105 protein-coding genes, 4 tRNA genes and 2 pseudogenes (2 of these 111 cut by a window edge) are annotated in these 112511 nt (G+C 66.7%); 57 read left to right on the forward strand and 54 right to left on the reverse strand.

The window, feature by feature from the left end; translation table 11 throughout:
- A protein-coding gene (locus AC1RNQ_RS13540) for a glycine--tRNA ligase subunit alpha (RefSeq protein ID WP_493171908.1) crosses the window boundary here: on the reverse strand, positions 1–421 show its start. The gene continues 461 nt to the left of window position 1, outside the view; the window shows 421 of its 882 coding nt (coding positions 1–421); the start codon lies at positions 419–421; its stop codon lies beyond the left edge, outside the window.
- Between the two features lie 272 nt (positions 422–693).
- Here AC1RNQ_RS13540 and AC1RNQ_RS13545 point away from each other — a divergent pair, with 272 nt between their 5' ends.
- The 5 genes from AC1RNQ_RS13545 (at position 694) to AC1RNQ_RS13565 (ending at position 3935) form a co-directional block, all read left to right on the forward strand.
- Positions 694–1017 carry a UrcA family protein gene (locus AC1RNQ_RS13545; RefSeq protein ID WP_493171692.1) on the forward strand — a complete coding sequence of 108 codons (324 nt, stop codon included), beginning with the start codon at positions 694–696 and terminating at the stop codon, positions 1015–1017.
- A gap of 229 nt (positions 1018–1246) precedes the next feature.
- Entirely contained in the window at positions 1247–1459 is a 213-nt protein-coding gene (locus AC1RNQ_RS13550) for a helix-turn-helix transcriptional regulator (protein ID WP_493171694.1), read from the forward strand.
- Positions 1449–2057, forward strand: coding sequence for a hypothetical protein (locus AC1RNQ_RS13555; protein WP_493171696.1), 609 nt, complete (start codon positions 1449–1451; stop codon positions 2055–2057). The genes AC1RNQ_RS13550 and AC1RNQ_RS13555 overlap by 11 nt, the downstream gene beginning before the upstream one ends.
- Positions 2058–2097: 40 nt before the next feature.
- Positions 2098–3033, forward strand: coding sequence for a TraB/GumN family protein (locus AC1RNQ_RS13560; RefSeq protein WP_493171698.1), 936 nt, complete (start codon positions 2098–2100; stop codon positions 3031–3033).
- A complete protein-coding gene (locus tag AC1RNQ_RS13565; protein WP_493171700.1) occupies positions 3030–3935 on the forward strand; it encodes a TraB/GumN family protein in 906 nt (301 codons plus the stop codon). The genes AC1RNQ_RS13560 and AC1RNQ_RS13565 overlap by 4 nt, the downstream gene beginning before the upstream one ends.
- A 99-nt stretch (positions 3936–4034) precedes the next feature.
- Here AC1RNQ_RS13565 and AC1RNQ_RS13570 read toward each other — a convergent pair whose 3' ends face one another.
- Both AC1RNQ_RS13570 and AC1RNQ_RS13575 read right to left on the reverse strand, forming a co-directional pair.
- Entirely contained in the window at positions 4035–4385 is a 351-nt protein-coding gene (locus tag AC1RNQ_RS13570; protein WP_493171702.1) for a DUF2200 domain-containing protein, read from the reverse strand.
- Between the two features lie 326 nt (positions 4386–4711).
- Positions 4712–5185 (reverse strand): Lrp/AsnC family transcriptional regulator, encoded by a 474-nt coding sequence (locus tag AC1RNQ_RS13575; RefSeq protein ID WP_493171910.1) that lies wholly within the window; start codon positions 5183–5185, stop codon positions 4712–4714.
- 99 nt (positions 5186–5284) lie between these two features.
- On the opposite strand from AC1RNQ_RS13575, the gene AC1RNQ_RS13580 reads away from it, so the two are divergent.
- The 4 genes from AC1RNQ_RS13580 to AC1RNQ_RS13595 all read left to right on the forward strand — a co-directional run bounded on the left by AC1RNQ_RS13580 (position 5285) and on the right by AC1RNQ_RS13595 (position 9735).
- Positions 5285–7012: a histidine kinase dimerization/phospho-acceptor domain-containing protein gene (locus AC1RNQ_RS13580; protein WP_493171704.1), complete on the forward strand. Its 1728-nt coding sequence runs from the start codon at positions 5285–5287 to the stop codon at positions 7010–7012.
- 59 nt (positions 7013–7071) lie between these two features.
- Positions 7072–8067, forward strand: coding sequence for a polysaccharide deacetylase family protein (locus AC1RNQ_RS13585; RefSeq protein WP_493171705.1), 996 nt, complete (start codon positions 7072–7074; stop codon positions 8065–8067).
- Positions 8068–8122: 55 nt separating this feature from the next.
- A tRNA-Ile gene (locus AC1RNQ_RS13590) sits at positions 8123–8198 on the forward strand.
- Between the two features lie 58 nt (positions 8199–8256).
- Positions 8257–9735: a M20 family peptidase gene (locus AC1RNQ_RS13595; RefSeq protein ID WP_493171707.1), complete on the forward strand. Its 1479-nt coding sequence runs from the start codon at positions 8257–8259 to the stop codon at positions 9733–9735.
- Positions 9736–9746: 11 nt separating this feature from the next.
- Here the strand turns inward: AC1RNQ_RS13595 and AC1RNQ_RS13600 are convergent.
- A tRNA-Pro gene (locus AC1RNQ_RS13600) sits at positions 9747–9823 on the reverse strand.
- 251 nt (positions 9824–10074) lie between these two features.
- Positions 10075–10959 (reverse strand): phosphoserine phosphatase SerB, encoded by an 885-nt coding sequence (gene serB / locus AC1RNQ_RS13605; protein ID WP_493171709.1) that lies wholly within the window; start codon positions 10957–10959, stop codon positions 10075–10077.
- On the opposite strand from serB, the gene miaA reads away from it, so the two are divergent.
- From miaA to AC1RNQ_RS13645, 8 genes are all read left to right on the forward strand, one after another.
- Entirely contained in the window at positions 10958–11917 is a 960-nt protein-coding gene (gene miaA, locus AC1RNQ_RS13610; protein ID WP_493171710.1) for a tRNA (adenosine(37)-N6)-dimethylallyltransferase MiaA, read from the forward strand. The two genes, serB and miaA, sit on opposite strands and share 2 nt — an antisense overlap.
- An 86-nt stretch (positions 11918–12003) precedes the next feature.
- Positions 12004–13758, forward strand: a complete 1755-nt coding sequence (gene ilvB, locus AC1RNQ_RS13615) for a biosynthetic-type acetolactate synthase large subunit (RefSeq protein ID WP_493171712.1) — start codon at positions 12004–12006, stop codon at positions 13756–13758.
- Between the two features lie 4 nt (positions 13759–13762).
- Positions 13763–14278: an acetolactate synthase small subunit gene (gene ilvN / locus AC1RNQ_RS13620; RefSeq protein ID WP_077028977.1), complete on the forward strand. Its 516-nt coding sequence runs from the start codon at positions 13763–13765 to the stop codon at positions 14276–14278.
- 124 nt (positions 14279–14402) lie between these two features.
- Positions 14403–15437, forward strand: coding sequence for a ketol-acid reductoisomerase (ilvC, locus tag AC1RNQ_RS13625; protein ID WP_493171714.1), 1035 nt, complete (start codon positions 14403–14405; stop codon positions 15435–15437).
- Between the two features lie 79 nt (positions 15438–15516).
- Positions 15517–16131 carry a DUF6151 family protein gene (locus tag AC1RNQ_RS13630; protein WP_493171716.1) on the forward strand — a complete coding sequence of 205 codons (615 nt, stop codon included), beginning with the start codon at positions 15517–15519 and terminating at the stop codon, positions 16129–16131.
- Between the two features lie 166 nt (positions 16132–16297).
- Positions 16298–17434, forward strand: coding sequence for an 8-amino-7-oxononanoate synthase (locus AC1RNQ_RS13635; protein ID WP_493171718.1), 1137 nt, complete (start codon positions 16298–16300; stop codon positions 17432–17434).
- A complete protein-coding gene (gene bioD, locus AC1RNQ_RS13640) occupies positions 17431–18039 on the forward strand; it encodes a dethiobiotin synthase (protein ID WP_493171720.1) in 609 nt (202 codons plus the stop codon). The genes AC1RNQ_RS13635 and bioD overlap by 4 nt, the downstream gene beginning before the upstream one ends.
- A gap of 103 nt (positions 18040–18142) precedes the next feature.
- On the forward strand, positions 18143–19399 hold the full coding sequence (locus AC1RNQ_RS13645) for an adenosylmethionine--8-amino-7-oxononanoate transaminase (protein WP_493171722.1): 1257 nt from the start codon (positions 18143–18145) through the stop codon (positions 19397–19399).
- Between the two features lie 258 nt (positions 19400–19657).
- Here the strand turns inward: AC1RNQ_RS13645 and AC1RNQ_RS13650 are convergent, their stop codons facing one another.
- A complete protein-coding gene (locus tag AC1RNQ_RS13650) occupies positions 19658–20143 on the reverse strand; it encodes a YHS domain-containing (seleno)protein (RefSeq protein ID WP_493171724.1) in 486 nt (161 codons plus the stop codon).
- 169 nt (positions 20144–20312) lie between these two features.
- On the opposite strand from AC1RNQ_RS13650, the gene AC1RNQ_RS13655 reads away from it, so the two are divergent.
- The 5 genes from AC1RNQ_RS13655 (at position 20313) to leuA (ending at position 24666) form a co-directional block, all read left to right on the forward strand.
- Complete coding sequence (locus AC1RNQ_RS13655) at positions 20313–20738, forward strand: hypothetical protein (RefSeq protein ID WP_493171726.1); 426 nt, start codon at positions 20313–20315, stop codon at positions 20736–20738.
- Between the two features lie 242 nt (positions 20739–20980).
- A complete protein-coding gene (locus AC1RNQ_RS13660) occupies positions 20981–21628 on the forward strand; it encodes a YceI family protein (protein ID WP_493171728.1) in 648 nt (215 codons plus the stop codon).
- A 93-nt stretch (positions 21629–21721) separates the two neighbouring features.
- Positions 21722–22078 (forward strand): hypothetical protein, encoded by a 357-nt coding sequence (locus tag AC1RNQ_RS13665; protein WP_493171730.1) that lies wholly within the window; start codon positions 21722–21724, stop codon positions 22076–22078.
- Between the two features lie 118 nt (positions 22079–22196).
- Positions 22197–22703 carry a rhodanese-like domain-containing protein gene (locus AC1RNQ_RS13670; RefSeq protein WP_493171731.1) on the forward strand — a complete coding sequence of 169 codons (507 nt, stop codon included), beginning with the start codon at positions 22197–22199 and terminating at the stop codon, positions 22701–22703.
- Between the two features lie 298 nt (positions 22704–23001).
- Positions 23002–24666 (forward strand): 2-isopropylmalate synthase, encoded by a 1665-nt coding sequence (gene leuA / locus AC1RNQ_RS13675; RefSeq protein ID WP_493171733.1) that lies wholly within the window; start codon positions 23002–23004, stop codon positions 24664–24666.
- Between the two features lie 2 nt (positions 24667–24668).
- Here the strand turns inward: leuA and AC1RNQ_RS13680 are convergent, their stop codons facing one another.
- Entirely contained in the window at positions 24669–25598 is a 930-nt protein-coding gene (locus AC1RNQ_RS13680; protein ID WP_493171735.1) for a LysR family transcriptional regulator, read from the reverse strand.
- Positions 25599–25696: 98 nt separating this feature from the next.
- Here AC1RNQ_RS13680 and AC1RNQ_RS13685 point away from each other — a divergent pair, with 98 nt between their 5' ends.
- The 5 genes from AC1RNQ_RS13685 (at position 25697) to AC1RNQ_RS13705 (ending at position 29096) form a co-directional block, all read left to right on the forward strand.
- Positions 25697–26449, forward strand: coding sequence for a 3-oxoacyl-ACP reductase family protein (locus AC1RNQ_RS13685; protein ID WP_493171737.1), 753 nt, complete (start codon positions 25697–25699; stop codon positions 26447–26449).
- Positions 26450–26474: 25 nt separating this feature from the next.
- Positions 26475–27077, forward strand: a complete 603-nt coding sequence (locus AC1RNQ_RS13690) for an NADPH-dependent F420 reductase (RefSeq protein WP_493171739.1) — start codon at positions 26475–26477, stop codon at positions 27075–27077.
- Positions 27078–27183: 106 nt separating this feature from the next.
- Complete coding sequence (locus tag AC1RNQ_RS13695) at positions 27184–28245, forward strand: hypothetical protein (RefSeq protein ID WP_493171741.1); 1062 nt, start codon at positions 27184–27186, stop codon at positions 28243–28245.
- A gap of 339 nt (positions 28246–28584) precedes the next feature.
- Positions 28585–28866 carry a hypothetical protein gene (locus AC1RNQ_RS13700; RefSeq protein WP_493171743.1) on the forward strand — a complete coding sequence of 94 codons (282 nt, stop codon included), beginning with the start codon at positions 28585–28587 and terminating at the stop codon, positions 28864–28866.
- A complete protein-coding gene (locus AC1RNQ_RS13705) occupies positions 28863–29096 on the forward strand; it encodes a hypothetical protein (protein ID WP_493171745.1) in 234 nt (77 codons plus the stop codon). The genes AC1RNQ_RS13700 and AC1RNQ_RS13705 overlap by 4 nt, the downstream gene beginning before the upstream one ends.
- A gap of 28 nt (positions 29097–29124) precedes the next feature.
- Here the strand turns inward: AC1RNQ_RS13705 and AC1RNQ_RS13710 are convergent, their stop codons facing one another.
- The 5 genes and pseudogenes from AC1RNQ_RS13710 to AC1RNQ_RS13730 form a co-directional block, all read right to left on the reverse strand.
- Positions 29125–29430 (reverse strand): hypothetical protein, encoded by a 306-nt coding sequence (locus tag AC1RNQ_RS13710; protein ID WP_493171747.1) that lies wholly within the window; start codon positions 29428–29430, stop codon positions 29125–29127.
- 299 nt (positions 29431–29729) lie between these two features.
- Positions 29730–30110 (reverse strand): DUF1801 domain-containing protein, encoded by a 381-nt coding sequence (locus AC1RNQ_RS13715; RefSeq protein WP_493171748.1) that lies wholly within the window; start codon positions 30108–30110, stop codon positions 29730–29732.
- Entirely contained in the window at positions 30107–30544 is a 438-nt protein-coding gene (locus tag AC1RNQ_RS13720) for a DUF1801 domain-containing protein (RefSeq protein ID WP_493171750.1), read from the reverse strand. The genes AC1RNQ_RS13715 and AC1RNQ_RS13720 overlap by 4 nt, the downstream gene beginning before the upstream one ends.
- Positions 30545–30553: 9 nt before the next feature.
- A complete protein-coding gene (locus AC1RNQ_RS13725) occupies positions 30554–31828 on the reverse strand; it encodes an RNA polymerase sigma factor (protein ID WP_493171752.1) in 1275 nt (424 codons plus the stop codon).
- Positions 31829–31957: 129 nt separating this feature from the next.
- Positions 31958–32317: pseudogene (locus AC1RNQ_RS13730) on the reverse strand (YciI family protein); the annotation flags it as partial.
- 229 nt (positions 32318–32546) lie between these two features.
- On the opposite strand from AC1RNQ_RS13730, the gene AC1RNQ_RS13735 reads away from it, so the two are divergent.
- Entirely contained in the window at positions 32547–33677 is a 1131-nt protein-coding gene (locus AC1RNQ_RS13735) for a GGDEF domain-containing protein (protein WP_493171754.1), read from the forward strand.
- Between the two features lie 6 nt (positions 33678–33683).
- On the opposite strand, the gene AC1RNQ_RS13740 is transcribed toward AC1RNQ_RS13735, so the two are convergent.
- Positions 33684–34064: a DUF427 domain-containing protein gene (locus AC1RNQ_RS13740; RefSeq protein ID WP_493171756.1), complete on the reverse strand. Its 381-nt coding sequence runs from the start codon at positions 34062–34064 to the stop codon at positions 33684–33686.
- Positions 34065–34160: 96 nt separating this feature from the next.
- Between AC1RNQ_RS13740 and AC1RNQ_RS13745 the strand changes: the two genes are divergently transcribed.
- The 4 genes from AC1RNQ_RS13745 (at position 34161) to AC1RNQ_RS13760 (ending at position 39243) form a co-directional block, all read left to right on the forward strand.
- Positions 34161–35738 (forward strand): carbon-nitrogen hydrolase family protein, encoded by a 1578-nt coding sequence (locus AC1RNQ_RS13745; RefSeq protein ID WP_493171758.1) that lies wholly within the window; start codon positions 34161–34163, stop codon positions 35736–35738.
- Position 35739: 1 nt separating this feature from the next.
- Complete coding sequence (locus tag AC1RNQ_RS13750) at positions 35740–36966, forward strand: threonine synthase (RefSeq protein WP_493171760.1); 1227 nt, start codon at positions 35740–35742, stop codon at positions 36964–36966.
- 251 nt (positions 36967–37217) lie between these two features.
- A complete protein-coding gene (locus AC1RNQ_RS13755) occupies positions 37218–38189 on the forward strand; it encodes an NAD(P)H-dependent flavin oxidoreductase (protein ID WP_493171762.1) in 972 nt (323 codons plus the stop codon).
- 97 nt (positions 38190–38286) lie between these two features.
- Entirely contained in the window at positions 38287–39243 is a 957-nt protein-coding gene (locus AC1RNQ_RS13760) for a hypothetical protein (protein ID WP_493171764.1), read from the forward strand.
- 38 nt (positions 39244–39281) lie between these two features.
- Here AC1RNQ_RS13760 and AC1RNQ_RS13765 read toward each other — a convergent pair whose 3' ends face one another.
- The 13 genes from AC1RNQ_RS13765 to AC1RNQ_RS13825 all read right to left on the reverse strand — a co-directional run bounded on the left by AC1RNQ_RS13765 (position 39282) and on the right by AC1RNQ_RS13825 (position 49686).
- On the reverse strand, positions 39282–39782 hold the full coding sequence (locus AC1RNQ_RS13765; protein ID WP_493171765.1) for an AHH domain-containing protein: 501 nt from the start codon (positions 39780–39782) through the stop codon (positions 39282–39284).
- The gene (locus tag AC1RNQ_RS13770) at positions 39782–40579 is read right to left on the reverse strand and encodes a hypothetical protein (protein ID WP_493171767.1); all 798 of its coding nucleotides are present in this window, start codon (positions 40577–40579) and stop codon (positions 39782–39784) included. Before AC1RNQ_RS13770 ends, AC1RNQ_RS13765 begins: the two co-directional genes overlap by 1 nt.
- Positions 40580–40673: 94 nt before the next feature.
- Positions 40674–42635 (reverse strand): potassium transporter Kup, encoded by a 1962-nt coding sequence (locus tag AC1RNQ_RS13775; protein WP_493171769.1) that lies wholly within the window; start codon positions 42633–42635, stop codon positions 40674–40676.
- Between the two features lie 43 nt (positions 42636–42678).
- The gene (locus AC1RNQ_RS13780) at positions 42679–43353 is read right to left on the reverse strand and encodes a tetratricopeptide repeat protein (RefSeq protein WP_493171770.1); all 675 of its coding nucleotides are present in this window, start codon (positions 43351–43353) and stop codon (positions 42679–42681) included.
- Positions 43350–43784 (reverse strand): cytochrome c-type biogenesis protein, encoded by a 435-nt coding sequence (locus AC1RNQ_RS13785; protein WP_493171772.1) that lies wholly within the window; start codon positions 43782–43784, stop codon positions 43350–43352. Before AC1RNQ_RS13785 ends, AC1RNQ_RS13780 begins: the two co-directional genes overlap by 4 nt.
- The gene (locus AC1RNQ_RS13790; RefSeq protein ID WP_493171774.1) at positions 43781–44311 is read right to left on the reverse strand and encodes a DsbE family thiol:disulfide interchange protein; all 531 of its coding nucleotides are present in this window, start codon (positions 44309–44311) and stop codon (positions 43781–43783) included. Before AC1RNQ_RS13790 ends, AC1RNQ_RS13785 begins: the two co-directional genes overlap by 4 nt.
- Positions 44308–46275 carry a heme lyase CcmF/NrfE family subunit gene (locus tag AC1RNQ_RS13795; RefSeq protein ID WP_493171776.1) on the reverse strand — a complete coding sequence of 656 codons (1968 nt, stop codon included), beginning with the start codon at positions 46273–46275 and terminating at the stop codon, positions 44308–44310. Before AC1RNQ_RS13795 ends, AC1RNQ_RS13790 begins: the two co-directional genes overlap by 4 nt.
- Positions 46272–46712 carry a cytochrome c maturation protein CcmE gene (ccmE, locus tag AC1RNQ_RS13800; RefSeq protein ID WP_493171778.1) on the reverse strand — a complete coding sequence of 147 codons (441 nt, stop codon included), beginning with the start codon at positions 46710–46712 and terminating at the stop codon, positions 46272–46274. The genes AC1RNQ_RS13795 and ccmE overlap by 4 nt, the downstream gene beginning before the upstream one ends.
- Positions 46709–46864: a hypothetical protein gene (locus AC1RNQ_RS13805; protein ID WP_493171780.1), complete on the reverse strand. Its 156-nt coding sequence runs from the start codon at positions 46862–46864 to the stop codon at positions 46709–46711. The genes ccmE and AC1RNQ_RS13805 overlap by 4 nt, the downstream gene beginning before the upstream one ends.
- Positions 46865–46867: 3 nt before the next feature.
- The gene (gene ccmC, locus AC1RNQ_RS13810; protein ID WP_137900148.1) at positions 46868–47614 is read right to left on the reverse strand and encodes a heme ABC transporter permease CcmC; all 747 of its coding nucleotides are present in this window, start codon (positions 47612–47614) and stop codon (positions 46868–46870) included.
- Positions 47615–47897: 283 nt separating this feature from the next.
- Positions 47898–48251 carry a YbaN family protein gene (locus tag AC1RNQ_RS13815; RefSeq protein ID WP_493171782.1) on the reverse strand — a complete coding sequence of 118 codons (354 nt, stop codon included), beginning with the start codon at positions 48249–48251 and terminating at the stop codon, positions 47898–47900.
- Between the two features lie 211 nt (positions 48252–48462).
- Complete coding sequence (locus AC1RNQ_RS13820; protein WP_493171784.1) at positions 48463–49512, reverse strand: Glu/Leu/Phe/Val family dehydrogenase; 1050 nt, start codon at positions 49510–49512, stop codon at positions 48463–48465.
- Positions 49513–49609: 97 nt separating this feature from the next.
- Positions 49610–49686 (reverse strand) — tRNA-His (locus AC1RNQ_RS13825).
- A 102-nt stretch (positions 49687–49788) separates the two neighbouring features.
- On the opposite strand from AC1RNQ_RS13825, the gene AC1RNQ_RS13830 reads away from it, so the two are divergent.
- A complete protein-coding gene (locus AC1RNQ_RS13830; protein WP_493171786.1) occupies positions 49789–50466 on the forward strand; it encodes a prolyl hydroxylase family protein in 678 nt (225 codons plus the stop codon).
- Positions 50467–50629: 163 nt separating this feature from the next.
- On the opposite strand, the gene AC1RNQ_RS13835 is transcribed toward AC1RNQ_RS13830, so the two are convergent.
- Positions 50630–51355 carry an SIMPL domain-containing protein gene (locus AC1RNQ_RS13835; protein WP_493171912.1) on the reverse strand — a complete coding sequence of 242 codons (726 nt, stop codon included), beginning with the start codon at positions 51353–51355 and terminating at the stop codon, positions 50630–50632.
- Between the two features lie 157 nt (positions 51356–51512).
- Between AC1RNQ_RS13835 and AC1RNQ_RS13840 the strand changes: the two genes are divergently transcribed.
- Positions 51513–53291, forward strand: a complete 1779-nt coding sequence (locus AC1RNQ_RS13840; RefSeq protein ID WP_493171788.1) for an ABC-F family ATP-binding cassette domain-containing protein — start codon at positions 51513–51515, stop codon at positions 53289–53291.
- A gap of 295 nt (positions 53292–53586) precedes the next feature.
- On the opposite strand, the gene AC1RNQ_RS13845 is transcribed toward AC1RNQ_RS13840, so the two are convergent.
- Positions 53587–54069 carry a DUF6456 domain-containing protein gene (locus AC1RNQ_RS13845; RefSeq protein ID WP_493171790.1) on the reverse strand — a complete coding sequence of 161 codons (483 nt, stop codon included), beginning with the start codon at positions 54067–54069 and terminating at the stop codon, positions 53587–53589.
- A 100-nt stretch (positions 54070–54169) separates the two neighbouring features.
- Here AC1RNQ_RS13845 and AC1RNQ_RS13850 point away from each other — a divergent pair, with 100 nt between their 5' ends.
- Both AC1RNQ_RS13850 and AC1RNQ_RS13855 read left to right on the forward strand, forming a co-directional pair.
- Positions 54170–54730 carry a helix-turn-helix domain-containing protein gene (locus AC1RNQ_RS13850; RefSeq protein ID WP_493171792.1) on the forward strand — a complete coding sequence of 187 codons (561 nt, stop codon included), beginning with the start codon at positions 54170–54172 and terminating at the stop codon, positions 54728–54730.
- 100 nt (positions 54731–54830) lie between these two features.
- Positions 54831–56018, forward strand: coding sequence for a glycosyltransferase (locus AC1RNQ_RS13855; protein ID WP_493171794.1), 1188 nt, complete (start codon positions 54831–54833; stop codon positions 56016–56018).
- Positions 56019–56108: 90 nt separating this feature from the next.
- On the opposite strand, the gene secF is transcribed toward AC1RNQ_RS13855, so the two are convergent.
- Genes secF through yajC form a run of 3 tightly spaced genes read right to left on the reverse strand, consistent with a single transcriptional unit; the run spans position 56109 to position 59097 of the window.
- Positions 56109–57089: a protein translocase subunit SecF gene (gene secF / locus AC1RNQ_RS13860; RefSeq protein ID WP_493171796.1), complete on the reverse strand. Its 981-nt coding sequence runs from the start codon at positions 57087–57089 to the stop codon at positions 56109–56111.
- A 12-nt stretch (positions 57090–57101) separates the two neighbouring features.
- Positions 57102–58712, reverse strand: coding sequence for a protein translocase subunit SecD (secD, locus tag AC1RNQ_RS13865; protein WP_493171798.1), 1611 nt, complete (start codon positions 58710–58712; stop codon positions 57102–57104).
- A gap of 52 nt (positions 58713–58764) precedes the next feature.
- The gene (gene yajC / locus AC1RNQ_RS13870; protein ID WP_493171800.1) at positions 58765–59097 is read right to left on the reverse strand and encodes a preprotein translocase subunit YajC; all 333 of its coding nucleotides are present in this window, start codon (positions 59095–59097) and stop codon (positions 58765–58767) included.
- A gap of 271 nt (positions 59098–59368) precedes the next feature.
- On the opposite strand from yajC, the gene AC1RNQ_RS13875 reads away from it, so the two are divergent.
- Both AC1RNQ_RS13875 and AC1RNQ_RS13880 read left to right on the forward strand, forming a co-directional pair.
- Positions 59369–59445: transfer RNA gene (locus AC1RNQ_RS13875), tRNA-Pro, on the forward strand.
- Positions 59446–59689: 244 nt separating this feature from the next.
- Positions 59690–60430 (forward strand): SDR family NAD(P)-dependent oxidoreductase, encoded by a 741-nt coding sequence (locus AC1RNQ_RS13880; RefSeq protein ID WP_493171801.1) that lies wholly within the window; start codon positions 59690–59692, stop codon positions 60428–60430.
- Positions 60431–60439: 9 nt separating this feature from the next.
- On the opposite strand, the gene AC1RNQ_RS13885 is transcribed toward AC1RNQ_RS13880, so the two are convergent.
- The 6 genes from AC1RNQ_RS13885 to AC1RNQ_RS13910 form a co-directional block, all read right to left on the reverse strand.
- Complete coding sequence (locus tag AC1RNQ_RS13885) at positions 60440–60841, reverse strand: GFA family protein (RefSeq protein ID WP_493171803.1); 402 nt, start codon at positions 60839–60841, stop codon at positions 60440–60442.
- Entirely contained in the window at positions 60838–61494 is a 657-nt protein-coding gene (locus AC1RNQ_RS13890; protein WP_493171805.1) for a TetR family transcriptional regulator, read from the reverse strand. The genes AC1RNQ_RS13885 and AC1RNQ_RS13890 overlap by 4 nt, the downstream gene beginning before the upstream one ends.
- 110 nt (positions 61495–61604) lie before the next feature.
- Positions 61605–63095, reverse strand: a complete 1491-nt coding sequence (locus AC1RNQ_RS13895; RefSeq protein WP_493171807.1) for an acetyl-CoA acetyltransferase — start codon at positions 63093–63095, stop codon at positions 61605–61607.
- Between the two features lie 11 nt (positions 63096–63106).
- Complete coding sequence (locus tag AC1RNQ_RS13900) at positions 63107–63904, reverse strand: crotonase/enoyl-CoA hydratase family protein (protein WP_493171809.1); 798 nt, start codon at positions 63902–63904, stop codon at positions 63107–63109.
- A 164-nt stretch (positions 63905–64068) separates the two neighbouring features.
- Positions 64069–65292 (reverse strand): acyl-CoA dehydrogenase family protein, encoded by a 1224-nt coding sequence (locus tag AC1RNQ_RS13905; RefSeq protein WP_493171811.1) that lies wholly within the window; start codon positions 65290–65292, stop codon positions 64069–64071.
- A gap of 10 nt (positions 65293–65302) precedes the next feature.
- The gene (locus AC1RNQ_RS13910; protein ID WP_493171813.1) at positions 65303–66403 is read right to left on the reverse strand and encodes an acyl-CoA dehydrogenase family protein; all 1101 of its coding nucleotides are present in this window, start codon (positions 66401–66403) and stop codon (positions 65303–65305) included.
- Positions 66404–66563: 160 nt separating this feature from the next.
- On the opposite strand from AC1RNQ_RS13910, the gene AC1RNQ_RS13915 reads away from it, so the two are divergent.
- Entirely contained in the window at positions 66564–68879 is a 2316-nt protein-coding gene (locus AC1RNQ_RS13915; protein WP_493171815.1) for a CaiB/BaiF CoA-transferase family protein, read from the forward strand.
- Positions 68880–68895: 16 nt separating this feature from the next.
- Here AC1RNQ_RS13915 and AC1RNQ_RS13920 read toward each other — a convergent pair whose 3' ends face one another.
- Positions 68896–69270, reverse strand: coding sequence for an EthD domain-containing protein (locus AC1RNQ_RS13920; RefSeq protein WP_493171817.1), 375 nt, complete (start codon positions 69268–69270; stop codon positions 68896–68898).
- A 135-nt stretch (positions 69271–69405) separates the two neighbouring features.
- On the opposite strand from AC1RNQ_RS13920, the gene AC1RNQ_RS13925 reads away from it, so the two are divergent.
- Both AC1RNQ_RS13925 and AC1RNQ_RS13930 read left to right on the forward strand, forming a co-directional pair.
- The gene (locus AC1RNQ_RS13925) at positions 69406–69816 is read left to right on the forward strand and encodes a Zn-ribbon domain-containing OB-fold protein (RefSeq protein WP_493171819.1); all 411 of its coding nucleotides are present in this window, start codon (positions 69406–69408) and stop codon (positions 69814–69816) included.
- Entirely contained in the window at positions 69813–70976 is a 1164-nt protein-coding gene (locus tag AC1RNQ_RS13930) for a thiolase C-terminal domain-containing protein (RefSeq protein WP_493171821.1), read from the forward strand. Before AC1RNQ_RS13925 ends, AC1RNQ_RS13930 begins: the two co-directional genes overlap by 4 nt.
- Before the next feature lie 216 nt (positions 70977–71192).
- Here AC1RNQ_RS13930 and AC1RNQ_RS13935 read toward each other — a convergent pair whose 3' ends face one another.
- Genes AC1RNQ_RS13935 through AC1RNQ_RS13955 form a run of 5 tightly spaced genes read right to left on the reverse strand, consistent with a single transcriptional unit; the run spans position 71193 to position 76644 of the window.
- Positions 71193–71978, reverse strand: coding sequence for an SDR family NAD(P)-dependent oxidoreductase (locus tag AC1RNQ_RS13935; protein ID WP_493171823.1), 786 nt, complete (start codon positions 71976–71978; stop codon positions 71193–71195).
- The gene (locus AC1RNQ_RS13940) at positions 71975–73459 is read right to left on the reverse strand and encodes an aldehyde dehydrogenase (protein WP_493171825.1); all 1485 of its coding nucleotides are present in this window, start codon (positions 73457–73459) and stop codon (positions 71975–71977) included. The genes AC1RNQ_RS13935 and AC1RNQ_RS13940 overlap by 4 nt, the downstream gene beginning before the upstream one ends.
- Positions 73460–73481: 22 nt before the next feature.
- Positions 73482–74258, reverse strand: a complete 777-nt coding sequence (locus tag AC1RNQ_RS13945; RefSeq protein WP_493171827.1) for an enoyl-CoA hydratase/isomerase family protein — start codon at positions 74256–74258, stop codon at positions 73482–73484.
- A complete protein-coding gene (locus tag AC1RNQ_RS13950) occupies positions 74255–75043 on the reverse strand; it encodes an enoyl-CoA hydratase-related protein (protein WP_493171828.1) in 789 nt (262 codons plus the stop codon). The genes AC1RNQ_RS13945 and AC1RNQ_RS13950 overlap by 4 nt, the downstream gene beginning before the upstream one ends.
- Complete coding sequence (locus AC1RNQ_RS13955) at positions 75040–76644, reverse strand: GMC family oxidoreductase (RefSeq protein WP_493171830.1); 1605 nt, start codon at positions 76642–76644, stop codon at positions 75040–75042. Before AC1RNQ_RS13955 ends, AC1RNQ_RS13950 begins: the two co-directional genes overlap by 4 nt.
- 129 nt (positions 76645–76773) lie before the next feature.
- Here AC1RNQ_RS13955 and AC1RNQ_RS13960 point away from each other — a divergent pair, with 129 nt between their 5' ends.
- Both AC1RNQ_RS13960 and AC1RNQ_RS13965 read left to right on the forward strand, forming a co-directional pair.
- A complete protein-coding gene (locus tag AC1RNQ_RS13960; RefSeq protein WP_493171832.1) occupies positions 76774–77094 on the forward strand; it encodes a 2Fe-2S iron-sulfur cluster-binding protein in 321 nt (106 codons plus the stop codon).
- 44 nt (positions 77095–77138) lie between these two features.
- Positions 77139–77765, forward strand: a complete 627-nt coding sequence (locus tag AC1RNQ_RS13965; RefSeq protein ID WP_493171834.1) for a TetR family transcriptional regulator — start codon at positions 77139–77141, stop codon at positions 77763–77765.
- A gap of 11 nt (positions 77766–77776) precedes the next feature.
- Here the strand turns inward: AC1RNQ_RS13965 and AC1RNQ_RS13970 are convergent, their stop codons facing one another.
- Positions 77777–79912: a molybdopterin-containing oxidoreductase family protein gene (locus AC1RNQ_RS13970; RefSeq protein ID WP_493171836.1), complete on the reverse strand. Its 2136-nt coding sequence runs from the start codon at positions 79910–79912 to the stop codon at positions 77777–77779.
- Between the two features lie 228 nt (positions 79913–80140).
- Here AC1RNQ_RS13970 and AC1RNQ_RS13975 point away from each other — a divergent pair, with 228 nt between their 5' ends.
- From AC1RNQ_RS13975 to AC1RNQ_RS13985, 3 genes are read left to right on the forward strand one after another with little or no spacing between them, the layout of a single operon-like run.
- Entirely contained in the window at positions 80141–81337 is a 1197-nt protein-coding gene (locus AC1RNQ_RS13975; protein ID WP_493171838.1) for a cytochrome P450, read from the forward strand.
- A gap of 45 nt (positions 81338–81382) precedes the next feature.
- Positions 81383–82573 (forward strand): acyl-CoA dehydrogenase family protein, encoded by a 1191-nt coding sequence (locus AC1RNQ_RS13980; RefSeq protein ID WP_493171840.1) that lies wholly within the window; start codon positions 81383–81385, stop codon positions 82571–82573.
- Positions 82570–83586, forward strand: coding sequence for an acyl-CoA dehydrogenase family protein (locus AC1RNQ_RS13985; RefSeq protein WP_493171843.1), 1017 nt, complete (start codon positions 82570–82572; stop codon positions 83584–83586). The genes AC1RNQ_RS13980 and AC1RNQ_RS13985 overlap by 4 nt, the downstream gene beginning before the upstream one ends.
- Before the next feature lie 43 nt (positions 83587–83629).
- On the opposite strand, the gene AC1RNQ_RS13990 is transcribed toward AC1RNQ_RS13985, so the two are convergent.
- Complete coding sequence (locus AC1RNQ_RS13990; protein ID WP_493171845.1) at positions 83630–85054, reverse strand: aldehyde dehydrogenase family protein; 1425 nt, start codon at positions 85052–85054, stop codon at positions 83630–83632.
- Between the two features lie 84 nt (positions 85055–85138).
- On the opposite strand from AC1RNQ_RS13990, the gene AC1RNQ_RS13995 reads away from it, so the two are divergent.
- The 4 genes from AC1RNQ_RS13995 to AC1RNQ_RS14010 all read left to right on the forward strand — a co-directional run bounded on the left by AC1RNQ_RS13995 (position 85139) and on the right by AC1RNQ_RS14010 (position 90491).
- Positions 85139–87286, forward strand: a complete 2148-nt coding sequence (locus tag AC1RNQ_RS13995; RefSeq protein ID WP_493171847.1) for a molybdopterin-containing oxidoreductase family protein — start codon at positions 85139–85141, stop codon at positions 87284–87286.
- Positions 87287–87368: 82 nt separating this feature from the next.
- On the forward strand, positions 87369–87977 hold the full coding sequence (locus AC1RNQ_RS14000) for a TetR/AcrR family transcriptional regulator (RefSeq protein WP_493171849.1): 609 nt from the start codon (positions 87369–87371) through the stop codon (positions 87975–87977).
- A 116-nt stretch (positions 87978–88093) separates the two neighbouring features.
- The gene (locus AC1RNQ_RS14005) at positions 88094–88870 is read left to right on the forward strand and encodes a DUF2889 domain-containing protein (protein WP_493171851.1); all 777 of its coding nucleotides are present in this window, start codon (positions 88094–88096) and stop codon (positions 88868–88870) included.
- Positions 88871–88889: 19 nt separating this feature from the next.
- Positions 88890–90491: an AMP-binding protein gene (locus tag AC1RNQ_RS14010; RefSeq protein WP_493171853.1), complete on the forward strand. Its 1602-nt coding sequence runs from the start codon at positions 88890–88892 to the stop codon at positions 90489–90491.
- On the opposite strand, the gene AC1RNQ_RS14015 is transcribed toward AC1RNQ_RS14010, so the two are convergent.
- Positions 90463–92070, reverse strand: a complete 1608-nt coding sequence (locus AC1RNQ_RS14015; protein ID WP_493171855.1) for an AMP-binding protein — start codon at positions 92068–92070, stop codon at positions 90463–90465. The genes AC1RNQ_RS14010 and AC1RNQ_RS14015 overlap by 29 nt on opposite strands.
- Before the next feature lie 159 nt (positions 92071–92229).
- On the opposite strand from AC1RNQ_RS14015, the gene AC1RNQ_RS14020 reads away from it, so the two are divergent.
- On the forward strand, positions 92230–93435 hold the full coding sequence (locus tag AC1RNQ_RS14020; RefSeq protein ID WP_493171857.1) for an aromatic ring-hydroxylating oxygenase subunit alpha: 1206 nt from the start codon (positions 92230–92232) through the stop codon (positions 93433–93435).
- A 173-nt stretch (positions 93436–93608) separates the two neighbouring features.
- On the opposite strand, the gene AC1RNQ_RS14025 is transcribed toward AC1RNQ_RS14020, so the two are convergent.
- Together AC1RNQ_RS14025 and AC1RNQ_RS14030 are read right to left on the reverse strand one after the other, a co-directional pair.
- The gene (locus AC1RNQ_RS14025) at positions 93609–94796 is read right to left on the reverse strand and encodes a CaiB/BaiF CoA transferase family protein (protein WP_493171860.1); all 1188 of its coding nucleotides are present in this window, start codon (positions 94794–94796) and stop codon (positions 93609–93611) included.
- Between the two features lie 90 nt (positions 94797–94886).
- A complete protein-coding gene (locus tag AC1RNQ_RS14030) occupies positions 94887–97277 on the reverse strand; it encodes a TonB-dependent receptor (RefSeq protein WP_493171862.1) in 2391 nt (796 codons plus the stop codon).
- Between the two features lie 358 nt (positions 97278–97635).
- Here AC1RNQ_RS14030 and AC1RNQ_RS14035 point away from each other — a divergent pair, with 358 nt between their 5' ends.
- The gene (locus AC1RNQ_RS14035; RefSeq protein ID WP_493171914.1) at positions 97636–97737 is read left to right on the forward strand and encodes a hypothetical protein; all 102 of its coding nucleotides are present in this window, start codon (positions 97636–97638) and stop codon (positions 97735–97737) included.
- Positions 97738–98056: 319 nt separating this feature from the next.
- Here AC1RNQ_RS14035 and AC1RNQ_RS14040 read toward each other — a convergent pair.
- Positions 98057–98212: pseudogene (locus AC1RNQ_RS14040) on the reverse strand (TetR/AcrR family transcriptional regulator); the annotation flags it as partial.
- Positions 98213–98406: 194 nt separating this feature from the next.
- Here AC1RNQ_RS14040 and AC1RNQ_RS14045 point away from each other — a divergent pair.
- The gene (locus AC1RNQ_RS14045) at positions 98407–98598 is read left to right on the forward strand and encodes a hypothetical protein (protein WP_493171864.1); all 192 of its coding nucleotides are present in this window, start codon (positions 98407–98409) and stop codon (positions 98596–98598) included.
- 111 nt (positions 98599–98709) lie between these two features.
- Here AC1RNQ_RS14045 and AC1RNQ_RS14050 read toward each other — a convergent pair whose 3' ends face one another.
- Complete coding sequence (locus tag AC1RNQ_RS14050) at positions 98710–100245, reverse strand: class I adenylate-forming enzyme family protein (protein ID WP_493171866.1); 1536 nt, start codon at positions 100243–100245, stop codon at positions 98710–98712.
- 79 nt (positions 100246–100324) lie between these two features.
- Positions 100325–101473, reverse strand: coding sequence for an aromatic ring-hydroxylating oxygenase subunit alpha (locus AC1RNQ_RS14055; protein ID WP_493171868.1), 1149 nt, complete (start codon positions 101471–101473; stop codon positions 100325–100327).
- 105 nt (positions 101474–101578) lie between these two features.
- Between AC1RNQ_RS14055 and AC1RNQ_RS14060 the strand changes: the two genes are divergently transcribed.
- Genes AC1RNQ_RS14060 through AC1RNQ_RS14070 form a run of 3 tightly spaced genes read left to right on the forward strand, consistent with a single transcriptional unit; the run spans position 101579 to position 107311 of the window.
- The gene (locus AC1RNQ_RS14060) at positions 101579–103888 is read left to right on the forward strand and encodes an arylsulfatase (RefSeq protein WP_493171870.1); all 2310 of its coding nucleotides are present in this window, start codon (positions 101579–101581) and stop codon (positions 103886–103888) included.
- 19 nt (positions 103889–103907) lie between these two features.
- Positions 103908–106016, forward strand: coding sequence for a molybdopterin-containing oxidoreductase family protein (locus AC1RNQ_RS14065; RefSeq protein ID WP_493171872.1), 2109 nt, complete (start codon positions 103908–103910; stop codon positions 106014–106016).
- Positions 106013–107311 (forward strand): MFS transporter, encoded by a 1299-nt coding sequence (locus AC1RNQ_RS14070; RefSeq protein ID WP_493171874.1) that lies wholly within the window; start codon positions 106013–106015, stop codon positions 107309–107311. Before AC1RNQ_RS14065 ends, AC1RNQ_RS14070 begins: the two co-directional genes overlap by 4 nt.
- A 65-nt stretch (positions 107312–107376) precedes the next feature.
- Here AC1RNQ_RS14070 and AC1RNQ_RS14075 read toward each other — a convergent pair whose 3' ends face one another.
- Positions 107377–109818, reverse strand: a complete 2442-nt coding sequence (locus AC1RNQ_RS14075; RefSeq protein WP_493171876.1) for a TonB-dependent receptor — start codon at positions 109816–109818, stop codon at positions 107377–107379.
- Between the two features lie 158 nt (positions 109819–109976).
- On the reverse strand, positions 109977–110834 hold the full coding sequence (locus AC1RNQ_RS14080) for an alpha/beta fold hydrolase (RefSeq protein WP_493171878.1): 858 nt from the start codon (positions 110832–110834) through the stop codon (positions 109977–109979).
- A gap of 144 nt (positions 110835–110978) precedes the next feature.
- Between AC1RNQ_RS14080 and AC1RNQ_RS14085 the strand changes: the two genes are divergently transcribed.
- Complete coding sequence (locus AC1RNQ_RS14085; protein WP_493171880.1) at positions 110979–111620, forward strand: TetR/AcrR family transcriptional regulator; 642 nt, start codon at positions 110979–110981, stop codon at positions 111618–111620.
- Position 111621: 1 nt separating this feature from the next.
- Here AC1RNQ_RS14085 and AC1RNQ_RS14090 read toward each other — a convergent pair whose 3' ends face one another.
- Positions 111622–112511, reverse strand: partial view of a cytochrome P450 gene (locus AC1RNQ_RS14090; protein ID WP_493171882.1) — the 3' portion only. Its footprint extends 331 nt past the window's final position; 890 of the gene's 1221 nt are visible here — the last part of the coding sequence; the start codon falls outside the window, past its right edge — the gene reads right to left on this strand; its stop codon occupies positions 111622–111624.

Raw genomic sequence — 112511 nt, forward strand, 5'->3', positions numbered from 1 at the left:
CCATCTGCTGGAAATAGGTGAACTGGGTGACTTCCATCCCGTCGCACCAGACTTCCCAGCCCAGTCCCCACGCGCCCAATGTGGGCGATTCCCAATCGTCCTCGACGAAGCGGATATCGTGGAGCAGCGGGTCGATGCCGATCGCGGCGAGGCTCCCCAGATATTGATCCTGCAGGTCGGCGGGCGAGGGCTTCAGGATCACCTGATACTGGTAATAATGCTGGAGGCGGTTGGGGTTCTCGCCATAGCGGCCGTCGGTCGGCCGCCGGCTCGGCTGGACATAGGCGACGTTCCACGGCTCGGGGCCGAGGCTGCGCAGCGTCGTCGCGGGGTGAAACGTCCCCGCCCCCACGCGCATGTCATAGGGCTGCAGGATCGCGCAGCCGCGCGCGCTCCAATAGGCGTGCAGCGTCAGGATCATGTCCTGGAAACTCAGGGGTTGCTTGGCGTCCGCCTCGGCCACGGCCGGTTTTCCTTCGGGAGGTGCAAAAAATCGCCGCCGCATTGGCCCAGCGTAGCGTCAGGGTCAAGGCTCCGCGCCCCGCCCCGCGCGCCGAAATCCGGGACCTTTGTCAGGTGTCCAAAACTTTTTGTCAGGTGTTATTGACATAGTCAGCGAATCGCGACATATAGTCAACAACACCTGACACAAAGACAGGTGGCCATGACCAACACGACCCAAGGAGAATGACCATGATGACCCGCACCCTGATCCTCGCCCTCTCACTCACCGTCGCCCCGACCCCCGCGCTCGCCGCCGAGCAGCCCACCGCCGAAGTCCGCATCGCCGACCTGAACCTGACCACCGCGCGCGACCAGCAGCGCCTCGAGACCCGCGTGAAGAGCGCCGCGCGCACCCTGTGCCGCACCGGCATCGGCGGCACCGCCGAGCGCGCCCGCGAAACGCAGTGCATCGCCGACGCGCTCGCCGCCGCGAAGCTGCAGGCCGACCGCGCCATCGCCCGCGCCGCGGGCAGCACCCAGCTCGCGCTGCTGATGGTCCAGAACGCCCGCTGAGCCGCGGCGAGCCCATGTTCGACGTCTTGCCCCGTTCGATGCTCCCCGGTGTCGGCAGGCGAGCCGGGCTGGAGCGCCCTCCTCCCCGAAGGCGCTCCAGCTCCTTGAAAGCCAGGACATGCATGCCGCACCGAACCATCCCGCCGCAGGGGCCGACCCCAAATTGCCGTTTGCCGACAGCGCCCGGGCTTGCCATGGCGGTTCGAACGCTAGGACTGGCGAGGCACCGATGAACAACAAGCTGAAAGTGCTGCGCGCGATGCGAAACTGGAGCCAGGCCGAACTGGCCGAGCGGCTCGACGTTTCGCGGCAGGCGGTGAACGCGATCGAGACAGGGAAATACGACCCGTCGCTGCCGCTCGCCTTCAAGCTCGCGCGGCTGTTCGACATGCCGATCGAGGAAATTTTCGATTATGGCGAAGGAAATGACGATGGCAACTGAGCCAAAGGAACCCCGCGCACCGAACATGATCTGGCCGATCGCAATCGGCCTGTGCACCGCGATGCTCGCGGGCGGGGTCGCCGGCTATAACCAGGCGGCATTGAATTCGGGCGACCCGCTCCTCGCGTCGTGGGTCGGGCCGCTGGTCGCGATCGCCTTCGGTGTCGCCGCGATGTGGCTCTATGTCCGCCGCCACGCCGCGTATTTCCGGAGCTGGTCGTCGCGCAAGCGGCTCTACTGGATCAGCCTCATCGGGTCGGGCGCGCTGGGTCTGGTCTCGGCGATCCTGCTGCAGTCGGAGGGCGACCTGCTGGTGAGCAACGCGGCGCTGTCGCCGACCAACGCCTACGCCCTCTCTTTGCTGTGGGTTGCCGGGCTCGCAGTCGCGCTGGTCGTCTACCACCGCTCGATCGACGACCATGAGCGGCAAGCCTATCATCTCGGCGCGCTGGCGGGTTTTTACGCCTTCGTCTTTCCCTGCCCGGTCTGGTGGGTGCTGCACCGCGCCGGGCTGGCGCCGCCGGTCGACGCGATGCTGCTGTTCCTGGCCAGCATGGTCGCCAACGCGCTCGTCTATTGCTGGTTCAAGTTCCGCTGACCCCGCCGGATCCCCCTTCAGACCGAAAGTTCCCATGGCCATGAAACGCCTGTTCAAGACCCTCGCCGCGACCTGCGCGATCATCCCTTTCGCGCAATGCGCGATGCTGCCGGGCAGCAACGCCGCGCGCGCCGCCGAACCCGCCGAGGCCGCCGCCCCGACCGTCGACGCCGACCCCGCTTTGTGGGTGGTGAAGGACGACGACACGACCATCTATCTGTTCGGCACCGTTCATTTCCTGAAACCCGGGCTCGGCTGGTTCGACGAGGCGGTGAAGACCGCGTTCGACGGCTCGGACGAGCTGATGCTCGAAATGCTGATGCCCGAGAACCCCGCCGCAGTGAAGGCGGTGACCGAGAAGATGGCGATCGATCCCGCGGGACGCACGATGGCCAGCCGGATGAGCAAGGAAGCGTATGACGCCTATGCCGCGTCGATGGTCTCGGTCGGGTTGCCGCCCGAGAAATTCGAGACCTACGAACCCTGGTTCCTCGCGGTCAACCTGTCGGTGCTGCCGCTGCTGATCCAGGGTTACGACCCCCAGCTTGGCCCCGAAATGACGCTGACGCGCGCCGCGAAGGCGAGCGGCAAGCCGATCGGCGCCTTCGAGACGGTCGAGGAGCAGTATGGCTTTTTCGACACGCTGTCCGACGCGTCGCAGCTCGCCTATCTGGACACCGTGGTGCGCGACATGGACAAGGTCGTCCCGACGCTCGATACTTTGGTCGCGCAATGGGCGAAGGGCGACCCCGTCGCGCTCGCCGCGACGATGAACGAGAGCATGACCGAAACCCCCGAACTCGCAAAGATCCTGCTGTTCGACCGCAACGCGCGCTGGGCCGGCACGATCAAGGCGCGGCTGGGCAGGCCCGGCACCGTCTTCGTCGCGGTCGGCGCCGGGCACCTCGCGGGCGACAGGAGCGTGCAGGCCTATCTGGCCGAGCGCGGCTTGACCGTGCAGCGGATCGACTATTGACCGCCGGCGCGCGCGCGTTCCTTCGCGGGGGTCGCCGCGCCGCGGCCGCCCTGTCGGCGTGCCTGCTCGCGGCATGCGGCGCCCCCGCCGAGCATGAGGTCGCCAAGCCCGCGATGTGGTTGGTCGAGGACGACGACACGCGGCTCTATTTGCTCGGCACGATGCACGCGCTGCCCGCGGCGACCGACTGGGACGGCGGCAAGGTCGGCGATGCCGTCGCCGCCGCCGACGAGCTGGTGCTCGAACTCTCGCCGGCCGAACTCGCCAAGGTCGGCGGCATATTCCAGCGGCTGGCGCCGCGCGACGCACCGCTGCCGGTCGACCGCCGCCTGCCCGCCGACGCGCTCGCCGCCTATCGCGCGCTCGAGGCGAGCGGTCCCGGCCAGCCCTTCGGCGGCGATACGCTCGACGATTGGGCGGTGATGGTGCTGATGGGCCAGCGCGTCGCGCAGAACGCCGCACTATCGCCGGCGAACGGCGTCGAGACGCGGCTGACCGTGGCCTTCGCGAACGCGGGCAAGCCGGTCAGCGGCCTCGAAAGTGCCGAGGCGCAGCTGATGTTCTTCGAAACGCTCGATGCGCCGACGCAGCGCGCCTTGCTCACCAACGCCGCCGCGGGCGCAGGCGACGCGGTCGCCGAGGTCGGCGCGCTGACCGCGGCCTGGTCGCGCGGCGATATCGCCACGCTGGAGAAGATGGTCAACGAGGATGTCGACACCGTCCCGGCGGCGCGCGCGGCGCTCCTCACCGAGCGCAACCGCGCCTGGAGCCTATGGGCAAAGGCGCGGATGGAGCGGCCGGGCACGCTACTGGTCGCGGTCGGCACCGGCCATCTGATCGGCAAGGACGGGCTGCCGACGCTGCTGCAGGCCGAGGGGCTGAAGGTCACGCGCGTGCAGTGAAATGAGCGACTGTGTCGGTCTCAAACTCGCCTGCCAACGGCGGCCGTGGGGTACGGAGCGACCTGCCACCTCCCCATGGCTGCGCCAAGGGGAGGATCTTTAACCCCGCAAGATCTTCTCCATCTTCTTGCCCTTGGCGAGCTCGTCGATCAGCTTGTCGAGATAGCGCAGCTCGCGCATCAGCGGCTCTTCGATAGTCTCGACGCGGATCCCGCATATCACCCCGGTGATCAGCGACCGCGCGGGGTTCAGCGCCGGCGCCTTCGCAAAGAAATCCTCGAAGCTTGTCCCTTTTGCCAGCTCGGCCTCCAGCCCCTTCCGGTCATAGCCCGTCAGCCAGCGGAAAATCTCGTCGACCTCGGCCTTGCTACGCCCCTTCTTCTCGGCCTTGGCGATATAGTGCGGGTACACGCTCGCGACGCTGATCGAATAGATGCGGTGCTTGGTCATGGGGTGCGCTTCTACGCCAAGCGTCCTCCTCCGTCATCCCGGACTTGATCCGGGTTCCGGCTTTCAATGGCCGCTTGGGGCTGGGGAGCGGACGGTGCCGATCCTCCCCGGCACGGGGAGGGGGACCAGCGAAGCTGGTGGAGGGGCACAGGCGGTTTGCCTTGCCGTCGAGGTCGTGCACCACGGCTTCGCTAAAGGAAATGAGGGGCTCTTCGGTTGAGCGCCGCGGTAACCTCCTGTGCCCCTCCACCACCCTCCGGGTGGTCCCCCTCCCCCGTTGGGGGAGGATCGCTTATGCCCGCCCGGGGCCGGCCACCGCCCTCCCCTCAAGCCTCGACCGGAATCCCCGCCAGCTGTTTCGCGGTCCGGATCGTCAGCGAGGTCTTCACGCTCGTCACATTCGGCGCCGAGGTCAGATGCGCGGTCAGGAAGGACTGGAAACTCTGCAAATCGCGCGCGACCACCTTCAGCAGAAAGTCGATCTCGCCGTTCAGCATATAGCATTCGCGCACCTCGGGCAGCGCGCCGACATAATCCTCGAACGCCTTCAGATCGGCCTCGGCCTGGCTGCGCAGGCTGACCATCGCGAACACCGTGATGCCATAGCCCAGCTTCGCCGCGTCGAGGTCGGCGTGATAGCTGCGGATCACCCCCGATTCTTCGAGCGCGCGTACGCGGCGCAGGCATGGCGGGGCGGTCAGCCCGACCAGCTGGGCAAGCTCGACATTGGTCATCCGGCCGTCTTTCTGCAGCTCGTGCAGGATTTGCAGGTCGATCTGATCGAATTTCTGGCTCGCCATCATTGTAACTTCCGTTTCCCTCTGATGGCGAAGACCATAATTATATTTCAGGCGATTGCAATTGTCCCACAATGCGACGCGCGTGGTTAAGGTGCTTTCATGACCGCGGGATTCACGCTAGCCGGTAAACATACGCTAACCAACAACAAGGGTGGGGGCCCGCGCCGCGTGACCGCCGATACGATGATTGCGACCATCTTGCGCCAGGCTCCGGCCGACCGGCGGTCGTGCGTCGCGGCGTGGCGGCAGCTCTCCGATATTCTGGCGCAGCGCGGCAATCAACTGGGCGATGACGATATTCGTCGCTCGCTGCACGCGCTCGCGGTTTTGCGGCCGCAAATCCCCGAGGGCGTCCGCCGCGATTGCGCCACGGCGATCGCGCGGCACAGCCGTTTTGCGCCGATCGTCGCGCTCTACGCCAACGACGTCCCTGCGGTGTCGCTCCCGATGCTGCGCGACGCGCAACTGTCGGAGGCCGACTGGCTTGCGCTGTTGCCCGCGACCGGGCCAATGGCGCGCTCTTTCCTCGCCGCGCGCGGCGATCTTCCCGAGGGGGTCAATCGCGCGCTCGCCAGCCTCGGCGCGGCGTCGGTCGCGCTGCCGCAGCCCGCGCCCGTCGCCGAGGCTCCCCCAGCCGAGCCCGTTGCCGCCGCGGCCGAATCGCCCGCGCCGGTCGAAAGCGAGCCGAGCCAGATCAGCGAGCTCGTCCGCCGCATCGACAAATATCAGTCGGCGCGCGGCCAGACGGCCGCCGAGCCGCGCCCGGCGCAGCCCGCGCGCGAATCCTTCCTCTTCGAGACGGGCCCCGACGGCGTGATCCACTGGGTCGAAGGCGTTCCGCGCGGCGCGGTGATCGGCCTGTCGATCGCCGAGGCGGCGCTTGGCGGCGAGCCCGGCACCGACGGCGTCGCCGCCGGCGCCTTCCGCCAGCGTGCCGAAATGATCAACGCGCGGATGATGCTCGAGGGGGCCGAGGCCGACGCCGGCGAATGGCGCTTTTCGGCGCTGCCCTGGTTCGACCGGTCGACCGGCCAGTTCCGCGGCTATCGCGGCAGCGCGCGGCGCCCGCAGCGCAACGAAATCCCCTACGGGCTGCCCGTCGAGGACAATGCCGGCGATTCGATCCGCCAGCTGATCCACGAACTGCGCAGCCCGCTCAATGCGATCTCGGGCTTTGCGCAGATCATCTCGGGCCAGATGTTCGGCCCCGTAAGCCACACCTATCGCGCCATGGCCGACACGATCGTCGCCGATGCCGCCACGGTGCAGGCGCTCATCGACGACCTGCAGACCGCGACGCGCGCCGCCGCCGAACCCGTGGTCCCCGCGGGCGAGCACAGCGACATCGGCGCGATCACCGCGCAGGTCGAACGCGACCTCGCGCCGCTGCTCGCCGACCATGGCGTCGCGATCAGCATCTCGCGCGTCGGCGGGCCGTTCCACGCCGCGGTCGAGGATATCGCGGCGCGGCGGATGGTCGGCCGCCTGATCACCGCGCTCGTCGACGTCTCCGAATCGAACGGCTCGCTCGTCGGCCAGTTGCTCACCGACAACGCGCAGAAGGACGAGCTGCAGCTCCGCCTCGTCCGCCCGGTCGCGATCCGCTTCACCCCCGCGCGCGACCTGCTCGATCCGAGCTACAGTCCCGAGGGCGACGCACCCGGCGCGGCGATCCTCAGCCTCGGTTTCTCGCTGCGGCTCGTCGACAGCCTCGCGCGGGCTGCCGGGGGACGCCTCGATATCGGGCATAACGCCTTGACCTTGCACCTTCCCTCGGCCAGTCCGGGCGCTGCTGCGGACCGGCCGGTCCCGCAGCAGGGCGATTGACCGGAGCGGGGCGCTTCGGGAGCATAGGGGAAAGTCCGGTGCCGCAGGCCGGAAGTCTTTTGGCGTCTCCGAACGCGTCCGATGTCGTGACGCTCGGCGCGGACGAGCGCCCGCGTTTCTGGGTCACCATCGACACCGAAGAGGATTTCGACTGGTCGGCGCCCTTCGCGCGTACCGGCTATCGCCTCGACTCGGTCCCGGCGCTCGCCGACTGCCAGCGCTATTTCGAGGCGGCGGGGGTCGCGCCCATCTACCTCGTCGACTGGCCGATCGTCGCCGATAACGCCGCGGCCGACATCCTCGGCGCGGCGCAGGCCGCAGGGCGCTGCGACATCGGGGCGCAGCTCCACCCCTGGGTCACCCCGCCGCACGACGAAAAGGTCGGCGAACGCAACAGCTATACCGGCAACCTCCCGGTCGAACTCCAGCGCGCCAAGATGACCGCGCTGCGCGACGCGATACGGGATCGCTTCGGCGTCCCGCCGCTCGTCTATCGCGCCGGGCGTTACGGCCTCGGCGACTATACCGCCGCGATGCTCGCCGACCTCGGCTTCCGCTGCGACACCTCGGTGCGCTCGGGCTTCGACTATCGCAGCGGACACGGCCCCGACTATCACGCGATGCCGCTCAAACCCTGGTGGGTCGAGACGCACGGCCGGACGATCCTCGAGGTGCCGGTGACGACGGTCTTCGGGGGCCTGCTGAAGGGACTCGGCCGCCCCGCCTATCACCGCGCCGGCGCCAGCGGCCGCGCCGCGCTCGCGCGCCTCGGGCTCTCCGAGCGCATCGCGCTCACGCCCGAGGGCATTCCCGCCGAGCGCGCGTGCAAGGCGATCGACATCGCGGTCGCCCAGCGGCTCCCGGTGCTCAACTTCTCCTTCCATTCGCCCTCGCTCCAGCCGGGCAACACCCCTTATGTCCGCACCGACGCCGACCTCGCCGCCTTCTACCGCTGGTGGGACGTCGTGCTCGAACATCTGGCGAAGCGCGGGATCGAACCGACCACCGCGACCGAGATTTTGGCGATGGCGGAGCGCCGCGCGGGCGCGGGCTGAGCTTGGTGCTTGCCAAGGCTCGCCGCGCTCCGCTATCGCCCGTGCGTCCCCACGGGGGCCTGTAGCTCAATGGTTAGAGCTGGCCGCTCATAACGGCTAGGTTGCGGGTTCGAGTCCTGCCGGGCCCACCATTTTCCTTGCATATCGAAACCCATCCCGCTCCATATCGGAAACGATAAGGGGGAGGCGATGATGGGCAAGAAACGGACGATCCTGCTGGGCGGGCTGGCGGTGCTCGCCGTGATCGCCGGAACCGTGGCGGTGCGGACGGCGAGCTTCGCGCCCGCCGATATCGCCGACGGCAGCGACGTCCGCCTCGCGGCGATCCCGGCCTATGATCTCGACGCCGCGGTCGCGCATTTGAGCGCCGCGGCGCAGATCCGGACGATCTCGCACCAGGACCCCGCCGACAACCAGGTCACCGAATGGGACAGGCTCCACGCCCTTCTCGCCGCCGCCTATCCCGCGACGCACAGTGCGACGACGCGCACGATCCTGCCCAACCGGACGCTCGTCTATCACTGGCCGGGCAGCGATGCGTCGCTCGAGCCGATCATCGTCATGGCGCATCAGGACGTCGTGCCGGTGACCGAGGGGACCGAGAAGGACTGGAAATACCCGCCCTTCGCGGGGACGGTCGCCGAAGCGGCGGTGTGGGGCCGCGGCACCGTCGACGACAAGGGCTCGCTGATCGGGCTGTTCGAGGCGATCGAGGCGCTCGCGAAATCGGGCTTCAAGCCGAAGCGCGGCATTTACCTGGTCTCGGGCCACGACGAGGAAGCGGGCGGAAGCGGCGCGGTCGCCGCGGCGGCGATGCTGAAGGCCGAGGGGGTAAAGGCGATCTTCACCCTCGACGAGGGCAGCATCGTACTGACCGACACCCCGGTGATCGACGGCCCCGCGATCATGATCGGTATCGCCGAAAAGGGCTATGCGACGCTCAAGGTTACCGCCAATGCGCCCGGCGGACACAGCTCGATGCCGCCCGTGCAGACCGGGGTCGAGACGCTGGCCAAGGCGGTGCTCGACATCACCGGCAATCCCTTTCCGATCGAACTGCGCGGCCCCGGCGCCTCGATGATCGAGGCGCTCGCGGAAAAGAAGGGCGGCACCACCAGGATGGCGGTCGCCAACCCCTGGCTCTTCGCCCCGCTGCTCAAGCGCCAGCTCGGCGCGGCGCCGACCACCGCCGCGGCCTTCCACACCACCATCGCGCCGACGATGCTGCAGGGCAGCCCCAAGGAGAATGTCCTGCCGCAATCGGCCAATGCGCTGATCAACTATCGCATCGCGCCGTGGAACCGGTCGGCCGACGTCATGGCGCGCGCCAAGGCGGCGGTCGGCGACCTGCCGGTCGATCTTGCCTGGACCGGCACCCCGCGCGAGCCCAGCCGCGTCTCGTCGACCAGTTCGCAGGGCTGGAAATGGATCGCCGCCGCCGCGCGCGCCGACGCGCCGCAGGCGGTGCTCACCCCGACCCTCGTCGTCGCGGGCACCGACAGCCGCAGCATGGAGCCGGTGTCGAAGGACGTCTACCGCTTCATGCCGATGCATTTCTCGCTGAAGGAATCGGCGATGATCCACGGCACCAACGAGCATATGAAGATCGACAGCTTCAAGCGCATGATCAATTTCTACGCGCGGCTGATCGCGACCTCGGCGGGATAGCTGGAGGAAAATGGTCGGGGAGACAGGATTCGAACCTGCGACATCTTGCTCCCAAAGCAAGCGCGCTACCGGGCTGCGCCACTCCCCGAACCGCGATGGGCCTTAGAGCGGCGATCCGGACAAGTCCATCCCGTCGATGCCGGGTGGGTGGGGAGCTGCTTGGCGGGCCTCGCTTTTGGGGTGGTGAGCGGACGTCGTCGCTTTTTACTTCGTCATCCCGGACTTGATCCGGGATCCGCCTTTTTCTTCAGGACAAGGCAGGCCCCGGGTCAAGCCCGGGGTGACGGTTGTGGATTATCGCAAATGTCGGGTCTCGCCCGCAACCGGTCGACACCGGCGCTACCCCATCACCCACTGCCGCCGCGCATAGCCCTGCGCCCACAAGAGCGCGGTCAGGTCGTGGTGGCGGATCACCGCCGCCGCGGCCTCGCCCGCCGACGCATGCGGATAAAAGCCGATCCCCAGCCCCGCCGCGGTGATCATCGGGATGTCGTTCGCGCCGTCGCCCACGGCCAGCGTCTCGGCGAGCGGCAGGCCGTGCTTCGCGGCCTCGGCCTTCAGCGTCTCGAGCTTGCCCTGGCTGTCGACGATCGGCTCGATCACGCGCCCGGTCAGCTTGCCGCCCGAAATCTCGAGCGTGTTGGCGACGACCTTGTCGAAGCCGATCGCCTCGCCCACCGGGTCGGCAAAGGCGGTGAAGCCCCCCGACACCAGCACCGACCAGGCGCCATGCGCCTTCATCGTCTGGACCAAAGTGCGCGCGCCGCGGGTCAGCTTCACCCGCTCGATCCGGCATTCGGTCAACGTCGCCTCGGCCATGCCGCCGAGCGCGGCGACACGTTCGATCAGCGCCGCGCGGAAATCGAGTTCGCCGCGCATCGCGCGCTGGGTGATCGCCGCGATCTCGGGCTTGATCCCGGCATAATCGGCGAGTTCGTCGATGCATTCGACCGTGATCATCGTCGAATCCATGTCGGCGACGATCAGCTTCTTGGTGCGATCGCCCAGCGGCTGCACCACGACGTCAAGCGCGCCATGGTCCATCTTCGCCAGTTCGGCGCGCGCGCTGACCAGGCTGCCCTGAAACATGATGTCGGCGGCGTCATGCTCGTCGAGCCAATGCGGCGCGCCGACGTCGTGCCCCGTCGCATCGAGCCGGTCGATCGCTTCGCGAACCACCTCGTCGGTCAGCTTCCCGGCTGCTATCAACGTCGCTACGAACATGGCTGCTCCTTCTTCCCCGGGCCCCACGCGGCCACCTCTCGCGCTTATCGCCGGACCCACCGCCAGCGGCAAGAGCGCATTGGCGGTCGCGCTCGCATGCGCGCTCGAAAGGGCCGTCGTGATCAACGCCGACGCCAGCCAGGTCTATGCCGACCTCGCCATCCTCTCGGCGCGCCCGACGGAGGAAGAGATGCACGGCGTGCCGCACCGCCTGTTCGGCCATGTGGGCGCCGCCGAAGCGTATAACGCCGCGCGCTGGGCCGACGACGCGCGCGCCGCGGTCGCCGAGGCGTATGCCGCGGGCAACGTTCCGATCCTCGTCGGCGGCACCGGCCTGTACCTGCGCACGCTCCTCTATGGCATCGCGCCGGTGCCCGAGATCGACGCGCAAGTGCGCGATTCGGTCCGCGCGCTCCCCGTCGCCGAGGCCCATGCCGCGCTGGCCAAAGCCGATCCCGCCGCCGCCGCGCGCCTCAATCCCGCCGACACCACCCGCGTCGCGCGCGCACTCGAGGTCGTCCGCGCGACCGGCCGCACCCTCGCCGACTGGCAGCGGGCGCGCGAGGGCGGCATCGCCGACGGCGTCGCGCTGACGCCGCTGATCCTCCTGCCCCCGCGTGACTGGCTCCGCGAACGGTGCGACGCGCGGCTCGTCCAGATGTTCGACGGCGGCGCGATCGACGAGGTCGAAGCGCTGCTCGCGCGCGATCTCGACCCCGATCTCCCCGCGATGCGCGCGATCGGCGTGCCGCAGATCGCCGCCCATCTCCGCGGCGGAATCCCCCGCACCGAGGCGCTCGACCAGGCGCAGGCGGCCACCCGCCAATATGCGAAGCGCCAGTTCACGTGGTTCCGCCACCAGCCACCCGCCGACTGGCCGCGCCACGAAGAATCATTAAAAATCGATTCTATCAACAAATTAGCAATATTATTACGCGATAGGCTGTTGACAGGATAGAATCATGCACCTATTGCCCGCCGACCCGCTGCAGCGCACAAGGCGCGCGCCCAAAGGCGTGGCAGAATGAGGAAAGGAGTTTCGTCGTGACGGAAATGAGCGGTGCCGACATGGTGGTTCAGGCGCTGGTCGACCTCGGGGTCGACACGGTGTTCGGCTATCCGGGCGGCGCGGTGCTTCCCATCTATGACGCGCTCTACAAGCATCCGACGATCAAGCACGTCCTCGTCCGCCACGAGCAGGCGGCGACCCACGCGGCCGAGGGCTATGCCCGCTCGACCGGCAAACCCGGCGTCGTGCTCGTCACCTCGGGCCCCGGCGCGACCAACGCGGTCACCGGCATCACCGACGCCTTGCTCGACTCGATCCCGATGGTGGTGCTGACGGGCCAGGTTCCGACCAACCTGATCGGCACCGACGCCTTCCAGGAATGCGACACCGTCGGCATTACGCGCCACTGCACCAAGCATAATTATCTCGTCATGGACCCCGACCGGCTCGGCGCGATCATGCACGAGGCCTTCTATATCGCGACGCACGGCCGCCCCGGCCCGGTGGTGATCGACATTCCGAAGAATGTGCAGGTCGCGACGGGGAAATACCGCCTGCCCGAAAAGATCGAGCATCAAAGCTACCGCCCGCAGGTCGAGCCCGACGCCGACGCGATCAGCCAAGCCATCGACATGATCGCCGCCGCCGAGCGACCGATCTTCTACACCGGCGGCGGCGTGATCAACGCCGGCCCCGATGCCAGCGCCGCGCTGCGCCAGCTGGTGTCGCTCACCGGCGCGCCGGTCACCTCGACGCTGATGGGCCTCGGCGCCTTCCCGTCGGACGACCCCAAATGGCTCGGCATGCTCGGCATGCACGGCACATATGAGTCGAACATGGCGATGAACCGCGCCGACCTGATCATCGCGGTCGGCGCGCGCTTCGATGACCGCGTCACCGGCCGCCTCGACGCCTTCGCGCCCGAGGCAAAGAAGATCCACATCGATATCGACCGCTCGTCGATCAACAAGATCGTCCCCGTCGACCTCGCGGTGGTCGGCGACGCCGGCCGCGCGCTCGACGCGCTGATCGCGGCGTGGCAGGACAAGGGCCACAAACCGCGCGACCTCGGCGAATGGTGGCGCCGCGTCGACGGCTGGCGCGCGACGCGCTGCCTCGACTTCCCCGAAAAGAAGGAAGCCTCGGCCGACATCATGCCGCAGCGCGCGGTGAAAGCCTTGTTCGACGCGACGCGCGGCCGCGACCCGATCATCACCACCGAAGTCGGCCAGCACCAGATGTGGGCGGCGCAGCATTTCGGCTTTTCGGCGCCGAACCGCTGGCTCACCAGCGGCGGGCTCGGCACGATGGGCTACGGCTTTCCTGCCGCGGTCGGCGCGCAGATCGCGCACCCCGGCCGCCTCGTCGTCTGCATCGCGGGCGAAGCCTCGCTCCAGATGAACATCCAGGAAATGGGGACGGTCAGCCAGTACCGCCTGCCGGTGAAGATCTTCATTCTCAACAACGAGTGGATGGGGATGGTCCGCCAGTGGCAGGAACTGACCTATGAGAGCCGCTATTCGAACAGCTATTCGGACAGCCTGCCCGATTTCGTGAAGCTCGCGGCGGCCTACGGCTGGACGGGCCTGCGCATCGACACGCTCGGCGAGCTCGAGGCGGGCATCCAGACGATGATCGAGACGCCCGGCCCGGTGATCGTCGACTGCCGCGTCGCCAAGCTCGCCAACTGCTTCCCGATGATTCCGAGCGGAGCCGCACACACCGACATGATCCTCCAGCCGAACGACATCGTCGGCACGATGGACGACGAAGCGAAAGCGCTGGTCTAAGCCCATGAAAATCAAAACCGAAGCGGGCGAGCGCCATGTGCTCGCCGTCACCGTCGACAACGAGGCGGGCATCCTCGCCAAGATTACCGGGCTGTTCTCGGCGCGCGGCTATAATATCGAGAGCCTGACCGTCGCCGACATCAGCGCCGACCACGCGCTGTCGCGGATCACCATCGTCACGTCGGGGCCGCCCGCGGTGATCGACCAGATCATCGCGCAGCTCGACCGGCTCGTCCCCGTGCACAAGGTCACCGACCTCACCGACCAGGGCGCGCATGTCGAGCGCGAGATTGCGCTCGTCAAGGTCGCGGGCACCGGCGACAAGCGCATCGAGGCGCTGCGCATGGCCGACGTCTTCCGCGCGAAGGTCGTCGACACGACGCTCACCAGCTTCATCTTCGAAATCACCGGGAACAGCGACAAGGTCGACCGCTTCATCGCGCTGATGCGCGAATGCGGGCTGGTCGAGGTCGGCCGCACCGGCGTCGTCGCCATCGGCCGCGGGTCGGAGGCGCTCTAGGGTTTATCACTAACTTCGTCATCCCGGCGAAGGCCGGGATCTCACCGTTGCAGAAGAACGCGAGGGCGGGATCCCGGCCTCCGCCGGGATGACGATCAAGCAATACACGAAGGGGTTACATCCAATGCAGGTTTATTACGATCGCGACGCCGACCAGGATCTGATCAAGGGCAAGAAGGTCGCCGTGGTCGGCTACGGCAGCCAGGGCCACGCCCACGCGCAGAACATGCGCGACAGCGGCGTCAAGGACGTCGCGATCGCGCTCCGTCCCGGTTCGGCGACGGCGAAGAAGGCCGAAGCCGCGGGCTTCAAGGTGCTGTCGAACAAGGAAGCCGCCGAATGGGCCGACGTGATCATGATCGCCGCCCCCGACGAGCATCAGGCGAAGATCTACGCCGACGACATCGGCCCGAACATGAAGCCCGGCGCCGCGCTCGCCTTCGCGCACGGCCTCAACATCCACTTCGGCCTGATCGAGGCGCGCCCCGACATCGACGTGTTCATGGTCGCCCCCAAGGGCCCCGGCCACACCGTGCGCAGCGAATATCAGAAGGGCGGCGGCGTCCCCTGCCTGATCGCGGTCGCACAGGAGGCCGCGGGTAACAGCGGCAACGGCTTCGCCAAGGCGCTCGCCCTCTCCTACGCCTCGGCGGTCGGCGGCGGCCGCAGCGGCATCATCGAGACGACCTTCAAGGAAGAGTGCGAAACCGACCTCTTCGGCGAACAGGCGGTGCTCTGCGGCGGCATCACCCACCTGATCCAGGCGGGTTTCGAAACGCTGGTCGAGGCGGGCTATGCCCCCGAAATGGCCTATTTCGAATGCCTCCACGAAACCAAGCTGATCGTCGACCTCCTCTATGAGGGCGGCATCGCGAACATGCGCTATTCGATCTCGAACACCGCCGAATATGGCGACATCAAGACCGGCCCGCGCATCATCACCGAAGAGACCAAGAAGGAAATGAAGCGCGTGCTTCAGGACATCCAGTCGGGCCGCTTCGTCAAGGATTTCGTGCTCGACAACCAGGCCGGCCAGCCCGAGCTCAAGGCGAGCCGCAAGGCGGCCGCGGCGCATCCGATCGAACAGGTCGGCGGCGAACTGCGCGCGATGATGCCGTGGATCGCCAAGAACCAGCTCGTCGACAAGTCGAAGAACTGACGGCCCCAGCAGGCCGTCATCCCGGCGAAAGGCGGGATCCCGGCTTCCGCATTCGCGGGCGAAGCGCTAGGGACGGAGCATGTCCTCCGACCTCGCCTTCGCCTGCCAATGCGGCGCCGTTTCCGGAGCCCTGCTCGACGTCGGCCCCGGCCAGGGCGACCATGTCATATGCCATTGCACCGACTGCCAGGATCTGACGCACCATCTGGGTCATTCCGCACGCGTGCTCGACGCGCATGGCGGCAGCGCGCTCTACCAGTCGCGCTGCGCACGCCTGCGCATCGACACCGGCCGCGAGCATCTCGCCTGCATCCACCTCACCGACAAGCCGACCTTGCGCTGGTACGCCTCTTGCTGCGGCATGCCGCTGTTCAACACTTATGCGAACGGCAAGCTTCCCTATATCACGACCCAGCTCGCCGCCTGCGACCCGGCGGAGCGCGACGCGCTGGTCGGCCCGCCGCTCGGCCACCTCTTCACGCAGGACGGCATCGGCGACACGAGCGCGCTGCCGAAGATGAGCATGGGCCGGCTGATGCGCCGCTTCTTCCCGCGCATGATCCGCGACCTCTTCTCGGGCGATCGCCGCCGCTGCGCGCTGTTCGACACCAAGACGCTCCAGCCGATCGCCACACCGCACCGCCTCACCGCCAAAGAACGACAGGCCTTGCGGGGCGGAGGCCGCGCAGACTAAGAAATTTTGTCACTCCCGCGAAGGCGGGAACCCAGCTTTTATTCTTTGTGCCTTTGCGCCTTTGCGTGAGATTTTTCGAACCCCACGCAAAGGCGCAAAGGCACAAAGATAAGACAAAATGGAGCTGGGTTCCCGCCTTCGCGGGAATGACAAAAGAAGGAAGAAAATGGTGACCGCCCCCTTCGCCGCGCATCACGCCGACCTCGCTGGCCTTGCCGCCGAAAACCGCCGCCGCGCGCTCGCCCCGCGCACCGGCATCGATTTCGCCTCGAACGACTATCTCGCCCTCGCGGGCTCCTATGCCCTGAACGAGGCGATGGCCAAGGGGCTCGCGGCGGGGCTTCCGGCCGGTTCGGGCGGCTCGCGGCTGCTGCGCGGCAACCATGCCGAGCATGAGGCGCTCGAAGCGCACGCCGCGCGTCATTACGGCAGCGAAGCGGCGCTCTTCTTCCCGACCGGTTTCGCCGCCAATGCCGCGCTCTTCGCGACGCTGCCGCAGCGCGGCGACCTGATCGTCCACGACGAATTGATCCACGCGAGCGCGCACGACGGCATGAAGCTCGGCCGCGCAGACCGCGCCGCCGCCGCGCACAACGACCCGCAGGCTTTCGCCGACGCTATCGCCGTCTGGCGCACGAAGGGCGGCACCGGCACGCCGTGGATCGCGGTCGAAAGCCTCTACAGCATGGACGGTGACAAGGCCCCGCTCGCCGAACTCGCCGCGGTCGCCGGCCGCCACGACGCCGTTCTCGTCGTCGACGAGGCGCATGCGACCGGCGTCTACGGCCCCGCCGGCCAAGGGCTCGCGCACCGGCTGGCGGGCCGCGCCAACCTCATCACCCTCCACACCTGTGGCAAGGCGCTCGGCTGCGAGGGCGCGCTGCTCTGCGGCCCGCAGATCGTCCGCGACTTCCTGATCAACCGCGGCCGCCCGTTCATCTTCTCGACCGCGCCCTCACCGCTGATGGCGTGGCTCGTCCGCCAGGCACTCGAAATCGTCGCCAACGAGCCCGAGCGCGCCGCGCACCTCCACAGCCTCGTCGCGCACGCCGAGGCGCGCCTCGCCGAACTCGGCCTGCCCGCCAGCGGCAGCCAGATCCTCCCCGTCGTCATCGGCGACAACGGCCGCACGATGCGCATAGCCGGCGCATTGCAGGAGGCGGGCTTCGACATCCGCGGCATCCGTCCGCCGACCGTCCCGCACGGCACCGCGCGCCTGCGCATCGCGATCACCCTCAATGTGACCGAGGGCGACATCGACCGCATGGCCGACACGCTCGCCGGCGCCATGGCCGCGGCATGACGCGCTTCGTCGTCACCGGCACCGACACCGGCATCGGCAAGACCGTTTTTTCCGCCGCGCTCGCGCGCGCGACGGGCGCGCCTTATTGGAAACCGATCCAGTCGGGCCTCGAAGAGGAAACCGACAGCGAAGTGGTGGCACGCCTCGCAGGCGTCGCCGTACAGCCCGAAGCCTATCGCCTCGTTACCCCCGCCTCGCCCCACCGCGCCGCCGAGATCGACGGCGTAGCGATCGACCCCGACCAGCTCGCACCGCCTCCGGGCGACCTCATCGTCGAAGGCGCGGGCGGCGCGCTTGTCCCCGTCACGCGCAGCCTGCTCTACGCAGACCTCTTTGCGCGCTGGCAGATCCCCGCGATCGTCTGCGCCCGCACCAGCCTCGGCACGATCAACCACAGCCTGCTGACGATCGAAGCGCTCAGGAGCCGCGGCGTCCCCATCCACGGCCTCGCCTTCCTCGGCGATGGGGTGGAGGATAGCGAAGCGACCATCGCAGAGATCGCCAGCGTTCGCCGATTAGGCCGCCTGCCGATCGTCGACCCGCTGACGCCGGAAAAGCTGGCGGCGGCTTTCAGCGCGAATTTCGATCTCGCGGACTTTCAATAGATATTCGTCATCCCGGCGAAGGCCGGGACCTCAACCTTGAATTCCTACGCACCGACGAGATCCCGGCCTTCGCCGGGATGACCGACTAGTATAAGGCGCGCCAATGACCACACCCCTTTCCCCCATCTGGCACCCCTTCACCCAGCACGGCCTCGGCGACGCCATCCCGCGCATCGCGCGCGGCAAAGGCGCGCGCCTCTACGATGCCAAGGGCAACAGCTGGATCGACGCGATCTCGAGCTGGTGGGTCACCACCCACGGCCATGCGCACCCGCGCATCATGGCCGCGATCCGCGAACAGTCGGAAAAGCTCGACCAGCTCATCTTCGCTGGCTGGACCCACGAACCCGCCGAGACGCTCGCCGCCGAGCTGATCCGCATCACCCCCGCCCCACTCACCCGCGTCTTCTTCTCGGATTCGGGCTCGACCAGCGTCGAAGTCGCGCTCAAGATGGCGCTCGGCTATTGGTTCAACATCGGCGAGCCGCGCCACCGCATCCTCGTCCTCGAGCACAGCTATCATGGCGATACGATCGGCACGATGTCGGTCGGCGAACGCGGCGTCTACAACCGCGCCTGGCAGCCGCTCCTGTTCGACGTCGACACCATCCCCTTCCCGCACGAGGGACTGGAACAGGCGACACTCGACGCGCTCGAAGCCGCCTGCGCAGCCAAACCCGCCGCCTTCATCGTCGAACCGCTGATCCTCGGCGCGGGCGGCATGCTCATCTACCCCGCGTGGGTGCTCGCCGAGATGCGCGCGATCTGCGCGCGCCACGGCGTGCTCTTCATCGCCGACGAGGTGATGACCGGCTGGGGCCGCACCGGCACGCGCTTCGCCTGCGACCAGGCGGGCGTGATCCCCGACATCGTCTGCCTTTCGAAGGGTCTCACCGGCGGGAGCCTGCCGCTCGCGGTGACGCTCTGCATCGAGCCGATCTTCGAAGCGCATTATTCGACCGACCGCGCGAAAACCTTCTATCATTCAAGCAGCTACACCGCGAACCCGATCGCCTGCGCCGCCGCGAACGCCAACCTCGAAATCTGGCGCGACGAGCCGGTGCAGCAACGCATCGACGCTCTGTCGGACGCACAGGCCGCGCACCTCTCGCTCCTCAGCCACGACGGTCGCGTCGCCAACCCCCGCGGCCTCGGCACCATCGCCGCACTCGACATCGTCGTGCCGGACTCGGGCTATCTCTCGACCCTCGCCCCGCGCCTGATCGCCTTCTACCGCGACAAAGGCGTCCTCCTCCGCCCGCTTGGCAACACGGTTTACGTCATGCCGCCCTATTGCATCGCGGCGGAGGATCTGGCGCAGGTGTGGGACGCGATCGGGGCCTCGCTGGAAGCGATTTAGGGCGAGGCCGGTTACGGGCGGTAGGGGACAAGAGCGATCCTCCCCCAACGGGGGAGGGGGACCACCCGAAGGGTGGTGGAGGGGCACGTGAGGTTTGCGTGACGCTGGACCGATAAGCCGCTCATTTCCAGCCGCGAATCTGTGACGCGTTGCCTCTACGTCAAGACAACCCGCCTGTGCCCCTCCACCAGCTTCGCTGGTCCCCCTCCCCGTTCCGGGGAGGATCGGCTACGTCCGCTCTCCACCCCAAACCAGCCTTCACCCTCCAAACTTGGCATCATCCGGGATCACCGCCCAATTCTTCTCCGCCGCGGCGATGAACCTCGCGCGGTCGGCGTCCCACTTCGCCTTCACCTCCTGGTTGAAGTTCAGGTACAGCTTGCCGTCGACAACCGCATAGGCCAGCGGATCGCCCGGCGCGAGATAGCCGCGCGACATCGCCCAGGCGCAGTGCCCGCCATATTGCGGTGCGAACGCCTCGGGATTGGCGGCGAAGCGCGCGGCATTCACGGCATTGGCGAAATGATAGACGGCACCGTCATGCTCGACGGCGAACGCGGCATCGCCCTTCGCCGGCACGCCGTCGCCGTCGAAATAGCTGACCGTGTCATAGCCGCTGACCGCGACATTTGCGCCCTCGACCCCGACATAGACGGGCTTGGCATAGGCATGCGGGGTGAACACCGCGAGCGACAGCGGGGCGAGCAGCGCCGCAAGCAGCGCGAACAGGGCTTGGTTTTTCACGAAACATCTCCATCTCGGCACCACCGGCCCGATGCCGCAGCGCGCGTCGCCATGGGTTCGGGCCCCGGACGGCGAAAGTTACGCGGCCAGCGGATCAGTTCGGGCTGGGTTCATCTTCGCCGCCTAAGCGTGGACAAGGGGACGGGGTTTTTGAGGGAATGACGCCGCGATGACCAAGCCTGCCCGCTTCCTGCTCCCGCTGCTCGCCGCGCTGGCGCCCTTGTCGCTGGCCCATACCGCGCCCGCCGCGGCGCAGGTCGAGGATCTCGCGCAATCGTCGCAGCCGCCCGAGAAATTCTCCTTCCTCATCGCCTATGGCAATGACGAATGCCCCGAGGCCGAGGGCGACGAGATCGTCGTCTGTGCGCAGGAGCCCGAGGCCGAGCGCTACCGCGTGCCAAAGGAGCTGCGCGAGGAACTGCGCGAAGAGGATGTCGGCGGCGGCGGCAGCTGGGCCGCCACGGTCGAGGCGCACGACGACATCGCCCGCCTGAACCGCCCGAACAGCTGCTCGGCGGTGGGCAGTTACGGCTTCACCGGCTGCACCAGCGCGATGCTGCGCCAATGGTTCGCCGAGCGCCGCTCGACGCGCTGAGCCGCGTCATCCCGTCCTATCGGATCAGCGAATTCCCGGCATAGGGATCGTACGGCGGCGCGGGCGCGGGGGGCAGCGCCGCGACCTGCTCGCCCGCGCCGTCGCCGATCCATTGGGCAAAGCCCGCCGCGATCACAGTAACCGAAACCCAGCGTTTCCACCTCGCCCGGTTCTTGCCATTGACGCGGAGCCCGGCCCCGCCCTAGCCTGTCGCTTCCCGTCTTCATGGAGTTCCCCCCGTCATGAAATATTTCACCCGCACCGCCCTTCCGCTCGCCGCGATCGCCGCCATTATCGCCGTCCCCGTGATCGCGCAGAACAGCGGCCCTCCCGGCGCGCCCGACAAGAGCCGCGTCACCGCGGGCAGCTATGTCGCCGACCCCGGCCACACGCTCGTCGTGTGGGAGGTCGACCATTTCGGCTTCAGCAAATATTCGGGCCTCTTCGGCGACGTCGCCGGTACGCTCGTCCTCGATCCCGCCAACCCCGCCGCGTCGAAGGTCGAGGTGACGATCCCCGTCGCCAAGGTCACAACCGCCAGCGCGGGGCTCACCGGCCATCTGCTGCGCGCGGGCAAGGACGGCGGCAAGCCCGACTTCTTCGGCGCGGCGCCCGCCGACGCCAAATTCGTCTCGACCAGCGTCGTCGTGGACGAGGACGGCGACGCGGCGAAGGTCACCGGCAACCTCACGCTGAACGGCGTCACCAGGCCGGTCACGCTCGACGTCGATTTCCACGGCGCGGGGACCAACCCCTATAACAAGAAGGCGACCGTCGGCTTCAACGCCGAGGCGACCATCAAGCGCAGCGACTTCGGCATCGCCTATGGCATCCCCGCGGTCAGCGACGCGGTCGAGCTCGAGATCCACGCCGCGTTCGAAAAGCAGTAAGCGCGCGCCAATCTGTCACACGCTGCGGTTAAGAATCGGGGCGCGGGCCGGCCAGGCCCCCGCCCCTTTTCTTTGACCGCAGGAGCCCGCGAGATGAGCGAACTGGTACGCGAAATCATCGAGATCACCGCCTTTGTCACCGGCGACGAGGAGCATCCGCAGCTGACCGTCGAGGCCGAGGGCCTCGCCCCCACCGCCGGCTGGACCAATGTCCGGCTCGAGGCGCATATTTACATCGATGCGCCCGAGGACGGCTATCAGGACTTCGACCTCGTCGGCGACCGCCCGTCGGAAGCGTCGGCCGACGTCCTCACCCCGGTCGAGGCCGCGTGGGAAGGCGAACTCGAAGACTGGGTCCTCGGCGTCCGCGTCCATGCCATCGACAATATGATCGAGGAGGATCTGTTCGAATATGAGGATGAGGAAGGCGAGGAGGACGAGGCGGCCTGAGGACGTTGGCGGCAATCGGCAAGGCCGCGGAAAACCGGCGCCGATGCGCCCGCGGGTTCATCGCCCAGCCATATAGGAGCGGTTAGACCCTGCGCCATCGGGAAGAGGAGGATCGTCCATGAAGCACGCCATCCTGGCCGCACTGGTGCTCGCCGCCACCGCCATCGCCCCCGCCGGCGCGCAAAATGCGCCCGCCAATCCCCAGATCGACTACCCGGGCTTTCAGGCGCTCACCGCATCCGTCGCGCCGCAGCGCGCGGTGCGGCTGATGTCGTTCGACGCCTTCAAGGCCCAGGCCGCCAAGCCCGGCACGCTGCTCCTCGACGCACGGTCGAAGGACGCCTTCGCGCGCGGCCATATCGCGGGCGCGGTCAACCTGCCGCTCACCGACTTCACCGCGACAAGCCTCGCCGCGGTGATCGGCGATAATCCCGACCGCCCGATCCTCATCTATTGCAACAATAATTTCTCGAACCATCGCAGCCCCGTGCCGCTCAAATCGGCGCCGCTCGCGCTCAATATCCAGACCTTCATCAACCTCGTCGGCTATGGCTATGCCAATGTCCACGAACTCGCCGACGTCGTCGATTTCGACGATCCCAAGGTGGGGTGGGTGAAGGGATAAGCCCGCCCCTCACCCCGTCATCCCGGCGAAGGCCGGGATCTCTCCGTTGCGTCATCACGAAAGGGCGAGATCCCGGCCTTCGCCGGGATGACGGGATGGCTCATCCGCGAAATTTTCGCACACACCCCTTGCACGCCGCGACATTTTGCATCATTGGGGCGGCCATGCGCGGCAACGCCCTTCTTCTTCTGCGACTTACACGCCCTTGGGCGTGACACTGGCTGCGCGCTAGTCGCGGCCACCCGCTCAAGGGTCCGATCGACACAGAACGCAACCCCGCAGAAGAAGTTTTCAGACCATGACCATGCTCCGCGACCCCTCGGTCAAATATAGCGCCTTTCCGCAGATTCCCTTGGCGAATCGCGAATGGCCCGGCCGCGTCATCACGCACGCGCCGATCTGGCTCTCCACCGACATGCGCGACGGCAATCAGGCGCTGATCGACCCGATGGATGCCGAGAAAAAGGCGCGCTTCTTCGACCTGCTCGTCCGCATCGGCCTCAAAGAAATCGAAGTCGGCTTCCCCAGCGCCGGCGCGACCGAGTTCGACTTCATCTCGGGCCTCGTCAAATCGGGCCGCATCCCCGACGACGTCACCCCGCAGGTGCTGACGCAAAGCCGCGCCGACCTCATCCGCACCAGCTTCGACAGCCTCGCGGGCGCAAAGACCGCGATCGTCCACGTCTATAACGCGGTGGCTCCGGCCTGGCGCAAGATCGTCTTCGGTATGGACAAGGCCGACATCAAAAAGATCGCGATCGACGGCGCGAAGCAGCTCCGCGACAATGCCGCGCGCCTGCCGCAGACCAACTGGCGCTTCCAGTACAGCCCCGAATGCTTCTCGACGACCGAGATCGATTTCAGCATCGAGGTGTGCGAGGCGGTGATGCAGGTGCTGGCCCCCACCACCGACAACCCGATCATCCTCAACCTGCCCGCGACGGTCGAGGCGGCGACGCCGAACATCTACGCCGACCAGATCGAATATTTCGGCAAGAACCTGCCGAACCGCGACGCCGCGATCCTGAGCCTGCACACCCACAACGACCGCGGCACCGGCGTCGCGGCGGCCGAATTGGGCCTGCTCGCGGGCGCCGACCGCGTCGAGGGTTGCCTGTTCGGCAATGGCGAGCGCACCGGCAACACCTGCCTCGTCACCATCGCGCTCAACATGTACACGCAGGGCGTCGACCCCGAGCTCGACTTCTCGAACATCGACGAGGTCATCCAGACGGTCGAATATTGCAACCGGCTCCCGGTTCACCCGCGCCACCCCTATGGCGGCGAGCTCGTCTACACCGCCTTTTCGGGCAGCCATCAGGATGCGATCAAGAAGGGCTTCGCCGCGCGCGAACGCCAGAATGACCTGGCGTGGGAAGTCCCTTATCTGCCCATCGACCCCGCCGACCTCGGCCGCAGCTATGAAGCGGTGATCCGCGTCAACAGCCAGTCGGGCAAGGGCGGCGTCGCCTGGGTGCTCGAACAGGACAAGGGCCTGAAACTCCCCAAGAAGATGCAGGCGAGCTTCAGCCATATCGTCCAGGCGCTCGCCGACGAGACGAGCCGCGAACTCGGCGCCGAGGACATCTGGGGCGCCTTCGAAACCGCGTACCTCACCACTCAGAACAAGCGCTTCCAGCTCGTCGACTGGTCCGAAAGCCATGCCGGCAGCGACCGCATCTTCGCCGGCAAGCTGATGATCGAAGGCACCCCCCGCACCGTCAGCGGCCGCGGCAACGGCCTGATGTCGAGCGTCATCGCGGCGCTCGCGGAGTCAGGAGGCCCGATCATGGACATCGTCGACTATAGCGAACACGCGATCGGCCAGGGCAGCAACGTGCAGGCCGCGGCCTATGTCGAATGCCGCACCGCCGACGGGAAGAGCCTGTTCGGCTGCGGGCTGGACACCGACGTCGCGACGGCGAGCGTTCGGGCGATCTTGAGTGCGGCGAACGGCGCCTGACGTCAGCCAAGGCTTCCGGCAAAGCGTTCGGCCAGCCGTTCGCGCCTGAACATATCGGCGACCCAGTCGACAAAGGCCCGCGTCTTGCCGGGCAGCAGGGTGCGCGAAGCATAATAGACAGAGATGGCGCCCGCATCGGCGTACCAGCCGGGAACCAGCCTCGTCAGCGTGCCGTTTTCCAGTTCGGGCAGCACGTCGGGCATGGCGAGCAGCGCAACGCCAAGGCCTAGTAAAGCTGCTTCGCGCACCGCCGCAGGATCGTTGACGACGACTGTCGCCTGCAAGGTCGCCTCGACTTCGTTGCCGGCCACGTCGCGCATCGCCCAATGCCGTATCCGGCCCGATTGCAGCGATCGCATGGCGATGCCGTCGAAAGCCGCCAGCCCCGCGGGGTCCGTCGGTGCGTCGCGGCCCGCCATATAGGCGGGCGATGTCACCGCGACGATATGCGCCGGCGCCAAGGTGCGCGCGACGATGCCGGGCGAGAGGTCGAAGCCGCCGCCGATCGCGGCATCATAGCCTTCGGCGACGATATCGACATGCCGGTTCTCGAAATGCCATTCGGGCCGGATGCGCGGGTAGCGCGCGAGGAAGCCCGGCAGCATCGGGAGCAGGTGCATCACGCCAAAGGTGGGCGCCATGCTGACCTTCAGCACCCCCGCCGGCTCGCCGCCGTCCGATGCCATTCCGGCGATGGCCGCCTGGATATCGTCGAGACTCCCCGCGATCGCGAGGCGAAACGCCTCGCCCGCTTCGGTCAGGGTCAGCTTGCGCGTCGAGCGATGGAAGAGCCGGACACCCAGATTGCGCTCGAGCATCGCCACATTGCGGCTGACCGCCGCCGGCGTGAGCGTCAACCGCCGCGCGGCTTCGGAAAAGCTGCCCAGGTCGGCGCTGCGCGCAAAGGACAAGAGATTGGCGAGCGTTTCCATTTTCAATCAACAGTTGAAAAAATAGCAAATCATTACCGACTAATCCAGACAGAAACTCTCCGCCATCTTCGCTCCACCCCCAATCAGGAGTGAAGACCATGACCAACGCCACCCATAATCTCTCGGGCAAGATCGCCCTCGTCACCGGCGGCTCGCGCTCGATCGGTGCCGCCGTCGCGAAACGCCTCGCCGCCGACGGCGCAGCCGTCGCCATCACCTACAGCGCCTCGCCCGATCGTGCCGCGGCCGTCGTCGCCGACATCGAAGCCGCGGGCGGCACGGCGATCGCGATCGAGGCCGACGCGGGCAATCCCGACGCCGTGCGCGCCGCCGTCGCCGCGACGGCCGAACGCCTCGGCGGTCTCGACATCCTCGTCAACAACGCCGGCGTCGCGATCAATGCACCGATCGACGATTATCGCTTCGAGGATTATGAGCGCATGATCGCGGTCAACGTCACCGGCGTGTTCGTCGCGACGCAGGAAGCCGTTCGTCACATGAAGGCGGGCGGCCGGGTGATCCATATCGGCTCGTCGATGACCCGCTACGCGGCTTTCCCGACCGCCTCGGTCTACACGCTGACCAAGGGCGCCGTGTCGGGCTTCAACCGTAGCCTTGCGCGCGATCTGGCGCCGAAGGGCATCACCGTCAACTCGGTCCACCCCGGCCCGACCGATACCGACATGAACCCCGCCGATGGCTCCGTCGCCGAGTTCGTGACCGCCGGCATCGCCCTCGGCCGCTACGCGCGGTCGAGCGAGATCGCCGGGGTCGTCGCCTTCCTCGCGAGCGAGGATTCGTCCTTCGTGACCGGCGCCGACATCGTCGCCGACGGCGGCCTCAGTGCCTGACACACCGGCAGAAAGGAGCATCATCATGCCCAGCATCGGCATCATCGGCGCCGGCAATATCGGCCGCGCCATCGCCGCCGCGCTCGCCAACAAGGGCATCGCGGCCACGCTCGCCAACAGCCGCGGGCCCGACAGCCTCGCGCCGGTCATCGCGACGCTCGGCGCCGGCATCGTCGCCGGAACGCGCGAGGAGGCCGCGGCGCGGGATATCGTCTTCGTTGCGGTAAACTGGTCGAAACTGCCGGGCGCGCTTGCCGGCCTGCCCGCCTTCGACGGCCGTATCGTCATCGATACCAACAACCCGATCGAAGCGCCGCTGTTCAAACCCTTCGATCTCGGCGGACGCACCTCGTCCGAGGTGTTTGCCGACATGGTTCCGGGCGCGCATGTCGTGAAGGCCTTCAACCATCTCCAGCCCCACCTCCTGTCGGCCGATCCGGCGAGCGAAGGCGGCAAGCGTGTGCTCTTCTATTCGGGAGACCACGCGGCGGCGAAGGCGATTGTCGGTGGACTGATCGACCGGCTCGACTTTGCCGGCATCGACCTGGGGTCATTGGCGATAGGCGGACGTCTGGCCCAATTCCCCGGCGGGCCGCTGCCTGCGCTAAACCTCGTCAAATTCGGCTGACATTTGAGGAATCGGCGGGTTTTTACGGGATCCGCCGATTCTCCTTTCCTAAAATACACCCATATGGTTCATTCTATCAGTTTCACCTAACCACAGGAGCGACTCGATGGAAACCATGGAAAACCTCGACCACGATCCCGCCGGCATCCCCGCCCCCGCCAGCTACCACTGGACACCGCGGCTCCAGCGCGACTTCCTCGAACATGTCGCCGACACCGGCTCGGTGCGCATTTCGGCGGAGCGCGTCGGCATGTCGCCCAGCGCCGCCTATCAGCTCAAGCAGCGGCCCGGGGGCGCGGCGTTCCGGCTCGGCTGGGCGGCGGCGGTGCTGATCGCGCGCGGGCGGATCGCCGACGAGCTGCTCGACCGCGCGATCTATGGCCATGAGGAGACGACCACCGTCTTTCGCGAAGAGGATCGCAGCTTCGTCAAGCGCCGCCGCCTCGACGCGCGCCTCGGCCTCGCGATGCTCGCGCGCCTCGACCGCATGGTCGAAACCCGCGCCAAGGCAGGCGAGGAGATGCTGGCGCAGATCATCGCCGGCGATTGGCCGGGCTTCCTGTCACTCTTCGATGTCGCCGAAGCCGCACGCGCCGCCACTGCGGACGCGGACGCGGACGCCGACGCCGCCGACGCCGCCGACGCCACCGGCGCGGACCGCCCCGAAAGCGGCCCGCAACCCGGAATGGCCGCCGCGCTCGCGCTCTGGCTCGCCGCCCGCGACAACCGCGCGAACCCCCTCGCTTCGCTCTGGCAAGACACCCCGATCGCGAATGAAGTTGCGCGGTTTTCCGCCGATTCCGGCGACGCGCCGCAACCCGACCCGACGCCCGAGGAAGACGCCGAGGCGATGACCGTCTGGCACGACGAGGAGAAGGACGAGCTGCGCACCAATTTCCCGCCCGCCGACGACTTCATCGGCGATGAGGAGGGCCAGTTCGGCGACGCCGATTACGAACGCTCCCTCGATCCCGAGGAGGTCGAGGCCTATGAGGCGGCCTATAACGCCGAACTCGCCCCGCTCCGCACCGCCGGCGAACGCGCCCGTTGCGCCTTCTTCGGCTTTCCCGAGCCCGCGAATGATCGCGAGGGCAGGGACGAAGGCGTTTCGCGCAAAGACGCAAAGACGCCAGGAAGCGGCGAAGACCAGCGCCGTCAGGCGCCTTGATCAATGGCATGCCCACAGGAGAGCGCTTCGCGCGGGGCCATGCGCGACATCTTCGTGTCTTTGCGTCTTTGCGCGAAACAGATCGAAGCCCACCGCATGCCAATTCGAACGAGGGTAAAAAACCGCCATCGCCGGACAGAAGGACTCCCACGACCCCCGCAGCCAGGGAAGGTGCCGGCCGCGCCCCCGCCAACCGGGAAATCAGGGCGAACGCCCACCCCGGGCCCTTACAATCCGTCCCGCGCGTCCCCATATCGATCTCATCGCGGCACGCCTTTCCGTAAGCCGCCGCGACTGAGAGACCGACGCGCGCTCCCGCTTACCGACAGGAGCCGCCCCATGGACCAGCCGCCCGCCAACCCCGCCGCCGCCCGCCGCACCAACAGCCATTTCCGCAAGCGCGGAACCCCGCTCCCGCCCGCCGACGCGCGGCGCCAGGGCGACATCAGCCAGCTCGCCTATCTCCAGATGGGCGGGCGCGATCCGGCCATCGCCTTTCTGAACACCGATCATCCCGCGCTCGGCGGCCGGCCGCTCGATATCGCCACCGCCAGCGCCGAGGGTTATGCCAGGGTCGCCGGGATCATCCGCGCCGCGGCCTCGCCGGCGGGTGTCGCATGAGCCGCGCGATGAACGTCATGCTCGACGAGGCCGGCGTCACCGCCATGTGCCGCACCGCGGGCGTCGACATCAGCGCGATCGAGCCGCTGCCCGACGGCGGCACCCGCCTCGTCTGCGTTTCGCCCGACGGCGCCGACCGGATGCGGGCGAAGCTCAAGAAACATCTGATCGAGGGAATGGTGGCGCGCCACCGTTTCTATCGCGCGCCGGGCCCGCCGGGCAGCTATTGACCACGCGGGCGCGGCGGGCCGCTCCGGGTCAGTCGGCGACCCAATAATCCGCGGCATCGCCCGGCTCGCCGCCGCGGCGGCACACCGTTTTGCCGTCCATCGACAGCACCGCCCAGCGGCCGATCGGTTCATGCTCCATCATCGCCAGCGCCGCGGCGAGGTCGGGGGCGTCAAAGGCGACGCGTTTCTCCACCCCGAACCAGCGGTCCTCATAATGGAGGACAAAGGCCAATGCGGGGGCAGGCGCCGCGGGGAGATCGATGTCGGACGCCGCATCGGACGAACGCGGCAGGCAGTCGCAGCCGCCGCCGGCCGCAGGGGAAGGAAAGGGCACTATGGAACACCTTCGTTGGGGGGAAGCGAAGGGGCAACCGGCACGATCTGGTCCACCGTGAAAGCAGCCGGGGCGAAAAATCTCCTGACACGCGTGAGACGGATAGAAGCCGCACGACCCGCAAGGGGCAGCGCGGCGAGAGTCCACGCTCCGCGATGACCCGTGAAAGGAAAGCATACTATGCTTTGTTCGACGGGCGGCCCGTTCGCCTCGACCAACGACAGCGCCGGCGCAAGAAAGTTACGGTGCAATCTCCGCGACATAGAGGCGGACGCCGCCGCCTCCGGAAACGCCGCCGGTCAGCGCGTGCCGTTCGCCGCCGCGGCTTCGGCGAACAGCGCCTTCAGCGCCGCCTCGTCGATCGCGTCCCCCGCGCCGATGTCGATCGCCCGCCGGACATTGCCGTCGAGGCTGGCGTTGAACAGCCGCTTCGGATCGTCGAGCGCCGCACCCTTGGCAAAGGTCAGCTTGACCTTGTCCTTATACGTCTCGCCGGTGCAGACGATCCTGCCGCCCGCGTACCAGGTCGGCACCCCGCGCCATTTCCACTCCTCGACGACGCCCGGGATCGCTTCCTTGATCAGCGCGCGCGCCTTTGCCAGCACCGCGCCGCGCCAGTCGCCCAGCTCGGCGATGCGGGCGTCGATCAGTTCGGCGGGGTTCTTCTCGTTCTCGCTCATTTCACCTTGTCCTTCGCATGCGAAATCCAGCCGGGCAGCGCCGCCGCCTGCCGGATCCAGCTTGTCAGTTGCGCCTCGTCGATCGCCTCATCCTCGTGAATATGGAAATAGCGCGCATCGGGGTCCTTCGACCCCACCGGCGGCACAGGGTCGAGTTGCTGGCCGCGGAACCAGGTGATCTTGATGTATCGGTTGAAGCAGTGAAAACAGAGGAACCACCCCTGCCCCGGCACCCCGTAAAAGGGCGAGTTCCAGCGCACCGCCTTCTCGACGCCGGGCACGGTCCGGACGATCAGCGCGTCGAGCTTCGCCCCCGCAGCGCTCTTCCACCCCGGCATCGCGGCGATATAGTCCTGCACCGGCCCGTCGCCGTCGCCCTTGGCGATCTGCGGATTGCCGCCCGACAGCAGCACGACTTCCTTCTTCTTCGCCATCACATCCTCCTAAGCCGGCACGGCGCACGCCGCCGCACGCCCCAGCAACCAGTCACGCTCGCGGTCGTTCCCTGCGAGCGCCGCCGCATCCTCGAACGCCGCTTTCGCCTCGCCCAGCCGTCCGGCGCGGAACAGGAAATCGCCGCGCGCCGCGGGCAGCGGCGCATAGTTGCGCAGCAGCGCGTCGTTCGCGATTTCGTCGACCAGCCGCAGCCCCGCCTCGGGTCCGAACGCCATGCTGTGCGCGACCGCGCGGTTCAGCTCGACCACCGGCGACGGCATGGCGATCCGCAGCCGGTCGTAGAGCGAAGCGATCCGTTTCCAATCGGTATCCTCGACGCGCCGCGCCCGCGCATGGCACGCCGCGAGCGCCGCCTGCAGCGCATAGGGCCCTTCGGCCCCACCCAACGCCTCGGCGCGCTCCAGCGTTTTCAGCCCGCGGCGGATGAGCAGCTGGTCCCAGCGCGCGCGGTTCTGCTCGGTCAGCGGCACGAAGCGCCCGTCGGGCCCGGCCCGCGCCGCCAGCCGCGACGCCTGGATCTCCATCAGCGCGAGCAGCCCCAGCACCTCGGGCTCCTCCGGCATCAGCCCCGCCAGGATGCGCCCCAGCCGCTGCGCCTCGGCGCAGAGCGGCGGGCGCACCAGCGACGGTCCCGCGGTCGCGGCATAGCCTTCGTTGAAGATCAGATAGACGACCTCGAGCACCGAGGCGCGCCGCGCCGCCAGTTCGCCGCCACGCGGCACTTCGAACGCCACCCCCGCCTTGGCGATCGCCTTCTTGGCGCGCGTGATCCGCGCCGCGATCGCGGGCTCGTTCGACAGGAAGGCGCGCGCAATTTCCTGGGTCGTCAGCCCGCCGACCAGCCGCAAGGTCAGCGCGGCGCGCGCCTCGGGCGCGATCACCGGGTGGCAGGCAGCGAAGATCAGCCCGAGCAGCTCGTCGCCCAGTTCGTCGTCGATCGCGGCCTCGATCGCCGCGACGCTGTCGTCGGCTTCGTCCATGTCGCGTGCCAGTTCGTCATGCTTGCGGCTCGCCATCGCGCTGCGGCGAAAGCCGTCGATCGCGCGCCGCTTCGCCGCCGCCATCAGCCAGGCGCCCGAATTGTCCGGCACCCCCGTTCGCGGCCATTCAGTCAGCGCGGCCAGCAGCGCCTCCTGCGCCAGTTCCTCGGCGCGATCGACGTCGCGCGTCATCCGCGCGAGCCCGGCGATCAGCCGCGCGCGCTCGATCCGGAACACCGCCTCGATCGCGCGGTTGGTCTCGCTCGTTGCCGCCTTCGCCATGCCGGCCTTCTCGGCGAAAGCGCCGGGAGAGGCAAGCATGGCGGCGGCGCGCGGCGCTTATTCGCCGCTCAGCTTGTCGCGCAATTTCTGTTCCTGCGCGATGATTTCGGGGGTCAGCGCGTCGCCGAAATCCTCCATCTCGTAGAAGGGACGGATTTCGAGCTCGCTCGGCCCCGGCATCGGGTTGGGGCAGCGCTTGGCCCAGGCGACCGCTTCGTCCATGTCCTTGACCTCCCAGATCCAGTAACCGGCGACCAGCTCGCGCGTCTCGGCGAAGGGCCCGTCGATCACCGACCGGTTCGGCCCGTCGAACGCGATGCGCTTGCCATGCGACGAAGGCCTCAGTCCGTCGCCGTCGACCATCACGCCGGCGCCCACCAGTTCCTCGTTGAACTTGCCCATCGCCTCGAACATCGCGGTCATTTCCGGAGTCGGGTCGATGCCCCTTTCGCTGTCCTCGGTCGCTTTGACGAAAACCATCACACGCATTGTCTTTCTCCTCAAAAAACGAAAGCCGCTATCGGCCTCTTGTACAGACGACGAACGGGCCGCGCGCGAATCGACAGGGTCTGCGAATTTTTTTCATCTTTTGCAAATCGCGCCACGACCTCCCGGCTCGGCCGGGAAAAAATGCGCCATATCGGGTGTTTGCCGCACACCGGCGAAAATCATGGTAAACCCGGCTTAATCCTCTTCGACCGCGACCGTTAAACCTCGCATGACCACTTTCGTATCTTCCTCTGGTGAGCCGGTCGGGCGGCTCCTTGGTTGGCTGGGGCTTCGCCATTCCCGCGGCGGCGAGGCTTCGCAGCAGGATGCGACCGAGCCTGGGGGCGTGCGCGACCTCGCGCGGCTCGCGCGGCGCGACCTCGTCGAGGCGATCGGCACCTTCCTGCTCGACAACAATCTCGACGTCACGCCCGCCAATCTGCTGCTCGCGCACAGCGCCTTTTCGGGCAACAACCCGCGCCTCGCGCGCCAGATCACCGCGCGCACCGGTACCGGCGGCGTCACCCAGGCGTGGCTTGACGAACTGACCGAGGAGGTCGCCGACAGCTCGGCGCAGGCCGAGCTCGAGCGGCTGATGGCGCGGCTCGAGACCAATCTCGAAACCTTCCAGGTGCAAAGCAAGAGCGCGCACAAGCACGCCGCCGATTACGGCAGCGAGCTCGAACAGCATGTCACCGACCTCGAACAATTGCAGAAAACCGGCCAGATCGTCTCGAACCTCGCCGACCTTGCCAAGACGATGCTCGAACGCACGCGCAAGGCCGAGGATGAGATGCGCAAGAGCGAGGAGGAAGCGAAGTCGCTCCGCCGCAGCCTCGAACGCGCCAGGCGCGATGCCGAGATCGACTATCTCACCGGCCTGCCCAACCGCCGCGCCTTCGAGGAGCTGCTCGAACGCCAGTATCGCGATGCACAGATGGCGATGGAGCCGCTCAGCGTCGCCTTTTGCGACATCGACAATTTCAAACTGATCAACGACGCGCACGGCCATGAGGCCGGCGACCGCGTGCTCAAGGCGATCGCCGACACGCTGTCGCAGATCAGCGACGACCGGTGCCATGTCGCGCGCCACGGCGGCGAGGAATTCGTCATGCTGTTCCGCGGCCGCACCCCCGCCGCCGCGGCCGAACGCCTCGACCAGGCGCGCGAGCATCTCGCCGCGCGGCGCTTGATCAACCGCAAGACCGACGAGCCCTTCGGCCAGATCACCTTCTCGGGTGGGGTCGCCGACATCTTCGGCCACGGCGACACACGCGCGGCGCTCAAGGCCGCCGACGACGCCCTCTACCGCGCCAAGCAGAACGGCCGCAACCGCGTCGAGATCGCCGGCGCGGAATAGGGCCCGCTATCCGGGCGGATGTTCGACGAACGTCACCCGGTCGGGATAGAAAGCGACATGCCCGGCGATCGCGGCCACCGCGTCATAGGGCGCCTCATAGGTCCACACCGCATTCGCGCCCTTGTCGCCCAGCGCCGACAGGTCGAAATAGCCCGCCTCGCCCTTGTACGGGCAATAGCTCGCGTGGCTCGACTCCCGCAGCTGCGCCATGTCGACGTCGGCCCGCGGGATATAGAGCACCGCGGGATAGCTCGCCTCGCGCAGCGCCAGCGCCGCTTTCGTATCGACGATCACCCGGTCGCCGATCCTTACTTCGACCCGCGCGGGGTGCGGGGCGATCGTGATCGGGTGGCTGGCATCGGGAATCAGCATCTTGTATTCGGCCATGGCGGCGCTCCTTCGCAAGGACAGATGGGAATCCGACCCGCGCTTCGCCAGTAGTGGCGATGGACAGCCCGTCTCCTCTCCCCCTATGCAGACCCCATGGACTCCACCAAAGCCAAGCTCGTCATCCGCAATAGCGCCCCCCGCGACGCCGCCGCGATCGCGCGCCTGACCGCCAAGGTCTATGGCCGCGGCGAAGGCTATTCGGCGGCGCAGATCCGTGGCCAGATCAACAATTTCCCCGAGGGCCAGTTCGTCGCCGAATATGAAGGCGCGATCATCGGCCTCTGTGCGACGTTGATCGTGCCGCAGGAGGAAGTGTTCACCGACCATCGCTGGTCGGCGATCAGCGGCGGCGGCTTCGGCACCAGCCACGATCCCGACGGCGACATCCTCTATGGCATGGAAGTATGCGTCGACCCCGACTACCGCCGCCTGCGCATCGGCCAGCGCTTCTACCGCAAGCGCCAGGAACTCTGCCAATCCTATGAATTGAAGGGCATCGCCTTCGGCGGCCGCATGCCGGGCTACGCCCGCCGCCGCCGCAAATATCCGGACCCGCAGGATTATCTCGACGCCGTCGTCGAAAAACAACTGCGCGATCCCGTCATCAATTTCCAGATCGCGCAGGGCTTCGAGGCGCGCCGCGTGCTTCACCACTACGACCGCCGCGACCTCGACAGCGGCGGCCATGCTGTGCTGATGTACTGGGAAAACCCGCTCGAGCCCAAGGATGCGGCGAGCCCCAAGGCGCGCGGCGCGATCCACGACCGCCTGCCCGCCTCGGTCCGCGTCGCGACCGTCCAGTTCCAGATGCGCGGCATCGCCAAGATCGAGGAGTTCGAGGAACAGGTCGAATATTTCGTCGACGTCGCCGCCGACTACAAGGCGGACTTTGTCGTGTTTCCGGAACTTTACACACTGGAATTGCTGTCGATCGAACGCAAGAAGCTGGAGCCGCAACAGGCGATCGAGAAGATCGCCGACTACACCGACCGCTATGTTGCCTTCATGGAAAAGCTCGCGGTCGGCTATAATATCAACATCATCGGCGGCTCGCACCCGACGCGCATGCCCAATGGCGACATCCGCAACATCGCCTATGTCTTCCTGCGCGACGGATCGGTGCATACGCAGCAAAAGCTCCACCCGACCCCGTCCGAGCGCCGCTGGTGGAACATCAAGGGCGGCCATGGCGCCGACGCGATCAACACCGACTGCGGTCCGATCGGGGTGATGATTTGCTACGACAGTGAATTCCCCGAACTCGCGCGCCACCTCGTCAACCAGGGCGCGATGATGCTCTTCGTCCCCTTCTGCACCGACGAGCGGCGCGGATATCTGCGCGTCCGCTATTGCTGCCACGCGCGCGCGGTCGAGAATCAATGCTATGTCATCACCTCGGGCGTCGTCGGCAACCTGCCGAACGTCGAGAATATGGACATCCATTATGCCGAGAGCGCGATCCTGACCCCGTCGGACTTCGCCTTCGCGCGCGACGGCGTCGCCGCCGACACCGCGCCCAATACCGAGACGATCGCGATCGCCGATCTGAGCCTCGCCGACCTGCTCACCAGCCGCCAGAGCGGCGCGGTGCAGAATCTGCGCGACCGCCGCTTCGACCTCTACCGCGTCGACTGGAAGGATGCGCCGACGCCGGGGATCGGGTCGCGTTGAGATGATCAACGAAAATATTCGCGCCGACCGCCCGACCTTCGTCACCCATCTCGAGTGCTCGCTGACCGGCGAGACCTATCCGGCGGACCAACTCCACGGCCTCTCCGCCGCCGGCCGGCCCTTGCTCGTCCGCTACGACCTCGACGCCGCCGGCGCCGCGCTCAGCCGCCACGCGCTCGAAGCGCGCGCCACCGACCTCTGGCGCTGGCGCGAGCTGCTGCCCGTGCGCCACACCGAAAACATCGTCTCGCTCGGCGAGATCGAGACCCCGCTCGTCCCCATCCCGCATGCGGGCGGCGCGCATGTGCTGGTCAAGGACGAGGGGCGGCTGCCGACCGGGTCGTTCAAGGCGCGCGGGCTGGTGATGGCGGTCGCGATGGCGCGCGAACTCGGCGTCACCCGCATCGCGATGCCGACCAACGGCAATGCCGGCGCCGCGCTCGCCGCCTATGCGTCGCGCTGCGGGATCGAGACGGTGATCCTATGTCCCGAGGAAACTCCCGAGATCAATGTCCGCGAGATCGCCGCGCAGGGCGCGCGCGTCTGGCGCGTCAACGGCCAGATCGACGATTGCGGCGGCATCGTCGCGCGGGGCGCCGCCGAGGGGCGCTGGTTCGACTTCTCGACGCTCAAGGAACCCTATCGGATCGAGGGCAAGAAGACGATGGGGCTCGAACTCGCCGCGCAGTTCGGCTGGGAATTACCCGACGCGATCTTCTACCCCACCGGCGGCGGCACCGGCCTGATCGGCATGTGGAAGGCCTTCGACGAATTGGAGGCACTCGGCTGGATCGGGCCGAAGCGCCCGCGCATGTACGCCGTCCAGGCCTCGGGCTGCGCGCCGATCGTCCGCGCCTGGGAGGCGGGCGAGGAACATGCCGAACGCTGGGAAGACGCCGCGACCGTCGCCGCGGGGATCCGCGTGCCGCGCGCGGTCGGCGACTTCCTGATCCTGCGCGCGGTGCGCGCCTCGGGCGGCCGCGCGCTCGCGGTCGGCGACCCCGCGATCCTCGCCGCGGTCGACGCCGCCGCGCGAAAAGATGGCCTGCTGCTCTGCCCCGAAGGCGGCGCGACGCTCGCGGCTTACCATCAGGCGGTCAAACAGGGCCTGGTCGATCACGACGAACGCGCCGTGCTGTTCAACTGCGCGACCGGGCTCAAATATCCGATGCCCGAAGCGCCGCAGTGGCTCGACCGGCACGGCGACATCGACCTCGCGCTGCTGTAAAGCCCCTCCTCTTCAGAGGAGGGGTAGCGAGACTTACGAACTTGTTCGTTAGTCGCAGCGGGGTGGTGCTCGCGGCTTGGTGTGCGGTCGCCAGCACCACCCCGCTCGACTAAAGGCCCGGCTACGCCGGACCAAGTCTCACTGCCCCTCCTCTGAAGATGAGGGGTTAGCTCAGGTCTCCCAACGCCCCTTGCCAGACCTTCCCTTTACGTTAAGGTAAGTTGCAAACAGCAACCGGAGAGTGTGATTCCATGGCCCTTCCCCCGATCTTCGACCGCCTGCGCCTGCCCGTCATCGGCTCGCCCCTGTTCATCGTCTCGGGGCCCGAGCTCGTCATCGCACAGTGCAAGGCCGGCGTCGTCGGCAGCTTCCCCGCGCTGAACGCCCGGCCGCAGTCGCTGCTCGACGAATGGCTGCACCGGATCACCGAGGAGCTCGCGGCGTGGGACCGCGACAATCCGGACCGTCCGTCGGCGCCTTATGCGGTCAACCAGATCGTCCATAAATCGAACGACCGGCTCGAGTCCGACATCGCGACCTGCGCCAAGTGGAAGGTGCCGATCACCATCACCTCGCTCGGCGCGCGCGAGGAGCTCAACCAGGCGGTGCATAGCTGGGGCGGCATCACGCTGCACGACGTCATCGACGACCGCTTCGCGCGCAAGGCGGTCGAAAAGGGCGCCGACGGCCTGATCCCCGTCGCCGCGGGCGCGGGCGGCCACGCCGGGGTGCAGTCGCCCTTCGCGCTGGTGCAGGAAATCCGCGAATGGTTCGACGGACCCGTAGCGCTGTCGGGCGCGATCGGCCACGGCCGTTCGATCCTCGCCGCGCAGGCCTGCGGCGCCGACCTCGCCTATATCGGCAGCGCCTTCATCGCCACCGAGGAAGCCAATGCCGACCCGGGCTACAAGAACGGCATCGTCGAGGGCCGCGCCGCCGACATCGTCTATTCGAACCTCTTCACCGGCGTTCACGGCAATTACCTGCGCGGCTCGATCGTCGCGTCGGGCATGGATCCCGACAATCTGCCCGAGGGCGATTTGAAGACGATGAATTTCGGCTCGGGCGGCAATACCAAGGTCAAGGCGTGGAAAGACATCTGGGGCTCGGGGCAGGGTATCAGCCCGGTGCGCGGCGTGTTGCCGGTCGCGGAATTCGTGGCGCAGCTCGAGGAGCAATATCTGGCGGCGCGGCGCGAGCTGGAGGCGAAGGTGCGGCTGTAATTTTGCCTTTCAGAACCAGTTCGCACAGCCTGAGGACAGTTGTGGACTCTGGGCCGAATATGATGGACAAGCTAAGCAGAAGAAATTCTGCGGCGGCGTGTTTATTGCGATGCTTAGAAACAACGGGAGCAAGAGAATTGCGGCTGCGATGGGGTGCGCCCTACTGCTGTGGACGTTCGGCATCGGATACTATGTCGCCGCTCTAAACTACCCCAAAGAGCAGCTTTATCAGCCTTATCGTTATGCTGCCGATAAGTCGTTCGAGATTGATCCGGCTGCCGCGAGATTACCCAATGCCAATCCAATTGAATATCGCAGCCCCTGCAATAACCCCAAAGGACACAATGAAAGCGACCTTTGCGCACAGTGGCGTGCGGCCAAGGCAGCCGAAAAGAGTGCTTTTTGGACAAAGTGCGGGTTCGGTGCCGCGATACTAGGCTCATCCCTCTTGATGTGGCAAATCGCGTTAACTCGGCGGGCCGTACAGGATACGGCTCGCGCTACAGAAGCAATGAATCGACAGAACGAGTTGACCGATCAGGCTCAAAGGCCTTGGATCGAAATATCAGTTGAATTCGACTTCATTGCCAAAACGGAACATGGGTTTATTATTTCCGTTTATGCCATCCTCGGAAATATCGGAAAGACGCCCGCATACCACGCTGACATTTATCATTTCCTAGCACCACCATTCAAAAATCCAATTAAGGACCATAACCCGATCGGAGGATTTAAAATTCTTTCTGATGTCCCTCATAAAGAAGTAAGAAATTATCGATCTGACTTGATCGTTCTTCCAGGTGGACGAGCACAAGATCAACAACTCATTGTTCTAGAAAAATCAGACCCTCGACATCCGGCCGACGGGGTGGTTTTGCAATTTATGATTTCCGTTCACTACCAACTACCCGACGGTCGGGAGGCACAGTCTTCCGCTTGGTTCGTGGCGGGCGTGCCTTCGCTACCCGAAGCATACGGAATAATTCCTTGGGACTGGGACCCAGGCGGGACAGAGCTCCTATTCGAAGCTCGCGGATACATTAAGGCCACATAACGGCTTCGCGGGTGACTCTGGAGGTGGCGAATGCCCTCCTACCCCCCAAACAACCGCTCGATCGCCGCATCCAGATAGGGCCGGTCGGCGAACAGCCGCATCGGGTCGCGGCGGTTGAGCCAGAAGGCCGCGCCGTGGCGGTCGGTCAGCGCGCGGCGCAGCGTGTCCTGCAACAGCCGCAGCCGCATCGCCGCGACGCGCCGCGCGCCCGAATGGTCGGTCGCGGCCTGCAACGCGTGACCAGCCCGGATCTGCTCGACCCGCGCCGCAACGACGTCGCTATAAGCCCCGTGCGGTCCGCGGTGCAGCGCCTGGCCCGACAGCCGCGCCAGCCGCTCGTTGCCCGGCAGCACCAGCCCGTTGAGGTCGAAGCGGTGCAGCACGAAACCCTCGCCGTGCAGATCGGCGAACATCGCCATCATCTGCGGCCGCTGCAGCAGCGCGACCGGGATCAGATGGTGGCGCTGATACCCGCTTGTCGCAGGTGCGGCGCCGGACCAGCGGCAACGGGGGAGCCCGGGCGGATCGCCCCCGGCCATCAGCGGTCGACGCTGAACTCGACCAGCACCGTCGCCGGCCGCCCGCCGCCGCCGCCCTGCGGGGTCAGCGCGACCGATTCGCCGCGCTCCAGACCCGGCGCCTGCTGCGCCCGCGTCACCGGGCCGTTGAGCATCATGTCGAGCGCCAACCGCGCCAGCCGCTTGACCATCGCCGCCATGTCCCACCCCGGCGGGATATGCGCCTCGAGTTCCTGCCCCGCGAAGACGGCGAGCCCGCGCGTCGCCACGCGTTCGCCCGCCGCATCGTCGCGGCGACGGAAGGCGACGAGATGCAGCACCGGGGGCATGCCGCTCGCCTGCATCTCGGCGACCGCGCCGCGGAACTGCGGCGCGCTGGTCCATAGCCGCGCCGGCGACCAGAAAATCTGATCGGCCTCGAAGGCATCGATCAGCAGCACGAGCATCTTGAGATAGTCGGCGAGCGGCGGCGGCGGCGCATCGGCGGCACCGTGCGCCGCGCCGAGTTTGACGATCCAGCGCGCGCGCGTCCCGCGCCAGCCATCGGGCAGGCTGGTACCGAGGCTGCTCGTCGCCCGGTCCGCCGGGTCGGCCAGGTCGAGCGCTGCATGGTCCGCGCGATCGAGCGTCGCGCTCAGCGGCCCCAGCGCCAGCCGCAGCGGCAACCCGCCCACGCCAGACGTCTCGGGCCGCAGCCCCATGCGCCGCATCAGCGCCTCGACCGCATGGTCGGCCATCGCCGGCCCGAGCAGCAACGCAAAGGGTGCGCGCGCCGCCACGGCCGGCTGGATGATCGCGTCGCGCGGGGGAATATCCATGCTGCTGGCCGACCTTCTTTGAGGGGCCAGCATCGCAAGACTGCCGGTCTTGTTCAAACGCTTATTGCGGCGATGCGTCCGAAGCGGACGCACCCTAGATCGCGACCTGGCTGCCCAGTTCGACGACGCGGTTGGTCGGCAGACGGAAATATTCCATCGCGCTTTCCGAGTTGCGCAGCATCCACGCGAAGAGTTTCTCGCGCCAGATCGGCATCCCCGGCTTCGCCGCCGCGATCAGCGTCTGGCGCGACAGGAAGAAGCTCGTCTCGAGCATCTTGAAATCGCCGCCGCAGCCGGTGACGCGGTGCAGCGCGGCGGGCACGTCGACCGGCTGCATGAAACCGTAGTTCAGGATCAGCCGGTGGAACCCCTGGCCCAGGTCGTCGAGCGCGCACAGCTTCTTTTCCTCGACGAACGGCACGTCGGCGATCTTGATCGTCAAGAGGATGATCCGCTGGTGCAGCACCTTGTTGTGCTTGAGGTTGTGGAGCAGCGCGTGCGGCACCCCGTCGGCCGACGAGGTCATGAACACCGCGGTGCCCGGCACGCGCGTCGCGCTGTTCGCGGCCGATTTGACGAAGATCGGGATCGGCATCGCGCCTTCGGCCATTTCCTGCTGCATCAGCTTGCGCCCGCGCGACCAGGTGGTGAGCATGGTGAAGATGACGAGGCCGATCGCCAGCGGCACCCAGCCGCCGTCGGGCACCTTGATCAGATTGGCGCCGAAATAGGCGATATCGACGGTGAAGAAGACCGCCAGCACCGGCAACGCCTTCCACGCCGGCCACTTCCACAGCGTGAACAGCACGACGCTGAGCAGGCAGGTGTCGATGAACATCGCGCCCGTCACCGCGATGCCATAGGCCGCGGCGAGGTTACTCGACGATCCGAAGAAGAGGACGAGGATGATCACCATCGTCATCAGGAACCAGTTCACGACCGGGATATAGATCTGCCCCGCCGCCGACGCGCTGGTATGCTCGACGCGCAGGCGCGGGATGAAGCCCAGTTGGATCGCCTGCTGGGTCAGCGAGAAGGCACCCGAGATCACCGCCTGGCTCGCGATGATCGTCGCGAGCAGCGCCAGAATCACCACCGGCACGCGCCACATGTCGGGCATCATCTGGAAAAAGGGATCGGAGATCAGCTCGGCGCGCGGTCCCGCCTCGGCGGCGAGCACCATCGCGCCCTGCCCCATATAGTTGAGCATCAGCGCGGGCAACACGAAGACCAGCCAGCTCACCCCGATCGGCTTGCGCCCGAAATGGCCCATGTCGGCATAGAGCGCCTCCGCTCCGGTCACCGCGAGCACCACCGCACCCAGCGCGATGAAGGCGGTGAACCCGTCGATAGAGAAAAAGCGCAGCGCGTTCAGCGGGTTGACCGTCTCGACGATGATCCACGGATTGTCGCCGATATGCATGATGCCGAGCGCGGCGAGCATGATGAAATAGGCGAGCATGATCGGCCCGAAGAGCGCGCCGACCTTGGCCGTCCCGCGCGACTGGATCGCGAACAGCCCGATCAGGATCGCGAGCGCGATCGGCACGATATAGGGCGCGAAGCCGGGGTTCACATATTCGAGACCCTCGGTCGCCGACAGCACCGACATCGCCGGGGTGATCATCGAATCGCCATAGAAGAGCGCGGTCGCGAATACGCCAAGCAGCACGATCGGCCAGGTCCAGCGCTTGCCCTCCGACGAACGGCTGATCAGCGCGAGCAGCGCCAGGCTGCCCCCCTCGCCCTTGTTGTCGGCCTTCATGATCGTCAGCACATATTTGAAGGTCACGACCAGCATCATCGACCAGAAGACCAGGCTGAGCACGCCATAGATATGCAGCCGGTCGGGCTCGATCGGATGATGCCCGGCAAAGGTTTCGCGAAAGGCGTAGAGCGGGCTGGTCCCGATATCGCCGAACACGACGCCGACCGCGCCGACGGCGAGCTTCAGCACGCCGTCACTATGGTGGCCATGGCCGTAATGGCCGGTATCGGCGGCGTTGGGGGCGGCGCTTTCGGCACCGCCTGCCGCCTGTTGCGACTCAGCAGTCATCGCGCGCCTTTAGACGAGCCCGCATCGGAGGAATAGCGGGGAATCATTGACCCACCAGCGCTTCGGCAGGGGCCTCGCTCGCCGCTTCGGGCGGCAGCTGCGGCCCGAGCGCCTGGCGCAATTGCCCCAGCCGCACCTCGAGGTCGGGACGCCACGGCGCATCGGCGGGGCTGCGCGCGAGCAGTTCGCTCCACACGGCGTCGGCGCCCCGCAAATCGCCGCCCTGCGCGAGCGCGAGTCCCGCGAAGAACGGCGGCCCCGGATGCGTCGGATCGCGCTTCGCCGCCTCGTCGAAGGCCAGCGCCGCCGCAGGCGACATCATGCCCCCGCCGTGCGCGACCAGCGCATTGCCGAGGCCGACCCACAGGTCGACATTGTCGGGATATTTGGCGAGTCCGTTCTGCAGCATCTTCGCCGCATTTTCGGTGCGGCCGCGGCGCATCTGCCCGTCGGACGCCGCGATCCATTGCGATGCCGGGCCGAAGCGGTCGGCCATGCCCTGTTGCCGGTCGGTGATCGGCTCGCCGAAACCCTCCATCGTCTCGGTCGGGATCACGGGCTTGCCCGGCAGCGACGGATGGCCCTGCAGCGCATAGCCCGCGAGCCCCAGCATCACCGCTGCCGCCGCCAGCGGTCGCGCCGCCGCGGGCAGGCGCCCCACGAAGAGCAGCCCGCCGATCGTCAGCGCCGCGGCGAGCAGGACCCACAGCCAGATCATGCCCCGCCCTCTTCGTCGGTGCCGCCACGCCGGAAGCGCCCGAAGGCGAGCCAGCCGCCGAGCGCGAGGAACAGCAAAGGCCCGAACCACAAAAAGGCGGTCGCCGCATCGAACGGCGGATCGTAATCGACCCAATTGCCGTAGCGCGCGACCAGCCAGCTGCGGATTTCCTCGGGGCTCTCGCCCGCCGCGATCTTGCTGCGCACCTCGTTGCGCATGTCACCCGCCAGCGGCGCATCCGAATCGGCGATCGATTGGCCCTGACAGACCAGGCAGCGCAATTCCTCCATCAGCCGCTTCGCCTTGGCCTCCTGCGCGGGGTCGGCAAGCTGCTGATAGGCATAGGGCGCCGGCGGCAGCCGGTCCTGCGCGGCGAGCGGCGCTACCGCGGCCAGCGCCAGCAGGCCGAGCATGGCGAGGCGCAACGTCATTTCATCGCCTCCAGCTTGGCGATGATCTCGGGCACCTGTTCCTGCAGGATCACGCCCTGGATCTGCTCGCGGATGATGCCCTTGCCGTCGATCAGGAAGGTTTCGGGCACCCCCGACGATCCCAGCGCGATCTGCACGCTGCTCTGCATGTCCGACCCGATGCGGTCGAAGGGGTTGCCGAATTCATTGAGAAACTGCGCGACATCTTCGGGCCGGTCGCGAATCGCGATGCCGTCGATCGGCACGCCCGCGCGCTTCAGCGCCTCGAGCTGCGGCGCCTCGGCGCGGCACGGGATGCACCAGCTCGCGAAGACATTGACCAGCCGCGGCCTGCCGTCGGCGAGCTGGCTGCTCTTCAGCCCCGCGACCCCCGCGGTCGCGGGCGGCAGGTCGAACAAGGGCATCGGCTTGTCGATCCACTGCGACTGGATCAAAGTCTCGGCGGGCGTCGTCAGCCGATAGATGAAGGCGCCGAACAGCAATCCCATGATCGCCAGCGGCACGAACAGGACCCAGCGGTTCTTCATGGTGCAAACCGCTCCTGCGACTGGCGGTGTCGGCGCGCACGCCACAGCGTCAGCAACTGCGCACGCCCCAGCAGCGACAGCGCCCCGCCGATCGCGATCAGCGCGCCGCCCAGCCAGATCCACCACACCAGCGGCTTCCACCACAGCCGCAGCTGATAGCGGCCCGCGCCGTCGGCGCCGACCACCGGCTGCCCCAGCACCGCATAAAGCTGCCCGCCCGGCCGCGTCAGCAGCGCCGCCTCGTTGGTCTCGGTCGGCGCGGTGCCCATCAGCCCGGGGAACATGCGCGATTCGGGTTTCAGCACATGCGACCCGCCGCCCGGCGTGGTCGCGACCAGCGTGCCCTCGATCGCGGTAAAATTGGGTCCGGCGACGGGCTTCACGCCTTCGAAACGGACGTCGAAATCGCCGACCTTCACCACGTCGCCGGGCTTCGCCGCAACCAGCTTTTCCTTGATGAAGGCGCTTTCGGCCCCCATGCCGGCGAGGCACACCGCGACCCCGAAATGCGCAGTCACCATGCCCCAGGTCGGCAGCGGCGTACGGCGGAGGTTCCGCCCCCACAAAGGCGCGAGGCTCGCGACCGCGACCACCCCCGCGACGGTCATCCCCAGCAGCGGCAGGATGCCGACCTTGCCGCCGAAGATCACCAGCGACACCAGCACCAGCACGCCTGCGAACACCGCGAGCGGCAGCCGCGACCACAGCTTCCGTCCGTCGTCCTTGCGCCAGGCGAGCAGCGGCCCGGCGACCATCACGAGGCACAGGATCAGCGCCAGCGGCCCCGCGACCTTGTTGTAATAGGGCGGCCCGACCGAAATCTTCTCGCCCAGCGCCTCGGCGACGATCGGATAGAGCGTGCCGAGCAGCACCAACGCGAGGATCGTCGTCAGCAACAGATTGTTGATCACCAGCGAGCCTTCGCGGCTCAGCAGCGCGAATTTCTTGCCCTCGGCGACCGACCCGGCGCGCAGCGCAAACAAGGTGAGCGCGCCGCCGATATAGATCGCCATCAAGGCGAGCAGGAAGGTCCCGCGCTCGGGATCGACCGCGAAGCTGTGGACGCTGGTGAGCAGCCCCGAGCGCACGATGAAGGTGCCGACCATCGACATCGAGAAGCCGATCACCGCGAGCATCACCGTCCAAGCGCGCAGCGCATTGCGCGTGGCGGTCACCGCGACCGAATGGAGCAAGGCCGCGCCGGCAAGCCAGGGGATCAGCGAGACATTCTCGACCGGGTCCCAGAACCACCAGCCGCCCCAGCCGAGCTCATAATAGGCCCAATAGCTGCCCGCGGTGATGCCCAGCGTCAGGAAGATCCAGCTGAACAGCACCCACGGCCGCATCGCGCGCGCAAAGGCCGGCCCGATCTCGCGCGTGATCAGCGCGCCGACCGCGAAGCTGAACGCCACCGACAGCCCGACATAGCCGACGTAGAGCGTCGGCGGATGGAAGGCGAGCCCGATGTCCTGGAGCAGCGGGTTGAGCCCCTGCCCGTCGGGCGGCGCGACCGCCAGGCGGTTGAACGGGTTCGACGAAAAGAGCAGGAAGGCGAAGAAACCGAGGCTCAGCGCCGCTTGGGCCGCGAGGGTCGCGACCAGCGTATCCTCGCGCAGCCGGCGCTCGAAGATTGCGATCAGCGCCCCCGACAACGACAGGATCATCAGCCACAGCAGCATCGACCCTTCGTGATTGCCCCACGTCCCCGCGATCTTGAAGATCATCGGTTTCAGGCTGTTGCTGTTGCGCGCGACCAGCTCGACCGACATGTCCGAGCGCACGAACAGCGCGATCAGCAGGCCGAAGGCCGCGGTGGTCAGCACCCCCTGCGCGACGCTCGCCGGCCGCACCAGCGACGCGAGATCCTTGGGCCCGCCGCGCAGGAAGACGATCCCCGCGACCAGCGACAGGCACGCAAGCGCCGCCGCGATCCACAGCAGGGCCAAGCCGAGTTCTGCGATCATATTTTCGGCGCCATCTTCGCGACGCCCTCGGGCATCTCGCCCATCTGCGGCGGCATATAGCGCTCGTCATGCTTCGCCAGGATGCGGTCGGCGACGAAGGTCCCATCGGCGCGCATCCGGCCGTCGGCGACCATGCCGCTTTCCTCGGCGAACAGGTCGGGGACGATGCCGGTGAACTGCACCGGGACCGACGCCTTGCCGTCGGTCGCGACGAAGCGGATCGTCACCCCGTCGGGCAGGCGTATGATGCTGCCCGCGGCGACCATGCCGCCCAGCCGCATCGGCTCGCCGACTTGCGCCTTGCCCGCCTTGATCTCCTGCGGCGTGCGGAAATAGGCCGCCTCGTCGCGCAGCGCGCTCGCGCCGAGCACGCCGGCGCCCGCTACGCCAACGACCGCGACCAGCGCCAGAATCAACCGTTGATGCTTCGCCTTCATTTCCGGTCCCTACGCAGCGCGTCGCTGCGCTTTTCGGCCTTCTGCATCGCGCGCCAGCTCGCGAGCAGCACCGCGCCGGTCAGCAGCACGGTCAGCCCATAGGCGGCCGCGACATAGGCCCATTGCCCGCCCCCGCTGATCACCCCCGTCACGCGTCAATTCCCCTCATCGTCGGCGAGCCGCCGCAGCCGCGCCGCGACGCGGTTGTCGGCGATGATCCGCCGCATCCGCATCAGCACGATGGCGCCGAACAGCAAGGAAAAACCCAGCACGGTCAAGCCCAAAGGCCATAACAGCGCGCCGTCGATGCTCGATCCGCGCAGCGTGATGCTCGGCCCCTGGTGCAGGCTGTTCCACCATATGACGCTGCGGTTGATGATCGGAATGTTGATCGCGCCGACCAGCGCATAGATGGCGGCGCCGCGCGACAAAGTGCCGCCCTGCCTTTGGCCCCCAGTTCCATTGGCGTCGCCGCTCGTCAGCGCGATGAAGCCCGCATAGAGGAACAGCAGCACGAGCATCGAGGTCATCCGCCCGTCCCATTCCCACCAGGTTCCCCAGGTCGGCTTGCCCCAGATCGATCCCGTCGCGAGGCACAAGGCGGTGAACAGCATCCCCGGCACCGCGATCGCGCGCGCCGCGATCCCGGCGAGCGGATGGCGCCACACCAGCTGCACCAGCCCCGCGACGGCGAGGCTCGTCCAGCCGCCCATGCCGAGCCAGGCCGAAGGGACATGGACATAGAGGATTCGCGCGGTCTCACCCTGCTTGTAGTCGCCCGGCACCTGCGTCAGCCCGGCAAAGGCGCCGCCGAGCACGAGCAGCAACCCAACGCCGAGCAGCCACGGCGTCAGCGGCTTCGCAATCGCGAGGAAACGGGTGGGATTGGCATAAGCGTGCATCGGTTTCGCGTCGTCTTTAGGGGAGGCCGATTTATCGGTCCAGTGAATTGCCCGGCGCGACCCGGCGGCGCTTGTGTTGCGTGCATAGGCCGCGAGGTCAAGCCTCGGGCGACGGGCCGCGCCTAAGCGATCCCCCCCGCAGGGGGAGGGGGACCACCCGAAGGGTGGTGGAGGGGCACAGGAGATCATACGCAGCGCTCGACACCGCGTGCCCCTCCACCAGCTTCGCTGGTCCCCCTCCCCGTTCCGGGGAGGATCGGCTAAAGCCGCGCCGACAAGCCCGTCACCCCTCCGGCCGCGTCCAGATCCACGTCCCCGTCACCGCCGCGACGACGATCGGCACCATCATCCAAGGCCAGGGCGCAAGGAGCAGCGCAAGCACGATGCTCGCCGCGAACATCACGCTCGCCGCGATCTTGCCCTTGCGGCTGATCGCCCCCTTGTCGCGCCACGCGATGATATGCGGACCGAAGCTGCGATGATTCAGCAGCCACGCCTCGAGCCGCGGCGACGAACGCGCGAAGCAGAAGGCGGCGAGGATCACGAAGGGCACGGTGGGCAGGAGCGGCAGGAAAGCCCCGATCGCGCCGAGCGCGAGCGACAGCCAGCCGCAGACGAGGTAGAAATGCCGCTTCATGCGAGGCTGGCTTAGCGGAAATCGGAAACAACTAAACCCCTCCCCTTCAGGGGAGGGGCAGAGAGGCTTGGTCCGGCGTAAGCCGGGCGTTAGCCGAACGGGGTGGGGGCCAGCGGCGTCGCGCAACGCCGCCTGCCCCCACCCGCTGCGACATAGGCAGCAAGCTGCCAAGTCTCGCTGCCCTCCCCTGAAGGGGAGGGCCTCAACCAACTCACCCCCGCCCGATCAGCTTCTGCGCCATCCGGTCGGCCACCACCGACGCCGGGGTGCCGCTCGCCCTGCTCTCGGCCCAGATGTCGGCCAGCCGGCCCGGGATCTGGTGGATGCGGCTCTCGACTTCCTCGCGGCTGCCTTGCCCGAGATATTCGAGCGCGACGTTGATGATCCCGCCCGCGTTGATCACATAATCGGGGGCATAGGTGATGCCGCGGTCGTGCACGCGCTGGCCGTCGGCCGCGGTCGCGAGCTGGTTGTTCGCGCCGCCGGCGACGATCGGCACGCGCAGCTTGGCGATGCTCTCCTCGGTCAGGATCGCACCGAGCGCATTGGGGCTCAGCACATCCGCCTCGATCTCCATGATCGCCGCCGAATCGGCCAGGTCGGCGCCCAGTTCGTCGGCGAGCGCCTTCGCGCGCGCCAGGTTGACGTCGGCGAGCGTCAGGATCGCGCCGTCGGCCGCCAGCCGCCGCGCGACCCCGCCGCCGACGCTACCCACGCCCTGGATCGCGACGCGCACCCCCTTTGCACTATCGGTGCCGAGGCCGTTCGCGATCGCCGCCTTGATCCCCAGATAGACGCCGAGCGCGGTCAGCGGGCCGGGGTCGCCCCCCGCTTCGCCGCTCGCCACCGGCAGGCCGCTGACATGCTTCGTATGCTTCGAGATCGCGACCATGTCGGCGTCCGACATGCCGACATCTTCGGCGGTCACATAGGCGCCGCCCAGCGATTCGACCGCGCGCCCGAACGCCGCGAGCAGTTCGGGGGTCTTCTCCACGCCTTCGTCGGCCAGGATCACGCCCTTGCCGCCGCCCATCGGCAGCCCCGCCATCGCATTTTTATAGCTCATGCCGCGCGACAGGCGCAGCGCATCGGTGATCGCCGCCTTGCGCTGCGGATAATGCCAGTAGCGCACCCCGCCTGCGCCGGGGCCGAGGTGCGTCGAGTGGACGGCGATGACCGCGGTCAGCCCGCTCGCCCGATCGCGGAACATATGAACATGCTCATGATCGTCGAAATCGGCGAAATCCCAGACAGCAGACATGCGCGACTCCTCGCGTTAGAAAATTACGTCAAAACGCAATAATGCAACGAGTGCGGCGAGTCACCCCTAAAGCGTCTATACGCGATGATAGAGGAAATGGGGCGACCAACGGGGCTCGAACCCGCGACCTCCGGTACCACAAACCGGCGCTCTAACCAACTGAGCTATGGTCGCCACACGCCGGGCGAAACCGCCTCGACAGCGCGCGGCGATAGGCGCGCTAGGCCCCGTTCGTCAAGCATTGTTCGTGTGGGCAATGCCCCTTAAAAGCGCGCCATGACCGACAAGATCGTCGATATGGCCACATCGGGCGCCGACCGCACCGCCGAGCGGCTCGCCGCCGTGCCCGGCATCCGCCGCGCCCCGACTCCCAAGCTCCAGCAGTTCATGCTCTCGAACTTCCTCGATGCCGCGACCTGCGCCGCGCTGATCGAACGCATCGACCGCGACGTCCGCCCCTCGACGATCGCCGACCCCAATGGCGACGATGCGTTCCGCACCAGCACCACCTGCGACCTCGACCACCGCGACCCGGTGGTGCGCGCGGTCAACGACCGGCTCCACGCCCTCACCGGCATCCCGTCCGAATATGGCGAGCCGCTGCAGGGCCAGCGCTACGACGTCGGGCAGGAGTTCAAGGCGCACACCGACTTCTTCGATCCGCGCGGCAGCGACTGGGAGCAATATTGCGCGATCCCGGGCCAGCGCAGCTGGACGCTGATGGTCTATCTCAACGAGCCCCCCGCCGGCGGCGCGACGCGCTTCCTTGCGACGGGCAAGATGCACCAGCCGGAAGAAGGAAAATTGCTCGCCTGGAACAATGTCCGCCCCGACGGCACCACCAACGACGACACGCTCCACCACGGGATGAAGGTGCGCAAGGGGCGCAAGTACATCATCACCAAATGGTTCCGCGAACGGCCCTGGCCGTGGGCGGAGGGAGAATTGGATTAAGGGCGAACTGGATTAAGGGAGTGCCGGGCTAAAGGCCCACCTCAAATCCCGTTCGTGTCGAGCGAAGTCGAGACACCCATGGGGAGCGCGTGCCTTCGCGTGTCTCGACTTCGCTCGACACGAACGGAAAGAGGGGTCGGCTTTCACCGACCCCTCGTTGGAATTACCTCACCAGCCGATACTGGAAGCTCAGCGTCAGCGTGTTCGACACCTGGCCCGGCTCGACCGGGGTCGCCTTGCCCGCGGCGTCCATCGCCTGCAGGCGCACCATCGGCATCGGCGGCATCGGCCCGCCGAAGCTGCCCTCGCTGATCGACACCAGCTCGGCGCCGCGGAAGCCCGCGAGCCGCGCATAGTCGGCGGCCTTCGCTTCGGCTTCCTTGATCGCCGCGCCGCGCGCGCCGACGAGCTGCGCGTCGGCGTCCTTCATGCCGAACCAGGGGCCTTCGATATTGGTCCCGCCCGCCGCGACCAGCGCGTCGAGCAGCGGCCCGATATCGTCGATCTTGGGCGTGGTGGCGCGGACTGTATTGTTGACCTGATAGCCGATGAAGCGCGGCGGCTGGCCATTGCCCGTGTTGTTATAGTCGTACTGCGGCGACAGGTTGATGCCGCTCGTCTGGATATCTTCGGGCTTGATCCCGCGCGCCTTCGCGGCCGCGATCAGCTTGTCCATCGCCGCGGCGTTGAGGCGCATCGCCTCGACCGCGGTCGGCGCGGTGGTCTGCACCCCGGCGCCGACGGTCGCCTGATCGGGGCGCGAGCGCACCTCCTCGTTGACGCTGAAGCTCAGGATCGGCCCCTGCACACTCGCTGTCGTCACCGTCGAACCTCCCTGCTGCTGCGCAAGAACCGGCGTGGCCGCCGTCAGCGCGAGAGCGCTAGCCATAGCGGTGAGCATATGCTTCGTCATTGTCTTCTCCTGTGACCGGAACCCCCGGCCGTGATGAACGCCCGCCCCATACGCAGACGGAGCGAGTGCGTTCCCGCCTTTGCCTGCACGGCGCTTGCATGATGCTGAACACCTCAGTAGCGAGCCGTTCATCATGGCAGCTCCCATTCTTTCATACGAAGGCCTTGGCCTGGTCCAGGGCAGCGGCTGGCTGTTCCAGAACCTCGACATCTACGTCGGCGAGCGCGACCGGCTCGCGCTGATCGGCCGCAACGGCGCGGGCAAGACCACCTTGCTCAAATTGCTCGCGGGACAGATCGACGCCGACAAGGGCAAGCGCGTCATCGTTCCCGGCACGCATGTCGTGATGCTCGAGCAGGAACCCGACTTCCGCCCTTTCGATACCCTCATGGACTTCGCGGTCGCCGCCCCCGATGCCCCGCCCGAGCACGAAGTCGCCGCGATCGCCGATCAGCTCGGCATCGACATGAGCCGCACCGCCGCCAGCGCCTCGGGGGGCGAGCGCCGCCGCGCTGCGCTGGCGAGAGCATTGGCGCAAAACCCCGACGTGCTGCTGCTCGACGAGCCGACCAACCACCTCGACCTCGCGGCGATCGACTGGCTCGAGAGCTGGCTCGCCCGCTACACCGGCGCTTTCGTCGCGATCAGCCACGACCGCACCTTCCTCACCCGCCTGACGCGCCAGACCCTGTGGCTCGACCGCGGCAGCATCCGCCGCAAGGAAATCGGCTTCGGCGGCTTCGAGGAATGGAGCGATGCCGTCGCCGCCGAGGAAACCCGCGCCGCACAGCGCCTCGATTCGAAACTGCGGCTCGAGGCACACTGGCTCGAACGCGGCGTCACCGCGCGCCGCAAGCGCAACCAAGGCCGGCTCGAAAAACTCAAGGAAATGCGCGCGACCCGCGCGGCGATGATCGGCGGTCCCGGCGTCGCCAAGCTCGGGCTCGCTAACGACGACGTCCGCTCCAAATCGGTGATCGTCGCCGAAAATATCAGCAAAAGCTTCGGCGACCGCGCGATCATCAGGAATTTCGATTTCCGCGTCCAGCGCGGCGACCGCATCGGCATCGTCGGTGCCAACGGCGCGGGCAAGTCGACCCTGCTCAAGCTGCTGACCGGCGAGATCGAACCCGACAGCGGCAAGATCACCCTCGCCCCGACCCTCGACGGCATCGTCATCGACCAGCAGCGCAGCCTGATGTCGCCCGAAAAGCGCGTCCGCGACATCCTCGCCGACGGCGGCGACTGGGTCGAGGTGCGCGGGGTCAAGAAACATATCCAGGGTTATCTCAAGGAATTCCTCTTCGACCCCGGTGTCGTCGAGGCGAGCGTCGGCGCGCTGTCGGGCGGCGAACGCTCGCGGCTCCTGCTCGCCCGCGAATTCGCCCGCGAATCGAACCTGCTCGTCCTCGACGAGCCGACCAACGACCTCGACCTCGAAACGCTCGACCTGCTCCAGGAAGTCATCGCCGATTATGCCGGCACCGTCCTGCTCGTCAGCCACGACCGCGACTTCCTCGACCGCACCGTCACGGTGACGCTCGGCCTCGACGGATCGGGCAAGGTCGATATCGTCGCCGGCGGCTATGCCGACTGGGAAGCCAAACGGACGAAGCCCAATGCCGCGAAAGCCAAATCGGCCTCGACCGAAAGCGCCCCGCCGCCCCCGCAGGCGCGCAAGAAGCTGAGCTACAAGGACCAGCGCGACTACGACCTGCTCCCCGCGCGGATCGAGGAGATCGAGACGGAGATGGCAGGCATCGAAGCCGAGCTCTCCGACGGCAACCTCTTCGTGCGCGACAACGCCCGCTTCACCGCGCTGACCGGAAAACTCGAAGCGCTGCGCGCCGAAAGGGCCGCCGCGGAGGATCGCTGGCTGGAACTGGCTGAAGCGGTCGAGGCGCTGGGATAACCCGCCGTCCGCTTTGGGGTGGTTTCCGGACCGTCCTCTATTTCCGTTCGTGTCGAGCGAAGTCGAGACACGCGAAGGCATGCGCTCCCCATGGGTGTCTCGACTTCGCTCGACACGAACGGGATTTATAAGTTTGGTTTGTCCGCAGTCGCCCGAAAGCCGACGAACTTCATCTGACGAAATGAATGCGCGCAGAGGCGCAGAGGCCGCAGAGAGGATTGTCTTTCCTCTCTGCGGCCTCTGCGCCTCTGCGCGAATATTATGATAGCCTGCGGCGGCTCCCGCCCCCGCCCCCTCATCCCGTCCCGTAAAACCGCGCCAGCCGGTCGAGCGCCAGCCCCAGTACCAGCTTCCCCGACCGGGCGGGCCAGCCAAGCCCCTTCTCCGCGCAGCCGATCCCCTCGCCCGCGCAGATCACCCGCCAGCAGATGTCGGCGAGCCCCGGCCCCGCCGCGTCGAGCGCGGCGTGGAAACGCCGGTGCGCGTCGATCCGCGCCAGCGACGCGTCCGCCGCCCTCGCACCGCCGCGTGTCTTGGCGGGCGCCGCGGCGTCCCAGCGCATCGTCACCCGCGCCGCGAGCCCCGCGCGCTCGTAATCGGCGCGCAGCCGCTCGCCCGCGCCGAGCTGCGCCGCGGTCAGATGCCCACGCGCCGCCAGCCAGGCGATCGGGCTTTCGGCGACATTGACGCTGACGTGGCGCATCATTTGCGGCCCCGTCTTGCCCGGGTCGAGCCGGTCGTCGGGGTGGATGCGCGTTTCGAGTCGGGGGCCGGCCATATGATTCTCCTTTGCTGGGAGAGCAGGCTTGACAGTGGAATATTTTTTAGGAAAGAAGAAACCGATTTGGTTATAGCTAGATTTTAACGATGAGGTCGCCATGATCAACAGCATCCGCGCCGTGCGCCGCGCCAAGCGCCTGACCCTCGAAGATGTGGCGCTGCGCTGCGCCCCCCCGACCACCGCGCAGACGATCGGCCGTCTCGAAACCGGCACGCGCACGCTGTCGCTCGGCTGGATGAACCGCATCGCCAAGGCGCTCGGCGTCGATGCCGCCGAGCTCGTGCAACTGCCGCAGGACACCCAGCTCACCATCACTGCGCTGCTCGGCGCCGACGGGGTCGAGGCGCCGACGCGCGTCGAGCAGGCGCTCACCGCGCGCCCGGGCGAGGATATGGTCGCGGTGCGCGTGACCTCGTCGATCGGCGATTATCGCGCGGGCGACGAAATCTGGTGCCGCCGCATCGAGGGCGACTGGGCGGGCATGCTCAACCGCGACCTGCTCGTCCCGCGCCCCGCCGGCCGCTTCTTCTTCGCGCGCCTGCTCAACGTCGACGGCGAGAAGCTCCACCTGCTCCCGCTCGGCACCGGCCAGCGCCAGCAGGTCGTCAGCAACCCGCCCTGGGCCGCCGTGGCGGTGCGGCTGATCCGCACCCTCTAAAACCCGTTCGTCCTGAGCTTGTCGAAGGACCGTCCTTCTCTTTGACGAAAGAAAGAACAGTGCTTCGACAAGCTCAGCACGAACGGATGAGAGGGTGGGCATGAACACGCCCCTCCGCGTCCTCAGCATCGCGACGCTCTTCCCCGACGCCGCGCGCCCGAACTTCGGCCTCTTCGTCGAACGAAGCCTGCGCGCGCTCGCCGCGCAGCCCGGTATCCAACTCACCGTCGTCGCGCCCGTCGGGCTGCCGCCCTTCCCGCTGTCGCTCCACCCGCGCTACCGGGCGCTTCGCGACCTGCCGGAACTGGAGCAGTGGAACGGCCTCACCGTCCACCGCCCGCGCTTCGCTTTGATCCCGAAGGTCGGCGCACGCTACAATCCCGCCGCCATCGCGCGCGCGGTCCTCCCGATCGCCCGCGCCGCCGCGCCCGATATCCTCGACGCGCAATTCTTCTACCCCGACGGCCCCGCAGCGATGCGCGTCGCCGAAACGCTCGGCCTGCCTTTCTCGGCCAAGGCACGCGGCGCCGACATCAGCCATTTCGGCCACGACCCCGCCACCGCTCCGCAATTGATCGAAGCCGCCGCCAAAGCTGCCGGCCTGCTCGCCGTTTCCGACGCGATGCGCCGCGACATGGCCGCAATCGGCATCGACGCGCAGAAGATCGCGGTCCACTACACCGGCATCGACACGACGCGCTTCCATCCCGGCGACCGCGCCGCCGCGCGCGCCTCGCTCGGCATGGGCGATGCCCCCGCGATCCTCACCGTCGGCGCGCTCATCCCGCGCAAGGGGCAGGCGCTGGTGATCGAAGCCCTCGCCGCGCTCCCCGGCGTCCACTACTGGCTCGCCGGCGCGGGCGAGGAGCAGGGCCGCTACCGCGCGCGCGCCGAAAAGCTGGGCGTCGCCGACCGCGTCCACTTCCTCGGCGCCGTCGCCAATGCCGAACTCCCCCAGCTTTACCGCGCCGCCGACATCGTGGTGATGCCCTCGGCCAGCGAAGGCCTCGCCAACGCCTGGGTCGAGGCGCTCGCCTGCGGCACCCCGATCGTGATCAGCGACGCCGGCGGTGCCGCCGAACTCGTCACCTCGCCCGTCGCCGGTCGCATCGCCCCGCGCTCTCCCGCGGCCATCGCCGAAGCGGTGCGCGCGATCCTCGCCGCGCCGCCCGCGCCCGCCGACGTCGCCGCGACGCTCGGGGGCCGCTTCGACTGGGACCGCAACGGCCGCGAGTTGGGGGAGCATCTCCACCGGTGTGCGGGCCGCTCAATCGGGCCGTCCAAATGAAAACATAGCCCTGGGCCTGTCGAAGGGCGCTTCTCGGTGAAGCGCCCTTCGACAGGCTCAGGGCCATAGTGATTTTCCTGCTCTAGCCGATCAGACGACCGCGCCGTCGTCCTTGCGCTCGATCCGCTCGCCGCCCGCCATACCGGCGCTCGTGCGCGGCACGAAGCTGTCGGGACCGACCTTCAGCCAGACCAGCACCGGGGTCGACATCAGCACCGACGAATAGCCGCCGATGAACACGCCGAACAGCATCGCCGCGGTGAAGCCGAAGATGACGTCGGGTCCGAAGATCAGCAGCATACCGAGCGCAAGCAGCATCGCGACGGTCGTCATGACCGTGCGCGACAGCGTTTCGTTGATGCTGAGGTTGAGGAGCGGGATGATGTCCATCTTGCGATATTTTTTGAGGTTCTCGCGGATGCGGTCGTACACCACGATCGTGTCGTTCAGCGAATAGCCGACGATCGTCAGCAGCGCCGCGACGCTGTTCAGGTCGAATTGCATCTGCGTCACCGCGAACAGGCCGAAGGTCAGCGCGACCTCGTGGAACAGGCGCCCGAGCGCCCCGACCCCGAACTGCCATTCGAAGCGGATCCAGATGTAGATCGAGATGCCCAATATCGCGAGCGCCAGGCTGATCGCACCGGTGCGCAGCAATTCGCCCGACACCTTGCCCGACACCGTCTCGACCGTGCCGGTCTTGGCGGTAGGAAAGGCCTTGGCGATCCCCGCGACGAGCTGTTCGCCCGCGCGGTCGGCCGACGCCTTGTCGCCTTCGGGCAGCGCAGTGCGGATCGAGATCGCCTTGTCCGATCCGAACTGCTGGATCGTCGGTTCGCCGAGGCCGATCGCGCTGACCTTCTCGCGAATATCGTCGATCGGCGGCATCGCCTGGGTGAATTCGACGCGGACCGACTGGCCGCCAACGAAGTCGACGCCCAGGTTCAGGCCCTTGACCGCCACCAGCGCGATCGAGATCGCGACGAGGAAAAAGCTCATGAACGAGGCGACTTTCCGCCAGCGCAGAAAATCGATGTTGGTGTCGTCGGGGACGAATTTCAGCAAGCGCATGATGTCGCTCCCTTAAATGTTGATCGACGTCGGCCGCGCGCTGCGCAGCCAATGGGCGACGAACATGCGGGTGACGGTGACGGCGGTGAAGACGCTGGTGACGATGCCGATGGTCAGCACCACGGCGAAGCCCTTGATCGGCCCGGTGCCGAACCAGAACATCAGCGCCGCGGCGATGACGTTGGTGACGTTGGCGTCGAAGATCGCGCGGCTCGCTTCGCTGTAACCGAGCTCGACCGCCTGGAACACGCGCCGGCCGCGCTTCAACTCCTCGCGTATTCGCTCGTTGATCAGCACGTTCGCGTCGACCGCGGCGCCGATCGTCAGCACGAAGCCGGCGATGCCGGGCAGGGTCAGCGTCGCGTTGAACGCCGCCATGATCGCGATGATGAGGAACACGTTGAACGCCAGCGCGATGTTCGCATAGACGCCGAAACGGCCATAGACGACGAGCATCAGTGCCAGCACCGACACTGTCGCGATGATTCCCGCGATCGCGCCCTTCTCGATCGAATCCTTGCCGAGTTCGGGGGTGACCGTGCGTTCCTCGACCACGTCGAGCTTCACCGGCAGCGAGCCCGAGCGCAGCGCAATCGCCAGCTCGTTCGCGGTCTGCACCGTGAAGCTGCCCGAAATCTGCGCCTGCCCGCCCAGAATCGCTTCGTTGATCGTCGGCGCCGACAACACCTGGCCGTCGAGCACCATCGCGAAGCGCTTGTTGACGTTGGCGCCGGTGACGCGCGCAAAGGTGTTCGACCCCGCCGAATCGAAGCGGATCGACACCGCCGGCAGCTGCGCCTGGTTGAAATCCTGCCGCGCGTCGATCAGCTGGTCGCCGCTGATCATCACCTGCCGGCTCAAAATCTCGCCCGGCGCGCCGCCGCCTTCATTGGGGGCATAGGGCACGAATTCGCTGCCGATCGGGACGTTGACCGGACCGCCGGCCCCCACCGTGCCATTGGGATCGACCATGCGGAATTCGAGCCGCGCGGTCCGGCCCAGGAGGTCCTTCAGCGCCTTCGGGTCCTGCAGCCCGGGCACCTGCACCACGATGCGGTCGCTGCCCTCGCGGATGATCGTCGGTTCGCGCGTGCCCAGTTCGTTGACGCGCTTGTCGATGATCTCGCGCGCGGTTTCCATCGCGCGGTCGATCGCCTGATCGCGGCCCGACGCGGTCAGCGTCATCACGATACGCGTGGTATCGACGACCTCGATCTGCCAGTCGCGCTGGCCGGTCAGCCCGGCGCCCTGCGTCTCGCGGAACAGCCGGTCGCGCGCATCGTCGAGCTGGTTCTGGTCGCGCACGAGGAAGCTGATCGTGCTCCCCGACGCCTTGAAATCGCCGATCGCGATATCGTCGTCGGACCCGGTCTCGCCGCGCATCGACACGCGCACGGTCTTTTCCATGTTGGAAAGCTGGGTCTTGTTGAGGTCGGCGATGTCGGCCTCGAGCAGCAAGTGGCTGCCGCCCGCCAGGTCGAGCCCCAGATTGACCTTGATCTGCGCAAAGCTGGGCAGCTGGTCGAAGGTCTTCTGGGGCAGGAAGGTCGGGATGGCGAACAGGATGCCGAACAGCAGCGACAGGCTGATGCTGATGGTTTTCCAGCGCGGGAAATCGAGCATGTCTTTGGTCCGATAACTTGGGCGCGCGCCCGCCGCGGCGGGCGCCGCCGCGTCAGTCGTTGGCGGGCTTGGCGCCGGGCTGCAGGACGTCCGACAGGGTCGACTTCACGACCTTGATCTTCACGCCTTGCGCGATTTCGACATCGGCGAAATCATCGTCGACGCGCGTCACCTTGCCGACGATGCCGCCGCCGGTCACCACCTGGTCGCGCGGCTTCACCGCCGCGATCTTGGCGCGATGCTCCTTCATCCGCGTCTGCTGCGGGCGGATCAGGAAGAACCAGAAGACGATGAAGATCAGCACCAGCGGGACGATCTGTCCCGCAAAGAGCGCGGCCCCGCCGCCCGATCCGGCCGCCTGGCTCAGAAGCAAATTCGTCGACATCGATGAGAATCTTTCCGTTCGAAAGCGGCGCCGTCCCCACCCGGGCCGGCGCGCAAGATAATGGCGCGGCGCCTATCACGCGGGGGCGGAGCGTGCAACCGGCGGCTGCGTGCCGCCCCCCGCGGCAAGCAGAGCGAAAATGGGGCGGCGGCGCGCGAGTTCAAGACGGCTGGAAAGGATATCGCATCGCCGTCCGTCGACTTCGCTAACCTCTGCGCTTGCATCCCCCGCCGACCCGCGCTAGGGGCCTCGCCTGCCCAACAGGGCCGGTCGGGACGTAGCGCAGCCTGGTAGCGCATCACACTGGGGGTGTGGGGGTCGGAGGTTCGAATCCTCTCGTCCCGACCAATTCAATCAATCGCTCGAGCGTAGCGTTTGAACAAAAGGCCCTAGCGGCGCTTTCAAGCCAATCCCATGACAATCCTGCTCCAGGATTTCGCTACGCCGAATCCTTGGGCCCGAAATCGCATGGCCGGTCCCGCGTATCTGCGAGCCCCCATCTCCAAAGGCCTCCGCCATTGCAACCGGGCGCATATATCTATACCTTGTAGATAGCGGCGGCGAATGGCGCGGGTCATATGGGAGAAGCTGGATGGCGGGCCGGTTGTCGGGGAAGATCGTCCTTCTGTCGGGCGGAACGCGGGGGATGGGCGAAGCGCAGGTCCGCGGAATGGTGCGCGAGGGCGCCGAGGTCGTGTTCGGCGGCCGGGACCGGGCCGCCGGAACGGCAATCGCGGCATCGCTCGGCGGCAAGGCGCATTTCGTGCCGCTCGACGTCACGAAGTCCGAAGACTGGACGGCCGCGGTCGACTGCACAGTGGGGCGGTTCGGCCGGATCGACGGCATTGTGAACAATGCCGGCGTCGGTGCCACGCGCCCGCTGGTCGAAATCGGCGACGAAGAGTGGGCCGGCATCGTCGCGGTCAACCAGAATGGCGTGTTTTTCGGCATGCGCGAGGGCGCACGCGCGATGCTGCAATCGGGCGGGGGCTCGATCGTCAACGTCGCATCGCCTGCAGGCACCAAAGCCCATGCCAATCTGGTCGCCTATTCGGCCGCGAAGGCAGCGGTGATCGGGATGTCGCGGGCGGCCGCGAAGGAGCTCGCGCCCAGCGGCATCCGCATCAACGTCCTGATCCCGGGCTTTTTCGCGACGCGCCTGCTGACCGAGACGACGAACAGCGAGGCGCTCCTGCGCGGGGCGCAACTGACCCCGCTCGGGCGCGTCGCACAGCCCGAGGAGAGCGTCGGCGCGGTCCTGTTCCTGCTCTCCGACGAAAGCAGCTTCGTCACGGGGACGCAGGTCGTCGTCGACGGCGGCTACACCGCCTGACCCGATACGTCAGGCGTTCTTTTCGAACGCATATTGCCCCTCGGGCAGCACGACCCACGGCAGCGCGGTCGACGTCCAGACGCTGACCGTCGGAACGAAGGGGGCCGGATCGTCGAGCGTCCCGGCCTTGACGATCAACAGCCCCTTCCCGTCGGTGGGCTCCGAGAAGATCGGCGACCCGCAGCCGCCGCAGAATTTGCGCAACACCGCGTTGCCCGAGAATGTGTCCTTGTCTTCATAGACCGAAAGCTCGCCTTCATGGATGACCGCGGCACCCTTGAAGAGCAGGTTGATCGAGAAGGCGCTGCCCGATTGCCGGCGACAATTGGTGCAGTGGCATTGCGCCACCACGATCGGCTCGCCTTCGGCACGGTAGCGCACCGCACCGCAATTGCATCCACCCTCGATCATATTGCCCCGCCCTTCTGTCCGTACCGAAATCTGAAACCATCGAGCAGCACCTCCAGCGTCTCGACGAACAGCGCCTCGTCGGACACCGGCGATTTGGCGATCGCCGCGGCGAGCAGCGGATAGCGCGCCGCATCGACCGGCGGCATCGCGGCATGGTCGTGCGCCTTGGCCGCCGCGTCGAAGAGCGACTTGCCATAGGTCAGCTTTTCGAGCGCCTCGAGTACCGCCAGATGATGCTCGGGCGGATAAGGGCAATCCGACAGCCCGCGCTCATAGGCGCCGAGCATCAACTCGCGCGGAAAGAAGCGGAGCATCAGCGGCCCGGCATGCGCATGGGTCAGCATCACGCGCCGCGTCGCGACCGCGAGGTCGATCACCCGCTCCTCCCACGACGAGCCGGGCTTTTCTCCCTGCCCCACCTCGACCAGCAAGGTCCGGGCGATCATGTGGAGAAGCTCGTCGCGATTTTTGAAATGATAATAGAGCGACGGCGCCTGGACGTTCAGTTCGCGCGCCACCGCCTGCACCGTCAGCGCGTCGAGGCCCTTGCGATCGAGCAGGTCGATCGACACCTGGATCGCGGTTTCGCGCGTGATCAGCGGCGTCAGCGGGCGTCCCGGTCCCTTTTTTCTCTTGGCTTGGCTGGCGGGCAAACTGATCCCTTTCCCTATCGGCATTAGGCCGACAGATGCCATCATTGCCCGGCTTTGAACAGCCAGCAGGCTGCAACGCGTCGAATGCCCCTCGATCCGCCCCCTCGCGATCACGCAAAGCGCCATTCGCGAAGCGCCGCGCCCTCGACGATCCGGCCGGGCGCACCGACGGGATCGGTGTCGGCATCGGCGAGCCGCCGTAGAACCTCGCTGTCGCCGGGCGGGACATGCGCGAGCGTCCGCTCGCCCTCCGGCGTCCGCGCAACCACCACGCCCGCCTTCGGCAATCCGTCGCGCCGGTAAAGGATCGTGTAGCTTTCGATGGTCGCGTCGCCCAGATAGTCGCGCGCCAGCGCCGGAATTGCATCGCGCATCGCGTCGGCCTCCTCCTGATAGTCGTAACGGCGGGGAAAGGAGGCGGCCGCGATCGGCGCGCTGCTGATCACGATGCTGTGATTATGCGTCGCATAGCCGCCATTGGCGAAGAGCAGCCCCGTCCCGCCTTCCGCGCGCAGCCGGTCGGTCATGCTCGCGATGGCGTGTCCCATATAATTGCCGATCGGCCCGCCGCCGAAGGTCAGGCCGCCGAAGACCGTCGCGGGCCAGTCGGCCGGCCAATCGATGATCCGGCGCGCGAGCTTGGGGATGCAGGGAAAGCAGCTGTACAATTCGACCATGTCCAGCTGCGACGGATCGACTGCGTTCAATTCGAGCGTCCGGCGGATCGAGACCGCCATGCTCGCGCTATGGTCGTAGCGATCGCGTTGCAACGGGCTGTTCGGTTCGTGCGCGGCGGCGCCATTGCCGACATAGATCCAGCGATCCTCGGCGATCCCGCGCCGGCGCGCCTCTCCGACGCTCGTCACGATGAAGGCGGCGCCCTGGTTGACCGAGGCGTTGGCGACCATCAGCTTGTTATAGGGAAAGGCGATCGGCCGGTTGCTCTGGGACGGCGTCGTCACCTCGGCGGCGCTGACCGCCCCCCGGATCCAGGCATTGGGATTGGCGGCTGCGACCTCCGAAAAGAGCGACCAGATCGTCCCGCTTTCGGCCTGCGCTTCGTCGAAACTCTGCCCCAGCGATGCGCGGAGCGCATTTTCGTAGAGCGGATAGACGTCGACCGGCGCGACCAGTCCATATTGCTGCGCATAGCTCGGTTCGCGGCGCTGCGCCGCTTCGCGCGTCGCATCGACGCGGCGGCCGGACTCTTGCGCCGCGGCCCTGGCCGCCGCGGTTCGCAGCGCTTCGGCCCCGCACACCAGTGCGATCCGGCACTCGCCGGCCCCGATCCGGTTGGCCGCCTCGTTAAGCAGCAGCACCGGACTGTCGCCGTTCGGTCCTTCGCTTTGCACCATCGTCGCGGGCGCGATGCCGAGTTCGCCGGCCAGGGGCCCCCGCGCATCGCGGATCTCGCGGAACGATATCTGCTGGACGATGCCGAGGAAATCGGCGTCGGCGAGCAACGCCGTGCCGGCGTCCTCTTCGGCGATACGCAGCGCGTCCGCCATCAACAGGATGGGGTCGCGCCCGTCGGCGGGGTTTTCCGGCCGATCATTGATCTGGCCGACACCGACGATGATCGGGCTGTTGTCGTCCGGCATTCTTCGCTTCCTCAACGGGCCTGCCATATGGGCTGGCGCTTTTCGGCAAAGGCACGCGGGCCTTCGCGCGAATCCGCGGAGGTGAAGACGAGCCGCGTCTCGCGCTTGTTCGCTTCCCAATATTCGTCGTCGCCGGCGATCCGGCCCTCGGCGATGCCCATCGCGATGCGCTTGCTCGCCTGCACCGCGAGCGGTGCGTTGACCGCGATGCGCTCGGCGAAATCGAGTGCGGCCTCCATGAGCTTGCCCAGTGGAACCACCTCGTTCGCGAGGCCCAGGTCGAACGCGCGCTGCGCCGAGATCGGCTCGCCCGTCAGCAACAGCTGCATCGCGACCTTGCGCGGCAGTTGCTGGACGATGCGAAAGGCACCGCCCGCCGCGGCGATGATCCCGCGCTTGACCTCGGGCAGCCCGAACTGCGCATGGTCGGCGGCGATCACGAGGTCGGAGGCGAGCACGAGCTCGGTGCCGCCGCCAAGCGCGAAGCCGTTGACCGCGGCGATGATTGGCTTGCCGATCGGGTGCCGCACGAAACCCGCGAAGCCCCAGGCGCGCTGTGCCTTGTCTTCGGGCTCGAGCCGCTCGCCGCGCGACAGCGCTTTCAGGTCGGCGCCCGCGCAAAAGGCCTGGTCGCCCGCGCCGGTGACGATCACCGCGCGGATCTCGGGATCGGCCTCGGCCCGTTCGAGCCCCTCGCCCAGCCCGACATGCACCGCGGCGTTGACCGCGTTACGCGCCTCGGGACGGTTGATCGTCAGGATCAGGACATGGCCGCGGCGTTCGGCGAGCACGGCGGGAGTGTCGGTCATCTTGTCTCTCCGATTGGGGGCGTAGCTTGTGTCGCCATTCAGTTCAGGGTGAGTCGAAAATGGTGATTTTTCGCGACCGGAGCGCAGCGTACTTCAGTACGTGAGCACCGGAAGCGCGGGAAATCGCCATTTGCAGGCCGCCCTGGGCTGAATGGCGACACAAGCTAGAGGCCCATGATCTTGGCAATGATGTTGCGCTGGATCTCGTTGGTCCCGGCATAGATCGACGCGGCGCGTTCGCTGACGTAGCGCATCGGCGCGATCGCCGCCTCGCGCGGCCCGGCGAAGGCGCCCTCTGCATGCGGGAAATGGACGGGACCCGCGGAAACCCCGGCTTGCGGCTGATAGGCCATGCCATAGCGGCCGGCGGCGAGCAGGCGCAGCTCGGTGATCCGCTGCTGCAATTCGGTGCCGCGGATCTTCATCAGCGACGGAATGGCATGCGGATAGCGCCCTGTCCCGGCATCGCTCATCGCACGGAATTCGAAGATTTCGAGCGCCAGCACGTCGATCCGCGCCTGCGCGATCGCATCGGCGAAGGCAGTATCGTCGATCAGCCGCCCGCCGGCATCGCCCCGAACGTCGCGCGCAAATTGCTCGATCTCGTCGAGGTCGATCTGCAAGCCCGGCGCGTAGGCCGCGCCGCCGCGCTCGAACTCGAGCAGATATTTCGCGACGGTCCAGCCGTCGCCGATCGCGCCGACGACATTGGCCTTGGGCACGCGCACGGCGTCGAGGAAAATCTCGTTCTGGATATTCTCGCCCGCGGGCGAGACCGTCGGCACCACGGTGACGCCGGCGCTGGTCATGTCGATCAGCAGGAAGCTGATCCCCTTCTGCGGCCGGTCGAGCGTCGCGGTGCGGACGAGGAAAAAGCCCCAGTTCGCCACATGCGCATGCGTGCTCCACAATTTCTGGCCGGTGACGACAAGATGATCGCCATCGTCCTCGGCGCGGCACTGGAGGCTGGCGAGGTCGGAACCCGAGCCGGTTTCGGAATAGCCCTGGCACCAGAAATGCTCGCCCGAGAGCATGCGCGGCAGGAAGAAAGCCTTCTGTCCGGCGCTGCCATGGCCGATGATCGCGGGGCCGCACATCTGGACGCCCATCGGCGAGACCGGCGGCGCGCCCGCGGCGATGCGTTCGCGCTGCCAGACATAGCGCTGCGCGAGGCTCCAGCCGGTACCACCATATTCGACCGGCCAGGACGGCGCGACCCAGCCCTTTTCGTGCAGGATCGCCTGCCAGGCGCGCGCATGCGCCGGGTCGGCGTAGACGCTGGTCATATGGGCGCCGCTCGCGCGGAGTTCATCTGTCAGCTTGTCCGCTAGAAAGGCGCGCACCTCGTCGCGGAAGGCGATTTCGTCGGCGCTCCAGGCGATGTCCATCGATCCCTCCTCAGGCCGCGCGCGACAGGGCGGCGAAGCGTCGGCGGTGCCAGTCGGCCGAGCCGAATTCGCTTTCGATCACGGTGGCGCGGCGGAAATAATGCGTCACCCGAACCTCGTCGGTCATGCCCATGCCGCCATGGAGCTGGATCGCATTCTGGCCGACGAAGCGGCACCCGTCGGCGACGGTCACCTTCATCGCCGACACGGCGCGTGCACGTTCGTCCGGGGCTGCATCGAAGCTGAGTACCGCGCGATAGACCGCCGATGTCGCAAGCTCGAGCTGCATATACATGTCGACCATGCGGTGCTGGAGTATCTGGAAAGTCGAAATGGCCTGTCCGAACTGGTGGCGCTCTTTCGTAAAGGCGATGGTGTCGTCGAGCATCACGCGCATCACGCCGAGCGCCTCGGCACCGAGCATCGCGGTCGCGATGTCGCAAAGCCGCTCGATCGCCTCGGCGCCGCGCGCGACGAGCGCGCCTTCGGGCACTGCCACGGCATCGAAGGTCACGTCGGCGGCGCGGCGGCCGTCGATCGTCGGGAAGCCCTGCTGCGACAGGCCGACGGCACCCGCTTCGACGAGGAAAAGTGCCGGCTGCTCGCCGATGCGCGCGGTCACGAGGAAATGCGTCGCCATCGGCGCCGCGGTCACGACGATCTTGCGTCCGTCGAGCCGCCAGCCGACCGTCGTGCGCAGCGCAATGGTGCCCCGCGGCTCGCGGTCGAAGCGCGTTTCGGCTTCGGCCCAGGCGAAGGCGATCCGCATGTCGCCGCGGGCGATTGCCGCCAGTTCGGCCCCATGCGCGGCGCCAAGCGCCGACGCCCCGATCACCGCAGTTTCGAGATAGGGCTCGACGAGCAGGTTCGCACCCAGTTCCTCCATCACGACCATCATGTCGACCGCATCGCCGCCGACGCCGCCTGCGCCTTCGGGCACGAGCACGCCCAAAATGCCAAGGTCGCCTGCCAGCCCACGCCACAGCGATTCGCTCCAGCCGGATGCGCTGCGCACATTGGCCGTGCGCGCCGAAAACCCGTTGTTGCGCTGAAGATAGCCGCGCAGCGCGTCGCGCAACTGGCGCTGATCGTCGGTGAAAGTGAAGTCCATCGGCAGCTCTCCGTGGCGTGGCCGCTATCATAGAAGGCCGGCACCGCAAAACGAATTAGTCGATTAATTAACTTTTCTTGGTGGCGCAGATATGCCAAGCGGCGGACACGCCCGACGCACCTTTTTTTGCGTCGGCGCCCGTCGATCAGAAGGAAGATATATGTCCAATCGCCCGCTGTCCGGCATCCGCATCGTCGAGAGCGTGCAGGGACCGCTAGCGATGATCGGGCGCTATCTCGCGGACCTCGGCGCCGCGGTCGATCGCTTCGCACCCGATGCCGATGCCGATGCCGATGCTAGCGCGGAAGCGGTCGTCGCCCATGCGGGGAAACGGATTCACGCGGAGGATCTGAGCGGTCCGACCGCCGCGACGGCGATCGCGCGCGCGCATATCGTCATCGTCGGCCCGGCGTCGGGGGTCGACCTCGCAGCGCTTCGCCGCGCCCGCCCTGCCCTCGTCACCATGACCGTCAGCGACTTCGGCGAAAACGGGCCGCTGACGAACTGGCGCGCGACCGGCCCGGTGCTCCACGCGCTGTCGGCAGTCCTGTCACGGTCGGGCATTCGCGGTCGCGAACCGCTCCTGCCGCCCGGCGACCTCGCCTATCAATGCGCGGCGCCGCAGGCGGTGTTCGCGCTGCTCGGTGCGCTGTACCGCGTGCTCAGCGGCGGCGAAGGCGCGCATTTCGATTTCGCCGCGCTCGACGGCGCGGTGCAGGGGCTCGACCCGGGCTTCGGCATCAACGGCAGCGCGACGATGGGCAAGCCCGTCGGCCTGCTGATGCGCGACCGGCCGCGCGTGGGGTTCCAATATCCGATCATGCGCTGCGCCGACGGTTATGTGCGCATCTGCCTGCTCGCGAAGCGCCAGTGGCGCGGCATGTTCCGGTGGATGGGCGAGCCCGAACAATTCGCTTCGCCCGATTTCGACCGGACGTCGCACCGCTATGCGTCGGCGGACTTGCTGCCCCATATCGCCGGCTTCTTCGCCGACAAACGCCGTGTCGACCTGGAGCTCGGTGGACAGGAGCACGGCGTACCGATCGCGTCGGTGCTGACGCTCGGCGAATTTCTCGACAGCGACCACGCCGCCGCGCGCGAAGCGGTCGCGACGCTGGCCGACGGCACGCGGCTGCCCAATGGATTCCTGACGATCGACGGCGAGCGCATGGGTCCGTTGCCGGCAGCGGAGGATGCCGGGTTTCCCGCGGCCCCCGGCACGGCTCCCCTCGCCCCCTTCGGCGACCTCAAGGTGCTCGACCTCGGCGTCATCGTCGTCGGTGCCGAGGGCGCGCGCCTGCTCGGCGATCTCGGCGCCGATGTCATCAAGATCGAAAGCCAGGCCTTTCCAGATGGCAGCCGCCAATCCTATCTCGAGCATGGCATGTCGGTGAGTTTCGCCGCCGGCCATCGCAACAAACGCAGCCTGGGGATCGACCTGCGCAGCGCCGAGGGGCGCCAACTGTTCTTCGACCTGGTGAAACAGGCCGACGTCGTCTGCTCGAACTTCAAGCCCGGCACGATGGAGAAGCTGGGCCTCGGCGAGGCCGCGCTGCGCGCGGTCAATCCGCGCATCGTGGTGTCCGAAAGCTCGGCCTTCGGCGATACCGGGCCGTGGAGCGGGCGGATGGGCTATGGCCCGCTGGTCCGTGCGTCGACGGGGCTGACGCTCGCCTGGCGTTATCCCGACGATCCACAGAGTTTCAGCGATTCGATCACCGTCTATCCCGACCATGTCGCGGGGCGCATCTGCGCGATCGGGATCGCGGCGCTGCTGATCCGCCGCCTGCGTACCGGGCGCGGCGGGGTCGCCAAGGTCGCGCAGTCCGAGGTGATGATCGGCCATTTCGCCGCCGATGTCGTACGCGGTACGTCTGCGGGCGGCACGCCGACCGACTGGCCGTGGGGGGTGTATCGCGCCGCCGGCGACGACGAATGGTGCGTGATCACGGTCGAGGGCGACGCCGACTGGGCGCGGCTGTGCGAGGCGATCGGCTATACCGAAGGCGCGGCCTATGACACCGCCGCCAGGCGGCTTGCCGCACGCGGCGAAATCGACGCTCGGCTCGAGGCTTGGCTGGCCGACCGCACGCCGCGCGACGCGGCGGAGACGCTGCAGGCGGCCGGCATCGCCGCCGCACCGATGCTGCGCCTCGCCGAGCTTCCCGACTTCCCCTATTATCGCGAGCGCGGCTTCTACCGGATCGAGGACCATCCCTGGCTGCAGGAGGAGGTGGTCGGCGATGCCTATGTCGTGTGGACCGCCGACCTGCCTGCCCCGCCGCGGCGCCCCGCGCCGCTCAGCGGCGAGCAGAGCGCGGAGGTCATCGCCGACTGGCTCGGCATCGACGCGGCGGGCATCCAGACGCTCAAGGACGACGCCACCCTCGAACCGCTGGCCGACGTGACGCGGCAGCAGGCCGAGGCGCATATGGCGAGCCGCGAGCCCGTGACCGCGACGGGGCGGCCGAAATAGCGAGACTCGCCCCGCCTTAGTCGATGACGTGAAAATCGTCCGACAGGAAGATCGGCGAATGGGGCAGGTCGATGAACGTCTTCTCGTCCGCGAGCAGCAGCGCGCCGGCGATACGCCCCGCCTCGGTCGACCCGGCCGCGGCGAAGCTGGCCATATCGTCCCACCACAGCTGCGCGACGCCGTCGAAATCGAGGCCGGAGGAGCCGCGCACGTCGGCGAGCGGAAAGGCGCCCGGGAGCGTCAGGCTGTGCGACTGGACATATTTGCGGATGCCAAGCGCGGCGGCATGTTCCTTGACCAGCGGCGCATGCTTGTTACGCCAATAGTCTTGGAATTGCTCGCGCGTCAGCTCGGATAGCCGCTTGAGGCAGAAAGTCACTCTGAGCATCATTGTCTCTCCCATCCGCTCGCACATCCATGCTGCGGTGCACTTCCTCATTGCACGCTTCGATCAAATCTATATATAGTAGATAAATGATGCAATGGCCGCACGGGCGATGCGGCGGGAAAGGATGGCAAGGGGCGAATGACCTATCATTCGGCAACGGGTCCGATCGGCGCCGAGGGGCGCTATTGGGACGCGCTTCTGGAAGGGCGGCTCGAACTGCCGCGCTGCACGGGTTGCGGGCGCTGGCATTGGCCCGCGGTGTGGCGCTGCGGCAGCTGCGGCAGCTGGGACCATATATGGGTCGAACAATCGCTCGGCGGCGAGGTCTTTACCTACACCCGCACCCACCACCCCTTCGGCGGGACCGAGGGGTTCGACCAACCCTTTTCGACGCTGATCGTCACCCTGAACGCGGTGCCGGTTCGCCTCGTCGGGGTTCTCGAAGGCGACGAGACCGGGCTGAAGATTAGCGCCCCCGTCACCGGGACGATCGCGCGCACCGCATTCGGCGACGCGCAGATCCCCGCGCTGCGCTGGAGGCTCCTATGACCCCGAAGCTGTCGGGCCTCACCGCCGCCGCCGGCGTCGGTTATCGCCAGTACAAGCGCGGCACCGCGCCCGTGCCCGAACGCGGCGTGCTCGTCCGCGCGATCGTCGACGCGTGCGAGGACGCGGGCTTCGATCCCGCCGACGTCGATGGCTTCGTCTCCTATGGCGACGACAAGAACGAGCCGGTGCGGCTGATGCCCGACCTCGGCACCAAGGCGATCAACTGGTCGGCGCAGGTCTGGGGCGGCGGCGGGGGCGGCATCGCGGGGGCGTTCGGCATCGCCGCGTCGGCGATCCTCACCGGACAGGCACGCGCTGTCGTCGTGTTCCGTGCGCTCGTCGAGGGCAACAGCGGGCGGCTGTCGGCGGCGGTCATGGCGCATCACCTCAACGACCATATGGTGTCGTCGGGCATCCTCGCCCCCGCGCAGGTCTGCGCGATGCGCGCGCAGCGCATGTTCGAATATCATGGCGTGCCCTACGAGCTGTGCGAAGAATTGGTGAGGGCGTCTTATTATCACGGCAGCCGCAATCCCGAGGCGGTGGCCTATGGCAAGACCTTCGACCACGACGAATATCGCGGCTCACGCATCATCGCCGAGCCCTTCCACCTCTTCGATTGCAGCCGCGAGAATGACGGCGCGGGCGCGATCCTGCTCGTGTCGACCGAGATGGCGCGCGACCTGAAGAAGACGCCGGTCAAGCTGCTGTCGGTCGCGCAGGGGACCGAGGCGGGTTATGGCGACCTGCTCGAAAACGACGCGACCGAGCTTTATCCGACCGCGGGTTTCCGTGCGATCCGCGAGCGGCTCTACGGCACCGCCGGGCTGACCCCCGCCGACATCGATGTCGTCCAGTTGTACGAGAATTTCAGCGCGCAAGGCATCGCGTCGCTGATCGACCATGGCTTCTGCACCTATGAGAATGTCGCCGAGGTCGTGCGCTTCGAAAATCTCATCGCGCCGTCGGGCAAGCTGCCGGTGAACACCTCGGGCGGCAATCTCGCGCATGGCTTCGTCCATGGCTTCGTCACCGCAGTCGAGGCGGTGCGCTGCCTGCGCGGCGAGAGCCCGAACCCGGTGCCGAACGCGCGCACCTGTTTGCTCGCAGGCGGTCCCGGCGCGCCGACGATCAGCTCGGCGATCTTCGGGGTGGATTAGGGTTTATCGCGTCGAACGGGCGGTTTCGGGCGAAACACGCCATTTATAGCATCGTCATCCTGAACTTGTTTGAGCATCCATGGCCTGCCGTTTCCTTCGACGCGGCGCCTGACGAGAGCTCAGACCATGGATGCTGAAACAAGTTCAGCATGACGAGAATTGGAGGGAGGCTCCCCACCCCGAAGCAGGCGCCAACACCCCGCGACAGGACAAACCTCAACTGACGGTGTAGATACCGCCGCTGACCGGCAGCAGCACGCCCGTCACCCATGCCCCGGCGCGCGACGAGAGGTAGATCACCGCGCCCGCGATATCGTCCATCTCGCCCGCGCGCGCGCCGAGCGGCGTGACGAAGCCCTTGGGCACCGCGTCGCCCTCGCCCATGCCGAGGAACTGCTTGGTCATCCGCGAGGGGAAAAGGCCGGGCGCGATCGCGTTGCAGCTGATGTTGCGCTTGGCGAGATGACGGCCGAGGTGGCGCGACATCATCGCGACCCCGGACTTGCTCGACGCGTAGGCGAAATTTTCGAGATGCCCGGGATTGATCGCGGCAATCGACGCGATGTTGATCACCCGCGCCGGATCGCCTGGCATGGCGCCGCTTTCGAGCTGCGGCAGCAATTTGCGCGTCAGCAGGAAGGGCGCGGTCAGGTTGAGCCCCAGCACCGCGTCGAAATCCTCGCGCCCCTCGGCGTCGAGCGGCGTCGGACGGTCGGTCCCGGCATTGTTGACGAGGATGTGCAGCGGCCGCTCGCCGAGCGCTTCGGCGACGCGTGCGATGCCCTCGTCGGTCGCGATGTCCGCCGCGACGCCCTGCGCATTGCCGCCGAGTTCGGCGACGATCGCATCGACATCGCCCGCGCCGCGCGCGACGACCCACACCTCGACCCCGGCCTGCGCCAGCCCGCGCGCGATCATCCGGCCGATGCCCGAGGTCGCGCCGGTCACCAGTGCGCGCTTGCCCGCGACGTCGAACAGGCCCGCTGTATACTGCGCGCTCATGCGAGCGCACCCGGGGCTTGCGGCAGGAAGATCGTCTTGACCTCGGTGAAGGGCTCGATGCCCTCGGGCCCGCCTTCCCTGCCAACGCCCGATTTCTTGAAGCCGCCGAACGGATTGGTCAGGTCGAAATCGCGGCCATTCTGGGTGAAATGGCCGGTGCGGATCCGCCGCGCCACCGCATAGGCGCGATCGGTGTCGTGCGTATAGACGCCGCCCGACAGGCCGAAAGGACTGTCGTTGGCAATCGCGATCGCTTCCTCGACGCTGTCATAGGCGATGACCGCGGTGACCGGACCGAAGATTTCCTCCTGCGCGATTCTCATGTCGTTGGTCGCGTCGGCGAACACCGTCGGCTCGACATAATAGCCGCTGTTTAGCGTCGGCGGGCGGCGGCCGCCGGTCGCGATGCGTGCACCCTCGGCGACGCCCTTGTCGAAATAGCTCGACACTTTCGCATGGTGCCGCGCCATCGCGAGCGGCCCCATCATCGTCGCCTGGTCGAGCGGATCGCCGACACTGGTCGCCGCCATCGCCGCGGCGAGGCTTTCGACATAGGCATCCTTACGCGCGCGCGGCACGAGGACGCGGCTGAAATTGATGCACACCTGGCCGCACAGCAGGGTGATCATCGGCGCAAGTGCCGGCCCCATCGCCTCAGGCTCAAAATCGTCGAGGACGATCGCCGCCGACTTGCCGCCGAGTTCCATCGTGAAGCGCGCCATGCGCCCGGCGCAGACCTGCGCGATATGCAGCCCGACCTCGGTCGAGCCGGTGAAGGCGACCTTGTCGACGCCGGGATGGCGGACGAGCAGATCCGACGCCTCGCGGTCGGCGGGGAGCAGGTTGATCACGCCATCGGGGAAACCTGCTTCCTCGGCGGCTTCGGCGAGCATGAACGCCTCGAGCGGGGTTTCGGGCGCGGGTTTCAGGATCACCGTGCACCCCGTCGCGAGCGCGGGCGCCAGCTTGATGAGCAGCGAGGCGAGCGGGCCGTTCCATGGCGCAATCGCGGCAACGACGCCGACGGGCTCGCGCACGACCACCGCGACCTTCGACATCATGCCGTTCGACGGGCGCACATCCTCGAACGGATAGGTCTCGGCGAGTCCGGCATAATAGTCGAGCAGCCCAGCGGTGTCCGCGCCCGATCCCTGCGCCATCCAGATCGGTACCCCGACCTGCGAGATCCACGCGCTGTCGAGCGCGGCGCCGCGGCGCTGCAGCGCCTCCGACAGCGCGCGCATGTAAGTCGCGCGCTCGGCGGCGGACATCCGCGGCCACGGCCCTTCGTCGAACGCCTTGCGCGCCGCCGCGACCGCGCGTTCGACTTCGGGCACACCCGCCGCGACGACCTCGCCGAACACTTCCTCGGTCGCGGGATTGGTCACCGTAAAACGGCCGCTCCCTTCAACGGGAATCCAGCGCCCGCCGATAAAGAGCCGGTCGGGATGCGCCACCTGCGCGTTGGCTTGGCCGATCATCGTCTTCTCCTGATTATGGTTTTCAGCGTTTGTGGTCGTCGTGGTCGGACAGGAATTTGCCGAACGTCTCGCCGCCGGCCGGGGCGTCGGTCATGCTCGCGATCATCCAGTCATATTCGGCCTGCCAGCCCTCGATCGGCGAGCGCGTCAGGCTGCCGTCGACGAGCGTCTTGATGCCCGCGATCCCCTGCGGCGGATGCGCGGCGATGGCGGAGGCAAGCGCTATCGCACGGGCGTCGAGCTCAGATACGTCCACGATTTCGTTCACCAGCCCGATGCGTTCGGCCTCCTCGGCTTCGACGACCTGCCCGGTCATCAGGATCGCCTTGGCGCGCGGCGCGCCGACCGCGCGCGGCAGCGACCAGGTCGCATTGGCGCAGCCATAGCCGACCGCGGTCACCTTGAAGCGGAAACCCGGTGTCGCGATGCGCATGTCGCAGGCGAGCGCCAGCAGCGCGCCGGCGCCGAAGCAGATGCCGTCGATTGCGGCGATGATCGGCAAGGGATGTGCGGCGACGCGGCCGAACACCGGGTCGCGCGTTTCGAAGGCGCGGCGCATCGTGGCGGCGTCGAACCCCGCCATCTCATGAATATCGAACCCCGCGCTGAACGCCCTGCCCCCGCGCGCGCCAATCACGATCGCGCGGATATCGGGGTCACTCGCGGCGCGGTCGAGTTGCTCGGCGAAGGCGGTAAAGGTCGGCGTGTCATAGGCGTTGTGCACGTCGGGTCGGTTGAAGATCAGGTGCAGCACGCCCGGCGCGGGGGTCGCGACGATCAGCGTCGGTTCGGTGGTCATGATCGGGGTCCTCGGGTCTTGGCCGGCATATGCGCCGCCTGGTCGGGATCGAAGGCGGTCACCATCTCGTATCCGAGCGACGCCTCGAAAATCGGCATCGCGCCGCGCAGCCAGTGGTTGAGCGCGCGCTTGCTGAGCTCGACCGCGAGCGGCGAGCGCTCGGCGAGCGTCGCGGCATAGCGTAGCGCGAGCGGCAGCACCTCGGCGGGCGGCACCGCGTCGGAGACGAGCCCGACCCGTTCCGCCTCGCGGCCGCTGAGCTTGTCGCCGGTGAGCAGATAGCGCTTCGCCTTGGCCATCGAGCAGAGCAAGGGCCACACCATCGCGGCATGATCGCCCGCAGCGAGGCCGATACGGAGGTGGCCGTCGGAGAGGTTCGCCTCTTCATTGACCACCGAAATATCGGCGAGCAGGCCGAGCGCGAGGCCGATCCCGGCGGCGGGGCCGTTGATCGCCGACACGAGCGGTTTGCGCATCTCGATCAGCGCGGTCAGGATCTGCGACGTCTCGCGCATCATCCGGATCTTGTTGGCATAATCATTGCCCTCGCCCGCTATGTCGGCCCAGTCGCCGCCGACGCAGAAAGCATGTCCGGCTCCGGTGACCACTGCGGCGCGTGCCTCGGGATCGGCGTCGATCAGCGTGGGCAGCCGCACCAGCTCGCTGTGCAGCACATCGTTCGTGGCATTCATCCGCTCCGGCCGGTTCAGCGTCAGCAGGACGATGCCCGGCGCCGGCCGCGCGGCCGTCATATGCTCGAAGTCATAGGCGGCGGCGCTGCTCATGCGCTGGTGCGGATCAGTTCGGCGGCTTTTTCGCCGATCATGATCGTCGCGGCATTGGTGTTGCCGCTGGTGATCTGCGGCATGATCGAGGCGTCGGCGACGCGCAGCCGCCCGACCCCTCGCACGCGGCATTCGGGATCGACCACCGAGGCATCGTCCGATCCCATGCGGCAGCTGCCGACCGGGTGATAGGTGATCATCGTCTTGGCGCGAACATACGCCTCCCACCCTGCATCGTCGGTCGGCACCGGGTCGGGCGAGCGGTCGCCGAGCGTGATCGCGCTCAGCGCCGGCATCGCGAACAGCCGGTCGACCAGCTTCATCGCGCCGATCAGCGTATCGACGTCGGCGCGGTCGCCAAGCAATTGATGGTTGATCACCGGCTCGAGCGCCTCGCCCAGTTCGACGCGCCCGCGCGACTTGGGCCGCGTCAGCGAGACGTTGATGCTGATGCACGGCTCCTTGGGCATCACCGCCTCGGCGGAGGACACCGTCTCGGGCTCGACATTATAAGCGAGCGGCATGAAATGGAGCTGGACGTCGGGCTCGTCGAGCCCGTCGCGGGTCCGCGCGAGCCCCATCGCCTGCACCGCCGGCGCACCCATCGGCCCGGTCTTGTTCCAGAAGAATTTGGTCAGGTGCCGGATCATGTCGAGCGGACCGACCTGGCTGTTGAGCGTCGGCACGCTGACGAACTTGTTCTGCGTGATGCCGGGATGTTCCTGGAGGTTATGGCCGACCTCGGGCCGGTCGGCGTGCACCGCGATCCCGCGCGATTGCAGATAGTCGCCGGCGCCGATCCCCGAGCGCAGCAACAGCGCGGGCGAGCCCATCGACCCCGACGAGAGGATCACCTCGCGACGCGCGCGAAGGATTTTGGCATCACCCCCTTGGCGATAACGGATGCCGACCGCCTCGCCTTTTTCGATCAGGACCGTCTCGACATGCGCGTTGGTGACGGTCATCAGATTGGGCCGCCCCCGCGCGTCGCGCAGATAGGCTTTTTCGGTGCTGCACCGCCAGCCGTCGCGCTGCGTCGCCTGGGTCAGATAGGCGCCCTCCATCTGCCCGCCATTATAATCGTCGAGCCGCGCGAGCCCATATTGCTCGCAGGCGCGCAGGAACAGGTCGCACAAAGGATGCGGTTCGCGCATCGGCGACACCGACAGCGGCCCCTGCGATCCATGATTCTGGTTCGGGGCGCCGCTCCAGCTCTCGCTGCGCAGAAAATAAGGAAAGACGCCGTCGAAATTCCAGCCGGTGGCGCCAAGCCGCTCCCACGCGTCGAAGTCGGCGCGGGTGCCGCGGATATAGACCTGGCCGTTGATCGCGCTGCCGCCGCCGAGCATGCGCCCGCCCGACCAGATGAAGCGCCGCCCGTTGATCGACGGGTCGGGCAGCTGCCAATATTTCCAGTCGTAGCGGTCGTCGACGAGCATCTTGGCGAAGCCGACGGGCATCTGGACCATCAGCCCGGTCGATTCGCCGCCCGCCTCGACCAGCGCGACGCGAACGCCCGGATCCTCGCTCAACCGCGCCGCCAGGACGCAGCCCGCGCTGCCCCCGCCCACGACGATATAGTCCGCTTCCTCGCCCGACATGCACTCTCCATCAATCGACTAATTAATTTTTATGCTTCATATGCGCCTTCGTTGACACCGTCACCATGAAATATTAATTGATCAATTGAAAGTGGGTTGGACCACGGTGGCCGGGACAGGGAAAAGCATATGCCGAGCGTGAATTTCCAGAGTGCGGACGGCAGTATCGATACCGTCGAGATCGAGGTCGGAGACTCGGTCATGCGCGGCGCGCGCGACGCTATGGTCGATGGGATCGAGGCCGATTGCGGCGGCGTCTGCGCCTGTGCGACCTGCCACATCTATGTCGCCCCCGACTGGCTGGAGCGCGTCGGCCCCGCCGGCGCTGACGAAAGCGAGATGCTCGACTGCGTCAACGACCCGCGCCCGAACAGCCGCCTGTCGTGCCAGATCGCAATGACCGACGAACTGGAGGGCTTGACAGTCTTCCTGCCCGAGTCCCAACGATAGACGCGAGACATATATCGGACATGCGAATGGATGGAGACAGCGGCTTGACGATCAAGGCGGCGCGGCGCGAGGAACGATCGGCGTCGGCCGAGGCGCTTTTGAACGCGACCGCGCAGCTTCTGTCCGAGGCGAGCAACATCGACGTGTCGCTCAACGAGATTTCGCAGCGCGCGTCGGTGAACAGCGCGATGATCAAATATTATTTCGGCAACAAGGAAGGGCTGCTGCTCGCGGTGCTCGAACGCGATGCCGAAACCGCGATGACCGCGCTCAAGGCGTTGAGCGAGATGGATATTCCGGCGCAGAAGAAGCTGAAGATCCACATCAACGGCATCATCAACGCCTATTACCGCTCGCCCTATATCAACCGCCTGATCCACTATATGGTCGAATCGGGCAGCCCCGCGGCGAGCAAGCGCGTCGCGCAGATCTTCATCGAGCCGATGATCGAGGTCTATCGCGACATCGTCGCGCAGGGGGTGCGCGAGGGCGTGCTGAAGGACGTTGACCCCGGCCTGCTCTATTATTGCCTCGTCGGCGCCGCCGACCATATTTTCCACGCGGGCTATTCGGTCCCCTCGACGCTCGGCGTCGCGAAGCTCGATGACGGCATCAAGCAGCGATATGCCGAGATGGTCTGCGACATCTACCTGCGCGGCCTCGCGCCCTGAGCTCACCCTTCTCACGCCGGGTGTAGCGCGGTCACCTCGACCGCGATCCCGTCCATCAGCGTGGTCCCCGACACCGCCTCGACGACATCGGGACCATGGCCGAGCAGGATGTTGACGTTCGCGCCCCCGGCGTGGTTCGCGCGCTGCCAGCCGCCGGTGCTATGCCCGAAGCAATGCGGATAGGAGACAGTGCCGGGCAGATGGTCGGCGCTCACCTCCACCTCGACCTCGATCGCCCCGAAGCGGTTCGACAGCGTCGCGCGGTCGCCATCCGCCAGCCCGCGCTCGGCGGCATCGTCGGGGTGGATGTGCAAGGTCGGCCTTTGCGAGCGGATCAGCCGGTCGACATTGTGGAGCCAGCCATTGTGCGAACGCATGTCGCGCCGCGACAGCAGTTTCAGACCCTCGATCGGCGCGGTGGCGAACAGCCGGTCGAGTTCGGCGGCGACCATATCATCCCACAGATGGATACGGCCATCGGCGTGCGCGATCTTCTCCTGATTGCCCCACGGGATCGGAATGTCGAGCATCACCCCGTGCGGATGCTGACGCAATTTGTCGATCGACCAGTCGCCATGCACCCCCGCCGGCCCCTGCCGGATCGCCCCGTCGAGCACTTCGAGCGGGCGCATCTGCCCACCCGCCGCCTGCGCCGCGACCTCATCGGGCGACGAAGCCGGCATGCGCAGCCCCATGCGCGCCAAAATCTCGCAGAAGGTGTCGAACTCGCTCCGCGCCTCGCCGACCGGCGGAATCACCGGCTCGGCATATTGCAGGAAGGGTTGCACCATGCTCATGAAGGGCACCATCGGCAGGTCGGCGCGCTCGTAGAAGGTCAGGCCCGGCAGCACATAATCGGCGTAGGAGCCCGCCTCGTTGATATAGAGGTCGAAAGATACCGACAGCTCGAGCTGTTCGAGCCCCTGCCGCAGCCGCTCGCCGCCGGGCGCCGCGAGCAGCACATTGCCGCCGAGCGAGAGCAACGCACGCACCTTGCCCGGGCCGGGTTCGATTATATCGTCAGGCATCACCGCCGAGGGCAGGAATTGCGTCACGCTCGGGAAATTGCCGACGCGGCTGCGCACCTCGTCATAGCCGCCGGTGGTCGCCCGGTCGCTGCCTGCGAGCACGGGGGTCGCGAAGGTGCTGCCGCCCTCGTGGCCGAAGGTGCCGCCGACCATGTTGAGCGCCGACAGCAGAAAGTTCGCGAGCGTCGCATGCGGCCCGCGGCAGATGCCGACACGGCCGTAGCACACCGACTTCGGGCTGGCGGTGAGCCGGCGCGCAAGACCCTTGATCGTCTCGACGTCGATCCCCGTGCGCCGCGCGGCATCGTCATAGTCGATGCCCGCGAGCGCTGCCTGCAATTCGGACCAGCCCGCGCAACGCTCCGCCAGGAACGCCTCGTCAGCGAGCCCCTCGTCGGCGAGGGTCTTGAGCATCGCCAGCATCAGCCAGCAGTCCGAATTGGGCTCGATCGCGACATGTTCGTAGCGCGCCGCGGTTTCGCTGCGCCGCGGATCGACAACCACGACCCCGCCGCGCGCCGCGACCGCGTCGAACTGCTGCCGGACGCGCGGGGTGAAGATCAGCGAGCCGTGCGAGATCAGCGGATTGGCGCCAAAGATGAGCATGAAATCGGCATTGTTGACGTCGGGCACGTCGATCGTCAGCGGGCTGCCATAGAGGATCCAGTTGGCGGTGAAGCGCGCATTGGTGTCCTGCGACCCCGCGCCATAGATTTTGGTCGTGCCCAGCGCTTTCAGAAACATGCGGAACCCCGTCATGCCGTCGGTGGCATAGGCGAGCGGATTGCCCTGATAGCTCGCCACCGCGTCGGGACCATGTTCGGCAATGATCGCCGACAGCCGCGCCGCGATATCATCGAGCGCTTCGTCCCAGCTGACCGGTTCGAACCGCCCCGGCGCGACGCGCTTCATCGGCCGCGTCACCCGGTCGGGGTCGTGCGTCACGCCATGATAGGCGATGCCCTTGACGCAGGCTTGCCCCTGCGACGACGGATTGTCGGGGTCGGGCCGCGCGCGCACGACCTTGCCGTCCTCGACCGTCGCCACCAGCCCGCACACCGCAGTGCAGATGCGGCAGAAAGTGATATGATCGCCGTCCTCACCCGTTGCTGGTCGCATGGAGTCGCTCCAGTTAGTCGTTCGGTTAGAGCCTTTCATTCTTTTCACAGACTGTCCAGATTCTTCAAAATGTAAAGTCGGCCGATATCGCCAAAAATCCTCATAAAGCGCCATTTCCTGTACGATCGACGCAGGAAATAATTAATCGTTTGGTTGACACGGCTTGCCATTTGATCGAAATTGCCTCGCGAGAAGGCCCATGGGCGGCACAGGCGAGAGGATCGATCGATGGCGGACGTCAAAGACTATGCGGTGGAAGAGTTCAGCCAGCACGACCGCACGCTGATGCAGCGTCCTTATGATTTCTACGACAAGGTGCGCGAGACCGGCTGCCCCGTGGCGCGGTCGGAGCAGCTCGGCGGTTTCTGGTACACCACCAACTATGCCGCGACGCGCCGCGTCTATGACGATTTCCGCACCTTCAGCTCGGCCGACGGCACCGCGCTGCCCAAGCAGCCACTGGCGCTCTATCCGATCGACCTCGACCCGCCGCAGCAGACGCGGATGCGCAAATTGCTCAACCCGATCTTCCTGCCCGACGCGATCCGGAAATATCGCCCGCGCTTCGAGGCGATCATCACCGAACTGCTCGACGCGATCGCGCCGGCCGGCGAGGCCGAATTGCAGGAACAGCTCGTCCGCCCGACGCTCGCGACGGTGATCATGCCCTTCCTCGGCGTGCCGCGCGATGATTGGGATATGCTGTCGTTCAAGATCGATTTCCTGACCCGGATGCGCGTCGAGGATCCCGAAACCTGCGGCCAATATGGCCTTGAACTCAGCCAATATCTCTATGACTTCGCCGCGCGGCGGCGCCAGTCGCCCGCCGAGGACGATCTGATGCAGACGCTGATCGACGCCAGGATCAACGACGAAGCGCTGACCGACGACGAGATCGTCGGCATCGCGACCCTCGTGCTCTTCGGCGGGCTCGACACCACCAGCGCGGTCGCGGGCATGTCGCTCTGGTATCTGATCGAACATCCCGAAGAACGCGCAAAGCTGCTGGACGGCGAGATCGATTTCCCGACCGCGCTACAGGAGTTCGTGCGCTACGCCTCGCCGATCCAGGGCCTCCGCCGCACCGTCACCCGCGACACCGAGCTCGAAGGCTGCCCGCTCAAGGCCGGCGACTATGTGATGGCGATGAACGGCGCTGCGAACCACGACCCCGGCCATTTCGCCGAACCCGACGAGGTCCGCTTCGACCGTGAGGTTCGTACCGAGCACGATCATCTCGGCTTTGGCGGCGGCGCGCATATCTGCATCGGCCAGCATTTCGCCAAGGCACTGCTCGAAATGATGATCCGCTCGATCTTCGATCGTCTGCCCGATCTCCAGATCCGCTCGGATTTCAAGCCCGACTTCGCGGTCGGGGAATCGCGGGTGCTCAAGACGCTACCGGTCACCTTCCGCGCATCCTGACCATGTTCTAGGGTGGGGGCCCCACCCTGCCGACAGGATGCCGATGTGCTGAAGCTCACCCCCGAAGAAGCCGCCTTCCAGGACGAGGTGCGGACGTTTTTCGCCCGCGACTATCCCGCGCACGTCATCGCGAAGAACAAGGCGGGGCAGCGGCTGACGAAGCAGGACCATATCGACGCGCAGCGGGCGCTGAACGCGCGCGACTGGCTGGGCGTCGGGTGGCCGCGCGAGGTCGGCGGCACCGGCTGGACACCGATCGAGCGCTACATCTTCGACCAGGAACTCGAATTCGCCCACGCTGCCGGGATCATTCCGATGGCGGTCATCTATATCGGGCCGATCATCGCGGCCTTCGGGTCGGAGCAGCAAAAGGCCGAATGGCTGCCCGCGATTCTCGAATCGCGCAGCTTCTGGGCGCAGGGCTATTCGGAGCCCGAGGCCGGGTCCGACCTCGCCTCGCTGCGCTTTTCCGCGGTGCGCGACGGCGACGATTATATCCTGAACGGAACCAAGATCTGGACCTCGGGCGCCGGATGGGCCGACTGGATCTTCTGCCTCGCACGCACCAGCCGCGAGGAGCGCAAGCAGCAGGGCATTTCGCTGATCTGCGCACCGCTCGACCTGCCGGGGATCAGCGTCCATCCGATCCGGCTGATCGACGGGTCGGACGAACTCAGCCGGATCGAATTCGACAATGTCCGCGTGCCCGTGACCAACCGTATCGGCGAAGAAGGACAGGCCTGGCACTATGCCAATGTCCTGCTCAAGAACGAGCGCCTGTCCTACGCGCATATCGGGTCGAAGAAGCGCGATCTCGCGAAGCTGCTGGAGGAAGCCGCGCAGATGCCTGCAAGCGGCGGCGGCACGATGGATCGCAACCCGGCCTTTCGCCTCGCCCACGCGCGCGTCGAGGCGCGGCTCGCGGCGATCGAGGCTTCGATCCTTCGGGCGCTCCGCGGCGAAGTGTCGATGGCGACCGCGGCGGCGCTCAAGATCGCCTGCACCGAATGCGCGCAGGCGATCACCGAGCTGGGCATCGACCTGGCCGGGCGCCACCGCCTGCCGATGCTCGATCGCGATAGCGCCGACTGGGCGGCAGCGGCGCCCGCTACTTCGCGCTTCGGTCCGGCCGCGGTGCAATCCTATCTCTTCGAGCGCGCGCAGACGATCTACGGCGGATCGACCGAGGTGCAGAAGAATATCATCTGGCGTTCGCTCGCGGGGATGGCGCGATGAGCGCGCCGCTGTCCTACGCCGAACAGGCGATGCTGCAGGGCGCGGTGCGGGCGTATCTGGGCAAGGGCGGCCCGCATCGCTGGCCCGATTTCGCCGAGCGGCTCGGCATCGGCGCGGCGCTGCTCGATGCAGAGCAGGGCGCGATCATCGCCGAGGAGATCGGCCGCGCGCGGGCGCATCTGCCCTTCGCCGAAATGGCGACGGCGGCGTGGCTGCTCGCGCAAAGCGGCGCCCCTGCCCTGCCCGCCGATGCGGTGGCAACGTTCGCTTGGGCCGAGCCAGGCCTGCGCTACGATTTTGCGGATATCGAAATGCGCGCGCGGCGCGACGGCGATGGCTGGCGCCTCGACGGTACCAAGGCCGTCGTCGGCTGGGCGGCCGAGGCCGATGTCATATTGGTCTCCGCGCGCACCGGCGACCAAGGGCTGTCGCTCCTCCGTGTCGATCCCGCGAGGACCAAAGGCCTCCGCCTGTCGCCCTATCGGACGATCGACGGCCACCCCGCCGCCGACCTGATCTTCGAGAACCACATCCTTCCGGCTGACGCGCTGATCGGCCCCGAAGGCGCCGCCCTCGACCTGCTCGAAGAAGCCCGCGACCGCGCGCTCGCGCTGCTCGCGGCCGAAGCGGTCGGGCTGCTCGACAGCCTGCTCGAACAGACCATCGCCTATACCGGCCAGCGCCGCCAGTTCGGCCAGCCGATTGCCGATTTCCAGGCGCTCCAGCACCGTATGGTCGACATGTATCTCGAATGCGAGCTGGCCCGCTCGTCGGCGTGGCTCGCGGTCGAGGCCTTGGACGAAACCCCCGCCGCGCGCGCGCGCGCCGTGTCGAGCGCGATGGTCAATATCGCCCGTGCCTGCCGCTTTGTCGGGCAGCAGGCGATCCAGCTGCACGGCGGCATGGGCATGACCGACGAGCTGGCGGTCGGCCATTATGTCAAACGCGCGATGGCGATCGAGGTGCTGTGGGCCGACGCCGACTGGCATCTCGCCCGGATCGCCGGGCTTTAGGATCGGCGGGCGCTTGGTCGAACAGCGCGCCCGCCCCTGGACCTCAGGCCGATTTTTTCGGTACGAAGATCACCTTGGGAAAGGTGAATTCGCGCAGCCCCTCGGCGCCGTTCTCGACCCCGAAACCCGACTGCTTGGCGCCGGCAAAGGGAATATGCGGGCCGTTCTGGAAATTGTCGTTGATCCAGACGGTCCCCGTCTCCATCCGGTCGGCGACCGCGACCGCCGCGTCGATGTCCTTCGACCAGACCGCGCCCGCAAGCCCATAATCGCAATCATTGGCGCGCGCGAGGACATCGTCGATGTCGGAGAAGCGCAGCAAGGGCAGTATCGGGCCGAACGCCTCCTCGGTGACCACGGCGGCATCCTCGGGCGGGTTGTCGACGAGGGTGATCGGGATGAAATAGCCGTCGCCTTCGGGCACGTCGGCGCCCTGGAGCAAGGTCAGCCCCTCGGCACGCGCGCCGTCGATCAAGCCGCGGACGCGGTCGTACTGCGCGCGGTTCTGGACCGGGCCATACTGCACCCCCTGCTGCGCCCCGTCGCCGACGACCGCCTCCTTCGCAAGGCGGTGAAAGGCGCCCAGCATCTCGTCATAGATATCGTCGTGGATATACAGGCGCTTGGTCGCGATGCAGACCTGCGCGCTGTTGTAGAAGGATCCGAAGAACAGCTTCGGCGCGACCTCGGCCACATCGACGTCGGGCAGGACGATCGCAGCATCGTTGCCGCCGAGTTCGAGCGTGATCCGCTTGAGGTCGCGCGACGCCGCCTCCATCACGCGCTTGCCCGTCGCGGTCGATCCGGTGAAGCTGATCTTCGCAAAGCCCGGATGCGCGGTCATCAGCGGGCCGAGCGCATCATCGCCCGAAATGACGTTATACACCCCGGCCGGCAGGATATCGCGCCACAGTTCGGCGAGCTTCAGCGAACAGAGCGGGGTGTAGGGCGACGGTTTGAGGACCATCGTGTTGCCCGCGAGCAGGGCGGGCGCGATCTTCCACATCGCGAGCAGGAAGGGGAAATTCCACGGCACGATCGCCGCGACGACGCCCAGCGGCTCGTGCTTGACGATCACCTGGCGGCTGTCGCTGTCCTCGACGATCTCGCCGGGCAGCTCCTGCCGCGCGACCGACTTCAGCCACCAGGCGCCCATCTGCACCTCGCCCTTGGCCAGCGCGGTCGGGCGCCCTTGCTCAGCGACGAAAAGCGCGGTGAACTGGTCGAGATGCGGTTCGATCGCCTTCGCCGCCTTGACCAGCAACTCGCGCCGCCCTTCCCAGCCGAGCGCTTTCCACGCCGGCAGCGCGCGCGTCGCCGCGGCGACCGCCAGGTCGAGCTCGGCCTGCCCCGCGCAGGGCGCCGATGCGAAGACCTTTCCGGTCGCGGGATTGATCACATCGACGCGGGTCGCGGTGTCGACCGCCGCGCCGTCGATGGTCAGCCTATAGTCGTTCGTAAAGTCCATTTTCACTCTCGCCCAATGATGCAGAAACTGTCTCTTGCGGCCGGGTTTGCACCAATTTTGACGATAATCAAATGATAATAGATAATGGACGGAATTTGTGAGGAACAGGCGATGATCGACAGCCAGACGAGGCGGCTCGCGCCCGGCGAGGATGGGGTGCATTTCACCTTCTGCCGGCTGTGCGAGGCGCATTGCGGGCTCGCCGCCAGGGTCGAGGGCGGGCGGATTACCGACGTCCAGCCCGACAAGGACAATCCGCATTCGCAAGGCCATGTCTGCCTGAAGGGCATCACCTTCCACAATGTCACCTATGACCCCGACCGCATCCTCACGCCGATGAAGCGCGTCGGCGGTCCCGGCGAATTCGTGCCGGTCGGCTGGGACGAGGCATTGGACGACATCGCGGCAAGGCTAGGCCATGTGATCGACACCCACGGCCCCGACGCGGTCGCGTCGTACAAGGGCAATCCGATCGCCTTCGGCATCGACGTGTCGTTCAGCCTGAAAGCGTTCCTCAAGGCGCTGGGCATCACCAAATATTATGGCGCCGGGTCGCAGGACACCAATGCGCGGCTGACCGCCTGCTACCTCGCCTTCGGGTCGGCGGTGACGTACGAGATTCCCGATCTGCCGCATACCGACATGTTGCTGATGTTCGGTGCCAATCCGCTGGTGTCCAACGGATCGATGCTCTGGTCGCCGCGCGTGCGCCACGACCTCGACGCGATCGCCGCGCGCGGGCGCGTCGTCGTGGTCGATCCGCGTCGCACCGAAACCGCGCGCCGCTATCAGCATGTCGCGGTCCGCGCGAACGGCGACATCTGGCTGCTGCTCGGGCTGCTCGGCGTCCTGATCGACGAGGGGCTGTATGACGCCGACTATGTCGCGGCGCATACCGAGGGGTTAGCCGATCTCGCCCGTGCGGTCGCCGCGCAGGACCTGGCCGACTGCGCCGAGCGCGCGGGCGTCGATGCCGACACGATCACCGAACTCGCGCGCAGCTTTGCCGCGACGCCGCGCGCCGTCGCTTATGGCCGGCTCGGCGTCTGCCGCGGGCCGCATGCGACGCTCGAGAATTTCCTGCTGATCGCGCTCAACCTGCTCGGCGGCAAGCTGGGGCGACAGGGCGGCGCGATCTTCAGCCGCACGATCCTCGGCGGATCGCAGAAGATACTGACCGGCGGCTATGGCGACACGCGCAGCCGCGTCGGCGACTTCCCCAGCGTCGCGCAATTCCTCGCCTCGGCCATGCTGCCCGCCGACATATTGGAACCCGGCGAGGGCCAGGTGCGCGCGATGATCCTGACCGGCGGCAATATGGTGATGTCGGCGCCCGGCGGCCAGGCATTGGTCGATGCGCTGCAGCAGCTCGACCTCATCGTCGCGCTCGACCTCTATCAGACCGAGAGCAATCGTTACGCCGACTATATCCTGCCCGTGCCGACCTTTTTCGAGCGCGACGATTATCCGATGGCGGGGCTCGGGTCGATGATCCGCCCCTTCGTCCAGGTGACCGACGCGGTGATCCCGCCGGTCGGCGAGGCGCGCTCCGAATGGGAGATTTTCAACGCGCTGCTGGCACGCATGGGCAAGCCGACCCACGGCCGGCCGATGGACGATCTCGACAAGGCCTTTCGCCTCGGTCCCGCGGGCGACGAGATGGGCGCGCGCGACGGCTGGAACTTCGACAAGCTCCGCGAGGTGCCGCACGGCGTGATGGTCGACCTGCCCGATCCCTATGACCCCTGGCCGCGCATCGCCTGGCCCGACGGCCGGGCCAAGCTGTGGCACGCGATGATCGCCGACGAATTCGCGCGTCTCGATCCGGCGCCGTCGGACACGCTGCGCCTGATCACGCACCGCGACATCCGCTCGCTCAACAGCTGGCTGCACAATGTCCCGCGCCTCGTCCGCAGCCAGCATCCCGAATTGCTGATGCATCCCGAGGATGCCGCGCGGCTGGATCTGTCCGATGGCGAGACCATCGACCTGTCGACCGGCGCCGCGACGGTCACCGTCTGCATCGCAGTGACCGGGGATATGCGCCCCGGAACGGTCAGCTATCCGCACGGGTGGGGCCATCATGGCGGCTGGCAGCACGCCAATGCGCAGGGCGGCAGCAACATCAACTGGCTGCTCCCCGTAGGGGCGGAGGCGGTCGAGGCGATCTCGGGAACGACGATCATGGACGGGCTGGAAGTATCGATCCGCAAGATCGCCGCGGCCGCGTGACGAATTTGCGACTTGTTCGCGATGCCAGCCTTGCTACGACGGTCGGATGCAGCATTCCCCGGTCGGGGCAGGAGATCAGGCGATGGACAGCGGCCCGGCATCAGCCCGGACGGACGATAATTCGACGCAGGAACGCATCCTGCGCGCCGCCTATGATTGTTTCGAGCAATATGGGATCGGCAAGACGACGATCGAGAATATTGCGAGCCGCGCCAAGGTGTCGCGCCCGACCGTCTATAAATATTATCCGAGCAAGGACGCGATCCTCGACGAAATTTCGGTACGCGAGACCTGGCGCGTCAACAGCGAGGTGCGGCGGCGGCTGGTGCGCTCGGACGATTTCGCCGATTTCCTGTCCGATACCTTGCTGCTCGTCATCCGGCTGGCGAACGAGAATATCTATATCCGCCGCATGGTCGAAAGCATCGAGTTCCAGGAATCGGTGATCTCGCCGAGCAGCCTGATGCAGCAACTGCAGCGCACCTGGTGGGCCAATCTGTTCGAACAGGCACGCGCGCGCGGCGAGATCGCGACCGACCTCGAGGTCGACGAGATCATCTATTGGCTCGCGCGCGCGCAGGCGATGCTGATGCTGCAGGTCGCCTCGCCTGCGATCGACGAGGCCGAAAAGCGCCGCTTCATCCGGCGCTTCATCGTCCAGCCTTTGCTCGCGGGCAGCGAAATCCGCTAACGCCTTCATCGCCGACTTGACGGCCTCTCCCCAAGCTGACACAGATATTAATCAATCGATTAAGTAGCCGCTCGATCATTCGCGAAGCGGCGCAGCGAGAGAGGCCCGCTCGACCGATGACCGACGATCTGGCGAGCCGGATGCCCGCCAATCCCCGATATGGCGATGGCTATTTCGTCCGGTCGACGGCGTTTCGCCGTCTCGCGCCCGATCGGGTCGAAGCGGTGATGGAGGATAGCTTTCATGCGCTCGCGCTGCGGATCGATCATGACGAATATGCGCTGACCAGGGTCGAGGCGCGGTGGGAGCGCCACCCGTTGACCAGCTGCGCGGGCGCAGGGGGCGCCTTGACCGGTCTCGCCGGCCTGCCGTTGATCGCCGACCTGCGCACGCGTTGGCCGCAGGCCGATCCGGCGCTGCAATGCACGCATATGTTCGACACGCTGCGCCTCGCGGCCGCGCATATCGCGCAGCGGCGCGACGACCGGCGTTATAACGTCATCCTGCCCGATTCCGACGCCGACAAGCAGCCGGTCCGGCTGTTGCAGGATGGCGCGCTTGTGCTGGAAATTATGATCGACGCCGGTTTCCATATCACCGCGCCGGCCGATCATGCCGGCGCCCCGCTCCTGAACGGCTTCGCGCGCTGGGCGACCGAGCGGCTGTCGGCCGAGGAATTCGAGCATCTTTTCCTGATCCAGCGCGGCACCTTTGTCGGGCGCGGCCAGCGGATGGATATCACGCATTATTATGGCCGCGACGGCGCGCTGTCGGGCCCGCTGCCCGCCACCTGCTTCGGGTCGCAGCCCGAACGCTACGCCACGTCGCTCCGCCTCGCCAACGCCCGCCCCGGCCTCCGCCGCGAGGATGCGGCCCGCTTCCCCTTCGCCTGACCACAGCAGGAAATCGCCGATGTCCGACATGCCCTTTCCCACCCCCGATCAGGCGGTCACCCGCTATTTGCTCGAACGCCAGGCGCGCGAGCATCCGGACGATCTCTACATGCGTTTTCAGGACGGCAGCGAATGGAGCTTCGCCGAGGCGCTCGATCAGGCGCACCGTGCGGCGGGGGCGCTCAAGCGGCTCGGCGTCGCGCAGGGCGACCATGTCTTCAACTGGCTGCCCAACGGCAAGGCCGCGGTGCGCGCCTGGCTCGGCACGCATATGCTGGGCGGGGTCTTCGTGCCCGCCAACCTCGCCTATCGCGGCAGCCTGCTCCAGCATGTGCTGTGGCTTGCCGACGCCAAGGTCGGGCTGGTCCACCGCGACCTGCTGCCGCGCCTCGCCGGGGTCGAGCGCTTCATGCTCGAAAAGCTGATCGTGATCGGCGGCGAAGCCGAGCCTATCGAAGGCCTCGAACTCCACGACGAAGCGATGCTGGAAGAGGCGGGCAGCGCGGGCGACCTCGCCCAGCCGCTCGCGCCGTGGGACAATATGACGATCATCTTCACCTCGGGCACCACCGGCCCGTCAAAGGCGGTGATGTGCTCCTATGCCCATATGTGGACCTTCTACCACGCCGCGATGCCGGCGATGATCGGCCGCGACTATCGCCATCTCGCGCATCTGCCGATCTTCCACTCGGGCGGCTTCGGCTGCCTCTATGGCCAGCTGTCGAACGCGGGATCGGTGGTGCTCGTCGAATCCTTCAAGACCGACCAGTTCTGGCAGATCGTGCGTGAGCATGGGGTAAGCACCACGACGCTGATCGGCGCGATGATCCCCTTCCTGATGAGCGCGCCGCCGTCGGACGACGACTTGAACCACAGCCTGAAATCGGTGAGCGCGGTGCCCTACACCGCCGACGTCAAGGCGTTCACGGCGCGCTTCGGGGTCGGTGCCTTCGCCGCCTACAGCATGACCGAACTTGCCAATCCGGTGCAGAGCCCGCTTAATCCCGAGAAGATCGGCGTCGCGGGCCGACTGCGCGCCGGGCAGCACATCCGGCTGGTCGATGAACATGATATCGAGGTTCCCGAGGGCGCGGTCGGCGAGGCGATCCTGCGCTGCGACCAGCCCTGGACGATGTTCACCGAATATTACAAGAATCCCGAGGCGACCGCCGAGGCCTGGCGCAACGGCTGGCTGCACACCGGCGACCTGCTGCGCCGCGACGCCGATGGCGATTATTTTTTCGTCGACCGCCGCAAGGACGCGATCCGCCGCCGCGGCGAGAATATCTCGGCCTATGAGGTCGAGCAGGAAATCCGCGCCTTTGACGGGGTGAAGGAGGCCGCGGTGATCGGGGTCGCGAGCGACAAGACCGAGGATGAGGTGATGGCGTGCATCATGCCGTCGGAGGGCGCGGATGTCGATCTCGAGGCCTTGACCGATTTCCTCGCGACGCGCCTGCCGCATTATATGGTGCCGCGCTATTTCCGCCTGATGCCCGACCTGCCGCGCACCCCGACGCAGAAGATCCAGAAATATGCGCTGCGCGACGACGGGGTGACCGCCGACACTTGGGACCGCGAGGCGGCGGGAATCAGGTTGCGGCGGGAACGGATCGGCTGAGCCGGTCCCAGGTCGCGTCGTTGACGGGCGCCTCGCGCAGCCCCGCCTTGCGGATCTTGCCCGTCGGGGTGCGCGGTAGCTCCGCGACGAACTCGACGAAGCGCGGCACCATGTAACGCGGCAACCGCTCGGCGAGATAATCGACGAGGTCGCCCTCGCTGAGCGGCACGCTGCCGTTCAGTTGCACCGCTATCTTGATCTCGTCCTCGCTGGCGCGCGCATTGCCGGGAAGCGCGGGAACGTCGGCCGCCTTCACCGCGACCGCCGCGGCTTCGGCGACCGCCGGATGCGCGCGCACCTCGCCCTCCAGCTCGAGCGACGAGACATTGTTGCCGCGCACGCGCAAATAATCATTGGCGCGGTCGAGGAAGTAGAAATAGCCGTCAGGATCGCGGCGCAAAATGTCGCCCGTCTTATACCAGCCGCCCCGCCATGCCTTCCGGTTCGCCCCGGGCTTGTTCAAATAGCCCTGGGTGATCAGGAACGGCGCCTTGCCGCGGATCAGCAGCTCGCCCGCCTGTCCGTCGGGCAGGTCGCGTCCTTCGGCATCGACGATCCGCACCTCATAGAGCGGCGACAATTTTCCGCAGGTCTGCGCATTGGGCAGGTTCGACGCATTCAGCGGAAAGCCGATTTCGGTCATGCCCCAGCCGGTGCAAACCCTGACCCCGAAACGCGCCTCGAAGTCGCGATAGTCGGGCAGGACCGGGTTCATCAGCACCCATATCAGCGGATTGTCGGCGTCATCGGGCCGCCGCTCGACATTCATCAGGAAACCGGCGATCCCCATGAGCTGGGTATGGGTGCAGCCATGTTTGCGCACGTCGGCCCAATAATGGCTGACCGAAAAGCGGCTGCGGAATACCATCTCCCCGCCGCGCACCGCCGCGAAGACGAACCCGACGCGCCCCGACGAATGAAAGGTCGGCCAGGGCGAATAATAGACCGGCACCTGACCGGGATCGATCACCTCGCCGCTGAAATTATGCTGCACCTGCTGGATCGAACCCCACGCCTGCAGCACGCCCTTCGACGGTCCGGTGGTGCCCGAGGTGTAGATGACGGCATTGGTATCGGCGAGTGTCGGCTCGGCATGGTCGATCCGCGCGGCGCCCGCTTCGACCGAGACCAGCGTCGCGACCGGGATGGTGCTGGCGCGGGCTTCATCATCGATCGTGATGATGCGCTCAAGCGTCTCCAGCGGGGCGCGGATCGCATTCACCTGCTCGACACAGGCATTGCTGGTGATCAGCACCCGCGCGCGGCAATCGTTCAGCGCATAAGCGAGCAGATTGCCCTTATATTCGGGATTGATCGGCACCTCGAGCGCGCCGCGCCAGCTGAGCCCGATCCACGCCGTATAAGCGGTCAGGCACGGGTCGAGCATCGTTGCGACGCACTCGCCGGGCGCGACCCCGATCGCCGCCATCGCATCGGCGACGCGCAGCGCGGCGTCGTGGAATTCGCCGCCGGTCATCGTGCCGCCCGCGACGTCGGTGATGAACGGGGCCGACGGATCGGTCTCGGCACGCTGGCGGATCAGCACCGGGACCGAAGGCATCTGCAAGGTGTCGGCCATATCTCTCCCCGCGCTTTCGATCCTCGATGCGATCAAGCGTAAAGTCCCATCTTTCGCAAAGCCCTTTTTATATAGGTTTTTGCTATTTACAATGCTATATATGTGTAAAGTCAATCGCGTCGGACCACAGGGGTCGCGCCGCCCCCCACGGAGAGTCGAATGTATCTGAGCCCCGAACATAACCGGCAAGTCGCGGAAAAGCTGTTCCGTCACATCCGCGACAACAGCACCGACATGATCGAGGAAAGCTACGAATATCCGCTTGTCGTCTATTCGGACCCCGATATCGCGATCGCCGAGCGCGAGAAGATCTTCGAACATTATCCGATGATGGCGCTGCACGGCAGCCAGCTTCCCGAATCGGGCAGCTATGTCACGGTGAAACTCAACCGCAGCGAAGCCCTCGTCACGCGCGGCAAGGACGGCCAGGTCCGCGCCTTCCTCAACATGTGCCGCCACCGCGGCGCGACCTTGGTGACGCAGGCCGAGGGCAAGCAGGGGCGCTTTTCCTGCCCCTATCATGGCTGGACCTACACCAACGAAGGCGAATTGATCGGCCTCACCTTCAAGCAGACGCTCGGCCTCAGCCTGCCGTGCCGCGAACGCAATCTGATCGCCCTGCCCTGCGAGGAGCGCCATGGCTTTATCTGGATCGTCGAGAACCCCGAAGGATCGATCGACGTCGCCGCGCATCTCGGCCCGGTGATGGACGGCGTGCTCGCGAACTATGGCCTCGACCGCCAATATTTCTATCGCGAGGCCTTTTTCGACTTCGCCCAGAACTGGAAGATCATGGTCGACGGGCTGACCGACGGCTATCACGTCCAGTGGGTCCATGGCCCGACGATCCGGCCCTTTTTCTATATGAACATGATGGCGCGCGTCGAAGGCACCGGCGACCATGCCGTGACCACCACCCCGCGCCGCAAGATCGACGAGATTTTGGGCAGCGAACCGGGCGAGCACGACCTCGATCCCTATGTCGTCTATGGCAATATGGTCTTCCCCAACGTCAGCATCCAGCTGCACCCGCATCACGCCGAATTCTGGACCATGTACCAGGACGTCCACAACCCGGGGCGTTCGCGCGTCCATCTGCGCTTCCTCACTCCCAAGGCGCCCGCCGACTATGACGCGAAGGGGCAGACCATCCTCGCGAAGAATTGGGACATCGCCGAGGCCGCGATCCTGAACGAGGATGTGCCGATCGGCGACAGCATCCAGCGCTCGGCGAACATGCCGGGCACCGGCACGATGCTGCTCGCGCACAACGAGGTCATCAACCAGCAGTTTCACCGCAGCTACGACCGGGTGATGGCGGGTCCCAGCGTAGTTCCGATGCAGGCGCGCGTAGCGCGGGGCTGAAAGACGGAGAGCCGTGAATCTAAGCCATTCCCCTCCCTGAAAGGGAGGGGTTAGGGGTGGGTAGCGAGCGTAGCGAGCAAGAAGGAGAGCGCCGCCTATCGGCGGTCACCCACCCCCGGCCCCTCCCTTGCAGGGAGGGGAGATCAACGTCCGCTCTCGCCCAAAACCCACCATTATTCCCCGCCCCCGCCGAGCCCGAATTCGGCGCGGATCGCGGCGTCGTCCTCGCCGGCTTCGGGAGCCAGCGGCATGCCGAAATGCTGCCCCGCGACGTGGATCGCGGTCGAAGTCAACGTCAGTTTGCGCCCATCGGGCAAAGTCGCCTGATAGGTGTTGTCGCGCGCGCGGAAATGGGGGTCGGCGATGACGTCGGCAAAGCTGTTCACCGGCATCGCCGCCACATTGTCGCGCGCGAAATCGGCGAGCCAGTCGGCGCGCGGGCGCGAGGCGAAGATCGGGACCAGCGCCGCATTGACCTCTTCATCCTCCGTCCCTGTCTGCGGCGCGCGCGTATAGATGGCGTCGAGATCGGGACGGCCGACCAGCGTCAGCAGCGCCTGCCAGCTCTTGGGCGTGAAGGTCATCAGGAAGATCAGCTTGCCATCGGCGCAGCGGTAATTTTCCATCCGCGCCCAGAAGCGCATCTTGCCGCTCGCATCGAGGAAACCCGGCCGCGCAAAGGTCGTGTCGGGGTTGAGCAGCGGATCGAGCGCCTCGGGCAGCCAGTGCGCCGAACAGTCGGCCGCCGCGACCTCGATCGCCGCGCCCTCGCCCGTCCGCCGCGCGCGGTGCACCGCCGCGACCACCGCGAAAGCCGCCTCCAGTCCATAGGCATACATGCCGATCGACGGCGCCTGCGGCCCGTCATAGCGCGAGATGCTGTCGCCCACCGGCGTCCCGAGCCCGCCATAGGCGTCGAACGACGGCCCGTGCGAAGCGAGCCTGGCATAAGGCCCGGTCTCGCCCAGCCCCGACAGCGAGCAGAAGACGAGCGCCGGATTGACCGCTTTCAGCACCTCGTAACCGAGGCCCAGCCGCGCCATCACGCCGGCACGCATGCCCTCGATCACGACATCGGCCTTTGCCGCCAAAGTCAGGAAGTCCGCCCTGCCCTGCTCGCTCGCAAGGTCGATGATCACGCTTTCCTTGCCGCGGTTCCAGCGCAGATGCATGTAGGAGAAACCGTTTTCGTCGCCCACCGACCAGGGGCCGGCGCGGCGCAGCGGATCGCCGCCGTCGGGGCCCTCGACCTTGATCACCCGCGCGCCCATGTCGGCGAGCCGGCCGCCGAGCGCGTCGGGGCCGAAATGCGACACTTCGAGCACCAGCAGGTCGGTCAGGAAATCATAGGGCATGGGCATGCTTCTCCATCGCCGCGACGGTCGTCACGTCACTCTCCCGCCGAAAAAACGCGGCCGCCGGCAGTGCCCGTGCCGGCGGCCGTGCCCCCTTTAACGCTGCGACCCGAACTTCGTCCCGATCGTCACGCCGCCGGTGATCCCGCGCGACAGCACCGAATAATAGCCGAAGGACGTCGTCGACACGTTGCGGAAGACGTCGTTCTGATTGAACAGATCCTTGCCCCACACCGACACATAGAAGGCGTCGTCGGGCGCATGGAAGGTCGCGGACAGATTCAGCGTCTCGGTCGCCTTCTGGACCGGGGCGCGTCCTATGCCAGCCGGATAGGCGCCGGCGCCCGTCCCGCCCGCCGGATAGGCGCCGTAGGTCGCGTGATCGAACGAGTCGACATAGCTGAACAGCCCGCTGAGTTCGAACTTCCCGCCATTGGCCAGCGGAATGTCGTAATTGGCCTGGACGCTGACGGTGATGTCGGGCGTTGCCGGCAGGTCGAAACCCGAACAGTCCGCATTGGGCGGGATCGCCAGCCCCGAGGCGCGCCGCCGGTAGATGACGCAATTCTGGAACTCGTCATATTCCGACTTGAAGAAGGTCGAGAAACCCGTCGACAGCGAGAAACGATCGTTGGGCCGATAGGCGGCCTCGATTTCGAGGCCCGAGATCGTCGCCTTGGCCGCGTTGATCGACTGCTGGGTGTTGGTGACCGGGTTGACGACCGGCACCTGCAGATTGTCGTATTTATAATAATAGGCCGCGGCGTTGAAGGTCACCTTGCGGTCGAACAGGCTGGTCTTCAACCCGACCTCGAACGCGTCGATCGTCTCCGGCTGCGTCGGAATGACGTTCGGGATCGACGAGATGTTGTAAACGCCGCTCTTGAACCCGCGGTTGTAGCTCAGATAGCCCATGACATCGTCGCTGAACTTATAGTCGAACACCGCGCGATAGGTCAGCTCGGAGAAGGGCGCGCTGAGGCCCTTGCAGGCCGGGTTGGCCGCGCAGATCGCTGCGGAATTGCTCCGGATGGCGATGACACCGCCGGTTCCGTTGGGCACGTAAGTGGTGCCGGCATTGTCCTTGTCGAGCACATGCTTTTCGTCGGTATAGCGCAGGCCAACGGTCAGCTTGGCGGCATCGCTGAATTCATAGGATGCTTCACCGAACACGCCGAGCGACTTGACGGTCACAAAGGCGCTCTGATCGATATAGGCGAGACCCGACGTCGGACCGGCGCCGGCCGCCGAGCGGGCCAGCAAGGCGGCGGGGACCGTGTGCGGCTGCAAGGTCGCCGGGACCGGCAGCCCGACATATTGATCGAGCTGGGCATAGCCGTCACGATAGTTGAGGTAGAATCCGCCGAGGATCCACTGGAACGGACCGTCGTTCATCGAGGTGATGTCGATTTCCTGCTGATAGCTCCGTCCCTTGAGCGCGGTATCGAACCAGAAGACCGATGCCGGCGAGCCGTCAAGGTCATATTCGACCCCTGAGGTGCTGTGGCTATAGGCGGTGATCGACTTGATGTTGACCGGCCCGACATCGGCGTCGAGCGTCAGCGAGGCGCCATAGCCCTGGAAGCGGACCTCGGGATCGATCTCGCCATAATAGGAGCGTTCGGGCCGCGAGATATCGATCCCCGACGCGACCTGACCGACGGTCGTGGTCTCGCCCAGGATCGGCTGCAAGGCGACCACCGCATTGGTCTCGCCCTTCGAGTAATAGCCTGCCAGCGTCGCGGTGAAATCGGGCGTCGCTTCCCACAGCAAGGCCCCGCGAAAGCCGAAGCTCTTGTCGCCGCCGACATATTTGCCGGCGCCGTTCAGCGCCTGGGTGAGGTTGCGCACATAGGGACGCTCGTTGCGGTAGAAACCGCTGACACTGACCGCCAGCGTTTCCGACAGGCCGCCCGTCAGGAAGCCGCGCGCGCCTTCTTCGTCGGTGCCATAGGTGCCTTCGAGCATGCCGCCGAACTCGGTGTCGGGCTTTTTCGTGGTGACGAGGATCGCGCCCGACGTCGCGTTGCGACCGAACAACGTCCCCTGCGGGCCGCGCAGCACCTGCACCGACTGCACATCGGGGAAACCCTGAAGCAATATGCCGGTCTTGTCGGTCTGATAGACGCCGTCGACGTAGACCGCGGTCGTGGCTTCGTTGCCGGGGGTGATGTTCCGCCCGCCGACGCCGCGAATATAGGGCTGCGCCGCGCTCGATCCTTCGGTGATCAACAGCGACGGGGTCACCGCGGCCAGTTCCAGGACGTCGGAAATGCCGCTTTGCTGGAGCTGGTCGGGCGTGAAGGCCGTCACGGCGATCGGCACGTCCTGCAGGCGTTCGTCGCGCTTCTGCGCGGTCACGACGATTTCATTGGCGTCCGAGCTGTCGTCGGCGGCGTCGCCGGCATCCTGCGCCATCGCCGCCGGCGCGATGGTCGAAACCGCGATCGCCAGTGTGCACGTGGCGAGCTTGTAAGAAAAGCGCATAGCATCCTCCCATATGCGGTGCCCGCCCTTCGTTGGGGCGGCACCGCGCAGTCCATCGTTGCGGGAGGCGCGCTGCTCGAACGATCAGGGCAGATCGTGTCGGCCGGTCCTGTTGCCGTGCATCACTCCCGGAAGTTACAGACAACAGATTCGATAAAATGTCAACTCTGTCGCCGATCGCGAAAACCTTGGTGCAGCGCACAATCTATGATATGTAGTTTAATGCGCGGAAAAGCTTGATAATATTAATCAGATTATCGCTTTCTTGCCGAAATTTACCGGTATCCGACGCCCGCGATCGACGCCCGGAAAGTCGCGAATCATATCCGCACCGATCGGATCGGTTAGCTTGACGGACTTGATCGATTGGCAAGCAAGGGCTCGACGACGAAGCGGCGCACGATATGGCGCAGCTTGTCCTCGTCGCCGCCGAACTGGTCGAGCACGCGCAGCAGCATGACCTGGTTGCGCGACAGCCAGTTCACGACATCGGCAGGGTCGAGGTCGGCGGCGAGTTCGCCGCTCGCCTGGGCGCGCCGCATCACCGATTCCCAGCGATGCCGCGCCTGCTCCTGATAGGGGCTGGTGGGCAGCTGGCTCTGCGCCGACACCTCCAGATCCTCGACGAAGCGGCGGATATAGGGATTGCCGCTCGCGACCTGCACCGAGGCGACGATCGCTTCTGTGGTCGTGTCGGCGAAGTTCCGCTGGCGCTGGACGCGGACGCGGACGAGTTCCTGAATCTTGTCGAGTTCGGCGAAGCCGATATAGTCGACGATATCCATCTTGCCGCCGAAGAATTTATACACGGTGGGACGCGAGACGCCGGCCGCCCGCGCGATATCCTCGATCGTCGTCTTCTCGATCCCGTAACGTTCGAAGCAGCGCCGCGCGCCGTCGACGATCTTGACGCCGGTCTTCCCGATATCGGGCATGGCCTTTTCCTGGCGATGTGTCGGACCGTCCAATGCCTCTTCCACCCTTCCCTCGCCGGTTTTCCGCCGGACCTTGGCGCGGCACCCGACCCGGCGAAACCGGCCGGCCGACTCCGCGGACTATCCTCGTCATAGCATCAATATTTACATTTTCCATTTTTTGTTATTTGATGCTTTGACGGATTCTCGATCCGTTGGAAATCACGATGGGTGGAGGAAAGACGCCCGCGATATCGGGCGTTGCCGATGGTCGCCGGCAGGATATCGGCGACGGCGCGCAGCGATCGCATCTGTGCTTTCCCGGCGTGGCGCAGTTCCCCGGCGCGGCCGGGAGTGACATCAACGATGCGCCCAGCTGGAGTTGTACCGGGACGATGGCGCCCTGATTTTCGTCGCCCCCGCGGAGGCGGGGGCCGCAGTCGGCCCAAAGCCGCGGCGCCGCGCAAACCGATGGCGGCCCCCGCCTTCGCGGGGGCGACGGCTTGGTTTATCGAGCCCTATTTCCCGAACAACGCCCTCGCCCCCTCGGGCACCGCCGGGAACAACCCGCGCAGCGTCGGCTTGGAAATCTTGCCCGACAAGGTTCGCGGCAGCGGGTCGTCGATGAACACCACGCGCCGCGGGCGTTTGAACGGCGCGAGCTGCGCCGATCCGTCCGCTTCGAACACGGACAGCGCGGCCGCCTCGTCCTTGACCCCGCTCGCGACGATCATCGGCACCTCGCCCCAGTCGCGGTCGGGCACCCCGATCACCGCCAGCTCGCCGATATGCGGGTTCGCCGACAATATCTTTTCGATCTCCGCCGGATAGACGTTGATGCCGCCCGAGATGATCATGTCCTTCGACCGGTCGACGACCTTCACAAACCCTTCGTCGTTCATCATGCCGGTGTCGCCGGTGCGCAGCCAGTCGCCCGCGAAGGTCGCGGCGGTGGCCTCGGGATTGCGCCAATATTCGCGCATCACATGCGGCCCGCGCACCATGATCTCGCCGATCTCGCCATTGGCCAAAGCCATACCGTCGGCGTCACCGATCTTCATCTCGCTCCCCACGATCGGGCGCCCGGCCCAGCCGATATGCGCTATCGCGTCGTCGCCGTGCATCGTCGCGGCCAGCCCCGACGCTTCGGTCAAGCCATAGGACTGGATCAGCGAAATGCCCTTGGCGCGATAGGCCTCGATCAGGTCGATGCTGACCGGCGCGCCGCCCGCGGCGGCCGAGATCATGCTCGACAGATCGGCCTTTTCGAACCCCGGCGAGCGCATCAGCCGCTCCCATACCACCGGCACCGTCGTCGCCGCGCTGACGCGATGCCGCTCGATCACGTCGAGATAGCGGTCGATGTCGAAATCGGATTCGAGCACCATCGTGCCGCCGGCGTTGACCGCGAACTGGATGAAGCAGGAGACGATCGCGCCGGTGAAGACGAAGGGCACCGCGACCATGATCGAATCGCGCCAGGCCAGCCCCTCGGCGATATTCTTGGCAAGCCCCGGATACATGGCGCTACCGTGGGTCAGCAGCGCGCCCTTCTGCCGCCCCGTGGTGCCCGAGGTGTAGCAGAGGAAGCCAGCGTCGCTCAGGCCGATGGCCTCGACCGGTACCGGTCCGCTGTCGATCAGAAGCGAGGAAAAGCCCGGCACATCGCTGCCGTCGAGGCTGTAGATCGCGAAAGGCAGCGCCGCCGCCGCGAGTTCGAGCCGGTCCAGATGCTTCGCTTGGCTGACGACGAGCTTGCAGTCGGCATCCTCGAGCAAGGGCAGGATCTCGCTGGCGGTCAGCTTGAAGTTCAAGGGCACGATCATCGCGCCGAGCTTCAGGCACGCGACCGTCAGCAGCGGCGCCTCGATCCGGTTGTCGAGGTGCATGCCGACCCGGTCGCCCTTGCCCACCCCGGCAGCGCGCAGCCCCCGCGCGATCGCATCGCTGCGCGCGTCGAACTCGGCCCAGCTGGTACGGACGTCGTCGGTGATCACCGCGGTGTGCCCCGGCCTCCAGCGCGCCCAATAGCGAACGAGTTCGGCGATATTCATGCAGTCTCTCCCGAGGCGGGTCCGGCGACCCCGGCTCTTCGTCCGGAGCTCGCGCGATAGTGTTGATCGTCCGGCGGCGTCAGGCCAGCGCTTCGAGCTCGCGCGCCATCTGCAGGTGCAGATGCTGCGTCGGCACCTCGTTCGCGCCATAGAGGAAATCGGTCGTCGGCAGCGCCGCGGCATTGGCCTGGATCATTTCCTCCATCGGGAAATCCTCCTCGGTCGCCGCCTGCCGCAATATCTCCCAGCTCCGGTTGATCCGCGCTGCGACCTCGTCGGTCAGCTTGGCGGGATCGGTGAGAAAGCGGATATGGACATGGCATTTGCCGGGGTCGGTCAGGTGCGGCCACACGGTCCAATGCTCGATATGGTCGGGGGTCGGGATCACGCTCATGTTCGGGAAGATCATGAGGTTGCCGGTCAGGTAGCGCCAGCCGCCCTCGATCGGCTCGCCGGCCTTGAGCTTGCGCGCCAGCCGCTTGCGTGCCGAATAGGATTGCCCGTGCCGCCCGAGGTCGAGCCACACCGCGGCGCCGGTCTGGATCAGCTTGCCCACGCCCTCGGCGTGCAGGAATTGCGGGTGCAGCACGTCGATCGCCCCGTCCATCACCAGCTTCCAGTTGATCGCGAGATCGATCTTCTGGTCCATGAAGACGACGAGCCTGTCGATGTCATAGGCCGCGAGCCGCTCGTCGGCCTCGCCCAGATAGTCGGCGATGGCCATATCCTGCGGCGCTTGCGGCAGCTTGATCCAGATAAGGCCGTGGCGCTCCTCGGCCGCGACCGAAAACAGATTGCGGCACCCCTTGTCGAGCGTGCCATATTGTTCTTCGAACGGCACGCCGCGCAAGGACCCGTCGCCCTTGAAGCTCCAGCCATGATAGGCGCAGACGAAGAAGGGCTTCTTGCCCTTCTCGCCCTGCTCGACCTTGCCGCCGCGGTGGCGGCACATGTTGCGGAACACCCCGACGCCGCCGTCCTTCTGCCGGACGATCAGCAAAGGCACGCCCAATATGTCGCGCGTCACGAAGCTGCCCGGCTCGGGGATCTCCATGCTCGTCGCGGCGGCGAGCGGCTGGCGGCGGAATATCTCGAGCTCGCGAGCGAGATGGTCGGTATCGGTAAAATGCGCGGCGGGGACCGCGATCGAATCCGCCGCCATGTCGGTCGTGCCATTTTCCAGATGATCGACGATGCGGCGATAGATCGTGTCCAATTCGATTTTCATATCCCGTCCCTCGCCAATCTCGATGTTTACACTTTACGAAGAATGTAATTCATCTATAGTGCGGCGTCAAGCATCCGGCGATCGATCGACACGAGGTGTGCGGGAATGAGGAAGTTCAGGATTTTCAGTGCGGCGGCCGCCTGCCTCGGCGCGGCGGGGATCGCCGTGCCAGCGTCGGCGGCACCCGGCGATCAGCCCAAAATCGGCAAGACCTTCGCCGATTCGGCGCCGGAAAAAATCCAGCGCACCGCCGCCCCCGCGGGCGCCCCCAATGTCCTTGTCTGGGTGATCGACGACATGGGCTTCGGCCAGCTCGGCAGTTATGGCGGGCTGATCGAAACCCCGAACATCGACCGCATCGCGCAACAGGGCCTCCGCTACACCAATTACCACACCACCCCGATCTGCTCGGCGAGCCGCGCCGCCTTGCTCACCGGGCGCAATTCGCACCGCGTCCACATCGGCGGCCATTCGGCGATCGCGGTCGGTTTCCCGGGGCAGGACGCGCTCGTTCCGCGCAATGCCGGCACCGTCGCCGAGAATCTGCGCCAATCGGGCTATCTCACGTACGCGATCGGCAAATGGGACCATTTGCCGCAGGCCGATGCCTCGGCCGCGGGCCCCTTCACCTATTGGCCGAGCGGCCAGGGCTTCGACCGCTATTATGGCTTCCTCGCCTTCGACGCCGACAATTTCGACCCGACGCTCTGGTCCGACCATGACCCGGTCGCGCTGTCGCCACGCCCCGACTATCACCTCAGCGCCGATATGGCCGACAAGGCGATCGGCTGGATCGGCGCGCGCGACGCGACCGATCCGCGGCGGCCCTTCCTGCTATATTGGGCGACCGGCGCGGTCCACGCCCCGCACCACGCGCCGCAGCGCTGGCTCGACCATTATATGGGACGCTTCGATGCTGGCTGGGACGTCGCCGCGCAGCAGGTGCTCGACCGCCAGAAGAAACGCGGCCTCGTCCCCGCCGACATGATCCTCCCGCCGCTCCCCCCCGGGGTCAAGCCTTGGGCCGAGCTCAGCCGCGACGAGCAGCGCATGTTCGCGCGCCAGATGGAGGCCTTCGCAGCGCAGCTCAGCCATGCCGACGAGCAATTCGGGCGCATTCTCGATGCGCTCGAAGCCCGCGGCGAACTGGACAACACGGTCATCCTGATCACGGCCGACAATGGCGCCAGCGCCGAGGGCGCGCCGCAGGGCACTTTCAGCGAACATTATTTCGCCAATGCCTATTTCGCGACGATCGAGGAAAATCTGCGCCACTATGATGAATGGGGCGGTCCCTCGACCTATCCGCATTATGCCAATGGCTGGGCGGTCGCGGGCAACACGCCCTTCCGCTATTACAAGCAGACCGCCTATGAGGGCGGCACGCGCGTGCCGCTGATCCTGTCCTGGCCCGGCGGCATCGCCGCGCGCGGGGAGCTGCGCGGGCAATATCAGCATGTCACCGACATCACCCCGACGATCCTCGACGCCGCCGGCATCGCCCCCGCCGCGATGGTCAATGGCCACCGCCAGATGGCGTTCGACGGCGTCAGCATGACATACAGCTTCGCCGCCCCCGCCGCGCCGACGCGGCACCCGGCGCAATATTATGAGATGTACGGCAACCGCGCCATCTATGCGAACGGCTGGAAAGCCGTCGTCCCGCATCGGCTCGACGTGTGGGATTTCATGAACCGGCCGGTGTTCGGCGACGGCAATTGGGAACTCTACAACCTCGCCACCGACCCCGGCGAACAGCGCAACGTCGCCGGCGCCAACCCGCGCAAGCTCGCCGAGATGAAGGCGTTGTTCGACCGCGAGGCCAAGGCGAACAATGTCTATCCGCTGACCAACACCAGCGACGCCTGGGGCTTCGTCCGCAAGACCGCGGCTGCCGACATGGCGCGGCGGAATTACCTCTGGACCTACGCCGGCGCCCCGTCGCGCATCCCCGAGGCGCTCGCCCCGCCGCTCCCGTCGACCAGTTTCACGATCGAGGCGCAGGTCGATCTCGACGCCGATGCCAGCGGCACCATCGCCGCGATCGGCGGCCGCCATGGCGGCTTCGCACTGCATCTGCGCAAGGGTCGCCCGGTCTTCACCTATCGCAGCCTCGACCTGAAACTGACCGAAGTCGCCGCCGACCGCGCGCTGCGCAGCGGTGCCGCGACGATCTCGCTCCGCTTCGAACGGCGCGGCGAGAGCGAGGCGGTCGTCCACATCCTCGCCGACGGCAGTGAAATTGCGAGTGGCACGATCAAGGGCGCCCTGCCCCGCCTGTCCTTCTCACCGACCGAGACCTTCGACCTTGGTCAGGACAGCGGATCGGGCCCGCTCGCCGACGGCCGGACCGCGGGCGCGCTCGATGGCCGCATCCGCTCCGTGAATGTCCGCATCACGCCGCCCGCGCGGTGACATAGGAAGGAAGTAGCCCATGGCTTTCACCACCATCCCCGGCGCCGATGGCGACCACATCACTTACTGCCGCGTCTGCGAGGCGCTGTGCGGCATGGTCGCGACGGTCGCCGACGGCAAGATCGTCAAGGTCCGCCCCGACCGCGACAATCCCCATTCGCGCGGCCATATCTGCGTCAAGGGACCCGCGCTGGCGGAGGTCACCTACGACCCCGACCGCGTCACCACCCCGCTCAAGCGCGTCGGCGGCCCCGGCGAATTCGCGCCCGTCGGCTGGGACGAAGCGTTGAATGATATCGCCGCACGCCTGTCAGCCTCGATCGACCAGCATGGCAGCCAAAGCTTTGCGATGAATACCGGCAACCCGCCGAGCATGGGCTGGCCCAGTTCGACGGGCAATTATCTGTTCAGCCGCGCGATGGACTGCACCAAGCTGTTCACCCCCTCGTCGGAGGATATCACGTCCGTGGTTCTCGCCACCGAGCTGATCTTCGGCACCCACGGCTTCGTCTTTCCCGACCTCGCGCAATGCGAGCATCTGCTGATCTTCGGGTCGAACCCGCTGGTCAGCCACGGGTCGCTGCTCATCGCACCGCGCTTCAAGGAGGATCTGGTCGAGATCGCCGAACGCGGCCGCGTCATCGTCGTCGACCCGCGCCGCAGCGAGACCGCGCGCAAGTTCGAACATGTCTCGATCATCCCCGCCGGCGACGTCTGGCTGCTCGGCGCGATGGTGCAGACCGTCATCGCCGAAAGGCTGACCGACATGGCGTTCGTCGAGCGCCATTGCATCGGCTTTGCCGAGCTGGCGGCGGCGATCGACTGGGTCACCCCCGAACGCGCCGCGCCCCGCTGCGGCATCGACGCCAACGCGATCCGCACCCTCGCCCGCGATTTCGTCGCCGCGCCGCGCGCCGCGGCGATGGGCCGCATCGGCATCTGCCGCGCCAGCTATTCGACGCTGACTAACTATTTCCTTCATCTTCTCAATGTCCTCGGCGGCAAGTTTCACCAGCCCGGCGGGGTCGGCTGGGGACATGGCGGCACCGCGACCGACGCGCAGGCGACCGGCCCCGGCCAGGCGCGCCACAAACGCCACAGCTCGCGCGTCAGCGGCCAGGCCTCGGTCTGGGGCACCCAGTCGAGCCTGACCTTCCTCGAGGAAATGACGACGCCCGGCGAGGGCCAGATCAGGACGCTGCTGACCGTCGGCGCCAACCCGGTGCTGTCGATGCCCGGCGGCCCGCGCCTGCCCGAGGGTTTCGAGGCGCTCGACCTGATGGTGTCGGTCGATCTCTACATGACCGAGACCTCGCGCCACGCGCACTATATCCTGCCCGCGACCACCGCGCTGGAGCGCGAGGACATCAACCAGTTCTTCATGAACCATATGGTCCGCCCCTTTGCCCAATATGTGCCCGCGGTGATCCCGCCGACCGGGCAGGCGCGCGGCGAGTACGAGATTTTGCGTGACCTTGCCGCACGCATGGGCCGCGACGGCGCCTTCGGCAACATGACGCCGTTCGAAATGGCCGACGGCGCGCTCCAGGCCGGGATCGAGGGGCAGGACGGACTGTCGCTCGCCAAACTCAAGGACAATCCGCACGGGGTGATGATCGAGCGCGGGCGCTGGGCCTTCGAGTTCGAGAAGCGCATCGGCCATCCCGACGGCAAGATCCATCTGTGGGACGAGATCGCCGGCGAAGAGGTGACGCGCCTCCGCGCCGAACCCGATCCCGACCCGAATGCGTTGCGCCTGATCAACCTGCGCAAGCTCCGCTCGATCAACAGCTGGATGCACAATGTCGACAAGCTGGTACGCTCGGACTCGCCCGCGCTGCTGATCAACCCCGCCGACGCCGCCGCGCGCGGGATCGACGACGGCATGGCGGTCAAGATATCCACGCAATGGGGCACGATCGAGGTCGTCGCCGAGGTGACCGACGAGGTGCGCCCGGGCTGCGTCGCCTATCCGCACGGCTGGGGCCATCGCGGCGGCTGGCAGGGCGCCAACGCCCAGCCGGGCCGCAATCTCAACGAAATCACCCCCGCGACCCCCGATCAGGCCGAACAGGTGTCGGGCATGAGCTGGCTCGAAGGCTTTCCGGTGGAAATTTGCGCGGCGTGACGGAGACCGGATGGCCGTCGCTGGGCCGCGCCTGGTACGTCGCCGGGCTGCTCTGCCTGATCGCCGCGCTCTCCTATCTCGACCGTTACATCATCGCGCTGCTCGCCGACCCGATCATCCGGGATATGGGCATCGACGCGACCGCGATCGGTCTGCTCATCGGCCTTGGTTTCGGGCTGCTCTATGCCTTGTCAGGCGTGCCGGTCGCCTATCTGATCGACCGCGGCACGCGCGTGCGGATCGTCGGCATCGGTGTCATCGTCTGGAGCCTGTCGACCGTCGCATCGGGTTTCGCGCCCAGTTTCGAGATATTGCTGCTGACGCGGGCCGGGGTCGCGATCGGCGAAGCGGTGCTGGTCCCCGCAACCGTATCGATCGTCGCCGACCTCTTTCCGCCCGAAAAGCGCGCACTGCCGATCGGGCTGTTCATGGCGGTGTCGACCTTGATGGCGTCGGGCGCCTTCCTGATTGGCGCCTGGGCCTTCGAACTGGCGACTTTCCTCTCGCCCGACCTCGGGCTCAGCCCTTGGCGGCTGACGCTCGTCATCGTCGGCGTGCCCGGCCTGCTGCTCGGCCCGCTCTGGCTGCTGACCGTATCAGAACCCGCGCGGATCGAGGAAGCGGGCCAGTCCGGCCAGACCAGCATCGCGGCCGCCTTCGCCTATCTCCGCCGCCACTGGCGCTTCTACCTGCCCTTCTATCTCAGCTTCGGCGTATCGGCGCTCGCGAGCTACAGCTTCATCGCCTGGACCGCGACGATGCTCACGCGCAGCTATGGGCAAAGCGTTGCCAACGCAGGCGCGATCTTCGGCTTGGTCGGTGTCGTCGCGGCCGCCATCGCCGCCTTCTTCTGGCCGGCGATCAGCGCCTGGGTGCTGAAGCGCGGCCGCGCCGAGCTGGCGGTTCTCGCGCTCGCCGCCGGTCTCGGCATCGGCCATGCCGCCGTAGCCGCCTTCCTGCTGGCCCGCGACATCGACGGCGCCATCGCGATCATCGCCATCGCGACCTTCGGCTATGGCGCCGCGGGCGGGCTCGCCGTTTTGATCATTCAACACATCGCCCCGCCGCGCATGCGCGCCAAGATCACCTCGCTCTATGTGCTGGTCGGCAATCTCGTCGGGCTGACCTGCGGCCCGGCGCTGTCGGCGTGGATGTCGGATGTGGCCTTCACCGGCCCCGACGCGCTGCGCCAGAGTCTCTCGCTTCTCGCGCTCGTCATGCTGCCGCTGACCGTCGGCCTGATCCTGCTCGCGATGACCGCGCACCGGCGCGTGGCAACCGACGAGGGGCGCTGACCCCGACAACATGAACCCGGCCCTGCGCTCGCAAGACCGGGTCCATTTGGACGGTCAGTGGCCGGTCAGAATTTGACCGACGCTTCGATGTAGAATTCGCGCGGATTGTCGACGAAGGCCGACAGGTCGCTGAGCACACCCGGCCCGGCCGTGCCGGTCCCGGTGCCGCCGGTGAACGGGATTTCCGAGCCGCCGGTGACGACATATTTGTTGCTGAGGTTGCGGCCGATCAGCGCCAGCGTCCAGCGGTCGTCGGGTCCCTTCAGCCGCAGCGAGGCGTCGAACTTGGTGAAGCTCGGCTGGATCGCGTCGGGGCGCAGCGTATCGGAGAAATTATATTTCGAGCTGTAGCTCATGTCGCCGCTGGCTTCGAGCGTCATGCCCGAATCCGACAGCTCGATCGCATAGCTCGCGCCGAGACGGCCGGCGAAGCGCGGCGCCTTGGGCGGCGTCAGGCCGTCATAATCCTGGCTGGTGAAGGCGGCCGCCGGCGAAGGCTGCAGCAGGTTACATCCTTGTGCAATCGTCTGCCCGCCATAGCATTGGCCGACATAATCCTTGTAAGACGCATTGTTATACGCCGCCGCCCCGCGCAGCGAGAAGCCACCCGAGCGCCAGTTGAAATCACCCTCGATCCCCTTGACGCGCAGCGTACCGGCGTTCGCCACCACCTGCCCGATCGTCACCGGGTCGAAATTCTGCACCTGCAGGTCGAGATAGTCGTAATAATAAGCCGTCGCGTTGAGCGAGAGCGCGCCGTTCATCAGGATCGCACGCGCGCCGACTTCGCCGCCGCGGGCTCGCTCGGCGCCGAACTGGCCCGCCGCCACGGTCGCCGCGGGAGTCAAAGTCTGCGAAATGTTGAACCCGCCCGATTTGAAGCCTTCCTTATACGCGGCGTAGAAGGTCAGGTCGCGCGACGGTTTGTAGCGCAGCGTGACCTGCGGCGAGACGTCGGATTCGCGATAGCGGTCGTCGAGTCGCAGCCCGCCGGGAAAGGCGCCGGCAAAGACCGGATTGGCGGCGAGCGACTGCTGGAAGCTGTCGCGCGATTCATAGCTGTAGCGCGCGCCCGCCGCGAGTTCGATCGCGTCGGACAGGTTCGCGGTCACTTCGCCGAAGGCCGACATCGAACTGCCCGTGAAGCCGTTGTCGCGCTTGAAGGTCACATAGGTCGTGCCCGCCGCGACGGCGGGCAAGGGGAAGATATAGGCGTCGGTGTTGAAGATGAACTTGTTGCTCGACGCGAACAGCCCGAACAGCACATTGACCGGGCCGTCCCACTTCGACTGGAAGCGCAGTTCCTCCGACGTCTGGCGATAGTCGGCGAGCTGCGAGAAGGTCGCCGGATAGGCCTCGCCCGACACATTGTTGAGGTCGTTCTGCTTGAAGCGATAATAGGATGTAATCGAGGTGACGTCGAAGACGTCGCTCTCCAGCGTCGCGGTCAATATGCCGAAACCCGATTTCAGCCGCGAATACATGCGCCCGTCGCCGGCATAGCGATAATTGAGGTTTGCCACCTCGACGGGGATCGTCGAACTGTCCGACCGGCCGTTGATCACGCAATCGGCATTGGGGCTCGGCGGGATGCCGTTGGCCGCGAAGGGCGTGGTCCGCCCGCCGCCGCAGATGCGTTCGATGATGTCGGTCGGGCCGCCGTCCTTCTGGTCGGTATAGCCGCTCTTGACCTGAAAGGTCAGATTGTCGGTCGCGTCCCATTCGATCGTCGCGCGGCCGCTATAGGTCCGGCCATAGCCGCGGTTCTTGCTGTTGCGGTGCCGCTGCAGCCCGAACGGATCGATGTAGGTTTCGGCCGCGGTGTTGGTGAAGGCACCCTCGCTGTCCGAAACGCGGAACGCCAGCCGCGCGCGCAGGCCGTCGGCGAGCGGCCCCGAAATATAGCCCTCGCCGTATTTCTCCTTCGCCTCGAAGCCATAGCCGGCCTTGAACCCTGCCTCGAATATATCGCGCGGATTGTTCGTGGTGACGGCGATCAGGCCCGCGGTGGCGTTCTTGCCGAAGAACAAGGCCTGCGGACCCTTGAGCACCTCGACGCGCTGGACGTCATATTGGCTGAGGCCGATTTCGCGGCCGCGGCTCATCGGCATGCCGTCGACGACGAAAGAGACCGACTGGTCGAACCCGGCGCTGAGCGCGGTCGAGCCGACGCCGCGCAGGAAAATGCTCGCCGACGAACCCGACGCCGCCTTGCCCGCGACCATCGTCGGGACGAGCTGGGCGATATCGTTGAAGTCGGTGACCGCATAATTGTCGAGCGCCGCGCCGCCGAGCGCGGTGATCGCAACCGGCGCGTCGATCAGCCGCTCGTCGCGGCGCCGCGCGGTGACGATGATTTCGGCGTCGCTGCCGCTATCGGCCTCGTCGGCGGGAGGCGGAGCGGCGGGTGCGTCCTGCGCGTAAGCGGGGGCAGCCACCGCCGCGAGCGCGATAACCGATGCCAGGCAAGCGTAGCGAATTGCAGGACGCGAAACTTTGCGATCCATGACCGTCTCCTCCCAAAAGATCGGGCCGTCAGCCGCGGCCCTGTGGGATTTAACCTACAGTCATTAGATTTAAAGTCAATCGCAAATTTAACGCCATAAGGTTTTCGCAAACCCGGGATAATCTTGTTTAAAATCTGTGTATTATAGTGAAATAATGATCACGACACCGGCATCAACAACCGCTTTGCAAAGGCGATCACGCCGTCGTTGAACGCATCATTGCGGTCGCCCGCGACCATATGCCCCGCGCCAGCCACGTCGAGGATTTCGAGCCGCGGCACCTGCCGCCGGAACGCCGCGATCCCCGCCTCGCTCACCACGTCGCTCGACAGCCCGCGGACGAGCAGCACAGGCATATCGACCAGATCGCCCAGCGTCTCGGTTGCGCGCTCGACGACGATATGATGCGTCGTCGGCGCCGTGTCGAGGATGCGCGGGTCCCAATGCCAATAGAGCCGCCCGTCATCGCGCGGGCGCAAATTCTTCATCAGCCCGCCAGTATCGGTCGGCCGCGCGCGCTGCGGATTATAGGCCGCGACCGCTGCCGCCGCCTCGTCAACGCTCGCAAAGCCCTCGCGATGCCCGTGCATGAAGCCGACGATGCGCTCGATCCCGCGCGGATCTGGCTCGGGCACGATATCGACGAGGACGACGCCCGCCGGCCGCAGCCCTTCGTGCACCGCCTGGATCGCGGTCGCCCCGCCCAGCGAGGCGCCGACGAGGACGAAGGGCACCCGCAAATCGGCCACGACCGCACGCAGATCGGCGGCGCGATCGCTCAGCGCATAGGCGCCCGCCGGCGACCAGTCGCTGTCGCCGTGCCCGCGCGCGTCGAAATTGATGACCTGCAGCCCGGCATCGATCAGGCTGTCGACCGCGCGGCTCCAGCTGTGCCGCGTCTGCCCGCCGCCGTGGAGCAGGATCACGCACGGCGCATCCGCCGCCCCGCCGCGATCGCCGACCAGTTCGACGCCGTCGGACGACACAAAAACATGGCTCTGCACGCGATCTCTCATCGGCTGGCTCTCCTCATACTCGACAATGACCCCAGGAATATCTAACGTCAATAGATTGAACGGGTCGCCCGAAGTGGCGGGAATTTTGCACTGGCACGCGCGGCGCCGCGCTGCCATGAGCAATTTGGGCAAGGGGGAATTTCGTTGGCACGGCCATCCAAACCGCTGATATCGCGCGCCAATGCGGCCGAGGCGGCGCTCGAGGTGATCGACGAGGTCGGGCTCGAGGAACTGAGCCTCAACCTCGTCGCGCGCAAGCTCGGCGTGCGCCCGCCCTCGCTCTACCATCATTTCAAGGACAAGTCGGAACTGCTCCAGGAGGTCGCGCGCATGATGCTGGTGCGCATGCCGACGGTCGACAATCCGACCGAGACCTTCGAGGAACAGATCATCGCGCGCTGCGTGCTGACGCGCCGGACGTTGCTCCAGCACCCCAATGCCGCGCCGCTGATCCTGCGCTATTTTCCGCGGCACCTCCTCCTCGCCGCCTATGAGCGCGCCGCGGCCGAAGACCCCTACCCCAGTTCGGTCCACCTGACGGTGATCGATGCGATCGAAAAATACACCTTCGGCACCGCGCTGTTCCAGGCATCGGCGCAGGTCCGCGGCATCGCCCAGATGCCGCCCGTCGATGCGGGCAAATATCCGAGCTTCGCCAAGGCGGTCGAAGACAATCCCTTTGCCGAGGAAGAGATGTTCGTCGAATCGCTGCGCATGTTCCTCGCCGGCGTGCGCCTGCGGCTGGCGAACGAAACCATCGGCCAGCCGCTCGACCAGCCCGGGTAGTTCAGCCCGCAACATCCCATTCGATCGGCAGCACTTCGAGCGCCATCACCGTGCCGATGCGGAACGCATGCCGTTCGCCCGGAGTCGCGCGGAAGGCGGGGATGCGCTTCACCCATTCTTCGGTGAGGATGCGCAGCTCGGCGCGGCCGAGGACATGGCCGACGCACAGATGCGGCCCCGACGAAAAGGTCAGATGCGCGGTCTTCCTGCGGTCGAGATCGAAGACGTTCGGATGCTCGAACTTCGCAGGGTCGCGGCTGCCGAGGCACAGGATGTTGAGCACCATCTCGCCTTCGCGGAACTGCGCTTCGCCGATCGCCTGGTCCTGCACGACCAGCCGCGGCGTATTGACGACGCCATACAGCCGCACGGCCTCGTCGGCGAAGGCGGGGATCAGCGACGGGTCGGCAGCGAGCCGCGCCTGCACCTCGGGCATCTGCGCGAGCTGCTGGAAGGCAAAACCCGTCACGTTGGTGACCGTGTCCATGCCACCGAGGAACAGCACGAAGCTCATCGCGAGAATCTCGTCGTCGCTCATCGTCCGGCCGTCGATGTCGACCTGGATGAAGTGCGACATCAGCTTGTCGTCGGGCGCCGCTTTCTTTTCGTCGATCAGCGCCTTGAGTTCGCCGAGGATCAGCGCGCTCAGCCGGCCCAACTCCGCTTCGTCATTCTGTGCCGAGAAGAAATCCTCGGCGAGATGGCGAAAGTCCTGCAGCCGCGCGAGGTCCATGCCCATCAGTTCCATGAAGACGCTGACCGGGAATATCTTCGACACATCGGCCTGGAAATCGCACGCGCCCCTGCCCGCGACCGCCTCGACGAATTCGGCCGCCCATTCACGAATCCGCGGTTCGAGCGCCTTGATCGCGCTCGGCCCGAACATCGGCA

Source organism: Sphingopyxis sp. GW821-FHT12F08 (assembly GCF_058806755.1).

Bases quoted from the DNA above. Each gene is read 5' to 3' on its own strand.
- AC1RNQ_RS13545 (WP_493171692.1), top strand. From the start codon at position 694: ATGATGACCCGCACCCTGATCCTCGCCCTCTCACTCACCGTCGCCCCG.
- AC1RNQ_RS13550 (WP_493171694.1), top strand. From the start codon at position 1,247: ATGAACAACAAGCTGAAAGTGCTGCGCGCGATGCGAAACTGGAGCCAG.
- AC1RNQ_RS13555 (WP_493171696.1), top strand. From the start codon at position 1,449: ATGGCAACTGAGCCAAAGGAACCCCGCGCACCGAACATGATCTGGCCG.
- AC1RNQ_RS13560 (WP_493171698.1), top strand. From the start codon at position 2,098: ATGAAACGCCTGTTCAAGACCCTCGCCGCGACCTGCGCGATCATCCCT.
- AC1RNQ_RS13570 (WP_493171702.1), bottom strand. From the start codon at position 4,385: ATGACCAAGCACCGCATCTATTCGATCAGCGTCGCGAGCGTGTACCCG.
- AC1RNQ_RS13575 (WP_493171910.1), bottom strand. From the start codon at position 5,185: ATGGCGAGCCAGAAATTCGATCAGATCGACCTGCAAATCCTGCACGAG.
- AC1RNQ_RS13580 (WP_493171704.1), top strand. From the start codon at position 5,285: ATGACCGCGGGATTCACGCTAGCCGGTAAACATACGCTAACCAACAAC.
- AC1RNQ_RS13595 (WP_493171707.1), top strand. From the start codon at position 8,257: ATGATGGGCAAGAAACGGACGATCCTGCTGGGCGGGCTGGCGGTGCTC.
- miaA (WP_493171710.1), top strand. From the start codon at position 10,958: ATGGCTGCTCCTTCTTCCCCGGGCCCCACGCGGCCACCTCTCGCGCTT.
- serB (WP_493171709.1), bottom strand. From the start codon at position 10,959: ATGTTCGTAGCGACGTTGATAGCAGCCGGGAAGCTGACCGACGAGGTG.
- ilvN (WP_077028977.1), top strand. From the start codon at position 13,763: ATGAAAATCAAAACCGAAGCGGGCGAGCGCCATGTGCTCGCCGTCACC.
- ilvC (WP_493171714.1), top strand. From the start codon at position 14,403: ATGCAGGTTTATTACGATCGCGACGCCGACCAGGATCTGATCAAGGGC.
- AC1RNQ_RS13630 (WP_493171716.1), top strand. From the start codon at position 15,517: ATGTCCTCCGACCTCGCCTTCGCCTGCCAATGCGGCGCCGTTTCCGGA.
- AC1RNQ_RS13635 (WP_493171718.1), top strand. From the start codon at position 16,298: ATGGTGACCGCCCCCTTCGCCGCGCATCACGCCGACCTCGCTGGCCTT.
- bioD (WP_493171720.1), top strand. From the start codon at position 17,431: ATGACGCGCTTCGTCGTCACCGGCACCGACACCGGCATCGGCAAGACC.
- AC1RNQ_RS13645 (WP_493171722.1), top strand. From the start codon at position 18,143: ATGACCACACCCCTTTCCCCCATCTGGCACCCCTTCACCCAGCACGGC.
- AC1RNQ_RS13655 (WP_493171726.1), top strand. From the start codon at position 20,313: ATGACCAAGCCTGCCCGCTTCCTGCTCCCGCTGCTCGCCGCGCTGGCG.
- AC1RNQ_RS13660 (WP_493171728.1), top strand. From the start codon at position 20,981: ATGAAATATTTCACCCGCACCGCCCTTCCGCTCGCCGCGATCGCCGCC.
- AC1RNQ_RS13665 (WP_493171730.1), top strand. From the start codon at position 21,722: ATGAGCGAACTGGTACGCGAAATCATCGAGATCACCGCCTTTGTCACC.
- AC1RNQ_RS13670 (WP_493171731.1), top strand. From the start codon at position 22,197: ATGAAGCACGCCATCCTGGCCGCACTGGTGCTCGCCGCCACCGCCATC.
- leuA (WP_493171733.1), top strand. From the start codon at position 23,002: ATGACCATGCTCCGCGACCCCTCGGTCAAATATAGCGCCTTTCCGCAG.
- AC1RNQ_RS13680 (WP_493171735.1), bottom strand. From the start codon at position 25,598: ATGGAAACGCTCGCCAATCTCTTGTCCTTTGCGCGCAGCGCCGACCTG.
- AC1RNQ_RS13685 (WP_493171737.1), top strand. From the start codon at position 25,697: ATGACCAACGCCACCCATAATCTCTCGGGCAAGATCGCCCTCGTCACC.
- AC1RNQ_RS13690 (WP_493171739.1), top strand. From the start codon at position 26,475: ATGCCCAGCATCGGCATCATCGGCGCCGGCAATATCGGCCGCGCCATC.
- AC1RNQ_RS13695 (WP_493171741.1), top strand. From the start codon at position 27,184: ATGGAAACCATGGAAAACCTCGACCACGATCCCGCCGGCATCCCCGCC.
- AC1RNQ_RS13700 (WP_493171743.1), top strand. From the start codon at position 28,585: ATGGACCAGCCGCCCGCCAACCCCGCCGCCGCCCGCCGCACCAACAGC.
- AC1RNQ_RS13705 (WP_493171745.1), top strand. From the start codon at position 28,863: ATGAGCCGCGCGATGAACGTCATGCTCGACGAGGCCGGCGTCACCGCC.
- AC1RNQ_RS13715 (WP_493171748.1), bottom strand. From the start codon at position 30,110: ATGAGCGAGAACGAGAAGAACCCCGCCGAACTGATCGACGCCCGCATC.
- AC1RNQ_RS13720 (WP_493171750.1), bottom strand. From the start codon at position 30,544: ATGGCGAAGAAGAAGGAAGTCGTGCTGCTGTCGGGCGGCAATCCGCAG.
- AC1RNQ_RS13725 (WP_493171752.1), bottom strand. From the start codon at position 31,828: ATGGCGAAGGCGGCAACGAGCGAGACCAACCGCGCGATCGAGGCGGTG.
- AC1RNQ_RS13735 (WP_493171754.1), top strand. From the start codon at position 32,547: ATGACCACTTTCGTATCTTCCTCTGGTGAGCCGGTCGGGCGGCTCCTT.
- AC1RNQ_RS13740 (WP_493171756.1), bottom strand. From the start codon at position 34,064: ATGGCCGAATACAAGATGCTGATTCCCGATGCCAGCCACCCGATCACG.
- AC1RNQ_RS13745 (WP_493171758.1), top strand. From the start codon at position 34,161: ATGGACTCCACCAAAGCCAAGCTCGTCATCCGCAATAGCGCCCCCCGC.
- AC1RNQ_RS13750 (WP_493171760.1), top strand. From the start codon at position 35,740: ATGATCAACGAAAATATTCGCGCCGACCGCCCGACCTTCGTCACCCAT.
- AC1RNQ_RS13755 (WP_493171762.1), top strand. From the start codon at position 37,218: ATGGCCCTTCCCCCGATCTTCGACCGCCTGCGCCTGCCCGTCATCGGC.
- AC1RNQ_RS13765 (WP_493171765.1), bottom strand. From the start codon at position 39,782: ATGGCCGGGGGCGATCCGCCCGGGCTCCCCCGTTGCCGCTGGTCCGGC.
- AC1RNQ_RS13770 (WP_493171767.1), bottom strand. From the start codon at position 40,579: ATGGATATTCCCCCGCGCGACGCGATCATCCAGCCGGCCGTGGCGGCG.
- AC1RNQ_RS13775 (WP_493171769.1), bottom strand. From the start codon at position 42,635: ATGACTGCTGAGTCGCAACAGGCGGCAGGCGGTGCCGAAAGCGCCGCC.
- AC1RNQ_RS13780 (WP_493171770.1), bottom strand. From the start codon at position 43,353: ATGATCTGGCTGTGGGTCCTGCTCGCCGCGGCGCTGACGATCGGCGGG.
- AC1RNQ_RS13785 (WP_493171772.1), bottom strand. From the start codon at position 43,784: ATGACGTTGCGCCTCGCCATGCTCGGCCTGCTGGCGCTGGCCGCGGTA.
- AC1RNQ_RS13790 (WP_493171774.1), bottom strand. From the start codon at position 44,311: ATGAAGAACCGCTGGGTCCTGTTCGTGCCGCTGGCGATCATGGGATTG.
- AC1RNQ_RS13795 (WP_493171776.1), bottom strand. From the start codon at position 46,275: ATGATCGCAGAACTCGGCTTGGCCCTGCTGTGGATCGCGGCGGCGCTT.
- ccmE (WP_493171778.1), bottom strand. From the start codon at position 46,712: ATGAAGGCGAAGCATCAACGGTTGATTCTGGCGCTGGTCGCGGTCGTT.
- ccmC (WP_137900148.1), bottom strand. From the start codon at position 47,614: ATGCACGCTTATGCCAATCCCACCCGTTTCCTCGCGATTGCGAAGCCG.
- AC1RNQ_RS13815 (WP_493171782.1), bottom strand. From the start codon at position 48,251: ATGAAGCGGCATTTCTACCTCGTCTGCGGCTGGCTGTCGCTCGCGCTC.
- AC1RNQ_RS13820 (WP_493171784.1), bottom strand. From the start codon at position 49,512: ATGTCTGCTGTCTGGGATTTCGCCGATTTCGACGATCATGAGCATGTT.
- AC1RNQ_RS13830 (WP_493171786.1), top strand. From the start codon at position 49,789: ATGACCGACAAGATCGTCGATATGGCCACATCGGGCGCCGACCGCACC.
- AC1RNQ_RS13835 (WP_493171912.1), bottom strand. From the start codon at position 51,355: ATGGCTAGCGCTCTCGCGCTGACGGCGGCCACGCCGGTTCTTGCGCAG.
- AC1RNQ_RS13840 (WP_493171788.1), top strand. From the start codon at position 51,513: ATGGCAGCTCCCATTCTTTCATACGAAGGCCTTGGCCTGGTCCAGGGC.
- AC1RNQ_RS13845 (WP_493171790.1), bottom strand. From the start codon at position 54,069: ATGGCCGGCCCCCGACTCGAAACGCGCATCCACCCCGACGACCGGCTC.
- AC1RNQ_RS13850 (WP_493171792.1), top strand. From the start codon at position 54,170: ATGATCAACAGCATCCGCGCCGTGCGCCGCGCCAAGCGCCTGACCCTC.
- AC1RNQ_RS13855 (WP_493171794.1), top strand. From the start codon at position 54,831: ATGAACACGCCCCTCCGCGTCCTCAGCATCGCGACGCTCTTCCCCGAC.
- secF (WP_493171796.1), bottom strand. From the start codon at position 57,089: ATGCGCTTGCTGAAATTCGTCCCCGACGACACCAACATCGATTTTCTG.
- secD (WP_493171798.1), bottom strand. From the start codon at position 58,712: ATGCTCGATTTCCCGCGCTGGAAAACCATCAGCATCAGCCTGTCGCTG.
- yajC (WP_493171800.1), bottom strand. From the start codon at position 59,097: ATGTCGACGAATTTGCTTCTGAGCCAGGCGGCCGGATCGGGCGGCGGG.
- AC1RNQ_RS13880 (WP_493171801.1), top strand. From the start codon at position 59,690: ATGGCGGGCCGGTTGTCGGGGAAGATCGTCCTTCTGTCGGGCGGAACG.
- AC1RNQ_RS13885 (WP_493171803.1), bottom strand. From the start codon at position 60,841: ATGATCGAGGGTGGATGCAATTGCGGTGCGGTGCGCTACCGTGCCGAA.
- AC1RNQ_RS13895 (WP_493171807.1), bottom strand. From the start codon at position 63,095: ATGCCGGACGACAACAGCCCGATCATCGTCGGTGTCGGCCAGATCAAT.
- AC1RNQ_RS13900 (WP_493171809.1), bottom strand. From the start codon at position 63,904: ATGACCGACACTCCCGCCGTGCTCGCCGAACGCCGCGGCCATGTCCTG.
- AC1RNQ_RS13905 (WP_493171811.1), bottom strand. From the start codon at position 65,292: ATGGACATCGCCTGGAGCGCCGACGAAATCGCCTTCCGCGACGAGGTG.
- AC1RNQ_RS13910 (WP_493171813.1), bottom strand. From the start codon at position 66,403: ATGGACTTCACTTTCACCGACGATCAGCGCCAGTTGCGCGACGCGCTG.
- AC1RNQ_RS13915 (WP_493171815.1), top strand. From the start codon at position 66,564: ATGTCCAATCGCCCGCTGTCCGGCATCCGCATCGTCGAGAGCGTGCAG.
- AC1RNQ_RS13920 (WP_493171817.1), bottom strand. From the start codon at position 69,270: ATGATGCTCAGAGTGACTTTCTGCCTCAAGCGGCTATCCGAGCTGACG.
- AC1RNQ_RS13925 (WP_493171819.1), top strand. From the start codon at position 69,406: ATGACCTATCATTCGGCAACGGGTCCGATCGGCGCCGAGGGGCGCTAT.
- AC1RNQ_RS13930 (WP_493171821.1), top strand. From the start codon at position 69,813: ATGACCCCGAAGCTGTCGGGCCTCACCGCCGCCGCCGGCGTCGGTTAT.
- AC1RNQ_RS13935 (WP_493171823.1), bottom strand. From the start codon at position 71,978: ATGAGCGCGCAGTATACAGCGGGCCTGTTCGACGTCGCGGGCAAGCGC.
- AC1RNQ_RS13940 (WP_493171825.1), bottom strand. From the start codon at position 73,459: ATGATCGGCCAAGCCAACGCGCAGGTGGCGCATCCCGACCGGCTCTTT.
- AC1RNQ_RS13945 (WP_493171827.1), bottom strand. From the start codon at position 74,258: ATGACCACCGAACCGACGCTGATCGTCGCGACCCCCGCGCCGGGCGTG.
- AC1RNQ_RS13950 (WP_493171828.1), bottom strand. From the start codon at position 75,043: ATGAGCAGCGCCGCCGCCTATGACTTCGAGCATATGACGGCCGCGCGG.
- AC1RNQ_RS13955 (WP_493171830.1), bottom strand. From the start codon at position 76,644: ATGTCGGGCGAGGAAGCGGACTATATCGTCGTGGGCGGGGGCAGCGCG.
- AC1RNQ_RS13960 (WP_493171832.1), top strand. From the start codon at position 76,774: ATGCCGAGCGTGAATTTCCAGAGTGCGGACGGCAGTATCGATACCGTC.
- AC1RNQ_RS13970 (WP_493171836.1), bottom strand. From the start codon at position 79,912: ATGCGACCAGCAACGGGTGAGGACGGCGATCATATCACTTTCTGCCGC.
- AC1RNQ_RS13975 (WP_493171838.1), top strand. From the start codon at position 80,141: ATGGCGGACGTCAAAGACTATGCGGTGGAAGAGTTCAGCCAGCACGAC.
- AC1RNQ_RS13985 (WP_493171843.1), top strand. From the start codon at position 82,570: ATGAGCGCGCCGCTGTCCTACGCCGAACAGGCGATGCTGCAGGGCGCG.
- AC1RNQ_RS13990 (WP_493171845.1), bottom strand. From the start codon at position 85,054: ATGGACTTTACGAACGACTATAGGCTGACCATCGACGGCGCGGCGGTC.
- AC1RNQ_RS13995 (WP_493171847.1), top strand. From the start codon at position 85,139: ATGGACGGAATTTGTGAGGAACAGGCGATGATCGACAGCCAGACGAGG.
- AC1RNQ_RS14000 (WP_493171849.1), top strand. From the start codon at position 87,369: ATGGACAGCGGCCCGGCATCAGCCCGGACGGACGATAATTCGACGCAG.
- AC1RNQ_RS14005 (WP_493171851.1), top strand. From the start codon at position 88,094: ATGACCGACGATCTGGCGAGCCGGATGCCCGCCAATCCCCGATATGGC.
- AC1RNQ_RS14010 (WP_493171853.1), top strand. From the start codon at position 88,890: ATGTCCGACATGCCCTTTCCCACCCCCGATCAGGCGGTCACCCGCTAT.
- AC1RNQ_RS14015 (WP_493171855.1), bottom strand. From the start codon at position 92,070: ATGGCCGACACCTTGCAGATGCCTTCGGTCCCGGTGCTGATCCGCCAG.
- AC1RNQ_RS14020 (WP_493171857.1), top strand. From the start codon at position 92,230: ATGTATCTGAGCCCCGAACATAACCGGCAAGTCGCGGAAAAGCTGTTC.
- AC1RNQ_RS14025 (WP_493171860.1), bottom strand. From the start codon at position 94,796: ATGCCCATGCCCTATGATTTCCTGACCGACCTGCTGGTGCTCGAAGTG.
- AC1RNQ_RS14030 (WP_493171862.1), bottom strand. From the start codon at position 97,277: ATGCGCTTTTCTTACAAGCTCGCCACGTGCACACTGGCGATCGCGGTT.
- AC1RNQ_RS14050 (WP_493171866.1), bottom strand. From the start codon at position 100,245: ATGAATATCGCCGAACTCGTTCGCTATTGGGCGCGCTGGAGGCCGGGG.
- AC1RNQ_RS14055 (WP_493171868.1), bottom strand. From the start codon at position 101,473: ATGAAAATCGAATTGGACACGATCTATCGCCGCATCGTCGATCATCTG.
- AC1RNQ_RS14060 (WP_493171870.1), top strand. From the start codon at position 101,579: ATGAGGAAGTTCAGGATTTTCAGTGCGGCGGCCGCCTGCCTCGGCGCG.
- AC1RNQ_RS14065 (WP_493171872.1), top strand. From the start codon at position 103,908: ATGGCTTTCACCACCATCCCCGGCGCCGATGGCGACCACATCACTTAC.
- AC1RNQ_RS14075 (WP_493171876.1), bottom strand. From the start codon at position 109,818: ATGGATCGCAAAGTTTCGCGTCCTGCAATTCGCTACGCTTGCCTGGCA.
- AC1RNQ_RS14080 (WP_493171878.1), bottom strand. From the start codon at position 110,834: ATGAGAGATCGCGTGCAGAGCCATGTTTTTGTGTCGTCCGACGGCGTC.